The 114,570-nt window shown below is 63.3% G+C and carries 102 protein-coding genes and 1 pseudogene (1 of these 103 running past the window's edge); 39 read left to right on the plus strand and 64 right to left on the minus strand.

From position 1 onward, the window contains the following. Positions 1-141 precede the first annotated feature (141 nt). From ELS24_RS15745 to ELS24_RS15755, 3 genes are all read left to right on the plus strand, one after another. Positions 142-1,185: a Fe(3+) ABC transporter substrate-binding protein gene (locus tag ELS24_RS15745; protein ID WP_050446871.1), complete on the plus strand. Its 1,044-nt coding sequence runs from the start codon at positions 142-144 to the stop codon at positions 1,183-1,185. Between the two features lie 112 nt (positions 1,186-1,297). Beyond that, on the plus strand, positions 1,298-2,980 hold the full coding sequence (locus tag ELS24_RS15750) for an ABC transporter permease (RefSeq protein WP_050446872.1): 1,683 nt from the start codon (positions 1,298-1,300) through the stop codon (positions 2,978-2,980). Positions 2,981-2,985: 5 nt separating this feature from the next. Beyond that, positions 2,986-3,762 (plus strand): ABC transporter ATP-binding protein, encoded by a 777-nt coding sequence (locus ELS24_RS15755; protein ID WP_127184665.1) that lies wholly within the window; start codon positions 2,986-2,988, stop codon positions 3,760-3,762. A 25-nt stretch (positions 3,763-3,787) separates the two neighbouring features. Here ELS24_RS15755 and ELS24_RS15760 read toward each other — a convergent pair whose 3' ends face one another. Both ELS24_RS15760 and ELS24_RS15765 read right to left on the minus strand, forming a co-directional pair. Next, a complete protein-coding gene (locus tag ELS24_RS15760; RefSeq protein ID WP_127184666.1) occupies positions 3,788-4,693 on the minus strand; it encodes a pirin family protein in 906 nt (301 codons plus the stop codon). A 126-nt stretch (positions 4,694-4,819) separates the two neighbouring features. Then, a complete protein-coding gene (locus ELS24_RS15765; protein WP_127184667.1) occupies positions 4,820-5,518 on the minus strand; it encodes a pirin family protein in 699 nt (232 codons plus the stop codon). Positions 5,519-5,695: 177 nt separating this feature from the next. Between ELS24_RS15765 and ELS24_RS15770 the strand changes: the two genes are divergently transcribed. Further along, positions 5,696-6,610 carry a LysR family transcriptional regulator gene (locus ELS24_RS15770; protein ID WP_050446875.1) on the plus strand — a complete coding sequence of 305 codons (915 nt, stop codon included), beginning with the start codon at positions 5,696-5,698 and terminating at the stop codon, positions 6,608-6,610. Between the two features lie 229 nt (positions 6,611-6,839). Here ELS24_RS15770 and ntrC read toward each other — a convergent pair whose 3' ends face one another. The 5 genes from ntrC to rdgB form a co-directional block, all read right to left on the minus strand. After that, entirely contained in the window at positions 6,840-8,336 is a 1,497-nt protein-coding gene (gene ntrC / locus ELS24_RS15775; protein ID WP_050446876.1) for a nitrogen regulation protein NR(I), read from the minus strand. Further along, positions 8,336-9,400, minus strand: a complete 1,065-nt coding sequence (glnL, locus tag ELS24_RS15780; RefSeq protein ID WP_046804936.1) for a nitrogen regulation protein NR(II) — start codon at positions 9,398-9,400, stop codon at positions 8,336-8,338. The genes ntrC and glnL overlap by 1 nt, the downstream gene beginning before the upstream one ends. 191 nt (positions 9,401-9,591) lie before the next feature. Further along, a complete protein-coding gene (gene glnA / locus ELS24_RS15785) occupies positions 9,592-11,004 on the minus strand; it encodes a type I glutamate--ammonia ligase (RefSeq protein WP_050446877.1) in 1,413 nt (470 codons plus the stop codon). 183 nt (positions 11,005-11,187) lie between these two features. Further along, on the minus strand, positions 11,188-12,408 hold the full coding sequence (hemW, locus tag ELS24_RS15790) for a radical SAM family heme chaperone HemW (protein ID WP_050446878.1): 1,221 nt from the start codon (positions 12,406-12,408) through the stop codon (positions 11,188-11,190). A gap of 5 nt (positions 12,409-12,413) precedes the next feature. Then, on the minus strand, positions 12,414-13,037 hold the full coding sequence (gene rdgB, locus ELS24_RS15795; protein ID WP_050446879.1) for an RdgB/HAM1 family non-canonical purine NTP pyrophosphatase: 624 nt from the start codon (positions 13,035-13,037) through the stop codon (positions 12,414-12,416). 188 nt (positions 13,038-13,225) lie between these two features. On the opposite strand from rdgB, the gene ELS24_RS15800 reads away from it, so the two are divergent. Beyond that, positions 13,226-15,079, plus strand: a complete 1,854-nt coding sequence (locus ELS24_RS15800; protein WP_230695056.1) for an EAL domain-containing protein — start codon at positions 13,226-13,228, stop codon at positions 15,077-15,079. Between the two features lie 210 nt (positions 15,080-15,289). Here ELS24_RS15800 and ELS24_RS15805 read toward each other — a convergent pair. Further along, positions 15,290-16,720 (minus strand): annotated as a pseudogene (locus tag ELS24_RS15805) (methyl-accepting chemotaxis protein); the annotation flags it as partial. Positions 16,721-16,907: 187 nt separating this feature from the next. Between ELS24_RS15805 and ELS24_RS15810 the strand changes: the two are divergent. Together ELS24_RS15810 and ELS24_RS15815 are read left to right on the plus strand one after the other, a co-directional pair. After that, a complete protein-coding gene (locus ELS24_RS15810) occupies positions 16,908-18,068 on the plus strand; it encodes an acyl-CoA dehydrogenase family protein (RefSeq protein WP_050446881.1) in 1,161 nt (386 codons plus the stop codon). A gap of 17 nt (positions 18,069-18,085) precedes the next feature. Continuing rightward, positions 18,086-19,459 (plus strand): MmgE/PrpD family protein, encoded by a 1,374-nt coding sequence (locus ELS24_RS15815; RefSeq protein WP_127184668.1) that lies wholly within the window; start codon positions 18,086-18,088, stop codon positions 19,457-19,459. Between the two features lie 198 nt (positions 19,460-19,657). Here the strand turns inward: ELS24_RS15815 and rph are convergent, their stop codons facing one another. After that, complete coding sequence (rph, locus tag ELS24_RS15820; protein WP_050446883.1) at positions 19,658-20,392, minus strand: ribonuclease PH; 735 nt, start codon at positions 20,390-20,392, stop codon at positions 19,658-19,660. A 181-nt stretch (positions 20,393-20,573) separates the two neighbouring features. Here rph and ELS24_RS15825 point away from each other — a divergent pair, with 181 nt between their 5' ends. Together ELS24_RS15825 and ELS24_RS15830 are read left to right on the plus strand one after the other, a co-directional pair. Then, on the plus strand, positions 20,574-21,506 hold the full coding sequence (locus tag ELS24_RS15825) for a YicC/YloC family endoribonuclease (protein WP_127184669.1): 933 nt from the start codon (positions 20,574-20,576) through the stop codon (positions 21,504-21,506). Between the two features lie 134 nt (positions 21,507-21,640). Further along, a complete protein-coding gene (locus ELS24_RS15830) occupies positions 21,641-22,537 on the plus strand; it encodes a LysR family transcriptional regulator (RefSeq protein ID WP_050446885.1) in 897 nt (298 codons plus the stop codon). Between the two features lie 52 nt (positions 22,538-22,589). On the opposite strand, the gene ELS24_RS15835 is transcribed toward ELS24_RS15830, so the two are convergent. Both ELS24_RS15835 and ELS24_RS15840 read right to left on the minus strand, forming a co-directional pair. Next, positions 22,590-24,077 carry an amino acid permease gene (locus tag ELS24_RS15835; protein WP_157055409.1) on the minus strand — a complete coding sequence of 496 codons (1,488 nt, stop codon included), beginning with the start codon at positions 24,075-24,077 and terminating at the stop codon, positions 22,590-22,592. A gap of 203 nt (positions 24,078-24,280) precedes the next feature. Next, a complete protein-coding gene (locus ELS24_RS15840; protein ID WP_417220580.1) occupies positions 24,281-25,780 on the minus strand; it encodes an AMP nucleosidase in 1,500 nt (499 codons plus the stop codon). A 214-nt stretch (positions 25,781-25,994) separates the two neighbouring features. Between ELS24_RS15840 and ELS24_RS15845 the strand changes: the two genes are divergently transcribed. The 3 genes from ELS24_RS15845 (at position 25,995) to ELS24_RS15855 (ending at position 29,352) form a co-directional block, all read left to right on the plus strand. Next, positions 25,995-26,348 carry a hypothetical protein gene (locus tag ELS24_RS15845; protein WP_050446887.1) on the plus strand — a complete coding sequence of 118 codons (354 nt, stop codon included), beginning with the start codon at positions 25,995-25,997 and terminating at the stop codon, positions 26,346-26,348. Positions 26,349-26,413: 65 nt separating this feature from the next. Beyond that, entirely contained in the window at positions 26,414-28,513 is a 2,100-nt protein-coding gene (locus ELS24_RS15850; protein WP_127184670.1) for a TonB-dependent receptor, read from the plus strand. A gap of 242 nt (positions 28,514-28,755) precedes the next feature. Next, complete coding sequence (locus ELS24_RS15855; RefSeq protein ID WP_050446889.1) at positions 28,756-29,352, plus strand: C40 family peptidase; 597 nt, start codon at positions 28,756-28,758, stop codon at positions 29,350-29,352. A gap of 118 nt (positions 29,353-29,470) precedes the next feature. On the opposite strand, the gene ELS24_RS15860 is transcribed toward ELS24_RS15855, so the two are convergent. After that, a complete protein-coding gene (locus tag ELS24_RS15860) occupies positions 29,471-30,241 on the minus strand; it encodes an SDR family oxidoreductase (RefSeq protein WP_050446890.1) in 771 nt (256 codons plus the stop codon). A 246-nt stretch (positions 30,242-30,487) separates the two neighbouring features. On the opposite strand from ELS24_RS15860, the gene ELS24_RS15865 reads away from it, so the two are divergent. The 5 genes from ELS24_RS15865 to ELS24_RS15885 all read left to right on the plus strand — a co-directional run bounded on the left by ELS24_RS15865 (position 30,488) and on the right by ELS24_RS15885 (position 35,481). Next, positions 30,488-31,192, plus strand: coding sequence for a c-type cytochrome (locus ELS24_RS15865; protein WP_127184671.1), 705 nt, complete (start codon positions 30,488-30,490; stop codon positions 31,190-31,192). After that, positions 31,189-32,142, plus strand: a complete 954-nt coding sequence (locus ELS24_RS15870; protein ID WP_240669317.1) for a c-type cytochrome — start codon at positions 31,189-31,191, stop codon at positions 32,140-32,142. Before ELS24_RS15865 ends, ELS24_RS15870 begins: the two co-directional genes overlap by 4 nt. 140 nt (positions 32,143-32,282) lie before the next feature. Continuing rightward, the gene (gmk, locus tag ELS24_RS15875; protein ID WP_083447372.1) at positions 32,283-32,915 is read left to right on the plus strand and encodes a guanylate kinase; all 633 of its coding nucleotides are present in this window, start codon (positions 32,283-32,285) and stop codon (positions 32,913-32,915) included. Between the two features lie 45 nt (positions 32,916-32,960). Continuing rightward, positions 32,961-33,164 carry a DNA-directed RNA polymerase subunit omega gene (rpoZ, locus tag ELS24_RS15880; RefSeq protein ID WP_006219679.1) on the plus strand — a complete coding sequence of 68 codons (204 nt, stop codon included), beginning with the start codon at positions 32,961-32,963 and terminating at the stop codon, positions 33,162-33,164. A gap of 22 nt (positions 33,165-33,186) precedes the next feature. Beyond that, positions 33,187-35,481, plus strand: coding sequence for a RelA/SpoT family protein (locus ELS24_RS15885; protein WP_100855892.1), 2,295 nt, complete (start codon positions 33,187-33,189; stop codon positions 35,479-35,481). A gap of 83 nt (positions 35,482-35,564) precedes the next feature. Here ELS24_RS15885 and glnQ read toward each other — a convergent pair whose 3' ends face one another. The 3 genes from glnQ to glnH form a co-directional block, all read right to left on the minus strand. Further along, entirely contained in the window at positions 35,565-36,293 is a 729-nt protein-coding gene (gene glnQ, locus ELS24_RS15890; protein WP_050446897.1) for a glutamine ABC transporter ATP-binding protein GlnQ, read from the minus strand. Further along, on the minus strand, positions 36,290-36,946 hold the full coding sequence (gene glnP, locus ELS24_RS15895) for a glutamine ABC transporter permease GlnP (protein WP_050446898.1): 657 nt from the start codon (positions 36,944-36,946) through the stop codon (positions 36,290-36,292). Before glnP ends, glnQ begins: the two co-directional genes overlap by 4 nt. Positions 36,947-37,045: 99 nt before the next feature. After that, positions 37,046-37,798: a glutamine ABC transporter substrate-binding protein GlnH gene (glnH, locus tag ELS24_RS15900; protein ID WP_050446899.1), complete on the minus strand. Its 753-nt coding sequence runs from the start codon at positions 37,796-37,798 to the stop codon at positions 37,046-37,048. 166 nt (positions 37,799-37,964) lie between these two features. Between glnH and ELS24_RS15905 the strand changes: the two genes are divergently transcribed. After that, the gene (locus ELS24_RS15905) at positions 37,965-38,999 is read left to right on the plus strand and encodes a C45 family autoproteolytic acyltransferase/hydolase (protein ID WP_050446900.1); all 1,035 of its coding nucleotides are present in this window, start codon (positions 37,965-37,967) and stop codon (positions 38,997-38,999) included. A 223-nt stretch (positions 39,000-39,222) separates the two neighbouring features. On the opposite strand, the gene ELS24_RS15910 is transcribed toward ELS24_RS15905, so the two are convergent. From ELS24_RS15910 to nudC, 3 genes are all read right to left on the minus strand, one after another. Continuing rightward, positions 39,223-42,849, minus strand: a complete 3,627-nt coding sequence (locus tag ELS24_RS15910) for a hydantoinase B/oxoprolinase family protein (RefSeq protein ID WP_050446901.1) — start codon at positions 42,847-42,849, stop codon at positions 39,223-39,225. An 80-nt stretch (positions 42,850-42,929) separates the two neighbouring features. Beyond that, the gene (locus ELS24_RS15915; protein ID WP_050446902.1) at positions 42,930-43,439 is read right to left on the minus strand and encodes a winged helix DNA-binding protein; all 510 of its coding nucleotides are present in this window, start codon (positions 43,437-43,439) and stop codon (positions 42,930-42,932) included. Positions 43,440-43,594: 155 nt separating this feature from the next. After that, positions 43,595-44,365, minus strand: a complete 771-nt coding sequence (gene nudC / locus ELS24_RS15920) for an NAD(+) diphosphatase (protein ID WP_127184672.1) — start codon at positions 44,363-44,365, stop codon at positions 43,595-43,597. Between the two features lie 280 nt (positions 44,366-44,645). Between nudC and ELS24_RS15925 the strand changes: the two genes are divergently transcribed. From ELS24_RS15925 to ELS24_RS15940, 4 genes are all read left to right on the plus strand, one after another. After that, positions 44,646-45,620 carry a TRAP transporter substrate-binding protein gene (locus ELS24_RS15925; protein WP_050446905.1) on the plus strand — a complete coding sequence of 325 codons (975 nt, stop codon included), beginning with the start codon at positions 44,646-44,648 and terminating at the stop codon, positions 45,618-45,620. Between the two features lie 7 nt (positions 45,621-45,627). Continuing rightward, positions 45,628-46,128, plus strand: coding sequence for a TRAP transporter small permease (locus ELS24_RS15930; protein ID WP_050446906.1), 501 nt, complete (start codon positions 45,628-45,630; stop codon positions 46,126-46,128). Next, positions 46,121-47,422 carry a TRAP transporter large permease gene (locus tag ELS24_RS15935; RefSeq protein ID WP_050446907.1) on the plus strand — a complete coding sequence of 434 codons (1,302 nt, stop codon included), beginning with the start codon at positions 46,121-46,123 and terminating at the stop codon, positions 47,420-47,422. The genes ELS24_RS15930 and ELS24_RS15935 overlap by 8 nt, the downstream gene beginning before the upstream one ends. A gap of 344 nt (positions 47,423-47,766) precedes the next feature. Continuing rightward, complete coding sequence (locus ELS24_RS15940) at positions 47,767-48,840, plus strand: porin (protein ID WP_050446908.1); 1,074 nt, start codon at positions 47,767-47,769, stop codon at positions 48,838-48,840. Positions 48,841-48,895: 55 nt separating this feature from the next. Here the strand turns inward: ELS24_RS15940 and ELS24_RS15945 are convergent, their stop codons facing one another. The 7 genes from ELS24_RS15945 to ELS24_RS15975 form a co-directional block, all read right to left on the minus strand. After that, entirely contained in the window at positions 48,896-49,702 is an 807-nt protein-coding gene (locus ELS24_RS15945; RefSeq protein WP_127184673.1) for a putative hydro-lyase, read from the minus strand. Between the two features lie 39 nt (positions 49,703-49,741). Continuing rightward, positions 49,742-51,091 (minus strand): amidase, encoded by a 1,350-nt coding sequence (locus ELS24_RS15950; protein ID WP_050446910.1) that lies wholly within the window; start codon positions 51,089-51,091, stop codon positions 49,742-49,744. A gap of 100 nt (positions 51,092-51,191) precedes the next feature. Then, positions 51,192-51,875 carry a DUF2848 domain-containing protein gene (locus ELS24_RS15955; protein ID WP_127184674.1) on the minus strand — a complete coding sequence of 228 codons (684 nt, stop codon included), beginning with the start codon at positions 51,873-51,875 and terminating at the stop codon, positions 51,192-51,194. 72 nt (positions 51,876-51,947) lie between these two features. After that, the gene (locus ELS24_RS15960) at positions 51,948-53,231 is read right to left on the minus strand and encodes a TRAP transporter large permease (protein ID WP_050446912.1); all 1,284 of its coding nucleotides are present in this window, start codon (positions 53,229-53,231) and stop codon (positions 51,948-51,950) included. Beyond that, positions 53,228-53,848, minus strand: a complete 621-nt coding sequence (locus tag ELS24_RS15965; protein WP_127184675.1) for a TRAP transporter small permease subunit — start codon at positions 53,846-53,848, stop codon at positions 53,228-53,230. Before ELS24_RS15965 ends, ELS24_RS15960 begins: the two co-directional genes overlap by 4 nt. 82 nt (positions 53,849-53,930) lie before the next feature. Then, on the minus strand, positions 53,931-54,977 hold the full coding sequence (locus ELS24_RS15970) for a TRAP transporter substrate-binding protein (protein ID WP_050446915.1): 1,047 nt from the start codon (positions 54,975-54,977) through the stop codon (positions 53,931-53,933). A 412-nt stretch (positions 54,978-55,389) separates the two neighbouring features. Further along, positions 55,390-56,295 carry a LysR family transcriptional regulator gene (locus tag ELS24_RS15975; RefSeq protein WP_127184676.1) on the minus strand — a complete coding sequence of 302 codons (906 nt, stop codon included), beginning with the start codon at positions 56,293-56,295 and terminating at the stop codon, positions 55,390-55,392. A 67-nt stretch (positions 56,296-56,362) separates the two neighbouring features. On the opposite strand from ELS24_RS15975, the gene ELS24_RS15980 reads away from it, so the two are divergent. Then, the gene (locus ELS24_RS15980) at positions 56,363-57,322 is read left to right on the plus strand and encodes a DMT family transporter (RefSeq protein WP_127184677.1); all 960 of its coding nucleotides are present in this window, start codon (positions 56,363-56,365) and stop codon (positions 57,320-57,322) included. A gap of 212 nt (positions 57,323-57,534) precedes the next feature. After that, positions 57,535-58,725, plus strand: coding sequence for an enoyl-ACP reductase FabV (gene fabV, locus ELS24_RS15985; protein WP_127184678.1), 1,191 nt, complete (start codon positions 57,535-57,537; stop codon positions 58,723-58,725). Between the two features lie 80 nt (positions 58,726-58,805). On the opposite strand, the gene ELS24_RS15990 is transcribed toward fabV, so the two are convergent. Further along, the gene (locus ELS24_RS15990; RefSeq protein WP_127184679.1) at positions 58,806-59,111 is read right to left on the minus strand and encodes a hypothetical protein; all 306 of its coding nucleotides are present in this window, start codon (positions 59,109-59,111) and stop codon (positions 58,806-58,808) included. Between the two features lie 429 nt (positions 59,112-59,540). Then, on the minus strand, positions 59,541-60,218 hold the full coding sequence (locus ELS24_RS15995; RefSeq protein WP_050446919.1) for an ABC transporter ATP-binding protein: 678 nt from the start codon (positions 60,216-60,218) through the stop codon (positions 59,541-59,543). Here ELS24_RS15995 and ELS24_RS16000 point away from each other — a divergent pair. Continuing rightward, positions 60,217-60,867 (plus strand): arylesterase, encoded by a 651-nt coding sequence (locus ELS24_RS16000; RefSeq protein WP_050446920.1) that lies wholly within the window; start codon positions 60,217-60,219, stop codon positions 60,865-60,867. The genes ELS24_RS15995 and ELS24_RS16000 overlap by 2 nt on opposite strands. A gap of 6 nt (positions 60,868-60,873) precedes the next feature. Here ELS24_RS16000 and ELS24_RS16005 read toward each other — a convergent pair whose 3' ends face one another. Beyond that, positions 60,874-62,838 (minus strand): SurA N-terminal domain-containing protein, encoded by a 1,965-nt coding sequence (locus ELS24_RS16005; RefSeq protein ID WP_050446921.1) that lies wholly within the window; start codon positions 62,836-62,838, stop codon positions 60,874-60,876. 260 nt (positions 62,839-63,098) lie between these two features. Here ELS24_RS16005 and ugpQ point away from each other — a divergent pair, with 260 nt between their 5' ends. Then, on the plus strand, positions 63,099-63,848 hold the full coding sequence (gene ugpQ, locus ELS24_RS16010) for a glycerophosphodiester phosphodiesterase (RefSeq protein ID WP_127184681.1): 750 nt from the start codon (positions 63,099-63,101) through the stop codon (positions 63,846-63,848). 13 nt (positions 63,849-63,861) lie between these two features. After that, positions 63,862-64,752, plus strand: a complete 891-nt coding sequence (locus tag ELS24_RS16015; protein WP_050446924.1) for a 23S rRNA (adenine(2030)-N(6))-methyltransferase RlmJ — start codon at positions 63,862-63,864, stop codon at positions 64,750-64,752. Positions 64,753-64,828: 76 nt separating this feature from the next. Here the strand turns inward: ELS24_RS16015 and ELS24_RS16020 are convergent, their stop codons facing one another. The 3 genes from ELS24_RS16020 to ELS24_RS16030 form a co-directional block, all read right to left on the minus strand. After that, positions 64,829-66,265, minus strand: coding sequence for a dihydrolipoyl dehydrogenase (locus tag ELS24_RS16020; protein ID WP_127184682.1), 1,437 nt, complete (start codon positions 66,263-66,265; stop codon positions 64,829-64,831). A gap of 234 nt (positions 66,266-66,499) precedes the next feature. Then, positions 66,500-67,228: a glutathione peroxidase gene (locus ELS24_RS16025; protein WP_050446926.1), complete on the minus strand. Its 729-nt coding sequence runs from the start codon at positions 67,226-67,228 to the stop codon at positions 66,500-66,502. Positions 67,229-67,403: 175 nt separating this feature from the next. Further along, positions 67,404-67,604: a heavy-metal-associated domain-containing protein gene (locus ELS24_RS16030; protein ID WP_050446927.1), complete on the minus strand. Its 201-nt coding sequence runs from the start codon at positions 67,602-67,604 to the stop codon at positions 67,404-67,406. Positions 67,605-67,769: 165 nt separating this feature from the next. On the opposite strand from ELS24_RS16030, the gene ELS24_RS16035 reads away from it, so the two are divergent. After that, a complete protein-coding gene (locus ELS24_RS16035) occupies positions 67,770-70,049 on the plus strand; it encodes a heavy metal translocating P-type ATPase (protein ID WP_127184683.1) in 2,280 nt (759 codons plus the stop codon). A gap of 16 nt (positions 70,050-70,065) precedes the next feature. Beyond that, positions 70,066-70,458 carry a Cu(I)-responsive transcriptional regulator gene (gene cueR, locus ELS24_RS16040; protein ID WP_050446929.1) on the plus strand — a complete coding sequence of 131 codons (393 nt, stop codon included), beginning with the start codon at positions 70,066-70,068 and terminating at the stop codon, positions 70,456-70,458. 103 nt (positions 70,459-70,561) lie between these two features. Here cueR and rlmD read toward each other — a convergent pair whose 3' ends face one another. The 10 genes from rlmD to surE all read right to left on the minus strand — a co-directional run bounded on the left by rlmD (position 70,562) and on the right by surE (position 80,170). Next, positions 70,562-72,073 carry a 23S rRNA (uracil(1939)-C(5))-methyltransferase RlmD gene (gene rlmD, locus ELS24_RS16045; protein ID WP_127184684.1) on the minus strand — a complete coding sequence of 504 codons (1,512 nt, stop codon included), beginning with the start codon at positions 72,071-72,073 and terminating at the stop codon, positions 70,562-70,564. A gap of 117 nt (positions 72,074-72,190) precedes the next feature. Continuing rightward, positions 72,191-73,372: an MFS transporter gene (locus tag ELS24_RS16050; RefSeq protein WP_127184685.1), complete on the minus strand. Its 1,182-nt coding sequence runs from the start codon at positions 73,370-73,372 to the stop codon at positions 72,191-72,193. Between the two features lie 96 nt (positions 73,373-73,468). Beyond that, positions 73,469-74,365, minus strand: a complete 897-nt coding sequence (locus ELS24_RS16055) for a LysR substrate-binding domain-containing protein (protein WP_127184686.1) — start codon at positions 74,363-74,365, stop codon at positions 73,469-73,471. Between the two features lie 10 nt (positions 74,366-74,375). Continuing rightward, complete coding sequence (locus ELS24_RS16060; RefSeq protein WP_230695040.1) at positions 74,376-74,723, minus strand: Imm51 family immunity protein; 348 nt, start codon at positions 74,721-74,723, stop codon at positions 74,376-74,378. Between the two features lie 267 nt (positions 74,724-74,990). After that, a complete protein-coding gene (locus ELS24_RS16065) occupies positions 74,991-75,743 on the minus strand; it encodes a TorF family putative porin (RefSeq protein WP_050446935.1) in 753 nt (250 codons plus the stop codon). Positions 75,744-76,137: 394 nt separating this feature from the next. Beyond that, positions 76,138-76,770, minus strand: coding sequence for a hypothetical protein (locus ELS24_RS16070; RefSeq protein ID WP_127184687.1), 633 nt, complete (start codon positions 76,768-76,770; stop codon positions 76,138-76,140). A gap of 187 nt (positions 76,771-76,957) precedes the next feature. Continuing rightward, positions 76,958-77,737 (minus strand): 3'-5' exonuclease, encoded by a 780-nt coding sequence (locus ELS24_RS16075; protein ID WP_127184688.1) that lies wholly within the window; start codon positions 77,735-77,737, stop codon positions 76,958-76,960. After that, positions 77,734-78,585, minus strand: coding sequence for a peptidoglycan DD-metalloendopeptidase family protein (locus ELS24_RS16080; RefSeq protein ID WP_050446938.1), 852 nt, complete (start codon positions 78,583-78,585; stop codon positions 77,734-77,736). Before ELS24_RS16080 ends, ELS24_RS16075 begins: the two co-directional genes overlap by 4 nt. A gap of 17 nt (positions 78,586-78,602) precedes the next feature. Continuing rightward, positions 78,603-79,427 (minus strand): protein-L-isoaspartate(D-aspartate) O-methyltransferase, encoded by an 825-nt coding sequence (locus ELS24_RS16085; RefSeq protein WP_050446939.1) that lies wholly within the window; start codon positions 79,425-79,427, stop codon positions 78,603-78,605. Beyond that, complete coding sequence (surE, locus tag ELS24_RS16090; protein ID WP_050446940.1) at positions 79,412-80,170, minus strand: 5'/3'-nucleotidase SurE; 759 nt, start codon at positions 80,168-80,170, stop codon at positions 79,412-79,414. The genes ELS24_RS16085 and surE overlap by 16 nt, the downstream gene beginning before the upstream one ends. Before the next feature lie 192 nt (positions 80,171-80,362). Here surE and plsY point away from each other — a divergent pair, with 192 nt between their 5' ends. Further along, positions 80,363-81,004, plus strand: coding sequence for a glycerol-3-phosphate 1-O-acyltransferase PlsY (gene plsY, locus ELS24_RS16095; RefSeq protein ID WP_050446941.1), 642 nt, complete (start codon positions 80,363-80,365; stop codon positions 81,002-81,004). Positions 81,005-81,044: 40 nt separating this feature from the next. Here plsY and tsaD read toward each other — a convergent pair whose 3' ends face one another. Then, positions 81,045-82,076, minus strand: coding sequence for a tRNA (adenosine(37)-N6)-threonylcarbamoyltransferase complex transferase subunit TsaD (gene tsaD, locus ELS24_RS16100; protein ID WP_050446942.1), 1,032 nt, complete (start codon positions 82,074-82,076; stop codon positions 81,045-81,047). Positions 82,077-82,187: 111 nt separating this feature from the next. On the opposite strand from tsaD, the gene ELS24_RS16105 reads away from it, so the two are divergent. After that, complete coding sequence (locus ELS24_RS16105) at positions 82,188-83,480, plus strand: NCS2 family permease (RefSeq protein ID WP_127184689.1); 1,293 nt, start codon at positions 82,188-82,190, stop codon at positions 83,478-83,480. Positions 83,481-83,534: 54 nt separating this feature from the next. On the opposite strand, the gene ELS24_RS16110 is transcribed toward ELS24_RS16105, so the two are convergent. After that, a complete protein-coding gene (locus tag ELS24_RS16110) occupies positions 83,535-84,812 on the minus strand; it encodes a hypothetical protein (protein ID WP_127184690.1) in 1,278 nt (425 codons plus the stop codon). Between the two features lie 242 nt (positions 84,813-85,054). Here ELS24_RS16110 and movA point away from each other — a divergent pair, with 242 nt between their 5' ends. Continuing rightward, positions 85,055-85,123 carry a methanobactin-like peptide MovA gene (gene movA / locus ELS24_RS31720; RefSeq protein WP_425521046.1) on the plus strand — a complete coding sequence of 23 codons (69 nt, stop codon included), beginning with the start codon at positions 85,055-85,057 and terminating at the stop codon, positions 85,121-85,123. Between the two features lie 244 nt (positions 85,124-85,367). Here the strand turns inward: movA and ELS24_RS16115 are convergent. After that, a protein-coding gene (locus tag ELS24_RS16115) for an IS3 family transposase (protein ID WP_370641308.1) occupies positions 85,368-86,485 on the minus strand; the annotation gives its coding sequence in 2 pieces (ribosomal slippage) (positions 85,368-86,236 and positions 86,236-86,485; 1,119 coding nt in all). On the opposite strand from ELS24_RS16115, the gene ELS24_RS16120 reads away from it, so the two are divergent. The 5 genes from ELS24_RS16120 (at position 86,421) to trxA (ending at position 91,840) form a co-directional block, all read left to right on the plus strand. Further along, positions 86,421-87,476 (plus strand): multinuclear nonheme iron-dependent oxidase, encoded by a 1,056-nt coding sequence (locus tag ELS24_RS16120; RefSeq protein WP_164741260.1) that lies wholly within the window; start codon positions 86,421-86,423, stop codon positions 87,474-87,476. The genes ELS24_RS16115 and ELS24_RS16120 overlap by 65 nt on opposite strands. 89 nt (positions 87,477-87,565) lie before the next feature. Then, on the plus strand, positions 87,566-88,261 hold the full coding sequence (locus tag ELS24_RS16125; protein WP_240669558.1) for a multinuclear nonheme iron-dependent oxidase: 696 nt from the start codon (positions 87,566-87,568) through the stop codon (positions 88,259-88,261). 677 nt (positions 88,262-88,938) lie between these two features. Continuing rightward, a protein-coding gene (locus ELS24_RS16130) for an IS3 family transposase (protein ID WP_370641308.1) occupies positions 88,939-90,056 on the plus strand; the annotation gives its coding sequence in 2 pieces (ribosomal slippage) (positions 88,939-89,188 and positions 89,188-90,056; 1,119 coding nt in all). Between the two features lie 213 nt (positions 90,057-90,269). Then, positions 90,270-91,292, plus strand: a complete 1,023-nt coding sequence (locus ELS24_RS16135) for an LLM class flavin-dependent oxidoreductase (protein ID WP_050446944.1) — start codon at positions 90,270-90,272, stop codon at positions 91,290-91,292. Between the two features lie 173 nt (positions 91,293-91,465). Beyond that, entirely contained in the window at positions 91,466-91,840 is a 375-nt protein-coding gene (trxA, locus tag ELS24_RS16140; RefSeq protein WP_050446945.1) for a thioredoxin, read from the plus strand. A 144-nt stretch (positions 91,841-91,984) separates the two neighbouring features. Here the strand turns inward: trxA and ELS24_RS16145 are convergent, their stop codons facing one another. From ELS24_RS16145 to ELS24_RS16220, 16 genes are all read right to left on the minus strand, one after another. Then, entirely contained in the window at positions 91,985-92,572 is a 588-nt protein-coding gene (locus ELS24_RS16145) for an IMPACT family protein (RefSeq protein WP_127184694.1), read from the minus strand. Positions 92,573-92,608: 36 nt separating this feature from the next. Continuing rightward, positions 92,609-93,436 carry a transporter substrate-binding domain-containing protein gene (locus tag ELS24_RS16150; protein WP_127186365.1) on the minus strand — a complete coding sequence of 276 codons (828 nt, stop codon included), beginning with the start codon at positions 93,434-93,436 and terminating at the stop codon, positions 92,609-92,611. A 10-nt stretch (positions 93,437-93,446) separates the two neighbouring features. After that, positions 93,447-94,220: an ABC transporter permease gene (locus tag ELS24_RS16155; protein WP_050446946.1), complete on the minus strand. Its 774-nt coding sequence runs from the start codon at positions 94,218-94,220 to the stop codon at positions 93,447-93,449. After that, positions 94,217-95,215: an ABC transporter substrate-binding protein gene (locus ELS24_RS16160; RefSeq protein ID WP_050446947.1), complete on the minus strand. Its 999-nt coding sequence runs from the start codon at positions 95,213-95,215 to the stop codon at positions 94,217-94,219. The genes ELS24_RS16155 and ELS24_RS16160 overlap by 4 nt, the downstream gene beginning before the upstream one ends. A 73-nt stretch (positions 95,216-95,288) precedes the next feature. Next, positions 95,289-96,059, minus strand: a complete 771-nt coding sequence (locus ELS24_RS16165; RefSeq protein WP_050446948.1) for an ABC transporter ATP-binding protein — start codon at positions 96,057-96,059, stop codon at positions 95,289-95,291. 238 nt (positions 96,060-96,297) lie between these two features. Beyond that, positions 96,298-97,902, minus strand: a complete 1,605-nt coding sequence (locus tag ELS24_RS16170; protein WP_050446949.1) for an ABC-F family ATPase — start codon at positions 97,900-97,902, stop codon at positions 96,298-96,300. Positions 97,903-98,018: 116 nt separating this feature from the next. After that, complete coding sequence (locus ELS24_RS16175) at positions 98,019-99,143, minus strand: LD-carboxypeptidase (RefSeq protein ID WP_127184696.1); 1,125 nt, start codon at positions 99,141-99,143, stop codon at positions 98,019-98,021. After that, on the minus strand, positions 99,140-99,640 hold the full coding sequence (gene tadA, locus ELS24_RS16180) for a tRNA adenosine(34) deaminase TadA (protein WP_127186366.1): 501 nt from the start codon (positions 99,638-99,640) through the stop codon (positions 99,140-99,142). Before tadA ends, ELS24_RS16175 begins: the two co-directional genes overlap by 4 nt. A 10-nt stretch (positions 99,641-99,650) precedes the next feature. Next, a complete protein-coding gene (locus ELS24_RS16185; protein WP_127184697.1) occupies positions 99,651-100,499 on the minus strand; it encodes an HAD family hydrolase in 849 nt (282 codons plus the stop codon). 174 nt (positions 100,500-100,673) lie between these two features. Next, on the minus strand, positions 100,674-101,171 hold the full coding sequence (locus tag ELS24_RS16190) for a hypothetical protein (protein ID WP_240669318.1): 498 nt from the start codon (positions 101,169-101,171) through the stop codon (positions 100,674-100,676). A 258-nt stretch (positions 101,172-101,429) separates the two neighbouring features. Beyond that, positions 101,430-101,771: a monovalent cation/H(+) antiporter subunit G gene (gene mnhG / locus ELS24_RS16195; protein WP_050446952.1), complete on the minus strand. Its 342-nt coding sequence runs from the start codon at positions 101,769-101,771 to the stop codon at positions 101,430-101,432. Next, complete coding sequence (locus tag ELS24_RS16200; RefSeq protein ID WP_050446953.1) at positions 101,768-102,049, minus strand: K+/H+ antiporter subunit F; 282 nt, start codon at positions 102,047-102,049, stop codon at positions 101,768-101,770. Before ELS24_RS16200 ends, mnhG begins: the two co-directional genes overlap by 4 nt. 2 nt (positions 102,050-102,051) lie before the next feature. Next, on the minus strand, positions 102,052-102,534 hold the full coding sequence (locus ELS24_RS16205; RefSeq protein WP_050447018.1) for a Na+/H+ antiporter subunit E: 483 nt from the start codon (positions 102,532-102,534) through the stop codon (positions 102,052-102,054). Further along, complete coding sequence (locus tag ELS24_RS16210) at positions 102,534-104,162, minus strand: monovalent cation/H+ antiporter subunit D (RefSeq protein ID WP_050446954.1); 1,629 nt, start codon at positions 104,160-104,162, stop codon at positions 102,534-102,536. Before ELS24_RS16210 ends, ELS24_RS16205 begins: the two co-directional genes overlap by 1 nt. Then, positions 104,159-104,503, minus strand: a complete 345-nt coding sequence (locus ELS24_RS16215) for a Na+/H+ antiporter subunit C (protein ID WP_050446955.1) — start codon at positions 104,501-104,503, stop codon at positions 104,159-104,161. The genes ELS24_RS16210 and ELS24_RS16215 overlap by 4 nt, the downstream gene beginning before the upstream one ends. Further along, on the minus strand, positions 104,503-107,418 hold the full coding sequence (locus tag ELS24_RS16220) for a monovalent cation/H+ antiporter subunit A (RefSeq protein WP_127184698.1): 2,916 nt from the start codon (positions 107,416-107,418) through the stop codon (positions 104,503-104,505). Before ELS24_RS16220 ends, ELS24_RS16215 begins: the two co-directional genes overlap by 1 nt. A 556-nt stretch (positions 107,419-107,974) precedes the next feature. Between ELS24_RS16220 and ELS24_RS16225 the strand changes: the two genes are divergently transcribed. Further along, a complete protein-coding gene (locus ELS24_RS16225) occupies positions 107,975-108,961 on the plus strand; it encodes a Bug family tripartite tricarboxylate transporter substrate binding protein (RefSeq protein ID WP_127184699.1) in 987 nt (328 codons plus the stop codon). A 407-nt stretch (positions 108,962-109,368) separates the two neighbouring features. Further along, on the plus strand, positions 109,369-110,382 hold the full coding sequence (locus ELS24_RS16230; RefSeq protein WP_240669319.1) for a FapA family protein: 1,014 nt from the start codon (positions 109,369-109,371) through the stop codon (positions 110,380-110,382). Here ELS24_RS16230 and ELS24_RS16235 read toward each other — a convergent pair. The 4 genes from ELS24_RS16235 to ELS24_RS16250 all read right to left on the minus strand — a co-directional run. Then, a complete protein-coding gene (locus ELS24_RS16235; RefSeq protein WP_127184700.1) occupies positions 110,363-111,244 on the minus strand; it encodes a DMT family transporter in 882 nt (293 codons plus the stop codon). The two genes, ELS24_RS16230 and ELS24_RS16235, sit on opposite strands and share 20 nt — an antisense overlap. A gap of 175 nt (positions 111,245-111,419) precedes the next feature. Next, positions 111,420-111,650: a hypothetical protein gene (locus ELS24_RS16240; protein WP_127184701.1), complete on the minus strand. Its 231-nt coding sequence runs from the start codon at positions 111,648-111,650 to the stop codon at positions 111,420-111,422. A 52-nt stretch (positions 111,651-111,702) separates the two neighbouring features. Then, a complete protein-coding gene (locus ELS24_RS16245) occupies positions 111,703-114,330 on the minus strand; it encodes an AAA family ATPase (RefSeq protein WP_127184702.1) in 2,628 nt (875 codons plus the stop codon). Then, on the minus strand, positions 114,327-114,570 hold the 3' portion of the coding sequence (locus tag ELS24_RS16250; RefSeq protein ID WP_127184703.1) for a metallophosphoesterase family protein. 881 nt of this gene lie beyond the right edge of the window; 244 of the gene's 1,125 nt are visible here — the last part of the coding sequence; the start codon falls outside the window, past its right edge — the gene reads right to left on this strand; the stop codon is at positions 114,327-114,329. Before ELS24_RS16250 ends, ELS24_RS16245 begins: the two co-directional genes overlap by 4 nt.

The raw sequence follows: 114,570 nt of genomic DNA on the forward strand, positions 1-114,570 counted from the left end.
CGAAAAGTTGAACGCGTCTTTGCTTCCTGTTATCGTCGCGTTCTCAGTTGATAATCATTTTCGTTAGCAGACTGTTTTAAGCAGCGGAATGCCCGGTTTTTGCCCGGCGCTTCCCTTGCAGCCCTAGCCGGAGTTCCCGACATGACCAAGCGTCCCCAATTGAATTCGCTGCTGCGCGCCCTCGCGCTGGCAGGCGCCGCCGCCTTCACCGTTTCGGCCAATGCCGCCGAAGAAGTCAGCCTGTACACCACTCGGGAACCCAAGCTGATCCAGCCGTTGCTGGACGCCTTCACGAAAGAAAGCGGTATCAAGGTCAACACTGTTTTCGTCAAGGACGGCCTGCTGGAGCGCGTCAAGGCCGAAGGCGCCAAGTCGCCCGCCGACGTGCTGATGACCGTGGACATCGGTAACCTGCTGGACCTGGTTGACGGCGGCGTGACGCAATCGATCAAGTCGCAGACCCTGGAATCGGTGATTCCCGCCAACCTGCGCGGCGCTGACGGCAAGTGGTACGCCCTGTCGCTGCGCGACCGCGTGCTGTATGTGGAAAAGGACCTGAAGCTGGAATCCTTCCGCTACGAAGACCTGGCCGACCCGAAGTGGAAAGGCAAGGTCTGCATCCGTTCCGGCCAGCACCCCTACAACACCGCCATGATCGCGTCCATGATCGCGCATGACGGCGCGGAAGCCACCGAAAAATGGCTGCGCGGCGTGAAGGCCAACCTGGCGCGCAAGGCCGCGGGCGGTGACCGCGACGTGGCGCGCGACATCCTGGGCGGCATTTGCGACATCGGCCTGGCCAACGCCTACTACGTGGGCCACATGAAGAACGCCCAACCCGGCACCGACGCACGTAAATGGGGCGATGCCATCAAAGTCATCCGCCCGACGTTCGCCAACGAGAAAAGTGGTGGTACGCACGTGAACGTCAGCGGCGCAGCCGTCGCCGCGCACGCGCCGCACAAGGAAAACGCCATCAAGCTGCTGGACTTCCTGGTGTCGGAACCCGCCCAGGCGCTGTATGCCCAGGCCAACTATGAATACCCCGTGCGCAAGGGCGTGAAGCTGGACCCGGTTATTGCCAGCTTTGGTGAATTGAAGGTTGATCCGCTGCCCCTGACCGAAATCGCCAAGCATCGCAAACAAGCCAGCGAACTGGTTGACAAGGTCGGCTTCGACAACTGATCCCCGATAGCCGCATGGCGCTTATGGCGTGATGCGGCCGTCTGACAGTATTGGGCCTGTTCCCTTTTTTGAAGGGAACAGGCCTTGCCATTGATGCCATCAACTTTGAAGTATGCACACTGAATCTTTGCCCCGGCCTTTGCCCCGGCCAATGCGCCTGCGCTGGACAGAACGCGGCGCAGGCTGGCTGGCGGGCGCCGGGCTGATCGCCCTGGCCGTGCTGGCCCCCGTGCTGACGCTGGGCTGGTGGGCGTTGGGTGGTGACCTGGCGCATTGGCAGCACCTGGCCAGCTACGTGCTGCCGCAAGCGCTTGCCAACACCGCGATGCTGCTGGCAGGCGTGGGCGTGGTCGTCACACTGCTGGGCACGGGCGCGGCCTGGCTGGTGACCGCTTACGACTTTCCCACGCGCCGCATCCTGACCTGGGCGCTGCTGCTGCCGCTGGCCGTACCCACGTACATCATCGCCTTTGCCTACCTGGACCTGCTGCACCCCATCGGCCCCATCCAGACGGCCATCCGCACCCTGCTTGGCTACGACAGCCCGCGCCAGTTTCGCTTGCCGGACCTGCGCTCGATATACGGCGCCATCTTCGTGCTGGGCTTTGTGTTGTATCCCTACGTTTACCTGAGTACCCGCGTGATGTTCATGACGCAGGCGGCCAGCCTGCTGGAAGCCGCGCGCACCTTGGGCGCGGGCCGCGTGGCCGTGTTTTGCCGGGTAGCCCTGCCGTTGGCGCGCCCCGCCATCGTGGTGGGCGTCAGCCTGGCGCTGCTGGAAACCTTGAACGACATCGGCGCCTCTGAATTCCTGGGTGTTCAGACCTTGACAGTGTCGGTCTACACCACCTGGGTCACGCGGTCCGACCTGGCGGGTGCCGCGCAGATTGCGCTGACGATGCTGGCCATCGTGATTGGGCTGATCCTGCTCGAACGCCACGGCCGCAAGCGCCAGCGCTATGCCAACACGCAGCGCATGCGGCCGATGCAGGCGCGCCGCCTACGGGGCCCGGCCGCCGCCGTTGCCGCCGTGCTGGGCTGGATTCCCGTCATGCTGGGCTTTGTGGCGCCCGCCTTGTATCTGGTGGTGGAAACCTACAAGCGCCTGCATCTGGTGGGCGGCGTGTCCGAGCAACTGATCAACGGCCTGAGCAACACGCTGATCGTGGCGTTCAGCGCCACCATCGTCACGCTGCTTTGCGGCTTGATCGTGGCGTGGGCCGGCCGCACCTTGCGCGAGAGCGCAAGCTTCAACCCTGGCCGAGCCTGCGCGCGTATTGCAAGCCTGGGCTACGCGGTGCCCGGCACCGTGCTGGCGATCGGGCTGCTGACGCCTTTTGTGTGGATCGATACGGCGGTCGCCAAGGTCTTTGGCGGCACCGGCCTGTTCCTGATGGGGTCCATGGCGGCGCTGGTGTGCGCCTACGTGATTCGCTTTTTGGCTATTTCCACCGGCGCGCTGGAAGCCGGGCTTGCGCGCATTCCGCCTTCGCTTGAACAAGCATCGCGCCTGTTGGGCGAAAGCGCGGGCGGCACTTTGCGCCGCGTCCACCTGCCCTTGCTGCGGCCCGCGCTGGCGGCCAGTGCCTTGCTGGTGTTCGTTGACGCCATGAAGGAACTGCCCGCCACCCTGCTGCTGCGCCCCATGAATTTCGACACGCTGGCAACCTGGCTGTACGCTGAAGCCGCCCGCGGCACGTACGAGGAAGGCGCCGTCGCAGCGCTGGCGATCGTGCTGGCCGGCCTTCTGCCCGTCATCCTGCTGGCGCGCACCAATCTGAAAATGGGACATTGATCATCGTGCCCGATCCCTTAGAAATTGAACATCTTTCCCTGGCTTACGACACGCCCAAGGGCTTGAAGCCCGTTGTGCAGGACTTGTCGCTGGGCCTGCCCGTGGGCCATATCGGCTGCTTGCTGGGTGAATCCGGCTGCGGCAAGACAACGGTGCTGCGCGCCATTGCCGGCTTTGAGCCCGTGCGCGCTGGCCGCATCCTGCTGGACGGCACGGTGATCTCGTCGCCCACCGAGCAGGTCGCGCCCGAACACCGCCGCGTCGGCATGATGTTTCAGGATTACGCCCTGTTCCCGCACCTGACGGTGGCGCTGAACGTCGCTTTCGGCCTGCGCAAGCTGCCGCGCATCGAGCGCGCGCGCCGCGTTGAAGAAATGCTGACGCTGGTGGGCCTGGCCCATGCAGCCAACAGCTATCCTCACGAGATCTCAGGCGGACAACAGCAACGCGTGGCGCTGGCACGGGCGCTGGCGCCCTCACCCGACCTGCTGCTGCTGGACGAACCGTTTTCCAATCTGGACGTGGATACCCGCGAGCGCCTGGCGTTCGAGGTACGTGACATCCTCAAGACCACGGGCCATACCGCCATGCTCGTCACGCACAATCAGGCCGAAGCGTTTGCCATCGCGGACCGCATCGGGGTGATGAGCCAGGGCAGCATCGCGCAGTGGGACACCCCCTACAACCTGCACCATCGCCCCAGCAACGACTTCGTGCGCGACTTCATCCGCCGCGAAGCCTTGGAAGAACAGCGCGAGCAGGCTTTCGCCCGCGGGCGCTGAACATTCCGCGATGCGCCGCCGATAATTAGACGCGCGGTTCGGGCAGCGGGATGAATTCCGTTTCGTCGCCCGGCACTACCTGATCAAATCGCGTGCGCTGCCAGTCCTGCTTGGCTTGTTCGATGCGGTCCTTGCTGCTGGACACGAAGTTCCACCAGACGTAGCGCGGGCCGTCCAGGGGCTCGCCGCCGATGACGGCAAAACGGGCGGCGGTAATGGCGCGGATCTGCACGGGGCGGCCGGGTGCGAAGATAACCAGGCGTCCGCTTTCAAAGACTTGGCCGTCGACTTCCACCGTGCCTTGCGCCAGGTAGGCGGCACGTTCTTCGTATTCCGCCGGCAGCACCGTGGTGGCGCCGGCTTGCAATTGCAGGTCGCCATAGAAGAGCGGCGACAGCGTCTTCACGGACGACGTCTTGCCGAACAGCGAGCCTGCCACAACCTGGGCACGCACGCCCTCGCCTTCAATCACCGGCTGCGCGTCCAACCCGTAGTGTGTGAAGCCAGGGTCCGTTTCTTCGTACTTGGTGGGCAGGCCCACCCAAATTTGCAGGCCACAGAGGCGTTGCGGCGACAGGCGGGCTTCGGGGGACGAACGCTCCGAGTGCACGATGCCGCGCCCCGCCGTCATCCAGTTCACTTCGCCCGGAAGAATGGTCTGGGTATGGCCAGCACCGTCGCGATGCACCATCGACCCTTCGTACAGATAGGTCACCGTGGACAGGCCGATATGCGGATGGGGCCGTACGTCGATGCCGGCGCCCACGTCAAAATCTGCGGGACCCATGTGGTCCAGGAACACGAACGGCCCAACCGTGCGGCGCTGCGCCGACGGAATGGCGCGCCGGACGGAAAAACCGCCCAGGTCGCTGGTGCGCGGCACGACGATGGTTTCGATCTGGCTTTCGCCTGCTTCGGACAAAGTGGACATGGTGTAGAACTCCGCATGAATTGGCCAGAGGCCATCGTAGAAAGAAGGCCAGCGGCCATCTTAAGGCCCATTGGCCTCGTCAAATAACAAGCCGGGCGGAAACCCTTCCCGCCCGGCCCTCGTGGCTTACGCCAGGTCAAACACCAGCACTTCGGCCTTCTTGCCGGCAGACAGTTCGACACGGGTTTCATCCGTGATCGCCACGGCATCGCCGCCCGACAGCTCAACACCGTTGACGGTCAGCGTGCCGCGCGCCACATGAACCCAGGCCCGCCGACCCGTCGCCAGTTCCAGCGTGGCGGATTCTTCTCCATCAAACAGGCCGCCGTAAAGCCGCGCGTCTTGATGGATCTTCATCGAACCGCCTTCGCCATCAGGCGACACCAGCGCTTGCAGACGGCCACGCTTTTCTGCATCGCTGAACTCGCGCTCTTCGTATTCCGGCGCAATACCGGTCACATCGGGCTCGATCCAGATTTGCAGCATGTGCGTTTCGGTGTCGGGCAGCGGGTTGAACTCGGAGTGCATCACGCCACGACCCGCGCTCATCCGCTGCACATTGCCCGGCTTGATCGTCGAGCCGCTGCCCATGCTGTCCTTGTGGGCGATGGCGCCGTCCAGCACATAGGTAATGATCTCCATGTCGCGATGGCCGTGGGTGCCAAAACCGCGTCCGGCGGCGATACGATCGTCGTTGATGACGCGCAGCGAGCCAAAGCCCATGTGAGCCGGGTCGTAGTAGTTGGCGAAGGAAAAGGTGTGAAACGAATCCAGCCATCCGTGGTTGGCGTGACCCCGTTCGTTAGCGCGGCGAATCGTAAGCATTGCGGACTCCTGTTTCAATAATATGAATGATTATCGAGGTGCGGCACTAGCCTTGCTTCGTTGCCATTTCGCCGCACCCCTGGCATGAGTGATATTCTGCGCGCGCCACATAGGCGCTTTGGCGCTATATTTTGACGAGCTCATTCAAATTTTTTGAATATCCACTTCCGACCCGATATGCAGCCCATTACGCCTGAATTGCTCATCCTGGTAGACGCCATCGCCCGCCACGGCAGTTTTGCCAAAGCAGCCCGGGAATTGGGCAAAGTGCCCTCTGCGGTTACTTATTCGATACGCAAGCTGGAAGATGGGCTGGACGTGTTGCTGTTCGACCGCTCCGGGCATCGCGCGTTACTGACGCCAGCGGGCGAGGCGCTGCTGAAGGACGGACGGCATGTGCTGCAATCGTTGGATGACTTGGCTTGCCGCGTCAAGCGAATTGCCACGGGGTGGGAGGTGGAACTGCGCATTGCGGTCAGCGCGGTGTTGCCGTGGCGGCCGCTGTATGACCTGATCGCTGAATTCCAGACGCTGGAAAGCGCAACGACGCTGCGATTTTCGAGCGAAGTGCTAAGTGGCAACTGGGATGCGTTGACGTCCAACCGCGCGGACCTGGTCATCGGCGCGGGGGCCAATGCAGAGCCCACCGGGCCGTATCGATCGCAAGCCATCGGCACGACCCAGTTTGGTTTCTGCGTGGCGGCGCACCATCCTTTGGCGTCCTTGCCGCAGCCCCTGAGCCGCGCGGACATCACGAAATATTGCGCGGTGGTGGTGGCGGATACTTCGCGGAACCTGCCGCCGCAGTCGCGCGGCATCCTGGCGGATCAGGCCACGCTGGTCATGCCGTCAATGCAGGCAAAGATTGACGCGCAGGTGCGGGGGCTGGGGTGCGGTTATTTGCCATTGACGATGGCCGCGCCGTATCTGGCGCAGGGTTTGTTGGTGGTGTGTGAGACGGATGAAGGGATGTCTCTGACGGAGCACGTGGCTTACGCCTGGCGGGCCGAAGCACCGGGGGAGGCGCTGAAATGGTGGCTGCAGAAGCTGAAATCGCCCAGGCTGTGTGAGAGTTTGCTGGGGATGGGGTGATGGGTTTCGCGCGAATTACGGCGGTGTTCTTGCGACGATTGGTTCGCGCTGCACCCATCCTACGGACGGGGTGATGGGTTTCGCGCGAATTACGGCGGTGTTCTTGCGACGGTTGGTGCGCGCTGCACCCATCCTACGAGGTGCCGTGCGTCGGATGCGTAGGATGGGTGGAGCGCGCCATGCCGTTCAGAAGAACCTGGACGCCGATCGCGCGCAACCCATCAGACCATCACTCGTCCTCAATCCCCAATTCACGCAATTTTCGCGTGATGGTGTTTCGCCCGATCCCCAATCTTGATGCCGCTTCCACGCGGCGGCCGCGGCTGGCGTCCAGGGCGCTTTGCAGCAGGATCTTCTCAAACTGACGGGTCAGCGTGGCCATTACCGCGGGTTCGCCGCGTTCCAGCCGGTATTGCGCATCGCGCAGCAGGGAATCTTGCCAATTGCGCGGCGCGCCATCATCGGCGGCCTGCCCTGCCTGCACCACCGTGCCGATGCCTGAAATCGGTGCGGCCGGACGCAACGGCGCCGACGCGGGCTGTTGCTGCTGGTGCTCCAGCGCGCGGATTTCCGGCGGCAGGTCGGCCCGGTCCACGGTCTGGCCGGGCGCCATTACCGTCAGCCAGTGGCAGAAGTTCTCCAACTGCCGCACGTTGCCCGGAAAGTCGAACTTGGTCAGCACGGCCAGCGCATCCGGCGTCAAGCGTTTGACCGGCACCCCCAGCGTGCGAGCGCTGGCGGTCAGAAAGTGCTGGGCCAGCGCGGGAATGTCTTCCACGCGCTCGCGCAAAGGCGGCAGACGCAGCCGGATCACGTTCAGGCGATGGAACAAGTCTTCGCGGAACAAGCCCTGCTCAACACGCTGCTCCAGCGGCTGGTGAGTGGCCGCCACGATACGCACGTCCACGCGCACCGGCTGCGCGCCGCCCACGCGATAGAAGCTGCCTTCGGCCAGCACACGCAGCAAGCGGGTTTGAAGTTCAATCGGCATGTCGCCGATTTCGTCCAGGAACAGCGTGCCGCCGTGCGCTTCCTCGAAGCGGCCACGACGCAAATTATTGGCGCCCGTAAACGCGCCGCGTTCGTGCCCGAACAATTCGGCTTCAAGCAGGTCACGCGGGATGGCCGCCGCGTTCAAGGCCACAAAGGGCCCGCTGGCGCGCACACCGTGGCCATGCAGCGCACGCGCCACCAATTCCTTGCCCGTGCCCGATTCGCCCGTGATCAACACCGTGACCTTGGACTGCGCCAGCCGGCCAATGGCGCGAAACACTTCCTGCATGGCGGTGGAAGACGACTGCGTCATCATCCAGCGCTCGTTGTTCTGCGCGCCCTCGCCCTGCCCTTCCGGGCTTTCGGGCTGCGCGGATTCCTGCATGGCCCGCTGGATCAGCGCCACCGCTTCGTTCACGTCGAACGGCTTGGCCAGGTAATCAAACGCGCCACCCTGGAAGGCGGACACGGTGCTGTCCAGGTCGGCAAACGCGGTCATCACAATGACCGGCAAGCCGGGATGGCGTTCTTTCAACTGGCGCAACAGCTCCAAGCCATTGCCGCCTGGCATGCGGATATCGGACACCAAGGCGACGGGCGTTTCGCGCGACAGCGCTTCCAGCACGTCGGCCGATTGGGAAAAACTACGGGTGGGGACACCAGCGCGGGCCAGGGCCTTTTCGAGGACCCAGCGGATGGCCTGGTCGTCGTCGACGATCCATACGGGTTTCATCAGTGTGCGGGCTCCATCGGTAGGACCAGGCGAAACTCGGTACGCCCGGGTCGGGATTCAAATTCGATGATGCCGCCGTGCTGCTGCACGAAGTCCTGAGCCAGGCTCAAGCCCAGCCCGGTACCGCCGGCCCTGGCCGTGACCAGCGGGTGAAAAATGCGGTCGCGGATGTGGTCCGGCACGCCGGGACCGTTGTCGATGATGGACAGCACCAGCGCCAGCCGGTGTTGCCGATGGGCCAGCATGACCTGGCGAGCCACGCGAGTGCGCAGCGTCACCACGCCGGGTTCCGTCTGCGGGCCTTGCGGCCGCGCAACCAGTTCCTGCGCCGCGTTGCGCGCAACGTTAAGCACCGCCTGCATCAGACGGGCGGCATCGCCCTTCAAATCTGGCACCGAGGCGTCGTAGTCGCGCAGGATGGTGACATCGTTGCGGAACTCGGCCTGGATCAGCGCGCAGACACGCTCGCAGATTTCATGGATATTCACCGGCCGCGCATTCAGCGGCACACGTTGCGGGCCGCTCAAGCGGTCCACCAGCGCCTGCAGGCGGTCGGCTTCGGAAATAATGACTTGGGTGTATTCAGCCAGCGCTGCACTGGGCAGCTCGGCTTCGAGCAATTGCGCGGCGCCGCGCAAACCGCCCAAGGGGTTCTTCACTTCATGGGCCAGATTGCGCAACAGCTCGCGGTGCGCTTCTATTTCATCCACCAGCCGATGGTTGCGGTCGGCCAGCACGCGCTGTTCGATCTCGCGCGTTTCGATCAATACCGGCCAGCGTTGGCCCGTCAGCCCCACCGTGGTGACCGCGACTTCGACGGATTCGGCGGCGCGCCGCAACGAGGCCAATTGCCTGACGTCGGCGTACCGGCCGGCGGCGGCACGATCGATGGAGGACTGGATATTTTCTGGGGTGTCGAACAGCGTGGCGGCGGAGTGTCCGCAGAGTTGCTTGCGCGAACGGCCGAACAGATCTTCGGCGGCGGCGTTGGCGTATTCAATGTGGCCGCGCTCGTTGACCAGGAAAACGGACGTGGCAAGCAGGTCGAGAGCTTCTACATTCATTTTTCAACGTACCCGAATGACAGGGGAAAAGCGGAACGCGCCCGCGACGGCGGCGCCGGAACCCGGCGCCCTGCCCGCCAGGCGTGATGCCTGGCGGACAAACCGTCGAGCCGCGACCTGGTGGTGCGCGATGTGTGGGCCCTGGTTGCTGCCACCATCATCGCGCTCCCCCCGCCACAGCCTCTAAACGATCAGAGGCTGTAGTACATGTCGAATTCGACCGGGTGGGTCGTCATGCGCAGACGATTCACATCGGCCATCTTCAGGTCGATGTAGGCGTTGAGCATGTCGTTGCTGAACACGCCACCACGGGTCAGGAATTCGCGATCGGCGTCCAGGGCTTCCAGCGCTTGTTCCAGCGAGGAGCACACGGTCGGGATCTTTGCGTCTTCTTCCGGCGGCAGGTCGTACAGGTTCTTGTCGGCCGGATCGCCCGGGTGGATCTTGTTCTGCACGCCGTCCAGGCCGGCCATCATCAGGGCCGAGAAAGCCAGGTACGGGTTGGCCAGGGGGTCCGGGAAACGCGCTTCAACGCGGCGGCCCTTCGGGTTGCCGACGTACGGAATGCGGATCGAGGCCGAACGATTGCGGGCCGAGTAAGCCAGCTTGACCGGGGCTTCGTAGTGCGGAACCAGACGCTTGTACGAGTTGGTGCCCGGGTTGGTGATGGCGTTCAGGGCGCGGGCGTGCTTGATGATGCCGCCGATGTAGTACAGCGCGAATTCCGACAGGCCGGCGTAGCCGTTACCCGCGAACAGGTTCTGGCCATCCTTCCAGATGGATTGGTGCACGTGCATGCCGGAACCGTTGTCGCCGACGACGGGCTTGGGCATGAACGTGGCGGTCTTGCCGTAGGCGTGGGCCACGTTGTGCACCACGTACTTGACGATCTGCGTCCAGTCGGCGCGCTGAACCAGCGTGCTGAACTTGGTGCCGATTTCCAGCTGGCCGGCGCCGGCCACTTCATGGTGGTGCACTTCAACCGGCACGCCCATTTGTTCCATCAGCAGGCACATTTCCGAACGCATGTCCTGGAACGAATCAACCGGGGGCACGGGGAAGTAGCCGCCCTTGACCGCGGGACGATGGCCGGTGTTGCCGCCTTCGAATTCCAGGCCGGTCGACCACGAGGCTTCTTCGGACTTGATCTTGACGAACGTGCCCGACATGTCGGTGTTCCAGGTCACGCCGTCGAACACGAAGAATTCGGGTTCCGGACCGAAGTAGGCGGTGTCGCCCAGGCCGGAGGACTTCAGGTAGGCTTCGGCGCGCTTGGCCAGCGAACGCGGGTCGCGGTCATAGCCCTTCAGGTCGGACGGTTCAACGACGTCGCACGACAGGATCAGGGTGGGCTCTTCGCGGAACGGGTCCAGGTTGGCGGACGAGCAGTCGGGGATGAGCAGCATGTCGGACGCTTCAATGCCCTTCCAACCCGGGATCGACGAACCGTCGAAAGCCTGGCCGCTTTCCAGCTTGTCTTCGTCGATGGCGGAGGTGGGCACGGAAACGTGGTGCTCACGGCCAACCGTATCGGTAAAGCGGAAATCCACGAATTTGACTTCGTTATCGGCGATCTGTTTCAGGACGTCTTTCGGGCTTGCCATGTCATCTCCATTAGATAAAAGGGTCGAGGGCTTTGCCGCTCGACTGGCATAAAAGAGGGAAGCAATAAGCGTGCCAGGTTTCCCTAGGCAATCCCGGGGGAAAACCGCACGCTTCTGGAAACACGAAGCACCATAATGGTGCAAAAGATGGAGCATGATTGCTCCGTTTTGGTGCAAAAGCAACTACAGGAACATTTCCTGCAAGTCGTTCAGAAAGCGCCACCCCAAGGGCGTGGCCTTCAGCCGGGTTGGATCCGCATCCAGCAAGCCCCGTTTCGATGCTGCCTCCAATTGGTGCGCAATGGCGGCAAGCGACAAACCGGTGCGTTCGTTGAACGCCGTGGCCGGTACGCCGTCCTTCAGGCGCAGCGCGTTGAGCATGAATTCAAAGGGCAGCTCGTCCGGCCCCACCTGCCGGCTTTCGGCCAGATGGCTGCCGTCGCGCGCCATGGCTGCCTGCATCCAGGAATCCGGATTGCGCAGTCGGGCTTCACGCACGATACGGTCGTGAAATGACAGCTTGCCGTGCGCGCCGGGCCCGATGCCCAGGTAGTCGCCAAACTCCCAGTAATTCAGGTTGTGGCGGCAACGCGCGCCGGCCTTGGCATAGGCAGAGACCTCGTAGCGCGCCAAGCCGGCTGCCGCGAGTTCGGCTTCGACCGCGTCCTGCATGGCCGCGCTGGTGTCGTCATCGGGCAGTTCGGCGGGCGGGAACTTGGCGAAGACGGTGTTGGGTTCCATCGTCAGGTGATACAGCGACAGATGCTCGGTGCCGAACGAGATGGCCTGGCGCAGGTCCGCCACACAGGCGTCCAGGCTTTGGCCGGGCAAGGCAAACATCATGTCCAGATTCACGCGCGAGACGGCGCGTTGCGCCATATCGATGGCGGCGCGGGCCTGTGCGGCGTCATGGATGCGGCCCAGCTTTTGCAGTTGCGCGTCGTCAAAGCTCTGGATGCCCAGCGAAAAGCGCGTGACACCGCTTGCTGCATAGTCGCGAAAGCGGCTGGCCTCGGCGGTGCCGGGGTTGGCTTCCATGGTGATCTCGGCGTCAGGCCATAGATTCAAACAGGCGCGCAGCATGGCCAGCAGTTCGTCCAAGCCGGCTGACGACAACAGGCTGGGTGTGCCACCGCCAATGAACACGGACACCACCTGCCTGCCCCAGATGGAAGGCAGCGCCTGTTCAAGGTCGCTGCGCAACGCGTCCAGATACGCGCGTTCGGGGATCTCGCCCGGCGCGGCGTGGGAATTGAAGTCGCAATACGGGCATTTGCGCACGCACCACGGCACATGCACATAAATGGACAGCGGCGGCAGACTGGTCAGCGTGGCGCCGGGCGGCAGGCGCACGCGCGACGGCGACGCGCCCATGTCGTTGCGGATCGGAATGGTGATGGACATGCGGGTTAGGCGTGGCTGAGTTTGCTCAGTAGTTCGCGCAAGGCGCGGGCGCGATGGCTGACGCGGTTCTTTTCTTCAGGGTCAAGCGAGGCCGCCGTCAGCGCCATGTCGGGCAGGTAGAAGTGCGGGTCGTAGCCAAAGCCGTTCGCGCCTTCGGGCTGGTCGATGATCTCGCCGTGCCACAGGCCTTCGCCAATGATGGGACACGGGTCGTTTTCCGAACGCACCAGGGCCAGCACCGCCACATACCAGGCGTGGCGGTCGGTAACACCCGCCAGGTTGCGCACCAGCAACGTGTTATTGGCCTGGTCGGATTTTTCGCCGCCGTGCATCTGGGCGTAGCGGGCCGAATACACGCCGGGGGCAGCGTCCAGTGCGGCCACGCACAGGCCGGAGTCGTCGGCCAACGCCGGCAGACCGGTCAAGCGGCTGGCATGGCGCGCCTTGGCCAAGGCATTTTCAACAAAGGTTACGTGCGGCTCTTCGGCTTCGGGCACGCCCAGCTCGCCTTGAGGCACGAGTTCAACGCCCAGCGGCGCGAACAAGGCGGAGAACTCACGCAATTTGCCAGCATTGTTGGACGCCAGCACGATGCGGCGCAGGGATTCGGGAATCTTGGGGGAAGTCATGGGGCAAATTGTATAGGGCGTGCGCAGGCGGGCGGCCCCAGTCCGGATGCAAAGCAAGGGCAAATCTCGGTTGACACCCATGTAACAGCACTTGAAGATTGCGCGTCGCGTTCACCGGCAACAACGCAGACATATTGTGTCGTCAACATTAGCAATCTTGTCACTGATCGTATCTGAACGCCTCGGCGATGACCTCTCTTCACGCTTTGCCTCGGCCGACTGCGGCCCGCACGCCATTCACCCTGTCGGGCGATGCGCCCGCACCCGTCGGCTTGGCCGGCATTTTGCAAGACCGCTTGTTGCGGCCCCGCTATCAGCCGGTGGTTGACCTGTCGCACACCCGCATCTACGGGCACGAAAGCCTGATTCGCGGCCCCGCCGATACCGCCCTGCACTTTCCAGACGCTCTGTTCGCCGAAGCCCGGCGGCGCGGCCTGCATCCGCAACTGGAACTGGCCAGCTTTCGAGCCGGGGCGCAGGGGTTTCACGACCACGACGCCTCCGGCAAGCTGTTCCTGAACCTGTCCGGGTCGGCGCTGATCCACTACTGGACGCTGTGGGGCAGCGACATGCCGCGGCACCTGCTGGAAGATTGCACGTTGCCAGCCTCCAGCATCATCGTTGAACTGACCGAACAAGACCCGCTGTCCGACCACATCGGCGAACTGGGCAATGCCTTTGCCTGCCTGCGCGAGCACGGCATGCGCATCGCGCTGGATGACTATGGCGTGGGCAACTCGAACTTGCAGTTGTGGTCGGAAATTCAGCCCGACCTGGTCAAGATAGACCGCTATTTCTTCGACGGCATCGGCCACGACGACCGCAAACAAAGCATGGTGCGCGCCATTCTGAAAGTGGCCCAGCACCTGGGCACGGCGATCGTGGCCGAAGGCATCGAGACGGCCGAAGACCTGGCGGTGGTGCGAGAACTGGACATCCGCTACGCCCAGGGCTGGTTCTTGGGCCGGCCTGAAGAAACGCTGCTGACCGAACTGACCGCGCCCGTACGCGATTCATTGCGCGTGCGCAGCACCGCCCCCTTGTCGCAACGCGCGGCGGGGGGCACGGCGGCCAGCCTGCGCGTGGAGGCACCCGCCGCGCTGCTGGACAAGCACACCAACGATGACGTGCACCGGCTTTTTATCGAACACAAGACCATGCACGCCGTGGCGGTGGTCGACGCCGACAACCGGCCGGTAGGCATCATCAACCGGCGCGATTTCTCGGAACACTACGCGCAACGCTACACGCGCGAACTGTTTGGCCGAGATAGGTGCTCCACGTTCATGAACGCCGAGCCGGTACTGGTGGACCTGAACGTGTCCATCGACCAGCTCAGCCATGTGCTGATTTCGGAAGACCAACGCTACCTGATGGACGGCCTGATCATCACGCGGGACGGCCGTTACGACGGCTTGGCAACCGGCGAAACCCTGGTGCGTTCCGTGACCGAAATGCGGATCGAGGCGGCGCGCTACGCCAACCCCCTGACGTCCCTGCCCGGCAACATTCCCATCAGCCGCCACATTGCAACCCTGCTGGAAGACGCGGCCGACTTCACCGTTTGCTATGGCGACTTGAACAACTTCAAGCCCTTCAACGACGTCTACGGCTACTGGCGGGGCGACGACATGATCATGCTGACCGCCGAGGTGATCAAGCACCACTGCGACCCGCTGCGCGACTTTGTCGGCCATGTGGGCGGTGACGATTTCGTGGTGCTGTTCCGCAGCCCGGATTGGACCGAGCGCGTACAGCGCATCATTGCGGAATTCAACGAACAGGCAACAGCCCTGTACGACGACCTGGGCCGCAAGAATGGCGGCATCGAAGCGGAAGACCGCTACGGTGTGCCGCGCTTCTTCCCCTTCGTAACGCTGGGTGTCGGCGCGCTGACCGTCACCCCGTCACTATGCGAGCGCATCCGCCCGGAGGACATCGCGTCGGCCGCCGCGAACGTCAAGCACAAGGTCAAGCATGGGAACCTGTCGCTGGTGATCGAGCGCTACACCGGCGGCGTCTTGCCCCAACTGGCCGATTAACTGGCCGACCGAGGCCTGCACGGCGGACGCGTTCTGCGCCGCCTGGGCGATCTGGAACACGGCCACCGCGCGGCGCAGCCCTTGCGCCTGAATTTCCAGGGCCGCCGCTGCGGCCGCGGTCTGTTCGACCATGGCGGCGTTTTCCTGCGTGGTCCGTTCAATGTCCGCCACCGCATCGTTCACCGACGCGATGCCCGCGGCTTGCTCGGCCGTGGCGTTTGAAATTTCGGCCACGATCTGCGTCACTCGGTCCACCGAGACCACCATGTCGCGCATGGTGTCGCCCGCCAGGTTCACCTGCCGCACGCCGGCCTGCACGCGCGACGCGGAGTCTTCGATCAACCCCTTGATTTCCTTGGCCGCCTGCGCACTGCGTTGCGCCAGCGAGCGCACTTCGCCCGCCACCACCGCGAAACCCTTGCCCTGCTCGCCCGCCCGGGCCGCCTCGACGGCGGCGTTCAAGGCCAGGATGTTGGTCTGAAAGGCGATGCTGTCCACCACGCCCACAATTTCGCCGATGCGACGCGCGCTGTCGGCAATGCCCTGCATGCTTTGCACCACCTCATCCACCGCGCGGCCACCGCGCTGAGCCAGCTGCGTGGCGCTTTCGGCCTGGCGGCTCGCCAGGTCGGCATTGCCCGCCGTGAGCTGGACGGTGTGGGCCAACTGCGTCATGTTGGCGGCGGCTTCCTGCAAGGACCCGGCCTGGCGTGCGGTGCGGTCGGACATATCCGCGCCCCCTGCCGCGATCTCGCCGGACCCGGTATGAATTTCCTCGACGCCCCGGCGCACCGATGCCACCGCCGCCGACAGGCCCGTCTGCATGCGGCGCATGGCGGAATACAGGACGCCGATTTCATTGTCGCCGCGCATGGCGATCGCGCCGGTCAGATCCCCGTCCGCAATCCGATCAAAGTGCGCGCCCGCCTCGTTCAGCGGACGCAAAATGCTGCGCCGAAATGCGAGCCGGATCAACACGGCCAGCACCAGCACCACCGCCAGCACCGCGCCGGCCACCATGATGACGTGCTGCAACGTTTGGCTGGCGCTGGCCACCGCCGCCTGGCCTTGTTCGCGCGCATAGGTCTGGTAGGCATCCGCCTGCTTCACATAGGCCGCGCCGCTGTCGGGCAGCACCTTGTCCACCAAGCGGTTCACTTCAATGCCGTTCCACGCCTGCGTCGCTTGCAGCATGGGCGTCATGGTCTGGTCCGCGAAGGCGGTGTAGGCCGCCAGCAGTTGTTCATACAGCGGGCCGCCTTGCGCGCTCGTGTCCGGGTTGGCGCGCAGTTGCGCCAGGCTTTCGCCCGCCTGCTTGAGCAGCGCCTCGGCATGCGCCAGCGACTGGTTGCGCGCCTCTTCCAACCCACCTTCCATGCTGGTTTTGGCATCAGCCAGCGCGGCCCGCGCCTGGAACAAGCGGCTGGTCATGTCGGCCAGATCGCTGGCGCGTTCGATACTGCCCCGGCCCAGGGCTTCGATGTCGGCGCGGTTGTCGCGCAATACCGCGATGCCCGCCGCCGCCGCAATCGCGAACAGCAGCACAAACAACGCCAGAATGGCCGATACCGCCGTGGTGACCCTAAGATTTTTCCGCATATCCATCCGTCTGAAACCGGGCGCCGTCAGGCGCAGTGCCATGGATTATGGACAGGCAGTTTGGCAATTTCTTGACACAACTACTCTGAACACTGACCAACGCCCGTCATGAAAGTGCGCTTTTGCGAACAGGAACCCCGTATTAAGGAATTGTGAATTGGCACGGCCGCGCCCATGCGGCACATTCGATGCTGTACCGATCCATCCTCTTGTCTCTCACCACACCCCTATGCCCCACGCCTCACACGACTATCAGGACATCCGCGAAGCCGTGCGCGATCTTTGCGCGCAATTTCCCGGCGAGTATTTCCGCAAGGTTGATGAAGAACGCGGCTACCCCGAAGACTTTGTCCGCGCACTGACCGAGGCCGGCTGGCTGGCCGCGCTGATTCCCCAGGAATACGGCGGCTCGGGGCTGGGCTTGACCGAAGCGTCGGTCATCATGGAAGAAATCAACCGCAGCGGCGGCAATTCCGGCGCCTGCCACGGCCAGATGTACAACATGGGCACCTTGCTGCGCCACGGCTCGGAAGCGCAGAAGCGCGAGTACCTGCCGCGCATCGCCGCGGGCGAACTGCGGTTGCAGTCAATGGGCGTTACCGAACCCACCACCGGCACCGACACCACCAAGATCAAGACCACCGCCGTGCGCCGTGGCGACCGCTACGTCATCAATGGCCAGAAGGTCTGGATTTCGCGCGTGCAGCATTCGGACTTGATGATCCTGCTGGCGCGCACCACGCCACTGGACCAGGTCACGCGCAAATCCGAAGGCATGTCGATCTTCCTGGTGGACCTGCACCACGCCGTCAAGCACGGCATGACGATCCGCCCCATTCCCAACATGGTCAACCACGAGACCAATGAACTGTTTTTCGACAACCTGGAAATTCCCGTCGAAAACCTGATCGGTGAAGAAGGCAAAGGCTTCAAGTACATCCTGGATGGTCTGAACGCCGAACGCACGCTGATTGCCGCCGAGTGCATCGGCGACGGCTACTGGTTCGTGGACAAGGTCACCGCCTACGCCAAGGAACGCATGGTGTTCGGCCGCCCCATCGGCCAGAACCAGGGCGTGCAATTTCCCATCGCCCGCGCCCATATCAACGTGGAAGCCGCCAGCCTGATGCGTTACGAAGCCTGCCGCTTGTTCGACGCGCACCAACCCTGCGGCGCGCAGGCCAACATGGCCAAGCTGCTGGCCGCGGATGCATCGTGGGAAGCCGCCAACGCCTGCTTGCAGTTTCACGGCGGCTTCGGCTTCGCCACCGAATACGACGTGGAACGCAAGTTCCGCGAAACGCGGCTTTATCAGGTTGCGCCGATTTCGACGAACCTGATTCTGTCTTACGTTGCCGAACACATCCTGGGCTTGCCCCGTTCCTTCTGACCCCGACGCCAATGCTCATGACTGCAAGCAAAGATACCTCCGATCTAAGCGCCGAACTGGCCGCCTTCGCCGCCAACCTGCGCTACGAAGACATTCCCGCGCCGGTGTTGCGCCGCGCCGAAGACCTGCTGCTGGATTGCCTGGCGTCGATACTCGCTGGCGCGTCGGCGCGCGCCGTGCTGGCCATTGACCGCTATGCCGCTACGATGGGGCCGGCCGATGGCCCCAGCGAAGTGCTGATCAACCGCCGCCGTACCACGCCGTTGTTTGCCGCCATGGTGAACGCGGCGGCGGCCCATGTGGTGGAACAGGACGACGTCCACAACGGTTCGGTGTTCCATCCGGCCGCCGTGGTGTTTCCGCCTGCCCTGGCGGTTGCGCAGGCGCTGGGCAGTTCGGGCCGTGATCTGTTGGTGGCGTCGGTGGCGGGCTATGAAGTGGGCATCCGGGTGGGGGAATTCCTGGGTCGCTCGCACTACAAGATTTTCCACACGACGGGCACGGCCGGCACCCTGGCCGCCGCTGTCACCACCGGCCGCCTGCTCAAGCTCACGCCCGACCAGATGCTGCACGCCCTGGGTTCGGCCGGCACGCAGGCGGCGGGCCTGTGGGAGTTTCTGCGCGATGCGGCCGACTCCAAGCAACTGCATACGGCCAAGGCAGCAGCCGACGGCATGACCGCCGCCTACTTGGCGCAAGAGGGCTTCACCGGCGCGCGCCACATCCTGGAAGGCCCGCAGGGCATGGCGGCGGGTATGTCGACCGATGCCGATCCCTCGAAGCTTTGCGACCGCCTGGGTGAACGCTGGGCCTTGGCGGAAACGTCATTCAAGTTCCATGCGTCGTGCCGTCACACGCACCCGGCGGCGGACGCCTTGCAACAGGCGCTGCGGGACAACAAGCTGACCGAGGCGGATGTGGAACGCGTGGTGGCGCATGTGCACCAGGGCGCGATCGATGTGCTGGGCCCGGTGGTCAACCCACAAACGGTGCACCAGTCCAAGTTTTCAATGGGCACGGTGCTGGCGCTGATCGCCCGCCAAGGACGCGCGGGCTTGGCGGAATTTGATGCGGGGCTGGATGATCCGGCGGTCGCGGTATTCCGTGGGAAAGTGGAGATGGCGCTGGACCCGGAGGTCGACAACGCCTATCCGCAACGTTGGATCGGTAAAGTCACCGTCACCACACGCGACGGCCGCACCCTGCACGGCCGCGTCGACGAACCCAAGGGCGACCCCGGCAACACCCTGAGCCGCCCGGAAATCGAAGACAAGACGCTCAGCCTGGGCCGCTACGCCAATGCGGCAACGGAACAGGAACTACGCGGCCTGATAGATAAAATCTGGGCCTTGGAAAAGGCAGAGAAAGTAGGCGCCCTGTTGCCCACGTAGGATGGGTGCAGCGCGAAGATCCCATTAAATAGAAAAATGAAATCGAACGCGCGAAACCCATCAAGCAGCGGTGAGGATTAGGCCGATTTCGCCAAAGAACCAACAAGGCCAAAAAATCACCACCGAACGATGGGTTACGCGCATTTCCCAACCGAATTCTTGCAACCCGCCTCTCGCGCTTCGCCCATCCTACAAAGGTCACACCAGCGCAGCGCGCTGCGCCTGGACCAACTGCGCAATGCCGCCTTCCGCCAAAACCAGCATGGTGTCCAGTTCAGCGCGAGTGAAGGTAGCGCCTTCGCCGGTGCCTTGCACTTCCACGAACGCGCCGCTGCCCGTCATGATGACATTGACGTCGGCGTCGCAGGCGGAATCTTCCTGGTAGTCCAGGTCCAGCACCGAACGCCCTTGCACCAAGCCCACCGACACGGCGGCGACTGCGTCGCGGATCGGGTTGACCGCCACGTCGCCGCGCTGCATCAGCAAGGCCACGGCGTCGGCTGCCGCCACCCAGGCGCCCGTGATGCTGGCGCAGCGGGTGCCGCCATCGGCCTGCAGCACATCGCAGTCCAGATGCAAGGTGCGTTCGCCCAGTGCGCGCATGTCGAACACGGCACGCAGGCTGCGGCCGATCAGGCGTTGAATCTCTTGCGTGCGGCCGCTTTGCTTGCCGCGCGCCGCTTCGCGGTCACCGCGCGTATGCGTTGCGCGCGGCAGCATGCCGTATTCCGCCGTGACCCAGCCTTCGCCCTTGCCCTTCAGAAACGGCGGCACCTTTTCCAGCACGCTTGCGGTGCACAGCACGTGCGTGTCGCCCGCCTTCACCAGCACCGACCCTTCGGCGTAGCGCGTGAATCCGCGCTCCAGGCTGAACGGCCGCAGTTCGTCGACGGCGCGGCCAGACGGACGGGCGATGGTGGGCGTAGTGGTCACAGGCAGACTCCAGACAGAAATAGGGTTCGCGGCATTGTACGGGCAGCCGCCGCAGGAAATCCCGGCTTGGAGTATCCTGCCGCGATATATCCGGTTCAATAAACAGACCCGCCCCCTTTACCAGGATGCCGCGGGCCCCGGCGCAACCGGCTCTTACCCCAAGCTTCACCAGGACACGCCCATGATTCGCAGCATGACCGCCTTCGGCAACGCCCGAGCAGACCTAGAACAAGGCACGCTTGCCATTGAACTGCGCAGCGTCAACAGCCGATTCCTTGATTTGTATTTCCGCTTGCCCGACGAGCTGCGGCACGTTGAAACGCCGCTGCGCGAGCTGCTGACGGCCAACCTGGCGCGCGGCAAGGTCGAGATCCGGGTGTCGTTCACCCGCAATGCCAGCACCGACCTGTCCAAGCTGGACCCGACCTGGCTGGAAAGCCTGGCCGAGCAGCTCCAGGCGGCTCGCCGCATTGTTCCCGATATCTCTCCCCCCCGTCTGGTGGAACTGTTCAACTGGCCCGGCCAACGCGGCAACGACGCGCTGGACCCGCAAATCTGGGGTGCCGCTTGTTTGCAAGCCGCGCAACAGGCCTTGATCCAGTTGCAGGAAGGCCGCGCGCGCGAAGGCGAACGCCTGGCCGGCATGATGCGCGAGTGCGCCGATGGGGTCGCCCGCGTGGTTGACATCGTTCAGGCGCATCTACCGCAATTGCTGGCCGACCACCGCGAGAAGCTGGCCGCCAAGCTGCGCGAAAGCGTCGAGTCGGCCTTTCCGGGCGGTTTCACCCATATCTCGGGCACGGAATTGTCCGAACGCCTGTCGCAGGAAGCCAATCTGTTCGCGCTGCGTATCGACGTTGCGGAAGAATTGTCGCGGCTGCGTTCGCACCTTGAGGAATTGCGTCACCTGTTGAGCGATGGCGGTGGCAAAGCCGCGTCGGGCAAGAAGCAGGCCGGCAGCGCGGGCAAGCGCCTGGATTTCCTGTTCCAGGAAATGAACCGCGAAGCCAATACCCTGGGGTCCAAGGCCGGCAGCATGGACGTGACGCGTGCCGCCATGGATCTGAAACTGCTGATCGAGCAAATGCGCGAACAGGCGCAGAACATCGAGTAAGGCACGCTCGCTGCTCACGTTTCAAGGCCGCGTCATGCGGCCTTTTTGCATTCCAGACTTTTCCTATTCGAGCGCCGGCGCGAGCGTGTTGTCATGGCGGGTTTACTTTCAGGACACACCGATTAGGAATCGCCATGTTCCGCAAGACCTTTCTGCCGCCCGTTGCCAACCTCCTGGCCTTCGAAGCAGTCGCCCGGCGCAACAGCGTGTCGCGCGCGGCGGATGAACTTCACCTGACGCAAAGCGCCGTATCGCGCCAGATTCACCAACTTGAAACGCAACTTGGCGTGACGCTGTTCCATCGCGTGCGCCAACGGGTGGTGTTAAGCGATGCCGGCCGCGCCTACGCCTCGGAAGTGCGCGTCCTGCTGCACCAATTGTCCGACGCCACGCGCCGCACCATGGCGTGCACGCGGCGCGACCAGCTTAATCTGGCAGTGCTGCCCACCTTGGGTACCCGCTGGCTCATTCCGCGCCTGGGGGACTTCATGGCGCGCAAACCTGAAGTCACCATCAACTTCACGTCACGCACCCTGCCCTTCGAATTTTCGCAAGAGCCGTTTGACGCAGCCATCCACTTTGGCGCGCCCTATTGGGCCGGCGCTGTGTGCGAATACCTGATGCCCGAAGAAGTCATCGCCGTGTGCAGCCCCGGCTATCAACGGCGCCATGGTATCCGGCATATCTCGGACCTGGCCCAGGTGGTGCTGCTGCACCAGACCTCACGCCCAGCCCAGTGGGCCACGTGGTTCGACCAGCACGGCGCCAGTTCAGCACGCGCCATGCAAGGCCCCCACTTCGAGCAGGCATCCATGTTGGCGCAAGCCGCCGCCTCAAGCCTGGGCGCGGCGCTGCTTCCCCGCTTTCTGGTTGAGCGCGAGATCGACACGGGCGAACTCATCCAACTGTTTCCGCAAGTGTTAAGCAGCACCGACGCCTATTACTTCGTCTATCCCCAAGCGCAGGCCGACACGCCGCTGGTGCGCGAGTTCGGGGCATGGATGCTTGAGCAGTGCCGGCCCACGGCCTGAGCGCGGCCTGGCGCTGGATCCCGCTTGCCGGGCAATCCAGCGCCTGCTATTCCTAACGCGCCTCGCCCGCCGCCGGCTCTCCGCGCAAGGCTGAATCCAGATACTCGCTACGCGCGCGCGGCTCCGGGAAACGCATGTCCCGGTAGCTGATGAAGCGCGAGCCGCGCGCCAGGCGATAGCCCAGCCAGATCAGCAGGAACAGCGGAATGCCGATGTAGGTGGCCACCACGCCACCCCAATCGATACGGTCTTGTAGAAACGCCTGGTAGTTCTGCCCCAGCGTGATCACCAGGCACAGCACGAAGGCAAAGATCGGGCCAAAGGGAAAGAACGGCGACACATAAGGCAGGTCGGCCAGGCTGTGGCCCTGCTTCACATAGCCGCGCCGAAAACGATAGTGGCTGATGGCGATGCCCAGCCACGCAATGAAACCGGTCATACCGGAAGTATTCAACAGCCAGATGTACACCGCGTTCGGGCTGAAGATGAAGGTGAAGAAGCACAAAGCCGCGACCACGGTCGTGGCCAGCAGCGCCCACATCGGCACGCCATGGCGCGAAATGCGGCCAAAAATGCGCGGCGCCTTGCCCTCGCGCGCCAGGCTGTACAGCATGCGAGTTGCCGCGTACATGCCCGAATTGCCCGCGGACAATACCGACGTCAGCACCACCGCATTCATGACGGAGGCCGCCGCCAGCAAACCAGCCCGTTCGAAGATCAGCGCGAAGGGGCTGACGCTGATGTCTTTGACGTCGTTGCGCAGCAGGTGTGGGTCGGTATACGGGATCAACAGGCCGATCACCAGAATCGCCATGACGTAAAACAGCAGAATCCGCCAGAACACCTGGCGAACCGCGCGCGGCAGGTTGCGGGCCGGGTCCTTGGATTCGCCCGCGGCAATACCGATCAGTTCCGTTCCCTGGAACGAAAACCCCACCACCATCGCCACGCCGATCAAAGCGGCGAACCCGCCGGCGAATGGCGCATCGCCTACCGTCCAGTTGGCCACCCCACCGGTTTCGCCGCCGCGGATAATGCCCAGCAGCATCATCACGCCCATGGCCACAAAGCCCAGCACGGCCACGACCTTGATCAGCGCAAACCAGAATTCCGCCTCGCCGAAGCCGCGCGCCGACATCGCGTTCAGCCCGAAGGTAATCGCCAGGAACAAGGCGCTCCAGTAAAAGCCCGGCACATCGGGGAACCAATAAGCCATGACGAGCTGCGCGGCCACCAGGTCCACCGCCACCGTTACCGCCCAGTTGTACCAATAGTTCCAACCCAGCGCGAAGCCGAAGCCGTCTTCGACGTAGCGCGCGCCATAGGTGGAAAACGAGCCCGACACGGGCATGGCGGCGGCCAATTCGCCCAGGCTCGTCATCAGGAAGTAAACCATCACGCCGATCAGCACATAGCCCAGCAGCGCGCCGCCCGGGCCCGCGCTGGCGATGGTTGCGCCCGAGGCCACGAAGAGACCGGTGCCAATGGAGCCGCCTACCGCGATCATTGTCAGGTGGCGTGCGGACAGGGTGCGCCGCAACTCCGAAGGCGCGCCCGCCTTTGCTGCGCGCGTGCCGCCGGAGCGGCGTTCATCGTGTTCCGAGGGGGCCAAAATGCATTCCTTCACGTCTTGAAAGCGTCCGCGCGAGTACCGCGCGAAAGCCGGGGATTACCGAGCAACGCGCGAGAATAGCGCAAACCCGCCTGCCGCAAAAACGGCGCGGGTTTGGGGACGGATCAAGCCTACTGGAAAGCTGTTTCCATGAAGGTGCGCAGCTTGCGCGAATGCAGGCGTTCAGGGGGCATGTCGCGCAAGCGCTCCAGCGCGCGGATGCCAATTTCCAGGTGCTGGTTGACCTGCCGGCGATAGAAAACGCTGGCCATTCCAGGCAGTTTCAATTCACCGTGCAGGGGCTTGTCGGATACACATAGCAACGTGCCATACGGCACACGGAAGCGGAAACCATTGGCGGCGATGGTGGCGGATTCCATGTCCAGCGCAATGGCCCTGGACTGCGCAAAGCGCTCGACCAGTTCAACGTGGTCGCGCAGTTCCCAGTTGCGGTTGTCGATGGTGGCCACGGTGCCGGTGCGCATGATGCGTTTCAGGTCCCACCCCGACAGGCCGGCCACCTCTTCCACCGCCTGTTCCAAGGCCACCTGCACTTCGGCCAGCGCGGGCACGGGCACCCAGGTGGGCAGGTCATCGTCCAGCACGTGGTCTTCGCGCACATAGCCGTGCGCCAGTACGTAGTCGCCCAGGCGCTGGGAATCGCGCAGGCCGGCGCAATGGCCCAGCATCAGCCAGGCATGCGGGCGCAGCACGGCGATGTGATCGGTGATGGTCTTGGCGTTGGATGGCCCCACGCCAATGTTGACCAGCGTGATGCCGGAGTGGTCGCCGCGCACCAGATGATAGGCAGGCATCTGCGGCAGGCGCACGCCCTGGCCTTCGTCGCCCGGGCCGCTTTCGCCGCGCCGCGTGATGCGGTTGCCGGGTTCGACCAGCATCTCGTAGTCTTCGTTGCCGCTGGCCATCAGCGCGCGGGCCCGGGCGCAAAACTCGTCGACATAGAACTGGTAATTGGTGAACAGCACAAAATTTTGAAAGTGCGCGGGCGCCGTCGACGTGTAGTGCTGCAAGCGATGCAGAGAATAGTCGACGCGCTGGGCCGTAAACGGCGCCAGCGGCTTGGGTTCACCCTCTTTGCCACGCCAGGAACCATTCACGATGGCGTCGTCGGTAACGGCCAAGTCGGGCACGTCGAACAAGTCGCGAAGCGGGCGCTTCAACGCTTCCAGGTGCTCGCCTTCAACATAAGCGCCTTCGGGGAAGGCGAAATGCAGCGGGATGGGGGAATCGGATTCACCCACTTCCACAGCCACGCGATGGTTCTGCAGCAGTTGGCCCACCTGTTCGATCAGGTAGTCGCGGAACAATTCGGGCTGCGTGATGGTGGTTTGGTACACGCCGGGTTCGGCCACATGGCCGTATGACAGGCGGGTATCGATCGGGTCGTAGGTTTCAACCACGATACGGATGGCCGGGTAGTACGCGCGGGCACGCTCGGGGCCATTGCCGGGGCTTTTGAGCACTTCGCGGAAGGCGGCGCGCAGGAATGCAGTGTTGCGCGCATAGATTTCGGACAAGCGGTCGACGGCGGCCCGCGCATCCTGGAAAGGTTCGAAGGGCAAGGCGTCGGGCCGGTTCATGGAAGACAAAGGGTGTACTGCGTTCATCATTGAGCTCTACTCCGCTTCTTATCTGTCTTATCGGTTTGCACGGCCATCGGGTTGAACGTCCGGGGCGTGTCATGCCGTAAAGCGCCGATGTCGACGATTATGCCCGAGCCCTTCGCGCCTGAAGTGACACATTCAGCCCTCTCGGGACAAGGCATGCATCGCGCACCTATAGGAAACGATATATCATTCCGTACTTTATTCTTGCCGTTGACGGATGCGCTCGCAGCTTCCCCCACCCCGCAACACCCCGCCGCTATTCACGCGTTGGGCGGTGCTCGCCTGGGTGTGCGCCTGCCTGCTGCTGGCGCCCGTCGGCAACCTTCGCCATGCACTGACCCACCTGGGTGAGCCGCCCACTTCCAGCCAGGACGACTCTCACCCGCAAGACAAGCCAGGCCAGTGCAGCCTGTGCGACCTGTGGGACCTGCTGGATGCGCCGCTGCCGTCGTCGTTTCATTGGCATGCGGCGCCTGCCACCACATCACCGCCCGCGTCCGCAGCGCCGACCAGCGCCATCGCCATCAGCGGCACCTGGTTCCAATCCCGCGCCCCGCCCCTGCAGGGCTGAAATCCGCAAGCCTCCCTTTTCTGATTTCATCCGCCGGCCATTGCGCCGGCTCCTGGATTGTCACCATGAGTCTCCCGACATACCCCGCCGGGGCGCGTGCCGCGCTGCGCGCCGTTGCCATGCGCCCGTTGACGCTGGCCTGCCTGGCTGCGTTGCCCTACGCCTTTCCCGCTGCCGTGCAGGCGCAAACCCCATCCGACGCCGCAACGCTGGCGCCAGTCGTCATTACCGCCAATCCGCTGGGCAGCGACGCGCTGACCACGCCCGCCAGCGTGCTTGAAGGCCAGGGTCTGGCGTTGCGCCGCGCCTCGAATCTGGGCGAAACGTTGAACGGGCTACCCGGCGTATCCACCACCAGTTACGGCCCCATGGTGGGTCGGCCGATCATTCGCGGATTGGACGGTGACCGGATCCGCCTGTTGAACAATGGCGTCGGCATGCTGGATGCGTCGTCACTATCGTTCGACCACGCCGTGCCTCAGGACCCACTGTCGATGAACCGGGTGGAGGTGTTGCGCGGCCCCGCCGCCCTGCTCTACGGCGGCAACGCGATCGGCGGCGTGGTCAACACCGTGGACAACCGCATTCCCACCGAGCCCATCGACGGCGTTCATGGCGAAGTGGGCGGCAGCTACGGCGGCGCCAACAATGACCGCAACGGCGCCGTGCAACTGGAAGGCGGCGACGGCACCTTTGCCATCCACGCCGATGTATTCGGACGCAAGACCGACACGCTGCGTATTCCGGGCTATGCGCGCACGGCGCAGCAACGCGCGGCAGACGGGCCGGATACTGAACAAGCGCGCGGCCGCCTGCCCAATAGCGACGGCGAGGCCAGCGGCGGCGCTTTAGGCATGTCATGGACGAGCGACCATGGCTACGCAGGCCTGTCCTACAGCGGTTACGACGCCAACTATGGGTCGGTCGCCGAAGAGGACGTGCGGATCAAGATGCACCAAGAGCGCTTCGGCGCGGCGGGCGAACTGCGCAACCTGGATGGGCCGTTCAAGAGCATCAAGCTCAACTTTGCCTACACCGACTATCAGCACAAGGAAGTGGAAGACGGCGAAACCGGCACGGTGTTCAAGAACCGGGGCTATGAGGCGCGAATCGAGGCGCGCCACGCCGACATCGGCCCGCTGCACGGCGTGTTGGGTCTGCAGTTCGGACAAACGCGCTTCTCGGCGCTGGGCGATGAAGCCTTGGTGCCCACCACCGACACCGATTCCGCCGCGCTCTTTGCGCTGGAGGAATGGGACCTGACCGACCGGTTCACGCTGTCGGCCGGCGCTCGTATCGATCACACGCAGTTGAAGCCGACGGCGGGCGGCAACGACCGTTTTGACGGCTCCTCGCGCCGCGACTTCAACGCCGGCAGCTTCTCGGTGGGCGGCATCTACAAGCTGGACAGCCGCTGGTCGGTCGCCGCCAACGGCGCCTACACCGAGCGCGCGCCCACCTTCTACGAGCTCTACGCCAACGGCCCCCACGCGGCCACCGGCCAATACCTGGTCGGCGACCAGAACCTGGGCAAGGAACGCGCCTGGTCGGGCGACCTGGCGCTGCGCTACAAGAACGATGCCGACCACGGCAGCATCGGCGTGTTCTACAGCAGCTTTGCCAACTATCTGGCGGAAACCAACACCGGTCGCTATCGCAACGACGACGGTGGCGTGGTCGCGGCGGGCGGCGACGACGCGTTGCCCGAGGCGCGCTACCAAGGCGTATCCGCCCGCCTGTACGGCCTGGAGGCTGAAAACGTGACGCGGGTGTTGCAGCGCGACGGTCATACGCTGGACCTGGGCTTGTCTGGCGACTACACCCTCTCGCGCAACCGCGATACCGGGCGTTCGCTGCCACGCATTCCGCCGCTGCGCCTGCGCGTGGCGCTGGACTACGGCTACGGGCCCTACTGCGCCGGGGTGAGCGTGTCCAAAGCCTTTGCCCAGCACGACCACCCGGCCAACGACACGTCTACCGCCGGGTATTACAGCCTGGACGCCAATGCCGGGTATCGCTTCAAGACCACCGGCGTGCAATGGGAGGCTTACCTACGCGGCCTGAACCTGACCAATCAGGACATCCGCTACGCCACATCGGTACTGCGCGATGTGGCGCCCGAAGGGGGGCGCGCCGTCATGGTGGGCTTGCGCGGCAGCTTCTGAGGCGTGGCTTACTGAACCGCGGTGTTTGAAGTCCAAAATGCTGCAACCGTTACGTCGTTCTCCCGGGAGGGCGTAACGGATTTGCCCCGATATTGCTGCATTGCACTACAAATGTAATGAAACTTTATTCCACTATAATTCAACAGCTTCCGGGCCTTTTGCGTCCCGAAGCCGCCCCTTTCCGCCGGCTTGCCCCCTCCAGGCAAAGCCATGCCGCCTACTCCGATTTCTGAAGTGACGTAATGACGCCGCCTACGCGAAAAGTCCGAATTGCCGATTTCCGCATTCCCGTTTTCCTGTCTGCCCCCCTTCTTGCCCTGACCCTCTCGTGGATACCAGGCGCCGCCCAGGCCTCCCTGCCCACCGAGCAAGCCCGCCCGACGCTCAACGGCCTGCGCCTGGCGCAAGAGCCCACCGTGCCCACCTTGCGTGAACGTGTCGTGCAAGCGGGCCTGGACGCCATCGGCACCCCGTACAGCTGGGGTGGCGACGATGCCGAAGGCTTCGACTGCAGCGGGTTGGTGCTGTATGTCTACCGAGAAATCGCCGGGCTTGAACTTCCCCGCACCGCCCGCGCCCAGCGCAGCGAAGGGAAGTCCGTGTCCAACAAGAAGGCACTGCGTCCTGGCGACCTGGTCTTTTTTGCCACTCGGGGGCGTGGTGTAACGTCGCACGTAGGCATCTACATCGGCCAGAACAAATTCGTCCACGCGCCCCGACGCGGCACCAAGGTGCGCGTCGACGAAATGACGAATCCCTACTGGACCAAGCGTTACGTTGGCGCGCGGCGCTATCTGGACACCACGCAGGGCCAGATGCTGGCACAAGCCTCGCGTTAAGGCCTGGCGTTAAGGCATTTTGGGGCCGGCGAACCGGCGCGAAAAAAAAGGCGCCTGCCGGGCGCCTAGCATCAGGGCACCGAAGCCTGCCGGGCTACAGCCGGCAGGCTTCGTGGATTCAGCCCCGCCCCACAAAGGGCATGTTGGTGGCCATGATGGTCATGAACTGCACATTTGCGTCCAGCGGCAGGCGCGCCATGGCGGCCACGGCTTGCGCCACATGCGCCACATCCATGCGCGGCTCGACCTTGGTGCTGCCGTCGGCCTGCAGAATGCCCGCCGCCATGCGCTCGGTCATGTCGGTGGCGGCGTTGCCGATGTCGATCTGCCCGCAGGCAATGCCATAGGGGCGGCAATCCAGCGAAATGGATTTGGTCAGGCCCGTCACCGCGTGTTTGGTTGCCGTGTAGGCAATGGAGAACGGACGCGGCGCATGTGCCGAGATAGACCCGTTGTTGATGATGCGGCCGCCTTGCGGGGACTGCGCCTTCATCACACGGATGGCGGCTTGCGCGCACAGGAACATGCCGGTCAGGTTGGTATCGACAACTTCGCGCCATACCGAGACGGGCAGTTCTTCGATGGGCATGGCCGGTGCGCCACGGCCCGCATTATTGAACAGCACATCCAGGCGGCCATACTCCCGCTGCGCAGTGTCGAATAGATCACGCACAGCGTGCTCGTCCGAGACATCGGTGGGCACCACCAGGGCACGCACACCATCTTCACCGGCTGCGGTACGGGTGGCTTCAAGCGGGTCGCGTCGACGCCCCGCCAGCACCACCCGGTAGCCTTGAGCCAAAAATTCCAGTGCTACCGCGCGTCCAATTCCTGTCCCTGCGCCGGTTACCAGGGCTACGCGCGGCGGTTCGATCTCGTTCGCATGCATCGAATTCTCCTTGTTATCAATCGGCGAGATGCTACCGCAATCATTCTTGCGAAGCTGCAAGCAAAGTTTCCAATGCGGACACAATGCGCTGCGGTGACGTGCAAGCAGAAGAAGCGAGAAAGTGCCGCCTTAAGGAAAATGCCGTCTTAGTCGCGAAGCGCGCACTGATATGTCACAAGTCTTTATATAATTTGTAGAAATTAGCTTATTACCCAAATCCAATAACAAGCTTTGGAGCAGGCACCCATGACCCCACGGTCCTTTAGCGCCACGCTGCTGGCAGGTCTGGTATGCGCAACGGCTGCGCAGGCACAGGCCGAACCTGACGGCAAGCAAATCAGCATGCAAGGCGCGAACGGCGCCCCGGCCTGTATTACCTGTCACGGCGCCCGCGGCGAAGGCAACCCCGCCGCGGGCTTTCCGCAACTGGCAGGTATCGGCGCCAAGTACCTGACTGAACAACTGGAAGCCATGGCCAACGGCTCGCGCGTCAGCCCCATCATGGCCGCGACCGCCAAGGCCCTGAGCCCCGCCCAACAAGACGCCGTGGCCCGCTACTACGCCGGGCTGCCCTCCCCGCTGAACACTGACCACCTCGCCGCGACGGCCATGCACCCCGTCAAGCCAACCGACACCGGCGCGTGGCTGGCCACACGCGGCGCCTGGGACAAGAACGTGCCCGCCTGTAATCAGTGCCATGGCCCGGGCGGCATCGGGGTAGGCGAAAACTTCCCCAGCCTGGCGGGCCAGCCAGCCGCCTATATCGCCGGCCAGTTGCGCGCGTGGCAGCAAGGGCAGCGGCCGCCCGGCCCACTGGGTTTGATGCCCGCCGTGGTCACCCGTTTGACGGACGCCGAAATCGACGCCGTCTCGGCCTATTACGCCGGCCTGCCCGCCGCCGCGGAGCTGCTCGTCAAGCAATCGCCCGCCAACCAGGGGAACAAGCAATGAAGCCCGATTCCATGTTCCGCGCCACGTCCACGGGCGGGTTTGCCGCCGCGCTGTTGTCCCTGCTGGCCTTGTTCTGTACGGCGTCTGCCACATACGCGGCAGACGCCAAACCCGCCTTCACGCCTCCTTCCGCCGCCTCGTTGCCTGACACCGAATTTGGCAAGGTCGTGCGCCAGGGCGAACAGATCTTCCTGCACACGCCGCAACTGGCGGGGAAGTTCGTGGGCAACAACCTGAATTGCGCCAGTTGCCATTTGGATGCCGGACGCAGGCCGGATTCCGCGCCAATGTGGGCGGCCTATGTGCTCTATCCGGCCTATCGCGCCAAGAACGCACACGTCAATACGCTGGCCGAGCGCCTGCAGGGCTGCTTTCGTTTCAGCATGAACGGCAAGGCGCCGGCGGCCGACGACCCCACGCTGACCGCCTTGCAAACCTATATGTTCTGGCTAGCCAGCAAAGCGCCAACGGGCGTGGTGCTGGAAGGCCAGGGCTATCGCAAACTGCCCCCACCCGCCCAGAAAGCCGACTACGTGCGCGGCAGCAAGGTCTATGCGCAGTACTGCGCCGTATGCCACGGCGCCGAAGGCCAGGGCCAGAAGAATGGCAAGCACTGGGTGTTTCCCGCCTTGTGGGGCGCGGACTCGTTCAATTGGGGCGCCGGCATGCACCAGATCGGCAACGCGGCCGGCTTCATCAAGTCCAACATGCCGCTGGGCCAGGCCGGCATGTTGAGCGACCAGGAGGCCTGGGACGTGGCCTACTTCATGAATGCGCATGAACGCCCGCAAGACCCGCGCTATACGGAATCCGTCGCGGCGACGCGCTCCAAATATCACGACTCGGAGGATTCCTTGTACGGGGTCGAGGTCAATGGCCATTTGCTGGGCAGCGACGCCCCACCGGCGGGCGGCACGTTGATTCAGGCGAATACCCAACCGGCGGGTTAAGGGCCGATACCAACCCCACAGGTCGAGCCACACCATTCGCAGACCCTGAAAAAACACGCGGCGCGGCATCGGGTTTTCCCCTGCCGCGCCGCGTGATTTGCTAGACTCCCGGTCTTAGCATCACTCGCCGGTCCTATTTCATGCACGCCAATCCCGGAAACGTCTTCATGGTCGTCGCCCCTAGCGGCGCGGGCAAATCCAGCCTGGTGAAGGCCTTGCTCCAGCAAGACCCTTCCATCGAACTTTCCATTTCTTGCACCACGCGCGCGCCCCGGCCTGGTGAAGAAGACGGCCGCGAATACCGCTTTGTGTCATCTGACGATTTCAGGCAGATGCGCGACGCGCAGAACCTGCTGGAGTGGGCGGAAGTACACGGCAATTTCTACGGCACGCCGCGCGACCGTATCGACACCGCTACGCGCGAAGGGCGCGACGTCCTGCTGGAAATCGATTGGCAAGGCGCTCGCCAGGTAAAACAGCGGTTTCCGGGCGCAATCGGCATTTTCGTGCTGCCGCCGTCGATCGATGAACTGGAAAACCGCTTGAAGGCGCGCGGCCAGGACGCGCCGCAAGTCATCGCGCGGCGGCTGATGGCCGCGGGCGGTGAAATCGCCCACGCGCCAGAATGCGAATATGTTATTATTAATCAAGAATTTAGCGTAGCCTTGTCGGAACTGATACAAATAGTCAGCGCCGCGCGGCTGCGTTTTTCGTCTCAGGCCGCCCGGCACGCTCAGTTGTTCTCGCAACTTGGCATTCCCGCCGAGCACTGAGCCGACTGCATTCTCTCCAATAATCCATCAGCACCAGGTGTCCTAATGGCTCGCATTACCGTCGAAGACTGTCTGAATCAAATCCCCAACCGTTTCAAGCTCACGCTGGCCGCGACGTATCGCGCCCGCGAGTTGGCGCAAGGCCATGCCCCGCGCCTGGACAGCAAAGACAAGCCCACGGTCACTGCGCTGCGCGAAATCGCAGGCGGCCTAACCGGCGTGGAAATGCTGCGTAAAGTTCCCACCTGATACTCTCCGGGGGGCGGCAAGTATGGCTTTTCCCGGGCTGAAGTACGCTTCATCTGGTCTGCTTGCCGCGCTACGTGCCGGCTCCCGTCTTGGGCGCCGCACGGGTAAGAAAAGCAAGAACCTCGCTACGCCACCGTCTGTCGCTGCACAAGAAGCGGCGGACGCGACCGCTTCGCCGGTTGCTTCGCTGGCGCCGCTGACCGAAATCATCGGCAGCTATCTCGATCCCAAAGATGTAGAACGTGTGCGCGAAGCCTATCGCTTCGCGGATCAGGCGCACCTGGGCCAATTCCGCGCCAGCGGTTCACCCTACATCTCGCACCCCATCGCCGTCACTGAAATCTGCGCAGGCTGGAAGCTCGACGTCAACGCGTTGTCGGCCGCTCTGCTGCATGACGTGATGGAAGACCAGGGCATCGCCAAGCACGAGCTTGCCGAACGCTTTGGTCCTGAAGTCGCCGAGCTGGTTGACGGCCTGTCCAAGCTCGACCGTCTGGACTTCGCCACGAAGGCAGAACAGCAGGCTGAGAGTTTCCGCAAGATGCTGCTGGCGATGGCGCGCGACGTGCGCGTCATTCTCATCAAGCTGGCCGACCGCCTGCACAACATGCGCACACTGGACGCGGTCAACCCCGAGAAACGCCGACGTATCGCGCGCGAAACGCTGGACATCTACGCGCCCATTGCACATCGTCTTGGCCTGAACCTGCTGTTCCGAGAACTGCAGGATCTGTGCTTCGCGGCCATGTACCCCAACCGCTACCAGGTGCTGTACAAGGCCGTGCTGGCCGCGCGCGGCAACCGCCGCGAAGTCATCACCAAGATTGCAGATTCGGTGCGGGCGTCGCTGCCCGCCGCCGGCATCGAAGCCGAAGTCACGGGCCGCGAGAAAACGCTTTATGGCATCTACCGCAAGATGGTGGACCAGAAAAAATCGTTTTCCGACGTGCTCGACATTTACGGCTTTCGCGTCATCGTGCATACCCTGCCCGAGTGCTATCTGGCGCTGGGCACGCTGCACCAGCTTTATCGGCCCGTACCCGGCAAGTTCAAGGACTACATCGCCATTCCCAAGGTGAACGGCTATCAGTCCTTGCACACCACGCTGGTCGGCCCCTACGGCACGCCGGTGGAATTCCAGTTCCGCACGCGCGACATGCATCACGTGGCCGAAGAAGGCGTGGCCTCGCACTGGCTGTACAAGGGCGCCGACCTGACGCTGAACGACCTGCAAAAGCGCACCCATCAATGGTTGCAATCGCTGCTGGACATTCAAAGCCAGACGGGCGATTCCGGCGAATTCCTTGAACACGTCAAGGTGGACCTGTTCCCGGATGCCGTGTACGTGTTCACCCCACGCGGCAAGATCATTTCGCTGCCACGCGGCGCCACGCCCGTGGACTTCGCCTACGCCATCCATACCGACATCGGCAACCAGGCCGTGGCGGCTAAGGTGAATGGCGAGTTCGTGCCGTTGCGCACCGAACTCAACAGCGGTGACACAGTGGAAATCGTGACGTCGCCCGCCTCGCGCCCCAACGCACAGTGGCTCAATTACGTACGCACCGGCCGCGCACGCTCCGAAATCCGGCATTACCTGCGCACCGTCAAGTACGAAGAATCGGTGGCGTTCGGCGAACGCTTGCTCAGCCAGGCCTTGCAGGAATTGCACATGCCGATGCCGGCCACCGATGACCCCGCCTGGCAGAAATTGGCGCGCAGCACCGGCGCCAGCTCGCGCGAGGAAATCCTTGCCGATATCGGCTTGGGCAAGCGCCTGGCGGCAGTGGTTGCACGCCGGTTTGCGCCCGAACACCAATTGGTCGCCACCACGGCAGCGGCCGTGGACGAGCTGACTTCCGCGCGCAGCGCCCCCATCCTGATCCAGGGCAACGAAGGCCAGGCCGTGCAGTTGGCGCCGTGCTGCGGCCCGCTGCCTGGCGACCCGATTGTGGCGGGCATGCGCATGGGCCATGGGCTGGTGGTGCACACCGCCGACTGCCCGGTCGCCATGCGCCAACGCCTGCGCGAACCCGAGCGCTGGATCAACGTGGCCTGGGATGCCCACACGGCCAAGCACCTGGCCACGCGTCTGGACATCATCACCCGCAACGAGCGCGGCGTGCTGGGCCGGCTCGCGGCGGAAGTTACCGCCGCTGACGCCAACATCATGCACGTGACGATGCACGACGATGCGGTGTCCACGGTGTCGTTGCACCTGACCATTCAGGTCGACAGCCGCAAGCACCTGGCCCAGGTCATCCGCGCCATTCGACACGTGCCGCAGGTGCAGAAGATCGTTCGGGTGAAAGGCTGACGCCATTTCTTCATGACCCGACGCAAGCGTAAAAAAAAAACCAGCAGCATGCTGGTTTTTTTACGCCATGAATGAATGGCGCCTCAGGTAACGTGCTGCAGGAAATCCTTCAAACGCTGGCTGGGCGGGTTGCTCAGTAATTCAGCCGGTGGCCCATCGTGCGCGATTTTTCCCGCGTCGATGAAGAGAAGCCGGCTACCCACCTTGCGCGCGAATTCCATTTCGTGGGTCACGACCACCATCGTCATGCCCTCTTCCGCCAGGTCCCGCATCACCTTCAGCACTTCGTGACGCAGTTCAGGGTCGAGCGCCGAGGTGGGCTCATCGAACAGCATCAGCTTGGGCTTGATGGCCAGGGCGCGGGCAATGGCCACGCGCTGTTGCTGGCCGCCGGACAGCTCCGCCGGATAGTGATGCATGCGCTCAGCAAGGCCCACCTTGTCCAGCAATGCCTCGGCCAGCTCGCGTGCTTCACCGCGCGGTTGGCCGCGCGTATGCACGGGGCCGAACATGACGTTTTCCAGCGCGGTCATCTGCGGGAACAGATTGAATTGCTGGAACACCATGCCGGCTTCTCGGCGGATCTCGCGCACCTGCGCCGTATCGCCCTTGACGCTTAAGCCATCCACCAGCAGATCTCCGCCGTTGATGGTTTCCAGCACATTGATGCATCGCAGGAACGTGGACTTGCCGGACCCCGACGGACCCACCACCACCACGACCTCACCCGCGTCGATGTTCAGCGAAATATCGTCCAACACCATGGATTCGCCGAAGTTCTTGGTGACGTTATGGAATTCGACCATGCTCATAATATGCGCATCCTTCTTTCCACCAGGTGCAGGCTCAGCGCCATCAAGCCGGTCAGGATCAGGTAGACGATCGCGACCGCGGACCATATTTCAACAGCACGGAAATTACTGGCCATGATCTCCTGGCCCTGACGCGTCAGTTCGGCCACGCCGATCACGATGAACAGTGATGAATCCTTCAAGCTGATGATGCACTGGTTGCCCAGCGGCGGGATCATGCGGCGAAACGCCACCGGCCCGATGATGTGGAACAAGATCTTGTGAAACGGCAAGCCCATCGCCTGCCCCGCTTCCTTCAGCCCCTTGTGCACGGACAGCAGCGCTCCCCGCACGATTTCCGAGATGTAGGCGCCCGAGTTGATGATCAGGGTGACGATGGCCGCCCATTCGGCATCCACCCGGATATTGGCCAGCAGCGGCAAGGCGAAGTAGATGAACATCACCTGCACCACGATCGGCGTGCCGCGAATCACCGCCACATAGACTTGCGCGATCGCCGACAGGACGGGGTGGCCGTAAGCCCGGGTCACGCCAGACAACGCCCCCAGCAGGAACCCGCCGACCAAGCCCCAGAACGTGATCTTGATGGTCATCAGCGTACCCTCAAGCAGATTGGGTATCGCGTCTTGAATTACAGCCCAGTCAAATTCCACGGTAGTCCCCCCAGGGCGCCGTCGGGCGCCGCATCATCGCGGCGCCGCCCCGCTGACTTCACGGCGAAGCGGCGCGGAAAGCAAGGCTATGCCCAGCGCTTACGGCTTCTTGCCGAACCACTTTTCATAGATGGCGTCGTACTGGCCGTTGGCTTTCAGCGTGGCCAAGGCCTTGTTCACCTGCGGGACCAATTCACTACCCTTGGGGAAGGCGATGCCGTAGAAGTCACCGCTCTTGACCGAACCGATCACCTTCACGCGGCCCTTGCCTGCCGTGTTGGCGTAGTACTGCACGTTGGGCGTGTCGTGCACGGCGGCGTCCACGCGGCCCGTGGCCAGTTCCAGATACGCGTTGTCGATGTTGGGAAACAGCTTGAGCTTGGCGTCCGGCACCTGGGACTTCAGGAAATCAACGGTGGCGGTGCCGGTCTTGACGGCAACGGTCTTGCCGGAGAGGGACTTGGCGTCTTTGATATCGGTGTTCTTGTCGCTGACCAGAATGGCCAGGCCGCTTTCGTAGTAGGGGTCCGAGAAGTCGATGACCTTCTTGCGGTCGTCCCGGATCGTGATGCCCGCCAGCGCGGCATCGATGTTCTTGGTTTGCAGGCCCGGGATGATGCCGTTGAAATCCATGGGCTGAAGCTTGTACTTCAAGTTCAGTTCCTTGGCGATGGCTGCCCAGAGATCCACATCAAAGCCCACATAGGTATTACCCTGCTTGAACTCGAACGGCACGAAAGCGGTGTCGGTGGCCACCACCAATTCCCTGCCCTGGGCTTGGGCGCCGGATACAGCGCCGAACATGGCCACGGACAGGCCGACCAAGGCGGCGGCAACTTTACGTTTGATCATGAAACTCTCCTCGTGGGGACCGTCGGCTCCCCGGGTTGTTGTAGGGGCATGATTCCTTGGCGGCTCCGGGGTCACCGGCGCCGCTTATCGGCGATCTTAACGCATGCGTCCCCACCCGGCAGAGCTTAGAAAAATTACAATCCACACGACACCCCGGAGAATCCCCATGCCCTACAAATATGTACGCATTGCCGGAAACCGGCGCGAAGTCGGTCAAGCGCTGGGCAAGTTGGCACGCCCGCTGATGTCGGTGTACCTGAATCAAAGCAGCACTTGGGAAGCGCTGCGCCGCTGGCGTGGCCATCCCTATGTGGACGAACTGGGGCAACAGATCCAGGCGGTGTTGCCGACGCTATGGGAAGAACTTGAAGGGCTGGCCGACGGCCTGCGCATGCCTGTGAAAGACGTGCTGCTTTGGAATTGCCGGGGTGACTTGCTGCATAGCACCACTGACGGCTGCACGTCCGTCGCACTGAAAGGCGCGGACGGCACACGCTGGATCGGCCATAACGAAGACGGCGACCCCTACCTGTACGGGCGCTGCCAGTTGGTTGATGTGGCCTTGGACGACGCGCCCGGCTTTGTCAGCTTCTATTACCCGGGGTCATTGCCAGGCCACACCTTCGGCGCCAACCGGGCCGGCCTGGTGCAAACCATCAATAACCTGCGCACCCGACTGCGCCAGCCGGGCGTGCCGCGCATGTTTCTGGCGCGCGCGGTTCTGGACTGCTCCACGCTGGATGAGGCCGTCGCCCTGCTTCGCGACCTGCCGCATGCTGGCGGCTTTCACCATCTGCTGGGCAGTGCCACGGACCCCCGTCTGATCAGCGCCGAGGTGGCGCCGGGTTCGACATCCATCATGGACATCGGCACGCGCTACGGCCATGCCAACCACATGGTTCACGCCAAGGCGCGCGACCAACCGCAAGTGATTACGGAATCATCGCGCAACCGACAAAACCGGATTGAGGGCATCGTGGATGGCTGGTCGCCGGAAACGGGCAGCGCGGACATGCTGGCCGCGCTGCACGACACGTTGGGCGCCCTGCCGATATTGCGCACCGACGCCGCCGACCCAGATGGTGAAAATACGCTGGCGACCGCGATGTTTGAAATCCGCGATGACGAGGTCACGTTGCGAGTCTATGACCGCAGAAAGATGGCGGACATTGCGTTGGATGTAATGTCGGACCCGGAATAGCAGGATCGTAGGATGGGTGTAGCGCGCACCGTCCTGGAACAGGAAATGGACGCGGAACGCGCGTAGCCCATCAAGTGGTGGTTGAGCCATGGCTGAATTTGCCACACGTCCACCGTTGCATGATGGGTTGCGCGCGTTGTACGTCGGGGTTCTTGCCCCCGGAGTTCGCGCGCTTCACCCATCCTACGACCTGCCTATTTTGTGCACCAAGGCGATACCATCATCACGCCTTGCCGTAGCCACCACCCCCGGGGGTTTCAACCACGAACACGTCGCCCGGCTGCAATTGGGCGCTGTCTTGCGGGCCGAGTTCCTCGATGGTGCCATCGACGCGCTCGATCGAGTTGCGGCCCATCGCGCCAGGCTGTCCGCCCGCCAGGCCGAACGGCGCGAAGCGGCGGTTGTTGGACAGGATGGCTGCCGTCATGTCTTCCAGGAAGCGGATGCGGCGCACGCCGCCCTCGCCGCCCGGGTAACGGCCCGCGCCGCCTGACCCCTTGCGGATTTCGTAGGACTCCAGCCGCACGGGGAAGCGGAACTCAAGCACCTCGGGGTCCGTCAAGCGTGAATTCGTCATGTGCGCCTGCACCACCGACGTGCCGGCGAAGCCCTCGTCGTGTGGTCCGGCCGCGTCGATGCGTACCGGGCCCGCGCCCGTGCCGCCCGAGATGGTCTCGTAATACTGATGGCGCGCGTTGCCGAAGGTGAAGTTGTTCATCGTGCCCTGGCTGGCGGCCAGCACACCCAACGCGCCATACAGCGCGTTGACGATGCACATGGACGTTTCCACGTTGCCCGCCACCACCGACGCCGGCGGGTTGGGCCGCAACATCGAACCTTCCGGCAGGATGATCGACAACGGCGCCAGGCAGCCGTCGTTCAGCGGGATGTCGTCGTTGACCATGGTGCGGAACACATACAGCACCGCAGCCACGGCAATCGCGCCAGGCGCGTTGAAGTTGTTGTCCAGTTGCGGTGACGTACCAGTGAAATCGACCACCGCGCTACGCGCCTGCGTATCCACCTTGACCGCCACGCGTATCACCGCGCCGTTGTCCAACGGGTATTCGTAGCTGCCATCCTTCAGCACCGAGATCACGCGGCGCACCGCTTCTTCGGCGTTGTCCTGCACGTGGCCCATATAGGCGCGCACAACGTCCAGGCCGAAGTGGTCGCACATGCGCAGCAGTTCCTGCACGCCTTTCTCGTTGGCGGCGATCTGCGCGTGCATGTCGGCGATGTTCTGATCCGGATTGCGCGCGGGCCAGCGGCCCGAGCCCAGGATCTCGCGCGCGGCTTCCTCGCGGAATTCGCCGTTCTTCACCAACTGGAAATTGGTAAAGAGCACGCCCTCGTCTTCCACCGTTTTGGAATCGGGCGGCATGGATCCCGGCGTCGTGCCGCCGATATCCGCGTGGTGCCCACGCGAGCCGACGTAGAACAGGATTTCGCGACCGGCATGATCGAACACCGGCGTAATGACCGTGACGTCCGGCAAGTGCGTGCCACCGTGGTACGGATCGTTCACCACATAGGCGTCGCCCGGCATCATGCGGCCGGCGTTGGCGTTCATCACCGTGCGGACCGATTCGCCCATGGACCCCAGGTGCACCGGCATATGCGGCGCGTTGGCGATCAAGCGCGCTTGCGAATCAAAGATGGCGCACGAGAAATCCAGGCGTTCCTTGATGTTGACGGAGTACGCCGTGTTCTGCAGGCGGTAGCCCATCTGTTCGGCAATCGACATGAAGAGGTTGTTGAACACCTCCAGCATGACCGGGTCCGCCTGCGTGCCAATGCGACGCCGGTCCGCACGCGCCTCGACGCGCCGGATCACAAAATGGTCCTGCGACGTCAGTTCGGCTTGCCAGCCGGGTTCCACCACGGTCGTCTGATTGGGCTCGGAGATGATGGCGGGACCCGCCACCACGTCGCCACCCGCCATGTCTTCACGCACATACAACGGCGTGTCGCGCCATTCGCCCGCGCTGTACATGCTGACCACGCGACGGGCCGACAAGGCGCCGTCCCGGGTACGCGACACCGACGCTTCGCCGACGCGCTCACCGCCACCGGTGGCTTCCACCGAAATGGTCTCGACGACGAGTTCGCGATTGGGCATCAGGAAGGAATAACGCTGCCGATAGGCGGCTTCAAAATCGCCACGCGCCTGTTCCAAGGTGGAAAAGGCAACTTCCAGCGCCGTATCGGTGCCCCGGTATTTCAAATGCAGGCGACGCTGCACGCTGATGTCGCCTTCCGGCACATGCTGACGGCGCAGCTCGCCCACCGCTTGCTCGGCCAGCACATCCAGCTCGTCTTTCAGCTCGCCCATCAGGCTGGCGTCCAGCACCTTTTCAACCGTCTTCTGGCGCATGTCGGTCTGGTCGGCCAGGCCCATGCCATAGGCCGAGAGCACGCCGCCCAGCGGATGCGCAAACACCGTTGTCATGCCCAGCGCATCGGCCACCAGGCAGGCATGCTGCCCGCCCGCGCCGCCGAACACGGTCAGGGCATATTCCGTGACGTCGTGGCCGCGCTGTACCGAGATGCGCTTGATGGCCTCCGCCATGTTGCCGACCGCAATTTCCAGGAAGCCCTCGGCCAGTTGCTCGGGCGTCATCTCGCGGCCGGTGGCGGCGCGCACTTCGTCCGCCATGGCCGTGAAGCGCGCAACCACGGCGTCGCGGTCCAGGGCTTCGTTGGCCTCGGGGCCAAACACATTGGGGAAAAAGTCCGGCTGGATCTTGCCCAGCAGCACGTTGCAGTCCGTCACGGCCAGCGGGCCGCCCCGGCGGTAGCAAGCGGGCCCGGGGTTGGCGCCCGCGGAATCCGGGCCGACGCGCAGGCGCGCGCCGTCGAAATGCAGGATGGACCCGCCGCCCGCCGCCACGGTGTGAATGCTCATCATGGGCGCGCGCATGCGCACGCCCGCCACCTGGGTTTCGAATTCGCGTTCGAACTCGCCCGCGTAGTGCGACACGTCGGTGGACGTGCCGCCCATGTCAAAGCCGATGACCTTGGGGAACCCGGCAATTTCGCTGGTGCGCACCATGCCGACGATGCCGCCGGCCGGGCCGGACAGAATGGCGTCCTTGCCACGGAAACGGTGCGCGTCGGTCAGGCCGCCGCTGGATTGCATGAACATCAGGCGGATGCCCGGCAGCTCGCCCGCCACCTGATCCACGTAGCGCTTCAGGATCGGCGACAGATAGGCGTCAACCACCGTGGTGTCGCCGCGCGATACGAATTTGATCAGCGGGCTGACTTCGTGCGAGGCCGACACTTGCGTGAAGCCGACTTCGCGGGCGATGCGGGCCGCGCGCTGTTCATGGCCGGTAGCGTGCCAGGCGTGCATGAACACGATGGCCACTGCGCGGATGCCGCTGTCGTAGGCGGCCTGCATGCCGGCGCGCAAGCCGGCTTCGTCCAGGTCGCGGATGACTTCGCCATCGGCGGCCACGCGCTCGTCGGCTTCGACGACGGATTCATAAAGCATTTCGGGCAGCACGACGTTGCGGTCGAACAGCCGCGGCCGGTTCTGATACGCAATGCGCAGCGCATCGCGGAACCCGCGCGTCGTGACCAGCAGCGTGCGCTCGCCCTTGCGTTCCAGCAAGGCGTTGGTCGCAACGGTGGTGCCCATCTTCACGCACTCGACCTGCTCGACCGGCACGGGCTGACCAGGCGCCACGCCCAGCAGCTTACGAATGCCGGCCACGGCCGCGTCGCGATACTGCTCGGGGTTTTCCGACAGCATTTTTGCGGTGGTGGTCGTGCCATCGGGGCGGCGCGCCACGATGTCGGTGAAGGTGCCCCCACGATCGATCCAGAATTGCCACTTCTTCATGCCTAATCCTTGAAAACAAACGGCCACGGCGCGTGCCGCCGCGGTCGGGTTGCGGTGTGCCGGGCCATGCCCGAACAGATTCAGAGTGAGGTTGCCGCCCGTGCGGCCTGGTCGTACAGGCCCGATAGCGAGCGCAAGGCGTGCGCCAGTTGGCGGCTGAAATCCAGCCCGCCTCCGCCTGGCCCGTCCAGGCCGGCGGTCAGGCATTGCTCGCGGATCTCGCCGTAGCGTTTGAGAATGGCCGCGCCGTCTGGCGTGACGCTGTAGAACACTTCCTTGCTGCTGCGTTCGCCCTTGACAACGCCCAGGCGCTCCAGCTTCTTCAGCGCGTAGCTGACGATGTGGGTGTCTTCGACGTTGAGCGTGAAGCAGATGTCGGCCAGCTTCTTGGCGCGTTGCCGGTGGTAGACATGGTGGAACACCATCACGTCGGTAGGCGTCAGGTCGGGCAGCCCGGCCGCCGCCATGCAGCGCACCGTCCAGCGGTCAAAGGCATGGCTGGCGATCATCAGGCCGAATTCAACTTCGGACAGATCGGGCGCGCTGCCGCCGGCAAGGTGGGCCGACGAGGCTATCAACGTGGAGCTCATGAAACGCTCGAACCAAGTTTATCTGGTCGAAATACTAATAATTTATGGGCATTTCATCCATAAAAAATAAGAACCAAACGGCCAAAAACGGCCGTTTCAAGGGAATACCCCTAGCGTTGTGGAATGGAAATGCCGCCGGAGGCGGCTTGATGTGCTTAGGGCGCGGCCCAGCCCATGGGCAGATTGGCGCGGATGAGCCAGCCCGCAATCGAAATGCGCGGCGCGATGTCGGGCATGGGGTCGCCCGGGCCGAACCAGCGCGCATCGGCGATCTCGTCTTCCTGCACGCGGATGTCGCCCGAGACATAGTCGGCGGTAAACGCCACCATCAGGGAATGCGGGAACGGCCAGGGTTGGCTGCCGAAGTACTGCAGGTTGCCGACCTTCAGGCCGACTTCCTCGTAGACCTCGCGGTGCACGGTCTCTTCGATGCTCTCGCCCGGTTCCACGAACCCCGCCAGCGCGGTGTAGCGGGACGTAGCGGTGGTAGTGTGCCGCGCCAGCAGGATGCTGTCGCCCTTGCGGATCAGCACCATCATGGCCGGCGATATGCGCGGGTAGGCTGAAAAGCCACAGGACGGGCAGCGCAGGCAGAATTCATGCGCCACGCGCTCGGCGGGGGTCCCGCAGGCGCCGCAGAACCGGTGCGTGCGCGCCCATTCGGCGATCTGGTAGGCGCGGCCCGCCAGCGCCATGCGCTCGTCGTCCAGCACGCCGAACAGCGACCGCAGCTTCTTGAAGGCATAGCCTTCGGGCGCCTCCAGCGTGGGGTCCACGTGCATCGTCCGATACGGCGAATCGGGCGTGGTCCAGATCGGCTGCAAGGCCGGCAGGGCCAGGCCGATGCGTTCGCACAATGCCAGATCCGGCAACAAGCTGGACGCTTCTTCAACCAGCAACTCATCTCGGCGGAAAACGAAATTCACAAGGGGCCTCTGCAGCTTGCATACACAGCCGCAATCTTAGAAGAAAAACGGGGGCATGAATGCGAGGTGTCCACGGCGTGCACAACGATTTAACCTTCAACGAACTGGCACGCCCAAGCCTAGGATTAACCCGTAAACCGGCGTTTTTTTCGCGCGATGGTGCCGCGCAGCACCATAGAATGGCACGGCTTTTAGGCCGCGCACCATCCGCGCAGCAGTCTCTTTCAAGAATGCCTATCGGGCACAACCCGTCTTCACCATTCGCACAGAAGGACCATCCATGTACAAGAAAATCTCAATGCTGGCCGGCAGCATCATCCTGGCATTCAGCGCCGGCGCACAGGCCGAAACCAAGTGGGATTTGCCCAGCGCCTACCCGGCCAGCAACTTCCACGTTGAAAACCTGACCAGCTTCATCAAGGAAGTGGATACGCTGTCGCAAGGCAAGCTGAAGATTCAGCTGCACAACAATGCGTCGCTGTACAAGGCGCCGGAAATCAAGCGCGCCGTGCAAGGCAACCAGGCGCAGATCGGCGAAATCCTGCTGACCAACTTCGCCAACGAAGACCCGATCTACGAACTGGACGGCCTGCCCTTCCTGGCCACCGGCTACGACGCTTCGTTCAAGCTGTACCAGGCGCAAAAGCCCTTCCTGGAAAAGAAGCTTGAGTCGCAAGGCATGATGCTGCTGTACGCCGTGGCATGGCCGCCCCAAGGCATCTTCGCCAACAAGGAAATCAAGCAGATCAGCGACATGAAGGGCCTGAAGTGGCGCGCGTACAGCCCGGTCACGGCCAAGATCGCTGAACTGGTGGGCGCGCAACCCGTCACGGTGCAGCAGGCTGAACTGGCGCAAGCGCTGGCCACCGGCGTGATCGATTCCTACATGTCGTCGGCCTCCACCGGCTACGACACCAAGACCTACGAGTACATCAAGAAGTTCTACGACACGCAGGCTTGGTTGCCCAAGAACGCCATCATCGTGAACAAGAAGGCGTTTGACGCACTGGACCCGGCCTCGCAGGAAGCCTTGAAGAAGGCCGGCGCGGATGCCGAAGCACGCGGCTGGAAGCTGTCGCAAGAAAAGAACAAGTGGTATCAGGAACAGCTGGCCAAGAACGGCATGGAAACCATCCAGCCCACCGTCGAGCTGAAGGAAGGCCTGTCGGTGATTGGCAAGCGCATGCTGGATGACTGGCTGAAGAAGGCTGGTGCGGACGGCAAAACCATGATCGACACCTACAAGAAGCAGTGATAGTTCCATGCGCCGCTTTTTAGATGGTCTTTACGGCGCGGCCGGCCTGTTGGCCGGCTTGTGCACGATAGGCGTCCTGGCGTCGGTGCTGGCGGCGATCATCGCCCGCCAGCTCGGCTTGAACATTCCGGGCACCGATGCGTATGCAGGCTACTTCATGGCCGCGGCGGGTTTTCTGGCCTTGGCCAGCACGTTCAAGCACGGCGAACACATCCGTGTGACGCTGTTGCTGAATTCCTTGGCGCCTGCCGGCAGCCGCCGGCTGGATATTTTTGCGCTGGCCGTCGGCTCGCTGCTGGCGTCGGCCTTTGCGTTCTTCAGCATCAAGCTGACGTACGACTCCTGGCTGTACAACGACATCTCCACCTCCAACGACGCCACGCCGCTCTGGATTCCGCAGATCAGCATGGCGGTGGGCACGGTGTTGTTCCTGGTCGCCCTTGTCGACGAGTTGATCCGTCGCTCACGCGGCGTGGCCGCCGCTACTTCGCAGCAATCCCATGAATGAACTTCTTGTCATTACCCTATTGGTCGTTTCGATCTTCGCGCTGTTGGGCTGCGGGGTCTGGGTCGGCCTGACGCTGGCCGGCACGGCCTGGATCGGCATGGAGATCTTCTCCAGCCGCCCCGCGGGCGACGCCATGGCCGTCACCATCTGGGGCGCCTCGTCCAGTTGGACGCTGACCGCCCTGCCCTTGTTTCTGTGGATGGGCGAGATCCTGTTTCGCACGCGGCTGTCCGAAGACCTGTTCAGGGGCTTGGCGCCGTGGCTGAACCGCTTGCCGGGCCGGCTGTTGCACACGAACGTGATCGGTTGCGCGATTTTTGCCGCCGTGTCGGGCTCGTCTGCCGCTACCTGCGCCACCGTCGGCAAGATGACCATTCCCGAGCTGAAGCGCCGTGGCTACCCCGAGGACAAGATCCTGGGCACGCTGTCGGGCGCGGGCACGCTGGGCCTGTTGATTCCGCCTTCGATCATCATGATCGTGTATGGCGTGGCGGCCGACGTGTCGATCGCCAAGCTGTTCATCGCGGGGATTCTGCCGGGCCTTCTGCTGGCCGTACTGTTCATGGGCTATATCGGCTGGTGGGCAATACGCAATCCCAAGCAGGTGCCGGCGGCGGATCCCGGCATGCCGTTCATGCAGAAACTGTCGCAGTCGCGGCACCTGATTCCCGTCATGGTGCTGATCGGCGCGGTGCTGGGTTCCATCTACAGCGGCATCGCCACGGCCACGGAAGCGGCGGCGGTGGGCGTGGTGGGCGCGTTGATCCTGTCGGCGCTGCAGGGTTCGTTGAACCGGTCGACCTTCATGCAATCGCTCTTGGGCGCTACCCGCCTGTATTGCATGATTGCGCTGATTCTGGCGGGCGCGCAGTTCCTGACGCTGGCGATGGGCTATATCGGCCTGCCGCGCGCGCTGGCCGAATGGATCGGCGGGCTGGGCTTGTCGCAGTTTGGCCTGATCATGGCGCTGATGGTGTTCTTCATCGTGCTGGGATGCTTTCTGGACGGCATTTCGATCGTGGTGCTGACCATGGGCGTGCTGCTGCCGACCGTGCAAGCAGCCGGCATTGACCTGATCTGGTTCGGCATCTTCATCGTCTTCGTGGTGGAAATGGCACAGATCACGCCGCCGGTGGGCTTCAACCTGTTCGTGCTTTCCGGCATGAGCGGTCGCGAATTGCCCTATATTGCGCGCGCTTCAATGCCCATGTTCCTGCTGATGGCCATGGCGGTGCTCTTGCTGTACTTCGTACCCGGTATCGCAACCTGGTTGCCGCTGCACATGAAACTGTGACGCCTTAAGGCAGCACGCAAAACCGGTCGCCCAGGCGGCCGGTTTTTTTTCGCCTACGCCTTGTTCCAACCGCCCGCGCGTTTACGGTTCTGTAAACCAGGGAAAACGCCAAAACCGATTGGGTACTACAGAAGCCTCAACTTTCTTAGAATCCCCTGGCGCCAAACGGCTGCACCAAATTGGCGCAGCCGTTTCGCACACCCCATTGGGCCTATGCTCCGGACCCGCGCTGAATCCAAAGCGTCGGTGCAAAAGCTCAGCATCGGACGATCCGTCCGGCGCAATATCCCCGGCCACAAGCCGGATGCAATCAAAATAAATCAGCTACACAGGAGGAGTTCTCAGTGAAACGCATCTCTCTTGCACTTGCCGCCTGCGGTATGGGCTTGGCCGCCGGCGCCGCTTCGGCGGAAACCAGCGTCACCCTGTACGGCATCGCCGACGTCAGCATCCGCTACCTGAGCACCAGCGCCGGCAGCGTTGGCCAGGACGGCAGCCGTGTGTCGATGGAAAACGGCGCCATCTCAAACAGCCGTTGGGGCCTGCGCGGCTCTGAAGACCTGGGCAATGGCAACCGCGCCTTCTTCCGCCTGGAAAACGGCTTCAACATGCAGAACGGCAATTCGTCCGCCACGGGCAAGGCGTTTGGCCGACTGGCCTACGTGGGCCTGGACGGCGGCGGCATCGGCCAACTGACCTTGGGCTTGCAGAACACGCCCATGTTCGATCTGCTGGCCGATCACTTCGACCCGCTGACCGTGGGCAACTACGATCAGAACGCCTGGTTGCCCGCCGCCATGTCGCGCGTGCGCACCAACAACATGACCAAGTATTCCAACACCATTGGCGACCTGTCATTGGCGTTGTCGTGGGCTAACGGCGAAAGCTGGGAAGACCACAAGGCCGGCCAACAATACGGCGCCAGCCTGCGCTACATGGTCGGCAAGCTGGGCCTGGGCGCGGCGTATCAGCAAACCTACGACGGCCTGGATTCGGATCTGCGCCAACGCGTCTGGAACCTGAACGCGTCCTATCAGTTCGACAGCGCCAAGGTGTTCGTCGGCTACTTCAATGGCCGCGACGAAACCGGCTGGGTCAATGCCGTCATGGGCGGCGCCACCAGCACCGCCGGCCTGAACCGTAAGGACAACGGCTACTTCGCCGGCGTCACCTGGCAAGCCACGCCGCGCTGGGCCATCACCGGCGCGGGCTACTACGACCAAAGCAAAAACGTGGTTGAAGACGGCGACAAGGGCAAGCGCTATGCGCTGGTGGCCGTGGCGGAATACGCGCTGTCCAAGCGCTCGCAGGTCTACGGCACCGTGGACTGGAACAAGGTCAGCGACGCCGCCAGCAATGAAATTGCCGGCAAGAACCACCAGGTGGGTGCGGCCGTGGGCTTCCGCCACATTTTCTAAAACCTGGCGTCCCCAAGACAAAGACCCATCGCATGGTTGTGATGGGTCTTTTTTCTTACAGCATCGCCATGCGGCTGTTGACCAGGTCGGTCACCAGCATATGCCCCGGGGCGTGCGTGATGCAGAACTCCGGGCGCACGGACGACACCACGGACTGCGGCGTCACGCCGCAAGCCCAGAACACCGGCATTTCGCCGGCGCGGATCTCAACCGCGTCGCCGTAATCCGGCCGGTTGATATCCGCGATGCCGATCAGCGCGGGGTCGCCAATGTGCACCGGCGCGCCATGCACCGACGGAAAGCGCGACGTGACCTGGATGGCGCGGATGGCGTCAGCCGCCTTCAAGGGCCGCATGGACACCACCAGCGGGCCGCTGAACGAGCCGGCCGGATGCGTGGGGATGTTGGTGCGGTACATGGGCACGTTGCAGCCCTGCTCGATGTGGCGCACCGGCAAGCCGTTGTCCAGCATGGCTTCTTCAAACGAAAACGAGCAGCCGATCAGAAACGACACCAGATCATCGCGCCAGATATCGCGCACATCGGTGGGTTCGGCCACCAGCTCGCCGTTCTTCCAGACGCGGTAGCGCGGGATGTCGGTGCGGATGTCGATGTCCTGGCCCAATTCCGGCAAGGCCGGGTTGCCGGGTTCGGACATGGCCAGCAAGGGGCAAGGCTTGGGGTTGCGCTGGCAGAAATGCAGAAACTCGGCGGCCAGCGCGCGCGGCAGGATGGCCAGGTTGGCCTGAACGTGCCCCGGCGCCAGGTTGGCCGTGGGGCCGATCAGGCGCCCACTACGGGCGTCCAGCCGCGCCTGGCGGGCCAGTTCGACACTATTGCGTACTACGTCGACGGGCGACATGACAATTCCTCTTGATGCAGGTTGTGGTGCGCCAGGCGATCAACGTGCGCCAAGCAGCGCTTCCACCGCCAGGCCCACGGCCAGGATGCGGCGGTCGGCGCCGTTGCTGCCGGCGATCATGAAGCCCACCGGCGCGGTGCCCGGCGCATGGCAAGGCAGGGACAATGCGCAGCCGTCCAGGAAGTTGATCAACGTGGGGTTGCGCAGAATCAGGCCGTTGGCCGCGTAATAGGCTTCGTCGGAGGCCACCAGATCCGCCACCGCCGGCGCCACGATGGGCGTGGTGGGCATGATGAGCGCGTCGTAGCCGGCAATGCGGTGGTCCACCGCAGCCACCCAGGCTTCGCGCGCGTCCAGCAGGTCCAGGTAGTCGGCGGCGCTCATGTCCTGGCCACGCATGATGCGCGAGACCACGCGCGGGTCGTAGCGCTTGCCGGCGCGCGCGATCAGGTCGCGGTGCCAGGCCCAGGCTTCGGCCGCCGTGAAGCCGCCTTTGCTGTTGATGTTGCCCAGTTCGGCGAATTCGGGAATGGCGATTTCCTCGACCAGCGCGCCCGCTTCCTTCAGCTTGGCCACGGCAGCGGCAAAGCTGTCGGCAACGTGCTTTTCCATGGCATCCAGCGCCAGCGTGGTCGGCACGGCCAGGCGCAGGCCGCGCAGGGCCATGGCTTCGGGCACCGGGCCGCCGTCGCCGGACAGGATGGCGTCCAGCTCGGCGCAGCAGCGCACGCTGCCGGCGATGGGGCCGATGGAATCCAGGTTGGCCGACAGCGGCAGCACGCCCGTCATGGACACGCGCCAAGCGCTGGGCTTGAAGCCCGTCAGGCCGCACAGCGCGGCCGGAATGCGCACCGAACCGCCCGTGTCGGAACCGATGCCAGCCACCGCCATGCCGTCGGCCACCGACACCGCCGCGCCCGACGAAGAACCGCCCGGAATGCGGCCGGTGCCCCGGTCGTAGGGGTTCAGCGGCGTGCCGTAGTGCGGATTGATGCCCAGGCCCGAATAGGCGAATTCGGTCATGTTGGTACGGCCGATGATGACGGCGCCAGCGGCAATCAGGCGCTGCACGACTTCGGCGTTGGCGTCAGCCGCCGGCTCGCCTTCGCGCGCCACGGAACCGGCCATGGTGGTTTCGCCTTCGATGTCGAACAAGTCCTTGATGCTGATCGGCAGGCCTTCCACGGCCGATCGCACGATGCCGGCGGCACGCAGCGTGTCGGAAGCGCGCGCCTGGGCCAGCGCCGATTCGGCATACAGCTTGGTAAACACGCGCGCGCCCTCGCCCGCCGCATCCTGAGCGCGCGCCAGCGCCAGTTCGGTCAGTGCGACCGACGTGGTACGGCCTTCACTCAGGGCCAAGGTCAGTTCATTCAAGGTCGAAACCATCTTTGTCCTCGTGCCGACTTGCGGCGTAAAAGTGCGGACAGGCGCAACCTTGAGAAAAGGCGCGCCTGGCGTTCAATGCGATCAGGATCCGGAACCGGAATCAGGCCACCACGGGCAGCGATTCAACATGATAGCGGTGGCTGATCGTGCGCTGGCGGCGCGGGTCGAACAGTTCCATGGTGAAGTCTGCCGCGGCGCGGATGCCGCCAATGGCGGCCACCGTGCCGCAGGTCATGCCCGCGCCTTGCGGCAGCACGGCGGCGCCGCCGGTGTAGCCGGCGATCAGGTCTTGCGGCGTGCGCAGCGTGGACAACGGGCCTTCCTGGTACAGCACCTTTTCGCCGTTTTCGACGATGTACGAACGGATGACCAGTTCGTCCCAGTAGTCGGCCACATCGGCCAGGCGCCAGGCAACGTTGGCCACCGGCTTCACGCAGACCTGCTTGGACATGGCGACGCTGACGGTTTCGAGCTTGCGGTCGGTATGGTCGGACGCGATGCTGACGTACATTTCGCCGTCCACGGCGAACACGAAGGTTTCCACTTCGCCCGAGGAATCTTCGCCTACGGCCTGCACTTGCGTGGCCTGGGTCAGTTGGTTGTCGGCAATGCGGTAGTACAGCGGCACGCTGGTCGGGCGCGGCACGCCGATGGCGGCCAGCTCTTCGATGTGGTGCTCAATGGCGGCCATGTCGCGTCCGGCCCAGCCGGCCACGATCAGGGTGTTGAAGTCCACTTCCACCTGGCGGGGATTGGCGTCGTCGATGTTGAATACGGCTTTCATATCAGTCCTGCGGAAATAACGGGTGGAAAACGGCGCGGCCACCCATGGGCCGCACCCGGTTCAAACAAGCAATCAACCAAAGGCGCGCGGCAGCCACAGCGCCAGGTCGGGCCAGAACGCCAGCAGCGCCAGCATCAGGAACATGGCGGCCACGAACGGCAGGCTGCCGACGATGACGGCTCCCATGGAACCGCTCTTGCGCAGGCTTTGCACCACGAACAGGTTCAGGCCCACGGGCGGCGTGATCAGCGCGGCTTCGACCAGGATGATGATGACGATGCCCAGCCAGATCGGGTCGTAACCCAGCGCAATCATGATCGGCGCCACGATGGGAATCGTCGTGATCATCATGGACAGCGTTTCCATGAAGCAGCCCAGCACCAGGTAAAAGATCACCACGATCAACAGCATCCAGCCGGGCGAAAGCCCCAGGCCGGTGATCGACTTGGTCAGCGCATCGGTCAGGCCGGTGGCCGACATGACGAAGTTCAGGAAGCTGGCCGCGATGACGATCAGCATGATCATCGCCGTGGACCGCATCGTGCCTTCCATCACTTCGCGCAGCATCTTCCAGCTCAGGCGGCGGAACCAGGCGGCCAGGATGAACGCGCCCAGCACGCCCAGCGCGGCGGCTTCGGTTGGCGTGGCCAGGCCCGCGTAGATGGAACCCACCACCAGGAAGAAGATGCCCATGGGCGGCGCCAGGTGCATCAGGCTGGCCAGGCGTTGGCCCCAGGTCGCGTGGATCTTCTTGCCGCCCCAGGACGGCTTGGCCACGCACGCCACCACAATCATCAGCATGAACAACGCGGCCATCGCGAAGCCGGGAATAATGCCGGCCAGGTACAGCTTGGGTACCGACGAATTCGTCAGCACGCCATAGATGACCAGGTTGATGGACGGCGGAATCAAGATGCCCAGCGTTCCGCCCGCGGCCAAACTGCCCAGGAACAGCGGTTCGTTGTAGCCGTACTTGCGGATCTGCGGAATGGCGACGGTGCCCACCGTGGCCGCGGTGGCCACGCTGGAACCGGACGTGGCCGAAAACAAGGTGGATGCGCCGATGTTGGCGTGCATCAAGCCGCCCGGCAACCACGACAGCCACAGGCTCATGGCGCCATACATGCGTTCGGCGAAACCCGCGCGCAGCAGCACTTCGCCCAGCATGATGAACAGCGGAATCGCCACCAGCAGGAACTCGTTGTTCGAGCTCCAGGAAATTTCACCGATGGCGCGCGACAACGGCAGCATCGAGAACAGCGGGTCCAGGATCAGGCCCAGCACGCCAAGCGCCGCACCCACCGGGATGGACAGGCCGATCAGCACCAGCAACAACGTCAATGCGGTGGAAATCATGCCGCGTCTCCTTTCACCATGCGCTCGCCCGCGGCGGCTTCTTCTTCGGCTTCTTCCTGCGCCGAACGCACGCCACAGATCTGCTTGACCAGTTCAATATCACCCGTGACCAGCGCGGCGGACGCGCGCGTCAGCATCAGCGCGACGGTGATGCACATCCAGGCCAGGCCCAGCAACCACAGGCCCTGCGGGATCCACAAGGGTGTGGCCAGCGGCGTGTTGGCCGTGGACTTCTGCGCCCACGAGGTCTGCACCACGTCGTAGGCGTAATACGTCAGGAACACCATGAAGACGGCCATCGCCACCATGGAAATCCAATCCAGCACAGCCGACAGGCGCACCGGTAAATATTGATAGAGCACATCAACGCGCACGTTGGCGCGCTGCAAGGTGGCGAACGCCAAGGCCCAGGACGTGCTGATGGCGAAGGCGTAGCTGGAAAGCTCGTCGGCGCCGCCGGTCGTGAAACCCAGGAATTTGCGGGCCAGCACGTCGAAGGAGATCAGCAGCACGCTGGCCACCGTCAACGCGCCGCCGGCCCAGACGGCCAGGCGCGACAGGCTCTCGGCGCGCCGCAACAGGCCGCCCAGCAGGCGGAAGTGTTCGGTTTGGGTCATGGATAGCACCTCTGCGGGCTTGCGCCCGGTATGACTAGCGGGAAAACGCGCCGCCGCGCGATGCGGCGGCGCTGTCCAGCGCTTACTTGCTGGCGGTCAGGCCCAGCGTCTTGCCGATGGTGGCGTTGAAGTCCTTCACGCACTGTGCCGAGCAACGGGCGGCCCACTTGGGCAGCACGGCTTCTTCAGCAACCTTCTTCAGCAGCGCGCGGTCAGCATCGGACGGCTGAACCAGAACCATCTTGCCCTTGACCGGGAACGGGCAGGCAGCGGCGCCCGTGTTGCAGTCATAGCCTTCCTGCGTCTGGCGCGCGGCGGCGTCCCAGATGTTGTCGACCAGCGTCTTCACGTTGGCTTGCAGGAACGTGCGCACGGCGGGGTCCAGCTTGTCCCAGGCCTTCTGGTTGACGGCGTGGATCTGCTGGTTCCAGTTGATCGGCAGCGCGACCAAGTGCGTGGAAACTTCGTACCACTTGGCCGAGTAGCCCGACAGCGAACCGGTGATGGCGCAATCCACCACCTTGTTCTGCAGGGCCGGAACCACTTCACCGAAAGCCATCGTCACGCTGGAACCGCCCAGCGCTTCAACGAATTCGGCCGTGGTGCGGCTGCTGGTGCGAACCTTCTTGCCCTTGATGTCGGCCAGGCCCTTGATCTCGGCGTTGCAGAACAGCACTTGCGCGGGATAGGTGGAAATGCCAAGCAGCTTGACGTTGTTGCCTTCGCCGTAAAGCTTGGCGTAGACGGGTTCGAACGCATCGGTCACGGCGCGGGCGGTCTTGACGTCGGGCGCCAGGCCGGCCAGGTCGATGGCTTCGTTGATGGGGTTGTCGCTGGCGAAGTACGACAGCGTGGCGGTGCCGAATTCAATCACGCCTTGCGACATCAAACGCAGCAACTCGGGGCCCTTCAAGCCCATTTCGTTGAAACCCTTGATTTCCGCCGTGACCTGGCCCTTGGACAGTTCAGGGATGGTCTTGGTCCAGAACGGCTTTTCGTAGTCGTTATAGGCGGTCAGGTTGGACAGGCCTCCCACGACCTTCAACTGGGTTTTGGGCAGGTCCTGCGCGTGGACGGCGCCGGTCAGCAAACTAGCGGCGACGGCGGCGAAAACAAGAGACTTCTTCATGGACAAAACTCCTGGCTGGCGGGATGGTCTGCGCACGCGGGATCCCGTTACCCCGGTCGCGTGCGGTTTGGGTTCAGGTGATCAGGCGCGATGAACGCGCGCTGCGCGTGGCCGAGGACGTGGCGCCAGGGTGGGCAATTGGATCAAATGACTGTTCATGCTTTTCCCCCGCACTGTGTATCCAGGCGTTGCATTCTTGATGTCTTGCCATTGCATCCGCCAGGGCAGGAAGCGTCCAATCGTATGTTGCGATGTGGGGGTATAAATATTTCTTGGGTCTCGCCTGGCGGCGCGGGCGCGATTCGCGCAAATGACAGCCTGGCGCGGGCTTGCAGGCAGTTGCCGGCGGGCCGGCGCATGGTTGACGATACCCCCGGGGGCCCCGTGCCGGCCCGTGACCAGGGGAAAACACCTAGATGGGAATTCCGTCCCCGGCCTGCGCCGCGACCTTCTGCGCCATCTGCGCAATGACCCTGACGGCGTGACTGTCCGGCCCCTGTACCCAGCTTGCGGTGAAGTTCAGTTCAGGCAAGGGGTCGGCCTGCACGCGCAAAATGCGCAATTCGCCGCGCGCCAGTTCCTTGCCCAGGAACACTGGCGCGATCACGCTGGTGCCGATGCCGTCCTGCGTCATCCGCACCACCATCGACATGGATGCGCTGCCATACATGCGCGGCGAGGCCACGCCGGCGCGTGTCAGCATGTCGCGCACCACGCGGTACGGCGAGCTATTGGACGGATACGTAATGATGGGCAGCTTGCCGATACGCTCAAGCGTCAGCGGCTCGGGCCCCAGGTCCAGCGTGGGGCTGGCCACCCAGGCCAGCGGATAGCTGCACAGCGCCAGATTTTCAACACGCGCTTCAAGCACGGGCCCCATCAGGAAGGCAAGATCGATCTGGCGCGACATCAGGTGCGGGCGCAGCACGTGGGTGGTGTCCACCTCGATTTCCAGCACCAGCGCCGGGTAGGTCGAATGGATCAGTTCGATCAGCGTAGGCAGCCAGGTCTGCACGATGGTCTCGGCCACGCCAATGCGCACGGTGCCGGTCATCACATTCTGTTCGCGCGCGGCCTCGAACATGTCGCGTCGCACTTGCAGCATGCGTTCGGCATGCGACAGCAATTCGTGACCCTTGGCGGTGAGCTTGACGCCGCGCGCGTCGCGCTCGAAAAGCCGAACGCCCAGGTCCGCCTCTAGCGAGGCGATGCGCTGCGACACGGCGGGCTGTGTGGTGTTGAGCTTGTCGGACGCGGCACGAAAGCTGCCCAGCGTGGCGACCCAAAAAAAAGTTTCGACGTTACGTAGTTCGATCATTGGCCTGTTCCCCCGGCGCGATGAGCGTATCATGGCAGCCGCCCATTTCCCCATCAGGAGCCCGTCCATGCCCCCGGCCGATTCAGGTCGCCCACAAGCCCCCGCGCCCGCCTCGCGCGGCCCGCTCGTCGGGATCTTGCTGCTGGTGCTATCGATGTGGACGCTTTCCTGTCTGGACGCCAGTGGCAAATGGGTCATGAATGCGGGCGTGCCGCTGCTGGTGCTGTCGTGGTTCCGCTACGTGGTGCACCTGATCCTGGTGTTGGCGCTGGTATTGCCGGCGCGCGGGCTGCGGGTGCTGCGCAGCAACAAGCCGCGCGAACAACTGATACGCGGCGGCTCCATGTTCCTGGCCACGCTGATGTTCTTCACGACGCTCAGCTACATTCCGCAGGCCGAAGCCACGGCCATCAACTTCCTGGCGCCCTTGCTGGTGCTGTCGGTGGCGCCCTGGATCCTGAAAGAGCCCGCCCGCATGTCGCGCTTTGTGGCGGCGGGCATTGCGTTTATCGGCGTCATCATCGTCATCCGTCCTGGCGGCGGCTTGCATCCGGTCGGCACCATTTTCGGTTTACTGACGGCCTGTTGCTTTGCCGCGCAGTTCATCGCCACGCGGCGGGTGGCGGGCGATGACCCGTTCACGTCGCTGATCTGGAGCGGCGCGGTGGGCACCGTCTGCCTGACAGTGACCCTGCCCTTCGTACTGCCGGCGGCACTGCCGGTCTTGCAGGGCCTGTCGGGCTTCGATTGGTTCTTGCTGATCTCGACCGGCCTGACTGGCGGAGTGGGACATCTGTTCCAGATCGCCGCCTACCGGCGCGCCCCGGCGTCCACGCTGGCGCCGTTCATCTACTTGCAGATCATCAGCGCCACGTCCGTAGGCTGGTTGGTGTACGGCCATTTCCCTGACCCGCTGACCTGGCTGGGCATCGCCATCATCTGCGCCAGCGGCATCGGCATCGGCCTGATCGAATGGCGCCGCAGCATGGTCAGCAGCGCGGCGTCCGCGAGAGCCGCTGTTCGCTAGGCTTAGGGCTAGATCCACCGCCGAGCCGACGTCGAAACCCACGACTACACCGACGCCCGCCCCCGCGGCCTAGCCCATGGCCAAGCCCATGGCGAACCGCATGGTGTGGCCGTGGACGGCACGCGCCAGACCGCTCCCGTACAATGCTGGTCGCTTTTTGCGCTTTCGCGCTTAGGCTCCCAGCATCCGGCATTTCCCCGAGCGAGGTCTTCATGGTCATCAAGCCCCGTGTGCGCGGCTTTATCTGCGTCACCACCCATCCCGTTGGCTGCGAAGCCAACGTCAACAAGCAGATCGACTACGTTCGGGCGCAAGGCCCCATCGCTGGGGGCCCGAAGCGCGTGCTGGTGCTGGGCGCGTCAACGGGCTATGGCCTGGCCGCCCGCATCAGCGCGGCCTTTGGCTGTGGCGCCGAGACCCTGGGTGTGTTTTTCGAACGCCCCGCCGACGCCGCCAAGGCCGGCACGCCGGGCTGGTACAACACCGCCGCCTTCCACAAGGCGGCACAAGCCCAGGGCCTGACCGCCACCAGCATCAACGGCGACGCCTTCTCGGACGAGATCAAACAAAAAACCATTGCCGCCATCAAGGCGGGCATGGGCCAGGTGGACCAGGTCATCTACAGCCTGGCCGCCCCGCGCCGCACCCATCCCAGGACGGGCCAGGTGTTCAATTCCACGCTCAAACCAATCGGCAACGCCGTCAACCTGCGCGGCCTGGACACCGACCGCGAAGTAGTCAAGGAATCGGTGCTGGAGCCAGCCACGCAAGCCGAGATCGACGCCACCGTGGCCGTCATGGGCGGCGAAGACTGGCAGATGTGGATCGACGCGCTGCTGGATGCCGGTGTGCTGGCCGAAGGCGCCACGACGACGGCTTTCACCTACCTGGGCGAAAAGATCACGCACGACATTTATTGGAACGGGTCGATCGGCGCGGCCAAGAAGGACCTGGACGAGAAGGTGCTGGACATCCGCGCCAAGCTGACCGCGCGCGGCGGCGACGCCCGCGTGTCGGTGCTGAAAGCCGTGGTCACCCAGGCCAGCTCGGCCATTCCGATGATGCCGCTGTACCTGTCGCTGCTGTTCAAGATCATGAAGGCGGAAGGTACGCACGAAGGCTGCATCGAACAGGTCTACGGCCTGTACCAGGACAGCCTGTGCAGCGACACGCCCATCCTGGACGAGCAAGGCCGCCTGCGCGCCGACTACAAGGAACTGGACCCGAAGGTGCAGGCGCAGGTGCAGGCGCTATGGACCCAGGTCACCAGCGACAATATCTACCAACTGACCGACTTCGCCGGCTACAAACAGGAATTCCTGCGCCTGTTCGGATTCGAGATCGATGGGGTGGATTACGACGCCGATGTGGATCCGGTCGTGGAAATTCGCGGCCTCGTTTGATCGCGGGCTGATCGCGGGTTGATCGCGGTTGGATCGCCTCTTGCGGCTTGCGCGCCGGGCTTGCCCGGCCGCGCAGGGCGTCACAGATAATCCAGCGTCACCAAACGATGCGGCACGGCCACGCCACCAGGTCCGCCGGGCAAGGGCCGCAGCGCCTTCGTACTGACCTTGACGACACTTTCACTCGTCACCGGCTGCCTGCCCGGGGCAGGCATGCAACTGACCCGATGCGCGCCCTGCCCGGCCACGGGCACGCGGCTGGCCTGACATCGGGTAGGTTCCACAATCGAGCCGGAAAACCGGATGATGCCGCCTGCGGCACTGACCGTCATCGGGGTCAGCAAGGCGGCTAGAGACAAGACAAGCGCTGAACGACAAATAGTCATGGCGGCTCCAGAGCGAGGCAACGTCTGGCGCGCACGCTTGCCCGCCAAACTGCATTCCCTCGACATCGCCGTGGCATCAGGCCGGCGTCAAAGCGCTGCTAGGCAGGCGCCGTGGCGAATTCCATGTCTCGGTTGCTAATCAGACTACTCTGAAGCATTTATCGTATCAATCTGCATTAAGTCTAAAAACGCCGCTTACTTCGGGTTTTTCGTCAAGATCAATTCCAAAAGCCCCGGCAACGTTTCTCGCATGCCGGCCAATAAGGCCACGCGGTCGCGCAGGCTTTGCTTGTAGTCGGTGAGCAGACCATCAAGATCTTCCCCGTCAGCCAGGAAGCGGCCGCCACCGACTATGAAGCGGTGGTCGCGGCCTGGAACCAGGCGGTGGCCAAGGCGAAGTAATACCGGGGCCGGCCGGGTCGGGGCGTATCAGTCGCCCTGCACCATCCGGCCGGCTGCCAGCACAAGCTGGCGGCCGCAGCGGGCGGCCAACTGCGGGTCGTGGGTCACCAGCACCAGCGTGGTGCCGTGCTCGCGGTGCAGGTCGAACATCAGGTCGATGACGGTGACGCCCGTGGCGGCGTCCAGGCTGCCGGTGGGCTCATCGGCGAACAGCAGGTCGGGCTGCACCACGAAGGCGCGCGCGAGCGACACGCGCTGCTGCTCGCCGCCCGACAAGGTGCGGGGGTAATGATGCAGACGCGCACCCAGTCCCACGCGCTCCAGCATGGCCTGCGCGGCTTCGCGCGCGGATTGCCCGGCCAGTTCCAGCGGCAGCATCACGTTTTCCAGCGCCGTCAGGTTGGGCAGCAACTGGAACGACTGGAACACGAAACCCACATGATTGGCGCGCAAGCGCGCGCGGCCATCCTCGTCCAGGGCAAACAGGTCCTGCCCGGCCAGATGCACGCTGCCCACGCTGGGAACATCCAGCCCGGCCAATAGTCCCAACAGCGTGGACTTGCCCGAACCGGAACTTCCGGTGATGGCGACGGCGCTGCCCGCCTGCACCGTAAAATCAATTCCTTCCAGGATAGACAGCGTCCCGCCGGCATCGGCTACCCGCTTGCCCAGCCCTTTCACCTCGATCGAATTCTTGCTATCCATGCGCCTATTTTCCCTTCTGCATCTAACGTCCGCCTTGGCGATTGCCGTCATGGCGCTTCCCGCCCACGCTCAGACCGCCAAGGCGGCCGAGGGTTCCGCATCGCGCACCGTGCTGGTGGTGGGCGACAGCCTGTCCGCCGAATACGGTATCAAGCGCGGCACGGGTTGGGTGCCCTTGCTGTCCGCTCGGGTTTCCGAACAATACCCCAAGTACCAGGTCGTCAATGCCAGCATCAGCGGCGACACCACCAGCGGCGGCATGGCGCGCCTGCCGGCGCTGCTGCGCCAGCACGCGCCCTCAGTCGTGGTGCTGGAACTGGGTTCCAACGACGCCCTGCGCGGCTTGTCGCTATCAATGACCGAACAGAATCTACGCGCGATGACGCAAGCCGCCAAGCAGGCCGAAGCAAAAGTCGTGATTGTCGGGATGCAGATTCCGCCCAACTACGGCCGCGATTACACCCAGCGCTTCGCCCAACTGTTTTCCACGGTCGCCAAAGACGAAAACGCCCGGCTCGTGCCCTTCCTGATGGAAGGTATTGCAACGAACCGGGCGATGTTCCAGGCTGACGGCATCCATCCTAACGAGGATGCCCAACCCCAACTGCTGGACAACGTATGGCCGACGCTGCGGCCCTTGTTGAACTAGGGCGGATCAGCCCTCTGCCTGCGGCTGATCGCCGCGGATGACCTCGGCAGCGCTGGGCAGTATTTGCACCTTGTACTGTTCACGCAGCATTTTCAGCATGGCTTCAATTTCGGCCTGACCCAGGCCACCCGACAACTGCTGCGCCAGTCGTTCCTTGGCGCTAGCGTCTACCGTGCCGGCCTCAACCTTTTCCACGCGAACCAGCGTGTAGTCGTCACCCGATTGAACGCCGGCATAGCCCGGCAGCGGGGTCGACGGCAGGCGCATCGCGGCATCCACCACCGCTTGCGACAGGTCCTTGGGATCCTGGCGCGAGATCACCACGGCGGGCATGAAGCCTTCCGGCGCGGCGGACGGGTTGGCCTTGTCGGCAGCCAGCGCCGCTTCGCCGGCCTTCTTGGCGGCTTCAGCTGAACGCTCTTTGATCAAGCGGGCACGGATGGAATCGCTGACCTTGTCCAGTACCGGTACATGGGCCGGTTCCACATTGGCGACACGCAGTGCCAACATGACGGCGGGCGAGAGCTCAATGACGCCGGAGTTCTGCTTTTCACGCAGCACGTCGGGCGAAAACAGCACTTGGCGCACGCGCGGGTTGTCCAGCAATTCGGCATCGGGGCTATCGGCGGCGGCGCCCGGGCCGGCCTTGTCGGCAGGCAAAAGGCCTTCACGCGTTACGCCGGAGGCGGTGCGCAGCTTCAGGCCCACGGCATCGGCGGCGGGTTGCAGGCTGTCGCGCTGGTCATAGACCTGCTTGTTCAACTGGCTGGCCATTTCCGAGAAGTGCACGGCGGCAAGCTGCTTGCGCACTTCGCCAGTGATCTGGTCCTTGACCTCGGCCAGCGGCTTGATGGCTGCGGGCTGGATTTCGGTGACCTTGACAATGTGCAGGCCGGACGGGGTTTCGATCACACCGGATACCTGGTCCTTGGCTTGGCTGAAGATGGCCTTTTCCAGCGGGCCCGCCAACATGCCCGGCGCCAGCCAGCCAAGATCACCGCCCTTGCCGGCGGAGCCGGCGTCTTGCGAATTCTTGGAGGCCAGTTCGGCGAACTTGGCCGGGTCGGCGGCAGCCTGCTTGGCCAGGTCCTCGGCCTTGGCGCGCGCGGCCTTGCGGGCCTCTTCCGAGGCACCGGAGGGCAGCTCGATCATGATGTGGCTGGCACGGCGGCGCTCGGGCTGACCAAAGCGGTTCTTGTTTTGTTCGTAGTAAGACGCCAGGTCTTCGTCCTTGACCTGGATGCCCTGCGTAGCGGCAGCTTCGTCCAGCACCAGATATTGCACCTGGACCTGCTCGGGAATCTGCAATTGCTGCTTGTTGGCGTCGTACCAGGCCTGGATGTCGGCCGGCGTGACGGATACCTGCGAACGGTAGTCTTCGGCGGCAAAACGGCGCAGTTGCACGGTGCGCTGCTGCGTCAAGGCGGATTCCAGCGACGCCACGACGACGGCAGGCGCGGTGGCGGATTCGCCCACGGGCTCCAGCACGCGGCCTACGGCCAGGTCACGGCGCAGGCCGGCTTCAAACGACGTGGGCGACATGCCTTGCGCCACCAGCACCTGGCGATAGCGCTCGGGCGAGAAACGGCCGTTGTCCTGGAATTGCGGAATGGCGGCGATGGTGTTGCGCAGCGTTTCGTCCGACACCGTGAAGCGGTTGTCGACGGCAACGTTGGCCAGCAGCCGTTGATTGATGAGCTGGTTCAGCAGATCTTCGCGCAAGGCGGGCGTATCAACGACGGCGGGGTCGAACTGGGTGCCCTGACGCTGCTGTATCTGCGACAGTTGGTTGCGATGCGCCTGGTCGAACTCGGCGCGCGAAATCGGCTGGCCAGCAACTGTTGCCAATTCAGGCTCTTGGCGCATGAAGCTGTCATAGCCTTGAATTCCGACGAGGAAGAAGGACGGCACAATCAGAAGCAGCAGGATGAGCTGCATCCAGCGCCGATGGCTGCGAATTAATTCGAACATGGAATCCCTGTTGCCGCGCTCCGGGGGTGTCCACCCGAAGCCGCACGAAAACGCAAAAAAAAGGGCGAACTTGATTCGCCCCATTCCCATACCGGTCAATACCGGATCAGCGGGCGGATTTTAGCATTTCTCACTCGCCTGGGGCCTTTAGATTCTCTTCAGGTTTTCCGGGAGGCCGGACCCGCTTGTGCCTAAGCGGGCGCCTGCCAAGAAGGAGTATCCTTGCAACCCTGTCCCCAAGAACCCCAAGCAACACCAAAATGACCGCAGAATTGCCCTCCTGGCCCTATTCCCGCTACATCGCGCACCGTGGTGGCGGCCGTCTGGCGCCGGAAAACACCCTGGCCGCCATGCGCGTGGGCGCCCAGCACGGTTTCACGATGTTTGAATACGACGTGAAGCTCAGCCGCGACAACGTGCTGGTGCTGATGCACGACGATAACGTCGACCGCACCTCGAACGGCACCGGCCCCGCGGCCGCCAAGCCCTATGCGGAACTGGCGCAGTTGGACTTCGGCAGTTGGCATTCGGCTGCCTACGCAGGCGAACCGCTGCCCACGCTTGCCGCCGTGGCCCGGTACACGGTGGCCAACCACATTGCCAGCAACGTCGAGATCAAGCCCTGCCCCGGCCGCGAAGCCGAAACCGGCGCCGCCGTGGCACTGGCGTGCAAACAACTGTGGCAAGGCGCCAGCACGCTTCCGCTGCTGTCGTCGTTTGCCGAAGAAGCACTGCAAGCGGCGCTGGAAGCCGTCCCTGAATTGCCGCGCGCCCTGCTGGTGGAAAAGGTGCCCGCCGACTGGCGCGAACGCCTTGCCAAATACCAATGCGTGGCGCTAAACATCAACCAACAAGACGCAACCCGCGAACTGATCGACGCCGTGCATGCCGCCGGCTATCGGATCGCGGCCTGGACCGTCAATGACCCCGAACGTGCCCGCTTGCTGCTGGACTGGGGCATAGACGGCATTTTCACCGACGAGCTGGCCGCGATCCGGCCCGCCGCCTGAGGCAGAACGCCCCGTGTTCAGTTACCGCCACGCCTTCCACGCCGGCAATCACGCCGACGTGCTCAAGCACGCCATCCTGGTCCACACCCTGGACTACTTCAACAAAAAAGACGCGCCCTATTGGGTCGTGGACACCCACGCCGGCGCCGGCCTCTACAACCTTGAGAGCGACTGGGCCAACAAAACGTCGGAATTCGAGGACGGCATCGGCCGCCTTTGGGACGCCAAGGACCTGCCCCCGCTGCTGGCCGACTACGTGGCCCGCATCCGCGACTACAACACCAATGGCCGTCTGAAACGCTATCCCGGTTCGCCGTGGCTGGCGCTGGACGTGATGCGCCCGTCCGACCGCCTGCGCCTGTTCGAAATGCACCCGACCGAGATCGACACGCTGGTCGTCAACCTGGAACACCAGGGCCGCACCGCGCAGCGCCAGACCACCATCTACGGCGATGACGGCTTCGAGGGCGTAAAGGCCCTGCTGCCGCCGCCCACGCGCCGAGGCATGGTGCTGATCGACCCGTCGTACGAAGACAAGCACGACTATCGCCGCACCCTGATTACCGTCAAGGAATGCGTGAAGCGCTTCGCCACCGGCACCATCGCCATCTGGTATCCGCTGGTGCAACGCCGCGAGGCCAGCGAAATGGCGCGCCATTTTGAAAACCTGAAGGTCAAGAGCTGGCTGCACGCCACGCTGACCGTCAAGAAGGCCACCATCGACGGCTACGGTCTGCATGGCAGCGGCATGTTCCTGATCAACCCGCCGTGGACGCTGCACGAAGGCTTGAAGCAGGCCATGCCCTACCTTGCCCGCGAACTGGGCCAGGACGAACGCGCGGGCTTCACCCTGCAATACCGCGAAAACCCGTTCCCGGTGCCGAAGAAGCAGTCGGACGACTGATCAGGATTTCCAACAAAAAAGCCGCGATATCGCGGCTTTTTCATGGACGTAGCCAGGGCGGCTCAAGCCCGCGATATCACACCGTCTCTTGTTCCGACGTCTCGTTGCGCAGCGATTCGCGAGCGGCGGCGAGTTTCGCGGCCGCGTCGCGCAGCGCCGTGCGCAGCCCCTCTTCGATGACGGGGTGGTAGAACGGCATTTCCAGCATGCGCGCCACGGTCAGTTCCTGCTGTACGGCCCAGGCCAGCAAGTGGCCGATGTGCTCGGCGCTGGGTCCGACCATTTCGGCGCCCAGGAAGCGACCCGAGGCAATGTCGGCGTATACGTGCAGCATGCCCCTGTTCTTCAACATGACCCGCGAGCGGCCCTGGTCGTTGAAGTCCACTTCGCCCACTACAAAGGTGCCGGGAATCAGGCGGCCGTAGCCCTGGCCCGCCAGCGCAATCTGCGGGTCGGAGAACACCACGGCCAGCGGCGCGCGGCGCAAACCCTTGCGCAGTTCGGGAAAGCGCGCGGCGTTTTCGCCGGCAATGCGGCCTTCGTCCGCGGCTTCGTGCAGCAAGGGCGCGTCGGCGTTGGCGTCACCCGCGATGAAGATGGCCGAATCGCCTGCTTGCATCGTTTCGCGGTCGAACAGCGGCACACCGTGCACGTTCAGTTCCAGCGAGGTGTTTTCCAGACCCAGACCATCCACGTTGGCGCGGCGGCCCGTGGCAACCAGTGCGTAGTCGAAGCGTTCGATACGCTCGGCGTTATCCAGCGTGACGTAGCGCACTTCCACCTCGTCGCCCACCCGCGTGGTTTCCAGCACGCGAGCGTCCGGGTCCAGATAGAACTCACGCTGGAAGATCTTGCGGGCGCTATGCCGCACTTGGGGGTCACTGATGCCACCCAGGCTGCCGCTGACACCGAAGACTCGCACCTCGACACCCAAACGCGCCAGCGCCTGGCCCAGTTCCAACCCGATCACACCAGGCCCGAACACCGCGACGCGACGGGGCAAATCGTCCCAGGCGAAGACGTCGTCGTTCACCACCAGGCGATCGCCCAGCGCACGAAAAGGCGGCGGCACCGAAGGCCGCGAACCGGTCGCGATGACCACGCGCGAAGCATGCACTTCCGTGTGCTCATCCACACGCAACACCGTGTCGGAGACAAAGCGCGCATAGCCGCGCAGCTTGTCTTCAGCGGGAATGTTCTCGACACCTTCAAGGACGAAGCCCACGAAGCGGTCACGTTCGCGCTTGACGCGGTCCATCACCTCGACGCCATCCACCGTGATTTCGCCGCCGACGTGTACGCCAAAGGCTTCGGTATGCGCCGCGTTGTGGGCGGCTTCGGCCGCGGCGATCAGCAGCTTGGACGGCATGCAGCCAACACGGGCGCAGGTGGTGCCATAGGGGCCGCCTTCAATAAGCAGCGCACGCTTGCCCGCGGCTTTCGCGGCGCGATAAGCGGCCAGACCGGCCGTGCCGGCGCCGATGACAGCGATATCGGTATGCAGAGTTTTCATGACTGGGGTTCCCCCTGTTGCGGGTAGCAAGAAGAATTCAAAGGCGAGTTCCGCCTTGTTGCGCATCCTTGGGACGAGCTCCGTCCGGCGACGCCTGTGACGGGTCGCATAGGGCATGCATTAAGGGTGCGTAAAAAGGGAAGCTCGGGCCGAAAAAAAACCAGGCGGTCAAGCTACAACCGCCTGCCTTCATCGGCCGGGCGCGGGGGCTTACCCTGCCCGGCCAACAGCCGCTTAAGCGAAGTGCGCCTTCAGGTCTTCCAGGCCGCCGATCAGCGCGCCATTGATGAATACCTGAGGAGCGGTGCCCTTGCCGGACACGGCGCCGATCACACGGCCACGGACCTTGTTTTCCAGCGGAATTTCGATCGGGGCATAGCCCTTTTCGTCCAGCAGCGCCTTGGCTTCCACGCAGAACGGGCAGCCCGGCTTGGAGAACACGACGACTTGGTCGGGCTTCTTCGCCGCCGGCGCGATGTGCGCCAGCATCGTGTCGGCGTCCGACACTTCAAACGGATCGCCTTCCTTTTCGGGTTCGATGAACATCTTCTGCACGACGCCGTCCTTCACCAGCATCGCATAGCGCCAGCTACGCTTGCCGAAGCCCAGGTCGCTCTTGTCGACGAGCATGCCCATGCCTTCCGTGAAGGCGCCGTTACCGTCGGGCAGCAGCGTGATGTTGGCCGATTCCTGGTCCTTGGCCCATTCGTTCATGACGAAGGTATCGTTGACCGACACGCAGACGATGCTGTCGACGCCGGCGGCAAAGAATGCGGGGGCCAGTTCGTTGTAGCGCGGCAAGTGGGTGGACGAGCAGGTCGGCGTGAAAGCGCCGGGAAGCGAGAAGACGACAACCGTCTTGTTCTTGAACAGATCGTCGGTTGTGACCTTCTTCCACGTGTTGTCCTCGCGGACGGGGAACGTTACGTTCGGAACACGTTGGCCTTCGCGGTTTTGCAGCATTCAAATCTCTCCTGGGGTAGCGGGGTTTTGTTTAACCACCATGGAAAGAATCATAAACGTCAGCTATCGATAAAACAAATTTAATAAACTAAATTGATTGATAGATTTTAACAATGAAATAATGACTTTCGGAAAGCGGCATCTATCATAGCCGCCTTCCGATACTGCCGCTTTTTTACACCCGGGCCGGCTCGTAACCCGCTTCGCGGATCGCGGCTTCGACCTTGTCGGCCTGATCCGTGCCCGTTACCGTGACGCGGTGCGAGGCCACGTCGGCAGCGACCGTAGCGCCGGGAACCGCCTGGTTCACCGCGCTGGTAATGCTTTTGACGCAGTGGCCGCAGGTCATGTCTGGGACTTGGAATTCGATGCTCATGGTGGTTTTCCTCAAGATCAGCATTGGCGGATGAAGGATTCGACCCGCCATGACACGCAGCTTAAACATTCCCATCGTGTCAAGGTCAAGCGTAAAATTGTCCCCTTGACCTTCCCACGATGGGAAGGATGAAACTGCAGGCTCACCCTCAAAACGAGAATCGCCATGAGCGTTGCCAGCCCCTCAAGCACCCAGTTGGAACTTGCCATTGAAGGCATGACGTGCGCGTCGTGCGTGAAGCGCGTGGAAAAGGCCCTGACCCATGTTCCCGGCGTGGCGCAGGCCCAGGTCAACCTGGCCACCGAACGCGCGCTGGTGTCCTACGACCCGGATGCCGCCCAACCCCAAGCCCTGGTGGATGCCGTGGTCAAGATGGGCTACGAGGCCCGCCCCATCGTCGCGCAAGACGACCACGCAGAGCGCCAGTCACAAGCGCGCGACGTCGAAGCGCAGCGCCTGCAACGGGCGTTCACCGTGGCGCTGGTGCTGACCTTGCCCGTGTTTGTGCTGGAAATGGGATCGCACCTGATTCCGGCCCTGCACCATTGGGTGCTGGGCACCATCGGCCAGCAAAACAGTTGGCTGCTTCAATTCGTGCTGACCACCGCCGTCCTGATCTGGCCCGGCCGCCAATTCTTCACCAAGGGGCTGACCGCGCTATGGCGGCGCGCGCCCGAGATGAATTCGCTGGTGGCCCTGGGCGCGGGCGCCGCCTGGGGGTATTCGGTGGTGGCCACCTTTGCACCCACCTGGCTGCCCGAGGCCGCGCGCAACGTCTACTTTGAAGCCGCAGCCGTCATCGTCACCCTGATCTTGCTGGGGCGCACCCTGGAAGCGCGCGCCAAGGGCAAGACCGGCGCGGCCATCAAGCGCCTGATCGGCTTGCAGCCGCGCACGGCGCGCGTGATGCGCGATGGCCAGGCCGTGGATGTCGAGATCGAAAAGGTCAACACGGGCGATATCGTGCTGGTGCGCCCCGGCGAAAAGATCCCACTGGACGGCGACGTCATCGAAGGCAGTTCGTATGTCGACGAGTCCATGCTTACGGGCGAACCCGTGCCGGTTGAAAAACAGCCCGGCATGCAAGCCACCGGCGGCACCCTGAATACCTCGGGCAGCTTCACGCTGCGCGTCACCCATACCGGCGCCGACACGATGCTGGCTCGCATCATCCGCATGGTGGAATCAGCCCAAGGCGCGCGGCTGCCCATCCAGGCACTGGTGGACCAGGTCACCGCCTGGTTCGTGCCCGCCGTGATGGCGGCCGCCCTGCTGACTTTTATGGTCTGGTTCTTCTTCGGCCCCTCGCCCGCCCTGTCGCACGCGCTGGTCAACGCGGTGGCCGTGCTGATCATTGCCTGCCCTTGCGCCATGGGGCTGGCTACGCCCACGTCCATCATGGTGGGCACGGGCCGCGCGGCTGAAATGGGCGTGCTGTTCCGCCAGGGCGATGCCCTGCAAACCTTGCGCGACGTCAACGTCGTGGCTTTCGACAAGACCGGCACGCTGACACTCGGCAAGCCCACGCTGACCGAACTGGAACCCGCCGCTGGCCATGACGGCCCGCAGGTCTTGCAATGGGTCGCTTCGGTGCAAGCGCGTTCCGAGCATCCCATTGCGCTGGCCATCGTGGCCGCCGCCGAAGAACGCAAGATTGCGCTGTTGCCGGCCGAGGGCTTTGCCGCCATCACGGGCGCGGGTGTTGAAGCCCGCGTGGCGGGTCGCAGCGTGTTGGCGGGAGCCGCGCGGTTGATGGCTGAACGCGGCGTCGACGTCAGCGCATTCGGCGCGCGCGCCACCGACTGGGGCAACGAAGGCAAGACACCCATCTTTGTTGCCATCGACGGCCAGGCCGCCGCCATGATGGCGGTAACGGACCCGATCAAGCCGTCCGCCGTTTCCGCCATCGCCGCGCTGCATGCGCAAGGCCTGAAGACGGCCATGATCACCGGTGACAACCGCTACACGGCGGCAGCCGTCGCGCGCCAACTGGGTATCGACGAAGTGCGCGCGGAAGTGTTGCCCGACGGCAAGGTGCAAGCCATCAGCACCCTGCGTGAAGGCGGCCGCAAGGTGGCCTTTGTGGGCGATGGCATCAACGACGCGCCCGCGCTTGCCGCCGCCGACACCGGCATTGCGATCGGTACCGGCACGGACGTCGCCATTGAAGCGGCCTCGGTGGTGTTGATGGCCGACGACCTGCATGGCGTGCCCAACGCCATCGCGCTAAGCCGCGCGACGCTGGCGAACATCCGCCAGAACCTGTTCTGGGCGTTTGCCTACAACGCCGCGCTGATACCGCTGGCGGCCGGCGCCTTGTACCCGGCATTTGGCCTGTCCTTGTCGCCCATTTTCGCGGCGGGCGCGATGGCCTTGTCCAGCGTCTTCGTGCTGGGCAATGCGCTGCGTTTGAAAGCGTTCCGGCCCCATGCCGGCCGCGCCTGAGTCCAGGAGCCCCAACATGAATATCGGCGAAGCAGCAAAAAGCTCCGGCATTTCCGCCAAGATGATCCGCTATTACGAAAGCATCGGCCTGATCGGCCCCGCAACGCGCACGGACTCGGGCTATCGCGTCTACACCGACCAGGACCTGCACACGCTACGCTTCGTGCGGCGCGCGCGGGACCTGGGGTTTTCGGTGGAGCAGATGAACGAGTTGCTGGCCTTGTGGAAGGACCGCAGCCGCGCCAGCGCCGACGTCAAGCGCATTGCGCTGGAGCACGTAGAGGAACTGGAGCGTAAGGCAGAAGCCCTGCGCGACATGGCCGCGACGCTCAAACATCTGGCGCAGAACTGCCATGGCGATGACCGGCCCAACTGCCCGATTTTGGAAAACCTGGGCCGGTCGCACTGAGGCCTGGGTAATGGCCTGAGTAATGGCCTGAGTAATGGCCTGGGCAAGGGCCCGCGCAGCGGTCTGCGCAGGGGCCCATGCAAGGGCCCGCGCCAAGACAAAGTTACGGCGTTTCCGCGGCCTCGCCCGCCCCTGCTGCCTCTGCCGCCACGCGCGCATGGTAGGCGTCTGTCGCCGCCTGCTTGACTGCCGCCTTTTCAGCGGCGGCAGCGGCCTTGGCCTCTTCCGCCGCGATGGCGTCGGCTTCTGCCTGGATGGCGCGCTGGCGAGCCCGTTCCTTCACCTCCGCCACGCCGGCGGCATCCAGCGATTCAAACACGGCGATGGATTCCACGTGGCCCGTATGCGGGAACATGTTGATCACGCCCGCGCTCTTCAGCACATAGCCGCCTTCATGCACCAGGATGGCGGCGTCGCGCGCCAGCGTGGCCGGGTTACAGGACACATAGACGATGCGGCGCGGCCGCTCTTGCACCGTCAGTTCCGACAGCGCTTGCGACACCGCGTGCGCGCCTTCGCGCGGCGGGTCGATCAGCATGCGGTCGAAGTAACCCAGGCTGCGCAGCCAATGCGCATCAACCTCGAACAGGTTCAGTGTGGCGAAGCTGGTGCGTTCGCCCAGGCCGTGGCGCGACGCTGCGTCAAAGGCGCGGTCGGTCAAGGCCTTGCTGCCTTCCACGCCCACCGCTTCGCGGCCTTGCGTGGCCAGCGGCAAGGTGAAATTACCCAGGCCGCAGAACAGGTCGGCCACGCGGTCCGTAGGCTGCACATCCAGCAGCTTCAAGGCGCGCGACACCATGGCGCGGTTGATGGCGTGGTTGACCTGCGTGAAATCGGTGGGGCGATACGGCATGCGCAGCCCGAATTCCGGCATCGTGTAGGACAAGGAGTCGGCGTGCTCAGGCTCCAGCGGATGCACGGTTTCCGGGCCCTTCGCCTGCAACCACCACTGCACGTTGTGCTCGGCGGCAAAGGCGCGCAGGATGGCGATGTCGCCATCGGTCAGGGGCAGCAGATGGCGCAGCACCAGCGCGGTGACGCCATCACCCAGCGACACTTCAATCTGCGGCATGCGGTCGGGCGCCGACATGGACCCGATCATGGCGCGCAGCGGCATCAGCAGGTCGCTGACGTGGCGCGGCAGTACATGGCATTCACGCATGTCGGCCACATAGCTGCTCTTGCGCTCGTGAAAACCCACCAGCACCCCGCCCTTCTTCGGCACCACCCGCACCGACAGGCGGGCGCGATAGCGGTAGCCCCAGGTCGGGCCCTGCAACGGCGGCAGAATCAGCGCCGGACGCAGCTTGCCGACGTGCCAGAAGGTGTCTTCCAGCGAACGTTGCTTGATGGCCACCTGCGTGCTGGGTTCCAGGTGCTGCATGGCACAGCCACCACAGACGCCAAAATGCGGGCAGCGCGGCACGACCCGCTGCGACGAGGGGCGCAGCACCTCATCCACGCGCGCAATCTCGTAAGACGGCTTGCGGCGCACCGTGACGGTGGTGACCCGTTCGCCCGGCAAGGCGCCTTCCACGAACACCACTTTCCCGTCGCGGCGGGCGATCCCCCTGGCTTCCAGATCCAGGGACTCGATACTCAAAACGTCTGACATCTCACGCAGTCCAGAATTACACGCAACCCATGATTGTAAAAGGACTCCGTGCATTCCCGGAAATGGTCTTTGACGGGGCCGGACCGCCCCGCCTCCCCGCCCGCCGGCAAGCCCAGGTTATGCAGCCTGCCTGCGGCGCAAGCGCAACGATTGCAGGCACAGCGCCCCCATTGCGGCCAGAGCGGCGGCGGCGCCCACCAGCGGCAGCACCGGCAAACCCAGCCACGCGATCGTCAGGCTGCCCAAGCCGCCCCCCACCGCCGTGCCCAGGTTGAACGAAGCGATGTTCAGCCCAGCGGCCACCGCCGTGGCGGCCGGCACGCGGCGTTGCGCCAGCTTCAGCAAACGCAGCGTCAACACCGTCACGATGCAAAAGAACACCAGGCCCAGCACGCCCGCCAGCGCCAGCACGGCGTAGCCCGAGGCGCGGAACTGGTAGAGGCCCAGCAGCGTCGCAAAGAGCCCCGTCAACGCCAGCAACGCGGCGCGGTCGGGATCCATCTTGTCGACCAGGTAGCCGCCCAGCAGGTTGCCGCCGATGGAAAACAGCCCGAACAACAGCATCGCCGTACTGAGCCGCTGCACGCCCACGCCGGTCACCTGCAATAAATAGGGCGAAATAAAGGTGAAAAAGCAGAAGGTCGCCACGCTGACCAAGGCCCCCACCCCTGCCGTCATCAGCATTTGCGGGTGGGCGATGGCACGCAGCGCGGCCATGGCGCCGGGCCTGCCCTGCGCCGCCGTAGCGGCGCCCGCGTCGCGCGGCATGCACCACAGCAAGCCGGCCAAGCCCAGCACGGCCAACGCGCCAATCGCCAGGAACACCGCGCGCCATGACCAGACGCTGCCCAGAAACGTGCCCAGCGGTACACCCAGCGCCAACGCTAGCGTCAGGCCGATCCACACCACCGCCACGGCGCGTCCGGCACGCGCCTCGTCCACCAGCCGGGTGGCGGCGTCGGACGCCACCGCCATGAACACGCCATGCGCCAGCCCCACGGCAAACCGCAAGCCCAGCAGCATCGGCAGCGTGCCCGACAGGCTCATCAGGACGCTACCCACCGCCAGCACCCCCATGGCCCACGCCAGGGTGCGCCGGTCTCGCCAGTGCGCAACCAAGGCGGTCAGCAGGGGCGCGCCGATGGCCGCGCCGAAGGCATAGGCGGCGATTGCCGTGCCGACCGCCTCGATCTTGGCGTGCAGGCCATCGGCCATGGCCGAGACCAGGCCGGCCACCACGAATTCAGACAGGCCGAATGCAAAGGTGCAGACGGAGAAAAGATAGACAGCGATAGGCATGGCGTTCAAAGGTCAGCAAAGACAGCCGCCGAGCTTAGAAGCGCCACCGTGCGCCGTAAAATAGTTTATTTATCGCTAAATAAGACTTCTAGCGTCTTATTTGATCAGCCGAACGGCGTCGATCAAGCGATCCCGCACAGGCGACGCCCGCTCTGCATTCCACGCCATCAGCAATTCCACATGCCGCAGCGCCTCGGACGCATCGGCGGCTATGGGGCGGAACACGACGTCGTCGCCCCCGGCCCGGACCAGCGACGCGGGCAGCAAGGCCACGCCGAAGCCCGCCGCCACCAAGGCCGTCACCGTCTGCAACTGGCGGGCCTCCTGCGTCACTTTGGGCACAAAGCCCACCGTTTGGCAGAGCTGGGTGAGCTGATCGTGAAAGCCTTGCCCCAAACGGCGGGGCGACCCTACGAACGGTTCGTCTTTCAACGCAGCCAAGTCCACCACCGCTTCGCCTTCCAGGCGATGCCCGGCCGGCAAGGCAACCTGGATAGGCTCTTGCAACAGGCGGTCGAATTGCAGGCTGGGCGTGGTGGCGCCGGGTGTACGCATGAAACCGATATCGGCGCGCCCTGCCTCCAGCGCCTGCACTTGCTCGTGCGTGGTCGCCTCTTGCAAGGTGAAAGCGACCGCCGGATTCGCATCGCGAAAACCACGCAACGCACGCAGCAGCGGAGCATACGGCGCGATATTGATGAACGTCAGCGTCAAATGGCCGTCCATGCCTTGCGCCACGCGCCGCGTATGCGCCACGCTGTCTTCGAGTTCACCCAGGATGCGGCGCGCGGACTGCAGGAATGCCGCACCCGCCGCCGTCAGGGCCACGCTGCGATTGGTGCGCTCAAACAACTGCGCGCCAATTTCAGCTTCAAGCCGCCGGATGGCCTGGCTGAGCGGCGGCTGCGCCATGTGCAGGCGCTGCGCCGCGCGATTGAAATGCAGGGTTTCCGCCACGGCGACAAACTGCCGCAACAACCGGGTTTCGATCATTGCGGCGCGATCAGTCCAGTTCAGCCCGGGAAAACAGGTCTTGAATCAGCTTCCTGTCTTCGCAAGCGGCCTTGAACGCCAGCGCGAAGGTCTTGAGCGCTTCGCTATCGGACGAATAGGCGCAGAACGTATCGGCTTCCGGATCGAAATCGATCAACTCATCGAGTTCGGGCGTTTTCTCGTTCAGAAAAACCAGCGCCAACGACGTCCAGTCGTAGCCCGTGCCCAGAAACCCCTCTTCCCTTCTGCGGCGAAAAACCTCTTCCTTGTATTCCCCGACATTGAGGCTTACCGAGAAGTTGCCTTCGTACTCCATCCAGGAAAACGGCTTGATTGTTTCTTCGAAATCGATAGTCACTGCGCTCAAAGCTCCTTGAATCGCCGGCCGCCGACAGTAGCGGCCAGGCTGATGCGTGGAAAGTCCCCTCCGCATCTTGTGCGCGCCCATTAGAGGCAATTATTGCGATGAGTGCAACGCGGTTCGTCGTGAAGGCCGCCTTGCCCGGGGACTTTGGCGCCCATTGCAGGATAAAAAAAGGGGAATGGAAGGGGACTGTCCCATCAGACAGTCTCCTTCCATTCCCCAAAAGCCGGCGCCATTTACAGCGCCGCCACGGATTTCAAATCAGAACGCACGCGCCACGGAAAACACCGCGCCTATCCGGCCGGACGGATGGCCGTATTTGGTGGGCAACCAGTTGTCCTTGGTGGCGCCCACTGCGGCCAACCCCAGCACCCAGCCCTTCAGGTCTTTGGTGACGCCGACCTTGTAGTCGACGTAGTGGCCGATGGAGTCGCCGTCCATATTGGATTGGTTTTTTAGCTTTTGATAACCCAGGTGACCCAGCAAGCCCCAGCCGTCGCCCAGATCAAAGGTGGCCGTGCCGTCCAGGTACCAGGTGCCTTTGCTGTCGGGCGTACTGAAAAAGTCGCTGGGCGTGTAGGAATACTTCAACGAGTAGTTCCCGTAGGAGGCGCCCAAGTACAGGTCGGTGTTGTTGTAGTTGCCGCCCTTCGGGGAGCTGGAACCGGGGTAGTAGTAATGCAGCACGCCGGCATCCAAGGTAAAGCCGCCGCCTACGTCGCCTTTCCAGCCGCCGTAGAAATCCATTTCCAGGTTGCCATCGGTGAACACGAAATCAGAGACGTTGGAGTTCCAGTTGCCGAGATAGAAGCCAGAGCTATGGGCCAGATCAAACCCCACCTGCACGGCAGGCCGGAAGTCAGTTTGGGAATAGCCGCGGAAGCGGTAGTCGCTGACGATGGCGGCGTTGCCGCTAAGCGAAAATCCGGCTCCCAGGTCGGTGGGTTCGGCCTGGGCGGTCGAGGCGAAACAAGCGGCAAGCGCAAAAGGCAAGGCTAGCAACGTCTTCTTCATGGTGCGGAGTCCTGATCGGATTTAACGAGGAGGAGGAGGACGGCCTGTGGCGCCTCCCTCTGACCGGCTTTGCAGCGGTTGGTTACCGGTTCATTCTTCCTGAAGCAATGTCCGTGCCAGGTTTCAGCGGGATGACACGCGGGTCGCGCCTGAAGTAATGCCACAGTGACAAGCAGTAATTCCGACACAGAACGCACGCGCACACGCACCAGAAGCGGGCGCATCCCGTCACGCCAGCGTGACGCCGTGCATCAACATGGGGAATCTGCGCCAAACTGGTTCAACGCGCGGGCTCGTGCAGACCACTGGAACAAACAAAAACCCGGCACGCGGGGAACGCGTCCGGGTTTGGTGAAATGGCGTCCGCCCCTTGATGGCAGCGAACGGTGGCTGTTTAGTTGGCCGAAGGCGGCGGAGGCGGAGGCGCGTCGGCGCCAGCGGGCGGAGGCGGCGGCATACCGCCCTTGCCCTTGCCATGGCGTGCTTCCATCTTGGCGTGGCGCTCCTGCATCTTGGCTTCGCGGTCCTTGACGATCTTCGTCACCTGCCCACGTTGCGTATCGTTCAGGCTGTCCCACACCGCCAGCCATTGCTCGCGCACCTGCTTGGCTTCAGCACCGAACTGATCGCGCGATTGCTCCGATTGCGCCATCAGCGCGCGGGGGTCAAGCTTGCCGCTGTCCAGTTGCGACTTCAACAGATCATGGCGCTTGCCACCGGCTTCGCGCATGGCCTTGTGCAGATCGCGCTGGCCTTCCTGTGCGGTCTTGAACAGCGCCTGCTGTTTCTCGTCCAGCTTCAGTTGATCAACCTGCGCCTTGGATACGGGCCCCAGGCCGGGGATGAACAGGCCGTCGCGCATTCCCTTGTGGAACTCGCCACCGCGCGGGCCGTGGTGATGCATGGCGGCTGGGCCGCCGTCGGCGGGAGCCGGAGGCGCGGCCACGGCGGAGCCAGCCACCAAGCCGCCGGTCGCGGCGACAAATGCAAGAGCGGCCAAATTGGAGCGAAGTGCGAATCGGGACATGTGTGTCTCCTGAAAGTGAAGAAAGCGAGGCCATTGTGCGGTTGGCCCGGTTTCAACCGGGTTTCGCCGTCGCGGTCCATGTTTCAGTCGATTGCGCCTGCACCAGACGTGAAAACGGGGCCTTGCGGGGCCCCGTCATGTCCTGGTTTGCCTGGTTTGCATCTACACGCCAACGCAAGGCCCGGCTTCAGATGGCGTCCCAGGCCGCCATGTATTCCTTCCAGTGCGGCGCGTCGCTGGCCGACAGCGTGTCGCGCACCAGCGATACTTCGGCGTCGTAGCCGGTGCGGTCCAGCTCGCCACGCAGAAAGCGGAAGCGGCAGTACACCAGCCAGGTGTTGACGACGTCGGTTTCGCAATAGGCGCGCACTTCGTCGGCGCGGCCCGTGTTCCAGGCTTCCCATACCTTGCTGCCGTCCATGCCGAGCTTGCCGGGAAAGCCGCACAACTTGGCCAGGTCATCCAGCGGCGCGTTGGCACGCCCGTTGTACTTGGCCAGCACATCCATCAAGTCCACATGGCGCGTGTGGTAGCGCGCAATGTAGTTGTTGAACTTGAAGTCGCGATCTTCTTCGCCCATGTCCCAATAGCGCGGCGCGGGCACGCCCAGGATCAGGCTGCGGTAATGCAAAACCGGCAGGTCGAAACCCGACCCGTTCCAGCTCACCAGCTTGGGCGTGTAGCGTTCGATGGTCTTGAAGAAGCCCGCCAGCAAGGCGGCCTCGGGGTCATCGGGCTGCCCCAGCGTCTTGACGCGAAAGCCTTGGTCGTCGCGGAACACGCAGCCCACCACCGCGACCTTGTGCAAGTGCAGCGGCAGGAAATCATGCCCTACGGCTTCGCGCCGCGCGGCTAGGGCTCGTTCAACGACTTCCTGGTCCGAAACATCCGCCCCCCAGCCGTTGAGCTTGCGCAGCCCATCGGCGTCAGGGATGGTTTCCAGGTCGAATACCAGGGTGGGCGTCATTTTGCGGGCAGGTACTGCATGGGATCGACCGGCGTGCCCTGGCGGCGGATTTCAAAGTGCAGACGCGGCGACGTCGTGTCGCTCTGGCCAAGTTCGGCGATCTTGGCGCCGCGCTTGACGTTCTGCCCCGTCTTCACGAGCAAGGAGCGGTTGTGCGCGTAGGCCGTGATGAAACCGTTCTGGTGTTCAACGATGATCAGGTTGCCCAAACCGCGCACGCCGTTGCCGCTGTACTTGACCAGGCCATCCGCGGCGGCGGTGATCGGGTCACCCAGGGCGCCGGAAATGTCGATGCCCTTGCTGCTGGCGTTGAAGGTCTGCACGATGGGGCCGCTAGCCGGCCATGCCCAATTGATGACGCTGGCGTCTGCCGCGCGCGGCGCGGGCTTGACTTCGACCGGCGCTGGCGCGGGCGTGGCGTCGGGCGGCGGATTGGTGGCGGTGGAACTGTCAGGCTGGTCCAGCGGACGCGGCTGCGGCTTGGCGCTGGCGATGGGGGCCGGTTGCGCACCCGTGCTGGCGCCGCCCGACATCTTCAGCACCTGGCCTACCGAGATCTGGTTGGGATCGCTGAGGTTGTTCCAGCGCTTGACGCTTTCGATATCCACGTTGTTGGCGCGGGCGATCTTGTACAGCGTGTCGCCCGGCTTGACCACATAGCTGCCACCGGGTTGTACCGACGACGGCTGTCCGTTGGTCATGTCGACCACCGGAGCACGAGTTCCTTTTGATGCGCAGCCGGCCAGAATAGCCAGGCTGAGTGCCCCCGCGATAAAGAGCGGGCGGCGCAGGCGCGTCATGGACGCGCCCATAGTCATATCGGTCAGTTGCGACTGCCCGTTGAGCATACGTTTCTCCTGTTTGCTCAAGATTGTATTCCGGCGCGTAGCGGCACAAAGCGCACGGCCTCTAATTCAGTGCGTTTCCAACTGGCCGCGCCGGTGCGTTCAATCAACACCAAGCGCTGGTTGGTGCCCCCTTCGGGAGCGATCAGGCGTCCGCCAGGCGCAAGCTGCGTAAGCAGCGCTTGCGGAATGGCCAGGCCAGCGGCAGCCACAACGATAGCATCGAACGGCGCCACGCCGGGCAGGCCCAGCGTGCCATCGCCGTAGATCAGACGGATGCGGGTGGTCAGCCGCAAGGCGCGCAGATGCTCGCGCGCCAGTTCGTAAAGGCCGCGGATACGTTCGATGGAATGCACTTCACGCACAAACTGCGCCAGCACCGCCGCCTGATAGCCGCAGCCCGCGCCCACTTCCAGCACGCGCGTCGGCGTGCGGTCGTCGCACGCTGCCGCGATCATACGTGCCACCACCCAGGGTTGCGAGATGGTTTGCGAATGCCCGATGGGCAACGCCGCGTCTTCGTAGGCTCGGCTGGCCAGCGCTTCATCCACGAACAGATGACGTGGCACCGCGGCCATGGCGTTCAGCACGCGCTCGTCGCTGATGCCCTGCCCACGCAAGCGCTGCACCATGGCTTGACGCAAGCGGTCAGAGTTCAAACCCAGATTGTTGCCCGAGGCAGGCGTGGGCGCCTGCGTCTGACGCGGCAAAGTGGCCGCGGAAATACGGGTGTTGCTGTTGGTCGCGGTGACGCCGGGGCTGAGCCGGCCTGAGTCGTAGCGAACCGGGCTGGGCCGTCCGGGCACTGCCTGCGACACATCAGGTTGACTTACGCGTTTGCGCATAACGGCTCTGCCCAAGTTCGGATTTCGTCCAGTTGACTGTGCTGGGTCAGGTCCAGCCGCAAAGGCGTCACGGATACCGTGCCCTGCTCCACCGCATGAAAATCAGTGCCCGGCGTGGCATCGGCGGCCAAGCCGACGGGGCCGATCCAATACACCGTATCGCCGTAGGGGGTGGTGGTACGCACGACGGGCTGCGACGGATGGCGCTTGCCCAGCCGCGTGACCGCAAAGCCGTGCAGGTCTTCAAAGCGGCGGTTGGGGATGTTGACGTTCAGCAGCACGGGCGCGGCCAGAGGCTGCGCCAGATGACGTTCCACCACCAGCCGGGCGGCGCGCGCGGCGGAATCGATGTGTTCCCAGCCCTTCTCGGCCAACGAAAAGGCGATGGCGGGAATACCGAACAGATAGCCTTCGCTGGCTGCCGCCACGGTGCCCGAATAGAGCGTGTCGTCGCCCATGTTGGCGCCGTTGTTGATGCCGGACACGACGAGGTCGGGTCGCGCATCCATCAAACCCGTCAGCGCCACGTGCACGCAATCGGACGGGGTGCCGTTGACGGCAATGAAGCCGTTCGAGGCCGTGCGAACCGTCAAGGGCCGGTTCAGCGTCAGGGAATTAGAGGCGCCGCTGTGGTTGGTCTCGGGCGCGACGACGGTAAGATCGCCCAAACCCTGCAGCGCCTCGACCAGCGCTTCCAGCCCAGGGGCAGAGTAACCATCATCGTTCGAAACCAGAATTCGCATTGTGCATCCGAAAGAAAATAAAACGCGGTTGGACGTGTCGGATTGTACCGTCCGCCGCGTCACCCTGTATGACCGTGTGCATCCGTGGGGCATGCGGGCCACGCTCGATAACCCGTACCCAGTGGTTGCGCGCGGCGCGGTAGAATCCGCAGCCATTACGACAACAACCGACAACAACGGACTCCCTTATCCATGGCGATTACCGAACCCTCGCTGGCGTTCACCGCTGCGCTTGTCCTGCTGGCCTACCTGATCGGCTCCGTGCCCTTCGCCGTGGTGGTCAGCAAGCTGATGGGGCTGCAGGACCCCCGCAGTTACGGGTCCAAGAACCCCGGCGCCACCAATGTGCTGCGCACCGGCAACAAGACCGCCGCCGCGCTGACCTTGCTGGGTGACGCCGCCAAGGGCTGGTTCGCGATCTGGCTGGCCGAAAGGCTGGCCCCCGGCATCGCCCCCGTCGGCTTGGCGCTGGTGGCGCTGGCCGCTTTCGTCGGCCATCTGTACCCGGTTTTCCTGCGCTTCAAGGGCGGCAAGGGCGTGGCGACCGCACTGGGCGTGCTGGTGGCGATCCAGCCCTGGCTGGCCGTGGCCACCGCCGCCACCTGGCTGATCATCGCCGTGTTTTTCCGCTATTCGTCCCTGGCGTCGCTGGTGGCGGCGTTCTTTGCGCCCGTCTATTACGTCTTTGGCTCGGGGCTGGCCTGGCACGCTAAGCCGGCGCTGGGCGTGGCCTTGGCGGTGATTGGCGTGCTGCTGTTCTACCGTCACCGCGCCAACATCGCGCGCCTGGTGCAAGGCACGGAAAGCAAAATCGGCGGCGGCAAGAAGAAGTAGTTCTGTCTTGCCGGCCGGTGGAACGAGGAACGTGAACCGGTCAGGCAATATCCGCCAGGTCCCAACGTGGTTTCACCGTGAAGCTGTGCGCATCCGCGTCCAGGGTCACAAGCCCCGCCTTGACGCGCTCGGCCGCCGCGAAGGCGATCATTGCGCCGTTGTCGGTGCATAGCTCAAGCGGCGGGAAATAAGCCTGCGCGCGCAAGGGCTTGAGCGCCGCGGCCAGCTTGGCGCGCAGCAACTGGTTGGCGCCCACGCCGCCCGCCACGACCAGGCGGCGCAGCCCGGTCTGCTTGAGCGCCTTGATGGCCTTGGCCGCCAGCACATCAACAATCGCGCCTTGGGTGGCCGCCGCCAGGTCGGCACGGGTCTGATCGTCCAGCCCCCCTTCCTTTTCAGCCGCCTTGACGCGCGTCAGCACCGCCGTCTTCAGGCCGCTGAAGCTGAAATCCAGGTCGCCGCTATGCAGCATGGGGCGCGGCAAATCAAAACGGGTCGCGTCGCCCTGCCCCGCCAGTTTGGCCAGCGCCGGACCGCCGGGGTAGCCCAGGCCCATCAGCTTGGCCGACTTGTCAAAGGCTTCGCCCGCGGCGTCATCCAGCGTTTCGCCCAACAGTTCGTAGCGGCCCACGCCATCCACGCGCATCAGTTGCGTATGGCCGCCTGACACCAGCAGCGCCACGAAGGGGAAGTCGGGGCGCGGGTCCGCCAGCATCGGCGACAACAGATGGCCTTCCAGGTGATGGATGCCGATGGCGGGCAGATGGCGCGACCACGCAAACGACTGCGCGACGCTGGCGCCCACCAGCAAGGCCCCCGCCAGACCCGGCCCCGCCGTGTAGGCGACGGCGCCAATGTCCGACATTTGCAGGCCGGCGTCTTGCAGCACCTGGCGGGTCAAGGGCACGACGCGGCGAATATGGTCGCGCGACGCGAGTTCCGGCACCACGCCACCATATTCCTGGTGCATGGCGATTTGGGTATGCAGCGCGTGCGCCAGCAGACCGCGTTCCGTACAGACGGCTGCGACACCGGTTTCGTCGCAGGAGCTTTCAAAGCCGAGGATAATCATGGCGGCAGAGTTTACAACTGATGCGAAAATACGCCTGTTTTGAAATCGCGCGGCGCCCATCGGCCGCCGCCTACAACAACCTACAAGCCTGCAAACACACTGGGGACTGGAATGCTGGAGAAGTTATTCAAGCTGCGTGAACACGGCACCACGGCGCGCACCGAAATCGTGGCTGGCCTGACGACGTTCCTGACGATGTCATACATCATCTTCGTCAACCCGGACATCCTGTCGTCCACCGGCATGGACCGCGACGCCGTCTTCGTGGCCACCTGCCTGGCGGCCGCGCTGGGCTCGCTGGTGATGGCGCTGGTGGCCAACTGGCCAATCGGCATGGCGCCCGGCATGGGCCTGAATGCGTTCTTCGCCTTCACCGTCGTCAAGACCATGGGCTACACCTGGGAGCAGGCGCTGGGCGCCGTGTTCATCTCGGGCGTGATCTTCCTGATATTGACGATATCGGGCATCCGCGTGTGGCTCGTCAAAGGCATTCCGCATTCCCTGCGCAGCGCCATCGCGGCGGGCATCGGGCTGTTCCTGGCCATTATCGCGCTGTCCAGCGCGGGCATTGTGGTTGCCCATCCGGCCACCAAGGTTTCCCTGGGCAACCTGACGGCGCATGGCCCGCTGTTTGCCATCCTGGGCTTCTTCATCATCGCGTCGCTGGACGCCTTGCGCGTGCGCGGCGCCATCCTGATCGGCATCATCGTCGTCACCGTGTTGTCGATGGCGCTGGGCTACAACGAATTCAAGGGCATCTTCTCGGCCCCGCCCAGCCTGGCCCCCACCTTCCTGAAGCTGGATATCCTGGGCGCGCTGCACAGTGGTTTTGTGCATGTGATTCTGGTGTTCGTGCTGGTTGAAGTGTTCGACGCCACCGGCACGCTGGTCGGCGTGGCCAAGCGCGCCGGCCTGGTCCCGGAAGGCCGCCCCAACCGCCTGGGCCGCGCGCTGTTCGCCGACAGCACGGCCATCGTCGCCGGTTCCGCGCTGGGCACCAGCAGCACCACCGCGTTCGTGGAAAGCGCCTCGGGCGTACAGGCCGGCGGCCGCACCGGCATGACCGCCCTGGTGGTGGCCCTGCTGTTCCTGGCCGCGCTGTTCATCTCGCCCTTGGCCGGCGCCGTGCCTGCCTACGCCACGGCTCCTGCCCTGCTCTATGTGGCCGGCCTGATGATGCGCGAACTGATCGACATCGACTGGAACGAAGTCACCGAAGCCACGCCGGCTGCGCTGACGGCGCTGGTCATGCCCTTCACGTACTCCATCGCCAACGGCATCGCCTTTGGTTTCATCAGCTACGTGGTGCTGAAAACCGCCACCGGCAAGATCCGCGACGTGCATCCGGCCACCTGGTTGGTCGCTGTTCTGTTCGTGATCCGCTACGCCTTTTTCCCCGAATAGCCTGGGTAGAAGTCAGCTTTCATTCAGCCGCCCGGCGTTGCCGTGGCGGCTTTTTCAATTGCCGCCAGGCGCAGCGATCAGTTCCTTTCGCGTTCGGTCCACCACGGCGTAGAGCAATACAGCGGCCGCGAGCACTGCCGCAACCCCATTGCCGATCAGAAGTCCTTTGAATACGGGCTGAATCGCCGATGGATCAAACCAGCCTAAGGATATAGGGACCCCCACAATAATCAGCGCAAGCCGGAGCAATGGCGGACCCGCCCTCCAATCCAGCAATCGAAGCAATGTAATGAGCAACATCGCCAATCCGTCGAACGCCACCACCCAGATCGCAATAAAGAAGACGCTTAGCAACTCTGGCGAGACCTGTCCCAGATAAAGCCAGGAAAGCAGAGGAGACGCGACATACAGGATTGCTCCGCTCAGGACGACATAAGAAAGTCCAAAAATTGCGAGGCCCTTCAAATCAGTGAGGATCCGATGCGGCAGCGCAGAAGCGACGTTGGCAACGGCGCGAGTCATCCCGATGTAGATGACAGAGGCAATGTTCAAGAAATTTATCCCAATAGCGAGCAGCGCCACCAACCCCTCGTTGCCTCGTGCACTGGCGTACGCAAACAAAAACGACATGCCACCAGTAAAAATCAACCCCACCAGCGCCTCGGATCGACCGTAGCTGAACAGGTCCTTCCATTCGATCCGGTCGAAAACCGGCGCAATGGAAATTCGATAAGTGGCCACACAGCCGTAGAGCACACACGCCAACAGCAGTAGTCTGACCACCGTTGTGGCAACGGCCACCGCCACGGCAGGGGAAAACAGTCCAACGTTGATAAAAAGCAGGTCCAGCAACGCGTTCGCAACGGCTGCTCCGACGGTCAACCTGAGCACCCAGCCTGCCCCACCCGACGCTTCGATCATCGCGCAGAGCGCAATGTAGATAGTGGTGGGGGCGATACCAATCGCCAGTGCGTAATAACTATCGCGCGCGTTCTCCGACATTTCCACAAAAAATGCCATGGCGACTGACATCAGGAAAAGCAAAACGCCCGCGAGCAGCCCATAGCCAACGATCGACCTCGTGATGGTTTTCGAGTGCGGCTTTCGCAAATTAAAAGCAATGTTCACGCCCACCGTCAGGCCAAGCGCAAGCACGATATAGATCTGCGAAAACTGGACTGCCAGCGCAAAGTCGGCCGTCTCGCTTAGAGAAAACCTGTTCAGGATCATCAGATCCAGCGACACCATGGACAGAGCGACCAATCGGGATCCCGAGATGGTCAGGGATTGGCGGATAACCTCCCAATAGTTCACTTCTGCTCCTTGCGCCATTGATAAGTGCTTGGCATTACGCCAAGCTTCGCACGCACCTCAAATAGCCCTTCTGTCTCACTAAGCCAGAAAACCAGCATGAAGGTCAAGCAAATAATAAGAACCTCAAAAAATCGTATTTTTACGAAAGGGTTTACACGAATTGAGGCCAAATAATTACCAAGTTAAGTTTCAACCGCCAGGACAGATTCATGAGTCAGATTTTTCCTAGGCATTCAACCTCTTTTCAACAAGGAAGCCCAATGAAATCGAAAAAAATCGTGGTTAAAGTAAACGACAAGGACGCGACCTGCGGCAGTTATAACAAGTAATTAGTCCGTAACGACGGGCGGCCGACGAGCCCACCTCGTTGGCCGCCTTACGCTTAGACGGAGAAACAAATGAGAATCGCATGTAGCTACAACCCAAATTTCATTACCTCCAAAAATCTTCTAGAACATGACGTAGAACTAATGGAGGTGGGTTTAACCGCATACCGCCGGGTGTTCTCTCGCGAAAGAAAGTTTATATCCAACTATCGGAACGATTTATCTGTTCACATCGTAAGCACCCCTGTCAAGTAGACATCGGTTGATAGACGATCGGAGCAAGGGTTAGCCGGGGCATGAATTGCACCGGCGGGAGGCCACCCAGCGATTCATGCGGGCGGTACTGGTTGTAATCGACCAGCCATTGATCGGTAATCGCCTGGACCTGCTCAAGGTTGGCGAACAGGTGCGCGTCGAGCACCTCGGTTCGATAAGTTCGATTGAAGCGCTCAATGAAAGCGTTCTGATTTGGCTTGCCCGGCTGGATATAGCGGATCGCGATGCCCTTTGCGCTAGCCCATTGGGTGAACGCCTCTGAGATCATCTCCGGACCGTTATCCAGGCGTATTGCGTCAGGCGGCCCATAGCAGTCGATCAAACGGCTCAATACCCGAATGAGGCGTGCAGACGGGATGGACACGCCTACCTCGATGGCCAAGCACTCCCGGTTCGCCTCGTCGATCACGTTCAGAGTGCGAAACCGCCGGCCGCAGTAGAGAGCGTCATGCATGAAGTCGAGCGCCCAACAACGATTAGGCTCTGTGGCCAGATCCAGCGGCTGTCGCGGTCGGTCGGGAAGCCGCTTTTTGCGGCGCCGAGGCAAATTCAGACCCATGTCGCAGTACACCCGATGAACGCGCTTTTTGTTCCAGCCGCGACCGTCGAGGCGCAGCCGGGTGAAACACTTCCAGAATCCCCAACGCCCATGCCGGGTCACAATGGCATTGAGAGCATCAATGACTTGGGAATCCCGCTCAGATGCCGGCATTGGCTTCTTGTAGTACGCCGCCCGCGATAGGCCGGCAATCTGACAAGCGCGCGTGATTGAGAGCTTGGCTTGCACCAGCTGTCCCACCACTTCGCGCCTGGCCGACGGCGTCAGGATTTTCGATTCAAGACATCCTTGATCGCTGCATTCTCCAGCGCCAAGTCGGCAAACATGCGTTTGAGCTTGGCGTTTTCAGCTTCCAGTTCGCGCAGCCTCTGCAACTCGGAAACTTGAACGCCGGAGAACTTGCTCTTCCAAAGGTAATACGTGGCGTTGCTGATGCCGTGTTTGCGGCACAGCTCGGCGACCGGCATGCCGGCTTCGCCTTCCTTCAGAACAGCAACGATCTGGCTCTCGGTAAATCTGCTTTTCTTCAAGGGAATCTCCAACTCAGGGAGGCTCCGAAATTCTACCGGGCGGTGTCTACCTGAAGGGGGAGCTTACGACATCTCTCGCTCACCCATTACAGAAAAGCGAAGCCATCAAGAAGTCTTCATCAAAGAAAAGCTGTCTCCTCTTAAATATGACGAACGAGTTATTAGCATTGGCTTCCACCTTTGTGGAGAACGACACCACAACATTGGAAAGTTAGGTTTCTCTTCTCACTACACTGCAACAGCCGCCACAGAGCGAAGTGCGGTCGAATTTATAGATCTCGCCAGAAAAGAATCCGGGAAGAAAATTTGGATAGAAAATGCAAATTTCTACTCGAACAGTGCCGCAGAAATTTTCAGCACCTGGAAAAGCATAGAGAAAATAGCCGGAGAGAGCGATGCCAATCTAATCGTGGATGTCAGCCATTTAATAATTGACTCCCACAATGCAAAACTCCCCACCGATGCATCAATCGGGTTAATACCTTGGAATAGGGTCGTGGAAGTACATTTATCCGGCATTACTACCGGAAAAGATGGAAGCATGCATGACGGCCATGGAACGCCAGTACACGCTAAAGCTTGGCACCTGCTCAACGGTCTGATACGTGCTGACCTCATCCCACGCGACGCCTATATAAATATTGAGCACAGCGACGAAGAGTGGAAGGACTTTCCCTCAGAATACAAGGACGATTTCGCTACCTTGAGAGCCATCCTGGCTGAACGCAGCACCCCCACCGCGAGAGTGGGCGATGCAAATCTCAAGTATGCAGAGAATTTCCTTAAGAAGATTCTGAAAGGCGCCGTTGCGAATTTTTCTGAAATTATCGAACTAGATGGAAGGTCCGAATCTCAATTGCTTCATGACTGGGTGGATCATGTAAAAAAAATGGATAAGCGCATATCTCTTTCTAAAGAAGAAATAGACAGTGAGACTGAAAAATCATCAGTTTATTTTTTGGACTCTTTTTCGGATTTTTTGAACAAATAATGAAAATCGGAATAAACTGGACTAGCACGCGAGATTTGGCTAGCGTAAGGGAAATAATTAACAAAGGCGCAATTGATTTTGTCGAAATAATGATTGACAATTTTCTATCATGCAATGCAGCTTCCATCAAATCCGTATTGGGCGGAACGGCATGCGCATTTCACATTATGAACTCCAGATTCCTCCACCAAGATTCCGAGGTTCTCATGGAAATTGCCTGCAAAATTAATGAACTCAGTTCCGCCCTCAACCCCATCTATACCTCAGATCATCTAGGAAAGTTCCTTCACCGCGGCCACTACTTTCCTCAAATGCTAGAAGTCAATTACGCCACCGACTTAGCCTTTTGCTCAGAGAAACTCTCACACTGGCAGGCAATACTGGGGTCGACTCTTTTCATCGAAAATTACCCGTCCATCATTGCCCAGCCGTACAAACAGGCGGATTTTTTTGAACAGTTGAAAAGAAGCACATCATGCAATCTCCTATTTGACATTTCAAACGCAACGATCGCGGAAATTAATATAGGCGAGGATGCATTGGCATGGCGAATACTCAGCACTGACACAAAGCACTTCCATATTGCTGGTTTCGCCAAGACTTCGTTTCTTCCCCATTTCTTCGTAGACACTCACGACTGCAACATCGACCCGCGCAGCATTCGGCTTGCGGAGAAGATTCTGAATAACCGAGAGGAAATCACCGTATGCGTCGAAAGAGATTCCAACTTTGAAGTCGAAAATTGGATGAACGAAATATCTCGTGTGCGAAACTTGATACCATGATCTCGAGAACTTACGACGCCATCGTCGACCCTGGCGGTCAATCTTCGAGTCTTTCCGGAACAGCACGCTCGTACGTAGCATTGGTGAAAGATTCGATGCGTGATCACATACTGAGAGCAGCACCATTCACCTCTCTTATTTGCAATTTGAACGACACCTCTACGCTCGACAATTTCATTTCTTGGTGCTTCCGCAGGAAGGCAGAGTTGGATTGGAGGACTGGAATTTCATTATTAAGATACATATCCGAAACCAAGAGTCCACCTCAAGATCTAATAAATCAGCTGATGTCCTACGCCGTTTCGCAATGGACATTCACAGACCGCACCTCCAACCTATGCATCGCAGCCTGGTCCCACCTATCCCCATGCAGAGTATTCGTAGCGATGAAGGCTGTAGTTGCGTTCGAAGAAAGAGATGTTTTTTACTGCGACCTCGAAGACCACTTAGATTTTTCGACTGAAACGTGGCATTCGACTTTCCCGCAAATTACAGCACTGGAAGATTACTTTAATCACAAATCCTGCTAGCGGGCCTTGCGGCCTATCGTGACGGCCTCCTTTTAACCGTGGCTTTTCCTGGGCTAACCCACGCTGCCTAAACAGGGCTCGTAAGCTCCCCCTTCAGGTAGACACCGCCCGGTAGAATTTCGGAGCCTCCCTGAGTTGGAGATTCCCTTGAAGAAAAGCAGATTTACCGAGAGCCAGATCGTTGCTGTTCTGAAGGAAGGCGAAGCCGGCATGCCGGTCGCCGAGCTGTGCCGCAAACACGGCATCAGCAACGCCACGTATTACCTTTGGAAGAGCAAGTTCTCCGGCGTTCAAGTTTCCGAGTTGCAGAGGCTGCGCGAACTGGAAGCTGAAAACGCCAAGCTCAAACGCATGTTTGCCGACTTGGCGCTGGAGAATGCAGCGATCAAGGATGTCTTGAATCGAAAATCCTGACGCCGTCGGCCAGGCGCGAAGTGGTGGGACAGCTGGTGCAAGCCAAGCTCTCAATCACGCGCGCTTGTCAGATTGCCGGCCTATCGCGGGCGGCGTACTACAAGAAGCCAATGCCGGCATCTGAGCGGGATTCCCAAGTCATTGATGCTCTCAATGCCATTGTGACCCGGCATGGGCGTTGGGGATTCTGGAAGTGTTTCACCCGGCTGCGCCTCGACGGTCGCGGCTGGAACAAAAAGCGCGTTCATCGGGTGTACTGCGACATGGGTCTGAATTTGCCTCGGCGCCGCAAAAAGCGGCTTCCCGACCGACCGCGACAGCCGCTGGATCTGGCCACAGAGCCTAATCGTTGTTGGGCGCTCGACTTCATGCATGACGCTCTCTACTGCGGCCGGCGGTTTCGCACTCTGAACGTGATCGACGAGGCGAACCGGGAGTGCTTGGCCATCGAGGTAGGCGTGTCCATCCCGTCTGCACGCCTCATTCGGGTATTGAGCCGTTTGATCGACTGCTATGGGCCGCCTGACGCAATACGCCTGGATAACGGTCCGGAGATGATCTCAGAGGCGTTCACCCAATGGGCTAGCGCAAAGGGCATCGCGATCCGCTATATCCAGCCGGGCAAGCCAAATCAGAACGCTTTCATTGAGCGCTTCAATCGAACTTATCGAACCGAGGTGCTCGACGCGCACCTGTTCGCCAACCTTGAGCAGGTCCAGGCGATTACCGATCAATGGCTGGTCGATTACAACCAGTACCGCCCGCATGAATCGCTGGGTGGCCTCCCGCCGGTGCAATTCATGCCCCGGCTAACCCTTGCTCCGATCGTCTATCAACCGATGTCTACTTGACAGGGGTGCTTACGGGCTGAACAAAGACCTGGTATGGGTTCGCCTGGCGCTGCCCCCGTTGAGTTACAACCCGCCCGCCCATAAGGTTGCTGCCTGCCCCGGTTGAATTCGTCGATACACTCCCCATGTATCCCGTATGGAGTTCACCTTGCGCCTTATTCGCCTTATCCCCGCGTTGCCGTCCTGTCTTGCCCTGAACGAGGGGATGTCCGCATGAGCGCCCTTGCCCGCATCCCGTTTTCGGTCCTTGATCTGGCCCCTATTGTTCAGGGCCGTGACGCTGCCGACGCTTTCCGCAATACCGTGGCGGTGGCCCAGCATGTGGAGCGGTTGGGCTACAACCGCTTCTGGTTGGCCGAGCACCACAACATCAATGGCATAGCGTCCAGCGCCACCGCCGTGTTGATCGGCCATGTGGCCAGCCAGACACGCACGCTGCGCGTCGGATCGGGCGGCATCATGTTGCCGAACCATGCGCCGCTGATCATCGCCGAGCAATTTGGCACGCTGGAAACCCTGTACCCCGGCCGTATCGACCTGGGGCTAGGCCGTGCGCCCGGCAGCGATGGCGCCACGCAGCACGCGCTGCGCCGGGGCCCGCGCAGCGGGCTGGAGTTTCCGGCGCTGGTTGAAGAACTGCGTGGTTTCCTGGCGGCTTCCCGGCCGGGCCAGCCCGTGCGAGCCATTCCCGGCGAGGGGTTGGACATCCCGATCTGGCTGCTGGGGTCCAGTGATTTCAGCGCGCGCCTGGCCGCCGAACTGGGTCTGCCGTTTTCTTTCGCGGGGCATTTCTCGCCGGAAGGCATGGCCGCGATGCGGCTGTACCGGCACTTGTTCAAGCCGTCGGAGACGCTGTCGCGCCCTTACGCGATGATCGGCGTACCGGTGGTGGCGGCCGAATCCGACGAAGCCGCCCAGCGCCAATCGACCACGCAGCAACTGAAATTCCTGTCGCTGGTGCGTGGCCACCGCCTGCAATTGCAGCCGCCGGTGGACAGCATGGACGGCTTATGGAACGAATGGGAGCGTGAGGCGGTCAATCAAAGACTGAGCGCTTCGATCGTGGGCGGACCGGACACCGTGAAGCGGCGGCTGGAAGCCCTGGTGGCCGAAACCGAGGCCGATGAAGTCATGATCGTGTCCGACTTTTTCGACATCGCCGATCGCCTGCGCTCTTTTGAGATTGTTGCGTCCTTGAAGAACGACGCGGGCGTCTCGACAAAAACCGCGGTCTGAGCACCGCTGACTGCGCTCTCCACAGCGCCAACCATTGCGACGCTGCCATCGCCCGCTCTACTATTGACCCAGAGCGCGTGGCACATAAAGCGTCGCCGAATCAGGCCGGGGCTGGCACACCCCGGATCCCCGATACCGCCTTTTTGCGCCGCGCTCCGCGGCAAGGATCCAAAATGAGTATTGTTGAACTCACCAAAGAAAGCTTCCAGGAAGCCATTACGCCTGACGGTACCCTGATCGTTGACTTCTGGGCTCCGTGGTGCGGCCCGTGCCGTGGCTTTGCTCCCGTTTTTGAGCAAGCCGCGACCGAGCACACCGACGTCACGTTTGCCAAGGTGAACACCGACGTCGAGCAGGAACTGGCCGGCGCGCTGGGAATTCGTTCAATTCCCACGCTGATGGTCTTCCGTGAGAAGGTCCTGCTGTTCTCGCAACCCGGCGCGCTGTCGGGCGGGCAGTTGAATGAGCTGCTGGCCAAGATCAAGGAAGTGGACATGGAAAAGGTCCACCAGGAAATCGCCGCGGCGCAAGACAGCCAGAACGCGTAAGTGCGTAAACACACAAGGGCCCGGTTCGCTATGATCCGGGCCCTTTTTCAATGCAGCTGTGGGGCCGTCTTCGCAATCGGCCTGGCCGCCACCGCCCCTATCGTCGGCCTGGCGCCATCGCCGTAGCCATCTCCATCACCGTCGCTATGACAGCACTTCCCAGGCCGAGCGCCCGCGCGTGATGTTGGCCACGGTGACTTCCAGGTCACTTATCACGGTGCGCGGCGCCACGAAACATAGCGCCACGCCGTCTTCGTTGAAGTCTTCCTGCTGCACCACCGCGCCGGCCTGCGCCAGCCGCGACTTCAGCAGCGCCAGTTCCGCAAAACCGCAGGCGCAGCGAACAGTGGCCAAGTCGACGATTTCGCTGTGCTGGCCCAACCGCAGGCAATTCGCCGCGCAGCCGCCATACGCCCGCACCAAGCCGCCAGCGCCCAGTTTGATGCCGCCGTACCAGCGCACCACCAGCACGGCCACACGGTCCATGTCCTGGCCCTCGATCGCTTGCAGGATCGGTCGGCCCGCCGTACCGCCGGGCTCACCATCGTCGTTGAATCGATATTCCTGCCCGATGCGATACGCCCAGCAGTTGTGGGTGGCCTCGGGGTCGCCGCGCTCGGCGAAGAATCGCATCGCCTCTTCCACGGTGGCAACCGGGGCGGCGTACGCGACGAAGCGGCTTTTCTTGATGTCTTCCTGATACGAGCAAGGAGCGGTCAACGTGTGCGTCATGCCCGGCATTGTAAGTGCTGGACCGCACGCGCCGCCCTAGCCGTGGCAGTCGGGCACTTCCTGGTCCAGGTAGACGTCGAAAGCGACGTCGCGCGCCCACTTCGCCGTCATCGCCTTCCAGGCGCCGGACTGGTTCCATGCCTTCATTTCGCCTGCCAGCCACGCTTGACTGGCCGAGTCCGCAGCGGACAACAGCCATACGCGTTCGCGCCGCGTGCCGTCCGGTTCCAGCGTGGAGGAGAACTTCTTCCATTCGGGAAAGCGCACCAGCGGCCCCCACACGGCGTCATCGACCAAGCCGACATCGCAAGCGCCTTCGCGCACCGCCACCAGCGCGTCGGACGGCACGCGGTAGGTGCGCACCACGGCGCCCCAGCTTTCGGCCAGCGCACGCGTTTCGCTTGCCGCCTCGGCCATGCAGACGCTTCGACCCCGAACATCGGCCGGCGTGCGCAGGGTGGTGTCGCTGCGTATGACGGCCTTGGGGCGGGTGCGGTAACCGGTGGGTTGCACCGCCACGCCGGATGGCGGGGCGCTGGCTTGATCCGCCAGCACCACGTCCACCTCGCCGGCCGCCAAGCGCGCCCCGGCCTCGTCCGCCGGCACCTGCTGCAAGCGCACCGGCAGGCCCAGGCTCAGGCCCAGCTTTTCCGCCATGTTGGCGTCCAGCCCATGGGGGGTGCGTATCTTTGCCCCCGCAACAGGCAGCGGCGCCAGATACGGCACGCCCACCACCAATTCGCCGCGTGCCTTCGCGGCGGCAAAGCCCGCGGGTTGCTGCGCCTGCGCGGTCCCCGCGCCGGCAAGCAGCAGGCCAGCCGTCAGAGCGAACAGATGAGTCAGATGGGTCAGGCGCCGGATCATGGGCATGGACCTACACGTACTGGTAACGCAACAAGCGATGCTTGAGGTTTTCAAGCACGAACTGGTCGATCAAAGCAGCCAGCACGGCGATGACAAGGATGTTGGTCATCACGCCCGTCATGTCCGCGATCTCGCCCGAGTACGCCAGCGAGCGCCCCAGGCCCTTGCCGAAACCGATCAGCATTTCGGCCGAGATCAGCGCGCGCCAGGCGTTGCCAAAGGCAAGCTGCGCGCCCGTGATCAGTTCAGGCATGACGGCGGGCAGGTACACGCGCTTGACCAGGCCCCACCGCGTGGCGCCCATGACGCGCGCCGCCGACACATGCACACGTTGCACGGATTCGGTGGCGTTCATGACGCTGAGCGCGGCCGGGAAGAACGCCGACAGCGCCACCACCACGATGATGGGCGTGTTGCCAAAGCCCATCACGATCAGGAACAGCGGCACCCAGGCAATGGACGGAATCGATTGCAGGATGACAATGGCGCTGCGCAGCACTTCCCGAAAGAAGAACAGCACCGCGGCCACCAGCCCAAAGCCGATGCCCGCCAGCAGCGCCAGGCTATAACCTGCGCCCAGCCGGCCCAAGGTACCCATCAGGCTTTGATGGAAGGATTGCTTGCCCAGGTCTTCGAACAGGCGTTCGACAACGGCCGGCACGCCCGGCATCAGGAAATCAGGCAGGACGAACGCGGCCGATTGCCACAGCAGAAGAATGAAAAGGACACCCAAAACGCCCGCAAGATGCTTGCGGGCGCCGGTCACACGGGTAGACGAGCTCAAAGTTTGCGCGCCTCTTGCCAGGACAGATCAACGATGCTGGACACGTCGTACGGCTTGCCGTCGCGGGTCTTCAGCGAACCTTGGGCTTGCAGGATGTCCGCAATTTCCTGCATGCGGGCCGTGTCCTTCTCCGTCAGCTTGGGCGTGAACACCTGCGTGCTGATGGCTTCGGCGATCACCGTTTCACGCGGCAATTCGCCGCGCTTGAGCGTCTTCAAGGTGGGTTCGGCGATGAAGTAGGACGCGATCAGCTTGGACGCCTGCGCGGGTTCTTTCTGCAGCAGCGTGATGGCCTGGTTTTGCGCGTCCAGCGCCTTCCAGACATCGTCCTTGCGCTTGGCCAGCGTTTCACCCGAGGTAATCACGACCATGCACGGGAACGGCCAGGCCTGACCCACTTCGTAGATCTGCTTGACCGGCGCCACCAACTGCGCAATGCGGTCATAGGGTTCGAACAGGAAGGCCGCGTCCACGCGCTTGCCCACCAGCGACTGCACGGCAACGGCCGGGCTCACGCCCATGATGTTGACGTCGTCGGCGTTCAGCTTGCCTTGCTTGAGCACCACGCCCTTCAAGACTACGTCCGCGGTGCTGCCTTCGGCTTGCGAGGCCAGCGTCTTGCCCTTCAAACCGGCGATGTCCTGGATGCCGGAATCGTCACGCACGACCAGCGAGTGATAGCCCTGCTGTGCGCCGCCCACCACTTTCAGGTCTGCACCCTTCGAGGCCCACGCCACGGCGTTGGTAAAGCCCAGCACGCCGATATCCAGCTGACCACCGACAATCGCCTTGATCAGGTCAGTGCCCGACTTGAATTCGATCAGTTCGGAATCCAGGCCGGCCTTTTGATAGAAGCCGCCCTCTTGGGCCACGATCGCTTGCGCGTCGTCCATCACCCGCAGATAGCCCACGCGGAACTTTTCGGCGGCCATTGCAGGGGCCGCGGCCAGCAGCGCGGCCGCCAGCGGCAGGGAAAGCCATTGCTTGAATTTCATCAGAGGAACTCCAGGGGATACAAGGTTGGCAATGCGCGAACGCCGCCACAAATGAGGAATACGGGGAATGGGATCAGGCGGCCAAGGCCATGTCGGCGTCGGCGTGCGAGCCGTCCACCGCAATGCCCAGCAGTCGCAGGATCTCGCGTTTTTCAGCGGCCAGATCCGTCAGGTCGTGCGTCTTGACGCGATTGGCCAGGTTGAATTCGCGCAACACGCGCGCCGGGCGGGGGCTGAAGACCACGATGCGGTCGGCCAGAAACAGGGCCTCGTCAACGTCGTGGGTCACGAGCAAGACCGTGGGCTTTTCCTGAGCAATCAGTTGACGCAGCACGTCTTGCAGGCTCAGCCGGGTCAGCGCATCAAGCGCGCCGAAGGGTTCGTCCATCAGCATCGTCTTGGGCTGCGCGATGAACGCACGCGCAAGCGCCGCGCGTTGCCGCATGCCACCGGACACCTGATGCGGATAGTAGTGTTCAAAACCGGCCAGGCTGACACGCGCCAGCCACTGGCGGGCCGCCTCGCGGGCAGGCTTTTTGCCGACGTTCTGGAATTCCAGCGCCAGCGCCACGTTGTCTTCCAGCGTCAGCCAGGGATACAGCGCATGTTCCTGGAACACCAGCGTGCGGCTGGGATGCGGACCGGCCACGGGCTTACCGTCGGCCAGAACGCTGCCCTGCGTGGGTTTTTCCAGGCCCGCCGCCAGATGCAGCAGCGTGGACTTGCCGCAGCCGGACGGGCCGACCAGGGCGACGAGCTCACCGCTCTTGAATTCGCTGGTGAAGCCATCCACCACGGGCAGGTCGCCGAAGTGCTTGTGGACGTGATCGAAGTTCAGGTTCATAGGACGAATCTTGGCCGGGCATGAAAACGAGGCTCCAATCTAACAATCCGTTATATGAACTCAAACAATCGATATTGAATGTCTTTAAAGCTAGTAGTTATATAAGACCCTGATGCGAGGCCCAGGCTTGTAAGACACAAGCCGCCAGCCCTGCCCGGCCGGATGTTGGCCAGGCCAAAAACAACACGGCGCGCCACCAAGGGCGCGCCGTGCTTGACCTGTAGCCACTGAAGGGGCGTCAGGCTTCGATGCCGCGCGATTCCAGATAGTCTTCGTAGCCGCCGCGGTAGTCGATGATCTCGCCCGACGGCAGGATTTCGATCACGCGGGTGGCCAGGCCGGACACGAATTCGCGGTCATGCGACACGAACACCAGCGTGCCTTCGTACTTTTCCAAGGCGAACTGAAGCGATTCGATCGATTCCATGTCCAGGTGGTTGGTGGGCTCGTCAAGCAGCATGACGTTGTGCCGGCCCAGCATCAGGCGGCCGAAGGTCATGCGGTTCTTTTCGCCGCCGGACAGCACCTTGGGCGCCTTGGGCAGGTCATCCGCCGAGAACAGCAGGCGGCCCAGCACCGAGCGGATCGACTGGTCATCGTCGCCCGGTTGGCGGTGGTCGCCCATCCAGTCCAGCAGGTTGATGTCGGTTTGCAGGAATTGGTCGGAGACGTCCTGCGACATATAGCCCAGGTCGGCGTTTTCAGACCATTTCACCGAGCCCGAATCCGGCTGCAGCTCAGTGGCCAGCAAACGCAACAAGGTCGTCTTGCCCACGCCGTTGGCGCCGATGATGGCGATCTTTTCGCCGGCATCGACCATGGCCGAGAAATTGGTGATGACGGGCGCGTCGTAAGCCTTGGTCAGGTTTTCGACCGTGACCGCCAGGCGGTGCATGACCTTGTTCTGTTCAAAGCGGATGTACGGGTTCTGGCGCGACGACGGCTTGACCACGACCTGGTCGGCCTTGATGCGGTCGATCTGCTTCAGGCGCGAGGTGGCCTGGCGCGACTTCGACTTGTTGGCGGCAAAGCGGCGCACGAAGTCTTGCAGTTCGGCAACCCGTTCCTTGGCCTTGGCGTTGTTGGACACCAGGCGTTCGCGGGCCTGGGTGGAGGCCAGCATGTAGTCGTCGTAGTTGCCCGCGTAGATGCGGATTTCACCGTAGTCCACGTCGGCCATGTGCGTGCACACCTGGTTCAGGAAGTGGCGATCGTGGCTGATGATGATCATCGTGCTCTGGTAGCTGTTGAGCACGTTTTCCAACCAGCGGATGGTGTTGATGTCCAGGTTGTTGGTGGGCTCGTCCAGCAGCAGGACGTCGGGGTTCGAGAACAGCGCTTGTGCCAGCAGCACGCGCAGCTTCCAGCCCGGGGCCACTTCGCGCATGGGCAGATTGTGCTGGTCCACGGCGATTTCCAAACCCAGCAGCAGTTCGCCAGCGCGCGCTTCGGCGGTGTAGCCGTCGTACTCGGCGAACTTGGCTTCCAGGTCAGCCGCGCGCATGTAGTCGTCTTCGGTGGCTTCCGGGTTGGCGTAGATGGCGTCGCGTTCGGACATGGCGGCCCACATCTCGGTGTGGCCCATCATGACGACGTCCAGCACGCGCAGGTCTTCGAACGCGAACTGGTCCTGGCGCAGCTTGCCCAGGCGCACGCCCGGCTCAAGCGAAACATTACCACCGGAGGCTTCGAGGTCGCCGCCGATGATCTTCATGAACGTAGACTTACCGGACCCATTGGCCCCGATCAGCCCGTACCGGTTGCCTTCCCCGAACTTGACGCTGACGTTCTCGAAAAGGGGCTTGGGACCGAACTGGATGGTGAGATTGGCTGTGGATATCACGGTATTTTGAGTCTGAAGGCGCCCGAAGACGCATGCGAGGAAACCCAATAGTGTAGCAAATGGGTTTTTCCCGCCTGCGCTCCGCGCGCCTCAGGCTTCGGGCCGTGCGTACCCGATCAGTGGTGGTGCTCGTCCAGCACCAGGTGGGCCAGGCCCTTCTCGGTGGCGATGCCCACTTTTTGCCCGATGGGCAGCGTGGCCTTGGTTGCAACATGACCATAGGGCAAGCCGGTGATGACCGGCACCTTGACCGTCTTGCGCAGCCACGCCACGACTTCATGCAGGTCGTAGCCCTTGTCGTGCGGGGCCAGCTTGTAGTCGGTGAAACGGCCCAGGACAATGGCCTTCTGCTTGGCCAGAATGCCGGCCTGCCACAGTTGGATCAGCATGCGTTCCACGCGGTACGGATGTTCGGCGACGTCTTCCAGGAACAGGATGCCGCCACGCACCTTGGGCATGTACGGCGTGCCGATCAGGGACGCCACCATGGCCAGGTTGCCGCCCCACAGGATGCCGCGGGCGTCGACCGGGTCGGCGTCTTGGGTCTCGAAGCTCAGGATTTCAAGCTCACCGCGCATGACCTCGCCGAACAGCGCTTCGGTCAGGTCGTCGACCTTTTTGCCGCCGAAATCCGCCACGGCGGTCGCGCCGGTGTAGCTGACCGCGCCCGTCTTCGCCAGCAGCGCCAGGTTGAATGCCGTGAAGTCGCTCATGCCCACGAAGCGCTTGCCGCTGTCGGCCATGGCCTTCCAGTCGATTTGGTCCAGCAGGCGGCCCATGCCATAGCCGCCGCGCGTCACCATGACGATGGGCAGCTTTTGCTTGATGGCGCGCGCCAGGCTGGCCGCGCGCTGGGCGTCGGTGCCGGCAAAACGTTGATGCTCGGCAAAAGCGGTGCGGTCCAGGGCGGTCTTGAAGCCCTGCTGCTGCAAGCGCTCGCGCGCCAATTCAACCGTGGCGGGGTCGCGCACGGCCGACGACGGCGAGATCAGATAGATGCCGCGGGCGTCCGGCATGACCTGCCCTTCGGCGTGATCATGGCTGTGATCGTGGCCGCAGTCTTCGCCGCAGGCAAGCCCGTGATCATGATCGTGGGCGGCGCTTGCCGTGGCGGCTGCCGTAGTGGCCGCCGGGTTGGCCGCCTTTTTATTAGCCGCCTTATTAGCCGCCGGTGGGGCCGCCTTGCTGGCTGGCCGAGCCGCCTTGTTGGAGGCGGATTTGGCGGGTTTGCGGGTGCTCATGCGATGGATTCCTTGGTGCGGCGTTCACGGAAGAACCGGCGCAGCAGATCGCCGCAAGGTTCCGCCAGCACGCCGCCGGTGACTGAAGTGTGATGATTGAGTTTGGGCACGGAACCCACGTCCAGCACGCTGCCACAGGCACCGGTCTTGGGGTCGTAGGCGCCGAACACGACGCGGGCCAGCCGCGCGTGCAGCATGGCGCCGATGCACATCACGCAGGGTTCCAGCGTGACGTATACGGTGATGCCGGGCAGGCGATAGTTTTCCAGTTGCCGCGCCGCACTGCGCAAGGCGACAATTTCGGCGTGGGCGGTGGGGTCGTGGTCGATGATGGTGCGGTTGTAGCCGCGCCCCAGGATCTCGCCCTGCGCGGAAACGACCAGGGCGCCCACCGGCACCTCGCCGATGGCGTAGGCGGCCTGGGCTTCTTCAAGCGCCAGCCCGATGTAACGTTCGTCTTCCGCGGTCCAGGGCGCAACTGCCGTAACCGCCGCCACGGGGCCGGCCTCAACCACGGTACACCCGTGATTTCAGCGCGATACGGCCGGCCAGGCTGGTCACGGCCTCTTCCAGCCATTGGTACAGCTCGGCCTGTTCGTCGTAACGGGCCTGGTTCAGGTTCGACACGCGCCCTTCTTCGATGAAGCCCCAGGCGCGGCTGCGTTTGTCGCGGTGTTTGGGGTCCCAGACGCCAAAAGCAAAACCGCCGGCGCGCCGGATCAAGGAAAAACACGGGATATCGGTGTAACCGTCGCCCACGAAAACCATCTGGTCGAAGGGCACGCGCAAGCGGTCTTCCGGCACCTTGCGGTTGACTTCGAAGGGCTTGTTGCGGAAGTCGCGACCGATGATGCCCTTTTGAATGTGGAACAGATACCGTGTCTTGTCGGTAAAGCTGACGATGCGCCGTGGAAAAGCGATGCCGCCATCGTCGCCATAGACGAATTCAGAAGCCCATATTTCGGTGAATTCGTGGGCAATGGGGGTGGATCGAACCACGTCGCCGATGCCGCTTGAGATCAAGTAGAACTCTAGCTGGACTTGCGGCTGCTCAGCCCGCACCGCGGCGCGCAGCCGCTGAAACAGGGTCGGCACGCCGTCATGCAGGTCCAGGCGCGCGCCCCAGTCTTTCAGGCGCTGCTGCGTGATGGGCCCATGCGTGCCCGCCTGCGACAGTTGGATCATCTTGTACAGATAGGCGGGGACGGGGTCCCAGTCCTGCTGGGACAACAGCGGGTCGACTTCGTCCTTCCAGAACGAGGCCGTGTCCACACCGATGCTCTCCAGGAAACCGGACGTGCTGTCCGAGGCCAGCGTGTCGTCGAAATCGAAAATCAGGGCGATGACGTCGGACATGGGAAGGTGCGTGAATGGGGGTGTGACAAGCGCGCAAGCGCGCAACAGCCGCCATTTTGCCTGAATGTGACGGCCGCTGCGCCGTCGGCCGTCGCAAATACGGCGCCGAAACCCCTTGCGGGGCCGCGGCGCCGTCGTCATGGCCCTTCAGGGCACGCTTGCTATTGGCGGGGGTTACTGGCGCATCGGGGCGCCCGTGGTGGCGGGCGGGGGGGCCATGCCCGGGGCCGGAGCCGCCGGCGGCGGCATGGTGGTGCTGGGCGGCACCGTGCCCGCAGGCACCTGGATCACCGTTTCACGCAAGACGCCACCGCCCTGCACGCTGCCGCGCACATTGGTGGGCGACGTCATCTGCGTGATGCAATCCTGGCGCGACGTGGCTGGCAGGCGATTGCAACGGTCAAGCATGTTCTGCTGATAATCGGCGGTGGAGCCTTCCTTCAAGTTCTGACGGTTGGCTTCCTGGCGGGCAGCGCCCGCTTCGCGCATGCAGGTGGCGCGGTCCTGGTTGGACTTGCCGCTTTTGCAGTTCGCCACGTCCTGCTCGTATTGGGACTGGATGGCGGCGCGGCCAATCGCATCTGCCGCGTGGACCGCCCCCGCCGCCAGCATCAAGCCAGCGGCGCAAAGGGATGCCGCAAGGCGTTGGGTATGCATGGGTCGTACGTTCATGGCCAGCTCCTTTGAAGAATTGAACTGTAGACGGCATGGACCGAACTGGGGCCACGCCGACTGCTTGTAACCACTATCCCACGGCGGCGCGCCAGGCACATGACGAGCGACGTGATTTCGTAAGGTTCCGTATCAAGCGCCAGATTTGCGACGAAGTCCGCACAGGCGGAAAAACAGGGGCAGTTGCCCCTGTTCGCGAGAAATGCCGCGCTGCGCCATGGTTGGTTACGTTCACATGCCGTGTCGCTTGTTACGACCTTAGCGCGCGTCCTGGTCGGCGTCGGCCTTGGTCAGGCGCTTGCGATACGTGGCTGCGCGCATCAGCAGCATGGCGGTAACGGGCGACGAAACGACCAGCAGCAAAATGATGATCACTTCATGGAACACCGGCCGCGCCGACCACGCAGAAAACACCAGGATGGACGACAGCAGCACGCAGGCGCAACCCAGCGTATTACCCAGCGTAGGCGCGTGGATGCGGGCATAAAAGCTGCGAAAGCGCAGCAGGCCGGCGGAACCAGTCAATGCCAGCAAGCCGCCCAGCACCATCAGAATGCAGGCCGGAATACCAGCCCACAGGGGAATGTGGGCGTCCATCATGGTTCGATCACCTCGCCGCGCAAGAGGAAGCGCGCCATGGCGGTGGACCCGACAAAGCCGAACAGCGCGATCAGCAAGGCGATGTCGAAATACAGCGACGACCCCGACCGAATGCCGAACACCAGCATCATCAGCATGCCGTTGATGTACAGCGTGTCGAGCGCCAGCACGCGATCTTGCGCGGTGGGGCCGCGCAACAGCCGGACGGAGGCAAACACCATGCCCAGCGCAAAACACACCATGGCAAAGGACGCTGCCCAATACAGTGCGGTATTCATTGTCATTCGAACATCTCCATCAAGGGGCGCTCGTAGCGCTGCTGCACCAGATCGACCCAGTGTTGTTCATTCTGGAGATCAAGCACGTGCAGCTTCAGGCTGTGGTCCGGCGTCAGATCCACCCAGACGGTGCCGGGCGTGTACGTGACGATGCAGGCCAACATGGCCAGGCCGTGGGGGTCGCGCATGGTCAACGGTATTTGGATGAAGCCGGGCGAAAAATCATTGCGCCGGGGGTTCAGGATCAGCTTGGCCACCGCGATGTTGGACCTGAAGATGTCCAGCGAGACATGCAGGAAAAGCGGCACCGCTTTCCACAGATGACGTGGCCGCGCGTGCAGCGGGCGCAAGCGGGATGCCGCCCACGTAAACCACAGCGCCAACACCGCGCCCAGCGCAATCTGGCCGGCCGACAGGCTTTCGTTCAGCACCAGCCACAAGACAAACAGGAACACCGGCAGCAACAGGAAGTAAAGACGACGCATCATCCCCCCTTGGCGCCACGTACCGGCTGCGCAGACATGACGGCATCAATATAGGACTTAGGCTGATCCAGCGAACGCGCCGCGTCGTCCAGATAGGCCGATACCGGCCCTGCCCCCGCCGCCAGGCCCACACACAACAGCAGCAACACCGCAACCGGACCCGCCTCGATCACGCGCAGGCGTGGCGTGCTGCGGTCGTCGCTGGCCCAGAATACGCGGATGCCGGTACGGCTCAACCCGATCAGGCCAGCCAGGCCGGAGACCAGCACGGCGGCAACCAGAATCCAGGCATCCATGGGTGGCGCGGATTCGGTGGCCGCCGAGACAGCGGCCGACAGCAGCGAAAACTTGGCCACGAAACCCGACAGCGGCGGCAAGCCGGTGACCAGTAACGCGCAGGAAATGAAAGCCAGCCCCAGGAAAGCCATGGCGGCGGGAATGGCCACGCCAACCACGTCGTCAGACCGGTTCACCGACGCCGGATCATCCAGGTCAAAAGCGTCCAGCGTCACGGCCAGCACGTTGGCGCCGAAGCTGCGGGTGCGTTCGATCAATTCGGCCAGCAGGAAGAACGCGCCGGTCGTCAGCACCGAGCTGATCAGATAGAACAACGCGGGGCCGGTAAGCGTCACGCCGGGCATGCCCAGCGCCGTCAACAAGGTGCCGGCCGACACGATCACGCAGTAGCCAACAATCTTCTCCAACTGCTGCGTGGCCAAGAGCCCGAAGGCGCCGAACAGCAGCGTGGCCAAGCCTGCCGCGAACATCCAGTCCAGGCTGAAGGCTGCCGGCGCGCCGGTGGGCAGCAGCAGCGAGCCAATGCGCAACAAGCCATAGATGCCCACCTTGGTCATGATGGAAAACATGGCCGCGATGGGCGCGCTGGCCGATCCATAGCCCTTGACCAGCCAGAAATTCAGGGGCCAGGCGCCCGCCTTCACCAGGAACGCCACCCCCAGAATGGCCGCGCCGGCTTCGAACAGCATGCGTTCAGCGCCGGTCAGGTGTCCCGCGCGCAGAGCCAGGTCGGCCATGTTCAGGGTGCCGGTCACGCCGTAGATCAGTGCAATGCTGATCAACAGCAGGAACGATGCGATCAGGTTGACCGCGATGTACTGCAGGCCCGCGCTGACGCGCGCCACGCCCGAGCCATGCAGCAGCAAGCCGTAGGACGCGGCCAGCAGCACTTCAAAAAATACGAACAGGTTGAACAGGTCACCGGTCAGGAACGCGCCGTTCAGGCCCATCAGCAGGAACTGGAACAGCGAATGGAAGTGCACGCCGGCGCGGTCCCAGCGGGCCAGCGCATAGGTCAGCGTGGCCAGGCCCAGCACGGCGGTCAAGGTCAGCATGACGGCGGCCAAGCGGTCCACGACCAGCACAATGCCAAACGGCGCGGGCCAGTCGCCGACCAGATACACGCCCACGCCCTGGGGCCAGACGCCGGGCACGCCGCCACCGGCCACCACCAGCAAGGCGATGGCGGCAGCCAGTTGGCCCAGCGTGGCGATGACGGAAATGGTGCCGCGTGCATAACGGCTGGTGTCGGCCAGCAGCAGCATCGCCGCGCCCGCGAACAGCGGCACGATGATGGGCAATACAGGAAGGTGTTGCAGCCAAAAATTCAAGATTGGGACTCCCGTCCATCAACGTGGTCGGTACCCGTCAGCCCGCGCGAGGCCAGCAGCACCACCAGGAACAACGCGGTAGTGGCGAAGCCGATCACAATGGCCGTCAGCACCAGCGCCTGCGGCAACGGGTCGGCGTACCAGGACGGATCGTGCGCCATGTCCGGATCGATCACCGGCGGACGGCCCGACGTCAGCCGGCCCATGCCGAAGATGAAGAGGTTGACCGCGTAGGAAACCAGCGACAGGCCCATGATGAATTGGAAGGTGCGGGGCCGCAGCAGCAGCCAGACGCCAGAGCCCGCCAGCACGCCAATCGCGACGGCATAAATCAATTCCATCAGGCTTCCCCTGTTTGTACGGTGGCCGCCTGTATCTCGGCGGCGGCCTTGCGTTGTGCGCGCAGCGATTGGTGAGCCAGCGCCACCAGCACCAGCACGGTGGCCCCCACGACCAGCATGTACACGCCCAGGTCGAACAGCAGCACGCTGGACAAGTGCACATGGCCGATCAGCGGCAGCGCCACGTCCCAGGCCAACGCCGCCAGCAGGGGCTTGTAGGCGAGCCATGCGGAGACGGCGGCAATGCCCGCCGCAAGCAGCCCGATGCCGATCCAGTTCTGCGGGTTCAAGCGGCTGCGCGACTCGACCCAATACACGCCGCCCACCATGTACTGCAGGATGACGGCGGTGGCAAAAATAAGGCCACCCACGAAACCACCGCCCGGCTGGTTGTGGCCGCGCAGCAGGAAGTACACCGAAATCAGCGCGGCGGTGGGCAGCATCAGGCGCACCAGCACCGTTGGCACCATCATCGAACCGCTGGGCAACAGCGCCTTGATGTCGGGCGCGGCCGGCACGCCGCCGTCCTGCTCTTGTTGCTGGCGCGGCAGGTCGATGCTTTCAGCGGCGGGACGGAAGCGGCGCAGCAGCGCGTAGACGGTCAGCGCCACAATGCCCAGCACGGTGATTTCACCAAAGGTATCGAAGCCGCGGAAGTCCACCAGGATGACGTTCACGACGTTGGTGCCGCCACCGTCAGGCAGCGCGCGGTCGACGAAATAGGATGAAATCGTGTCGCCTTGCGGGCGCATCAACACGGCATAGGCCAACGCCGCCATGCCGGTGCCGGCAGCCGTGGCCATCAACAGGTCGCGAAAGCGCCGGCCACGGGCCAGCAGCGTCTCTTTGAGTGTTTCTTCGTCGTCCTGTTCGATACGGCGCGGCAACCAGCGCAAGCCCAGCAGCAACAGCACCACGGTGACGACTTCCACGGACAACTGGGTCAACGCCAGGTCAGGCGCGGAAAACCACACGAATGTCAGGCAGGTGATCAGCCCGGCGCCGCCAGCCAGCGCCAAGGACGCCAAACGGTGATATTTGGCTTGATAGGCCGCGGCCACCGCGCAAACGCCGCCCACCAGCCACAGCAGGGCAAAGGCCGGGTCCAGCGGCGTCATGCGGCCCGTGCCCTCCAGCCAGCCGCCGGCACGCAAGGGCAGCCAGGCCACGAACAAGGTGCCCAGCACAATCAGCAGCATCTGCACCTGCAGCCGCGACGACGCCACCCAACGCAGCAACCATGCCGCCGCCACGCTGGAGCCGTCCAGCAGGGCTTCAAACGTGCGCCGGCCGTCCAGACGGTAGATGAAGGGAACGCGGCCCGGGTTGGCGCGCTGGTGGGCGCGCAGAACCAGGTAGAGCAGCACGCCCGCGGTGGTGGCCACCATGCTCATCACCAAGGGCAGGTTCACGCCATGCCAGACGGCCAGGCTGTATTCGGGCATGTTGTCGCCCAGGATGCTTTGCGCGGCGGTCGCCAGGAAGGGGCCGACCGTCAGGCCGGGCGCGACACCCACCAGCAGGCACATCAACACCAGCAAGGCGCTGGGGAACAACATCCAGCGCGGCGGCTCATGTGGCGCGCGCGGCAGGTCGGTGGCCGGCGGACCGAAGAACACCTGCAGGATGAAACGCAAGGAATACGCCACGCTGAACGCGCCGGCTATCGTCGCCAACAGCGGCAAGCCAATCTGCGTATAGCGGTCGCCGCTGACGAAGGTGGTCTCGGCGAAGAACATTTCCTTGGACAAAAATCCGTTCAACAGCGGCACGCCCGCCATTGACGCCGCCGCCACCATGGCCAGCGTGGCGGTGATCGGCATGGCTTTATATAGCCCGGACAAGCGGCTCAGGTCGCGGGTGCCGGTTTCGTGGTCGACCACCCCCGCCGCCATGAACAACGAGGCCTTGAATGTGGCGTGGTTGATCATGTGGAAGATGGCCGCCACCAGGGCCAGTTCGCTGTTCAGGCCCAGCAGCAGCGTGATCAGGCCCAGATGGCTGATGGTGGAATACGCCAGCACGCCTTTCATGTCCTGCTGGAAGATGGCGGCATAGGCGCCCAGCACCAGCGTGATCAGCCCTGCCCCACCGATCACCCAGAACCATTGGTCCGTGCCCGCCAGCACCGGCCAAAATCGCGCTAGCAGGAACACGCCGGCCTTCACCATGGTGGCCGAATGCAGGTAGGCGGACACCGGTGTGGGCGCGGCCATCGCGTTGGGTAGCCAGAAATGAAACGGAAACTGGGCGCTCTTGGTCAGCGCGCCCAGCGCCACCAGGATCAATACGGCGGGATACCAGGGGTCGGCACGCACCAAGTCGCCGGCCGCCAGCACGCGGTCCATGTCGTAACTGCCCACGATGTGGCCCAGAATGAGCACGCCGGCCAACAGGCAGAGTCCGCCCGCGCCAGTCACCGTCAGCGCCATGCGCGCGCCGCGGCGGGCATCCAGACGGTGATGCCAATAGGCAATCAGCATGAACGACGCCAAGCTGGTCATTTCCCAGAACATGACCAGTTGGATCAGGTTGCCCGACAGCACCACGCCCAGCATGGCGGCCATGAAGGCCAGGAAAAACGAAAAGAAACGTGGGACCGGGTCTTCGGGCGACATGTAGTAGCGGGCGTACAGCACCACTAGCGCGCCCATGCCGGACACAATCAGCGCGAACAGCCAGGCGTAGCCGTCCATTCGCAGGGTGAATTGCAGGCCCAGGGCGGGCGCCCAGGGCATATCGGCCCGGATCACGCCGCCGTTGGCGACTTCCGGGTACAGGCTGGCGATCAGAACCACACAGACCAGGGCGATGATGCCTGCCAACCACGCCTCGGCATTGCGAGCGTTGGAAGGCAGCAGCGCGGCGCACAGGCTGCCGGCAAACGGCAGAGCGAGGATCAGGATCAGCGACATGGCGTTCCGAGAATGTCCGGGCCCCCTCCCGCCAGCACATGGCAGCGAAAGACGAAACAGACCGGGGATTGAATGACGGACGGAACCCTGGCCCGGTGCGTCGCTGCACTACACGTTGCCCCGCGGGGACGTAACTACCGCCCCATTGAACGCCGCAGATTGAAACAAACGCAATAGCTGTCTTGCAAGACCGGCCAAGAATCTCATCCGAAAAATATCAGATTCTTGTAAGTTATGCAGCAATTTATGCACGTAACCGGCTAATGACGGCAAGATGACTGCGCAATGATTGCGCATTGAAAGGCGATCCCAACGTATTCATGTTGTTGTCAGACATGACTTTTTTGGTTATCTGACGTCAATTTCGTACAACACCCAGCCACCCGAAAAATATATGCCTGACTAGCGAGGAGAAATCCTGAGTTGACCGTAGGGGGATTCCTGTGTGGAATTGCGCCCACGAAGCCGTGACCAAGCTCGTACCCCGGCAAGGCACGCTTTACCGACGCCGGCCCAAGAAGCCGGCCGGCTCGGAACAACTATATGGAGAAGACTCTTGACCGTGCTGTCACATGCCAAGGCCATTCTGGCCGCCGCCATCGCAGGCGTCTGCTTTAGTTCCGCGGCGCAGGCCGCCGACCCCTACCCGAACAAACCCATCCGCCTGATTGTTCCTTTTGCCGCCGGCGGCACCACCGACATCGTGGCCCGCATCGTGTCCGATGGCCTGGGCCGCGAGCTCGGGCAAGCCGTGGTGGTGGAAAACCGGGGCGGCGGCGGCGGGTCCATCGGCGCCGACGCGGTGGTGCGTTCCACCCCCGACGGTTACACGTTGGGCGTGGCCACCGTCAGCACCATGGCCACCAACCCGGCGACCAACCCCAAGAACCCCTACAACCCGCTCAAGGACTTCGCGCCCATCACCAACCTGGTGAACGTGCCGAACGTGTTGACGGTGAACCCGTCGGTGCCGGCCAAGAACCTGGCGGAATTCATCGCCTTGCTGAAGGCAAACCCGGGCAAGTACGCCTATGCCTCGTCCGGCGCGGGCGGCATCGGCCACCTGGACGGCGAGCTTTTCAAGTCCCTGACCCAGACCGATATGGTGCACGTGCCGTATCGCGGCTCGGGCCCGGCTTTGAATGATGTGATCGCGGGTCAGGTGAACGCGCAGTTCGACAACCTGCCGTCGTCCATGCCGCATATTCAAGCTGGCAAGCTGCGCGCCCTGGCCGTGGCCGCCCCCAAGCGCCTGCCCAGCCTGCCGGATGTACCGACGTTCACGGAAGCGGGCTTGCCGGAAATGGACAACATGGCCTGGTACGGGCTGGTGGCGCCGGCCGGCACCCCGCAAGCCGTGATCGATCGCGTGCATGATGCGGCCGTCAAGGCGCTGAAAGACCCCAAGACGGTGCAGCGCCTGGCCGACGGCGGCTCGCTGGTGGACGGCAACACGCCCGCTCAGTACGCCGAACAGATCAAGCGCGAACTGGAGCTGCGCCAGCGCATTGCCAAGGAACGCAACATCGTGTCGACGAACTGATCGCGTCAACGCGCGCGGCTGTCCCCGAACCGGGGACAGCTTGCCGACTTGACTAGCGATGCCCGGGTGTTAGCATCTGCCCCCGTGCAATCCCATTTTTCTCCCCTCCTCCCCGCTGCTTGCGTTCTCTGCGCCCTGCGCTCGACCTTGTTGAGCTCGCAGGAAGTCGCCGCGCGTTGCGCTTACGCGCGCTCCAAGCCCGGCTGATCGCCCGGCTTTCCCACCTTCCCAATTCCTGATTCCGGCCTGCTGCCGGCGGGCTGAGCACATCCCGTGCTTGCCCGCCGCGCCTGGCCGGCGAACGCCCTGCCGCGTGGCTGGGTGCGTCCGTCAATACTCCTTTTGAATCTTTGTCGCTTGCCCGATGGCCGGCGGCCCGGCCACGCATTGATCTTCATTCCAGCGCCATGCAACTTACCAAGAAATTCGTCAAAGCCAAGAACCCCTGCGCGGGCGGCTACAAATGGTTCATTCGCGATCACAACGGTCAGGGGGACTACCAAGCCGTGCTTGATGCCCTGGTCGCCGACGGTCGCGTCGGCGACGCCAACTGGCTGCTGGATCAGTTTGGCCCGACCGACGCGGTGCTCAGGCTGGACTCGCTTGACGCCCACGCCATCGTCTTCGCGGGCACGCTGGAAATTCGCATGGGCATCAATGTGGACACGGTGGTGCGCGCCGGGCGCAGCATCATCACGGGCGGCGGCATCCGCGCCGGAGAAACCATCATGGCGGGCGAAAACATCACGGCCGCCGCCAACATCGCAAGCGGCGGCGAGATCCACGCGGGCGGCGACATCAGCGCGGACTGGGGCATCGAATCCGCCTCGCGCGTGGAGTGCCGCGGCAACGTGCGCGCCAAGTGGGACATCTGCGCGGGCCAGGACCTCGCCGTCACCGGCCACTTGCATGCAGGCCAGGACGTGCAGGCGCAAGGCGCCATCCAATGCGGCCAAGGCATCAAGGCGGGCGGCGATGTGCGCGCCGACCATGCCATCAGCGCGGCCTCCGGCATTCAGGCGGGTGGCGCGATTCAATGCGGCGACCACCTGGCTTCGGGCTGGGGCATGATCGCCGGGGGCGACATCCGCGCCGACGGCTCGATTCGCGCCGGGGAAGGCCTGAAAGCGGACGGCGTGATCCAGGCCGGCGACGGCCATGGTGTGTACGCCGGCCTGAGTGTCAGGTTGGACGCGTGGTCCGTTTGCGCCCGCGTCGTTGCGCGATCGCGGCCTGCCCAGTTGGTCAGCGGGCACTGGGCTGGCCCCAGCACCGTGGCCGACGGCGACGTTGATGCTGACGGCGACGTTGATGCTGACGGCAACGTAGACGCAGACAGCAACGACATTGCAGGCAGCACTGCCAAAGCGGGCAGCGCCCGCCAGGCTAGGACCCAGCCGGTCAGCCCTGCCTTGGCGTAACCGCGGGGGCTTGATGCCGCAGCACCAGCATCAAGCCCAGCAAAATCGCCCCCATGCCGGCCAGGCTTAGCGCGGACAGGCGGTTGCCCAGCACCAGATAATCCAGGGCTGCGGTGCCAGCCGGCACCAGATAGAACAGGCTGGTGACGTTGACCAGGTTGCCGGCCTGGATCATGCGGTAGAACAGCAGCGTGGCGCCGATGGAAATCACCAGCCCCATCCAGACCAAGGGCAGTATCAGGCCGATGTTCCATTGCGCTGCGATTGGCTGGAACGGCGCCAACAGCAGGCACAGCGCCAGGCTTACCGCGTACTGCAAGGGCATGACATCCAACGGCGCCTGCGTGACGCGCTTTTGCAGAATAGCGCCCGCCGTCATGCTGGCCAGCGCCGCAAACGCGAAGGCCATGCCGGCTACTGAGAAGCGCGCCATGCCGATGCTTTGATACATCACCATGACCAGACCCGCCAATGCCAGCAACAGCCCGGCAATACGGGCGGGGTCATAGCGCCGTTCCATTAAAGCCAAGGTCAGGATGGGCTGCGCTCCCAGCAAGGTGGCCAACACGCCCGGCGTAATGCCGTGGTCCAGGGCAAGCAGGTAGCAGATGGAATAGACGCCGATCAGCAACAGGCCGGCTGCCGCGACCATCACGCGCGTGCCCGGCGCGGGCAGCCAGCGTTTGCGGTGGATGCAAATCAGCAAGAGCACCGACAACGCCAGGAGGAAACGCAGCAGCAGAAAGCCAAAGGCCGACGCTTGCGACAGCCCCCATTTGGCGAAGATTGCGCCGGCGCTCCACAGCAGCACGAACAAGGTTGTAGACCCGTAAGCGGCCCACGAGATGCGATTCGAAAACATGAGATTTCACCTGTCAGGGTAAGCACAGGCTCCAGACCGATAGCCGATAGTCGACAGCCGACGGCCGCTCGCGGAATCAGCCGCGACAAGCGCATACGCAACTTGGCGCACGCCTGTCGCGCGTCAAGGGACTATCTATGAACGGGAGTTGGAGCCGGGAATGGTGGGTCGGCGATCAGCCGATCACGACCACGGCGGGCGGATTCGCGCCACGGACCCCGCCGACGGGCGGCGAGACGGGCGGCGACATCACCGCAGAGAAGACAGGAGAAACGACGGGAGATATGGCGGAACAAATGCCAGCGGAAAACGCAGGGTGAAGCGCGCTGCCCGTCATTTGCGCCCAAGCCAGGCGCACGCCACGCGCGGCCGGGGCGGCGGCAATGGCAAAGCTGGAGAGGGGCATGAAATCGAGCATCCGCAAAGACTACCGACCGCCCCTTTTCCCGTCAAGAACCTTAAGCGCCGATGCGCCGCTGTTCCACACCCATGTCGCGCCAGGCCTCGCCATGGCAGGTGAACATCAGGATCTGGTGGCGGGTTGCCGCGTCGAACAAGGCGCGCTTCATGAAGTCGCGACGGGCGTCATCGGTGTGTACCAGTGCGTCGTCCAGCAACAGCAAGGTGGGCCGCCCGGCCTCTTGCAGCAGATCCGCATACGCAAACCGGGCCAGGATTCCGAGTTGCTCGCGCGTGCCGAAACTGAGCGCGTCCAGCAAGTCTTCGCCCTCGGCGCGGCGCAGCGCCGTGGGCAGCAAGGCGTCGTCCAGCCGCAGTGCGGCGTCGGGAAACAGCAATGCCAGGTAGTGGTTCAAGCGGCGAGCCAGCGGCGCCTGCAGCCGTTGCGTGGCGGCGGCGCGTTTATCCGTCAGCAGTTTTTGCAGCAGATCCAGCGCGGCCGCACGACGCGACAATTCATCACGGCGGCGTGCCAGCCGTTCGCACGCTGCCGTGGCTTCTGACAGGCGTTCGCCCAAGCCCTGCGCCCCGGCCTGATCCAGCTTTCCCTGCAATTGAAGGATGTCGCCGTGACGCTTGTGTTGCGCCTCACGCTCGATAGCCGCCGATTTTTCATAGCGCTGGACATCTTGCTCGGCCAGTTCGGGCCGGTATTCCGCCAGCGCGGCTTGCGCCTCGCGCACCCGGCGGTCCAGGTCGTCGTGCGCGCTGCGCACTTCGGCCAGGCGCCCTGCCCGAGCCTGCCGCTGGGCGGCGCGTTCGGCGGACTGCATGTCAGCGGCGCGTGCGGCCGCCTGCCCTTCCAGCAGTTGCGCGCGTGCCAGGTCCGCGTCCAGCGCACGTTGGGCGGCAGCCAGCGCGGCCTCGGCCTGTGTGGCAACCGCAGTGGCTTCGCGCAAGGCCTGGGTGGCCGCCGGCAAATCATCTACGTCCGCCGACGCCACGGCCGGCAGCTTGGTCAGCCGTTCTTGCAACGGCACGCGGCGAGCCAGGGCCTCGTCGCGCTGCCCGCGCAGCACATCCACCCCCTTGGGCGCATGAATGGCCAGCGTCTTGCGCATGCCGTCAAGCTCGCGCTGCAATGCCGTATAGCGCGCATGGCGCTGCTCGGCGTCAGCCAGCGTGGCCACGCCCAAGCGCTCCAGTAAAGCCTCCCACGCCGACTGCAAACCGCCAAGTTCGCGCTGCAGCGCGGGCAAATCCTGACCGCCCGGCTCAATCCGGAACCGGCCCACGCCGGGCAGTTCCAGGTTGGCGGCAGACGTCAGCAATACCTGATCGGCGCCGCTCAGTGCCCGGCCGTCAAGCATTGCCTGATGCCCTGGTTCAAGTTGGTAAGACAGACGCGTGGCAACGGCTTGCTGTTGCAATTGCAGGTTGGCCAGTTCGCGTTCGGTCTTGCGCAGCGCGTCGATGTCGCCATCGGCGATTTCAATGCGCAGCGCTTCAGTCTTCAGCGTGGATCCCTGTTCGATCAGCGCGGTGGCGGCCTTGAGCGCGTCGTCCAGCCGTTCAACTTCGGCGTTCAACTGGACAAGTTGGCGTTCAAGGTCGCGGCGGTCAGTCACGGCCTGTACGGCGGCTACCCGCAAGCGGGCCGCGTCGACCGCGGCGGCGTGCGCCTGCTGTTGCTGCTGCGCGCGGGCCAGGGGTGCCTGCGCCGCATCCACCCGGGCACGCGCGCCCTGCGCTTCCTTGACCAGCGCCTGGTAATCGGCGTCGTCTTGCTGATCGCGCCCCACCTGGTCTTGCAGCAAGGCCAAGGTTTGCGCGGCCTGGACCTGTTCGCGCCGCAGACCGTCAAGCGCCTCGCGTTGTTTCGCCACCGCCGCCAGCCGCGCGCGCGCGTCGGCAGCCTTGGCCTCGAAGTCTTTCCAGGGTTCGTTGGCCTGGGCGCGTTCATGCTCGCGACGCAGTTCGGCCAGGCGGTCCACATCGGCATTCAACTGCGCCATGGCCCGCGCGCAGTCGTCGCGTTCGGTGGTGGCGCGCGCCAGGGCGTCTTCGGCGTCTTTATAGATGCCCTTGGGGCGTCCGTTGCGCGCATCCAGCAAGGCGGCGCGCTCGGCGGACACGCGCTCAAACAGGCGATCGCCATCACTTGAAGCCAGCTCGCCGGACAACTGCGTCAAGGCATCGCGCAAATGCGTGCTGGCGTAGGCCGCCGCCGCTTGCAGGTTGTGGCCGTCGCCTTGCTGAATCCACAACAGGCCGGGGATGCCGGCCAGGTCCGGCTTGCTTTGCCCGCGGCCCGGCAGTTCAAACCCCAGCAAGGCGGCCAACGCGTTTTCGGCTTCTTCGCCATCCAGGCGCTGCGCGCCGCCGTCGATCAGCAATTCACAACGGGCGCGCGACAGGAATTGCTTTTTCAGCACATACGCATGGCCGGCATGCGCGAACGACAGCTCCACGCTGGGCCGCGCGCCGGACTCGCCATGCGGCGCTAAGTCCGCGACCTTGCTGGTGCTGTAGCGTTCCAGAAAGGCCGCGCGTATGGCGGCGGCAACCGTGCTCTTTCCGGCCTCGTTCGCGCCCACGAACAGGTTCAAGCCTTCTTGAAGGCCGTCCAGCACCAAGGGTTGGCGAAATTTCCGGAACTCTTCAAGGGCGATTCTTGACAGCTTCATTTGGCGGCCCCCATGGCGCTTTCACGCTGGAACCGCAGCAACAGGCGCAAGGCTTCCGCGGCAACCGCCGCCTGCTCGCCTTCGTCCTGCAGGGTCTGCAATTGCGCGGCCACCTCGCCTACGTAGCCGCTGGCGCCCAGTTCGGCCAAATCGGCCTGGTCAGGCTCCAGCCGTAGGCCGGACAGGTCGGGCAGCAAGGCACGCACCTGCGCGGCGGCCTGATCCACCGCGCGTTGCAGC

Origin of the sequence: Achromobacter spanius, assembly GCF_003994415.1 — a bacterium.
In the GTDB taxonomy this organism is placed as follows: Bacteria; Pseudomonadota; Gammaproteobacteria; order Burkholderiales; family Burkholderiaceae_B; genus Achromobacter; species Achromobacter spanius_C.

What these genes read in the sequence shown, in the direction of transcription:
- ELS24_RS15745 (WP_050446871.1), top strand. Translation starts at nt 142, where the DNA reads ATGACCAAGCGTCCCCAATTGAATTCGCTGCTGCGCGCCCTCGCGCTG.
- ELS24_RS15750 (WP_050446872.1), top strand. Translation starts at nt 1,298, where the DNA reads ATGCACACTGAATCTTTGCCCCGGCCTTTGCCCCGGCCAATGCGCCTG.
- ELS24_RS15760 (WP_127184666.1), bottom strand. Translation starts at nt 4,693, where the DNA reads ATGTCCACTTTGTCCGAAGCAGGCGAAAGCCAGATCGAAACCATCGTC.
- ELS24_RS15765 (WP_127184667.1), bottom strand. Translation starts at nt 5,518, where the DNA reads ATGCTTACGATTCGCCGCGCTAACGAACGGGGTCACGCCAACCACGGA.
- ELS24_RS15770 (WP_050446875.1), top strand. Translation starts at nt 5,696, where the DNA reads ATGCAGCCCATTACGCCTGAATTGCTCATCCTGGTAGACGCCATCGCC.
- ntrC (WP_050446876.1), bottom strand. Translation starts at nt 8,336, where the DNA reads ATGAAACCCGTATGGATCGTCGACGACGACCAGGCCATCCGCTGGGTC.
- glnL (WP_046804936.1), bottom strand. Translation starts at nt 9,400, where the DNA reads ATGAATGTAGAAGCTCTCGACCTGCTTGCCACGTCCGTTTTCCTGGTC.
- glnA (WP_050446877.1), bottom strand. Translation starts at nt 11,004, where the DNA reads ATGGCAAGCCCGAAAGACGTCCTGAAACAGATCGCCGATAACGAAGTC.
- hemW (WP_050446878.1), bottom strand. Translation starts at nt 12,408, where the DNA reads ATGTCCATCACCATTCCGATCCGCAACGACATGGGCGCGTCGCCGTCG.
- rdgB (WP_050446879.1), bottom strand. Translation starts at nt 13,037, where the DNA reads ATGACTTCCCCCAAGATTCCCGAATCCCTGCGCCGCATCGTGCTGGCG.
- ELS24_RS15800 (WP_230695056.1), top strand. Translation starts at nt 13,226, where the DNA reads ATGACCTCTCTTCACGCTTTGCCTCGGCCGACTGCGGCCCGCACGCCA.
- ELS24_RS15810 (WP_050446881.1), top strand. Translation starts at nt 16,908, where the DNA reads ATGCCCCACGCCTCACACGACTATCAGGACATCCGCGAAGCCGTGCGC.
- ELS24_RS15815 (WP_127184668.1), top strand. Translation starts at nt 18,086, where the DNA reads ATGACTGCAAGCAAAGATACCTCCGATCTAAGCGCCGAACTGGCCGCC.
- ELS24_RS15825 (WP_127184669.1), top strand. Translation starts at nt 20,574, where the DNA reads ATGATTCGCAGCATGACCGCCTTCGGCAACGCCCGAGCAGACCTAGAA.
- ELS24_RS15830 (WP_050446885.1), top strand. Translation starts at nt 21,641, where the DNA reads ATGTTCCGCAAGACCTTTCTGCCGCCCGTTGCCAACCTCCTGGCCTTC.
- ELS24_RS15840 (WP_417220580.1), bottom strand. Translation starts at nt 25,780, where the DNA reads ATGATGAACGCAGTACACCCTTTGTCTTCCATGAACCGGCCCGACGCC.
- ELS24_RS15845 (WP_050446887.1), top strand. Translation starts at nt 25,995, where the DNA reads ATGCGCTCGCAGCTTCCCCCACCCCGCAACACCCCGCCGCTATTCACG.
- ELS24_RS15850 (WP_127184670.1), top strand. Translation starts at nt 26,414, where the DNA reads ATGAGTCTCCCGACATACCCCGCCGGGGCGCGTGCCGCGCTGCGCGCC.
- ELS24_RS15855 (WP_050446889.1), top strand. Translation starts at nt 28,756, where the DNA reads ATGACGCCGCCTACGCGAAAAGTCCGAATTGCCGATTTCCGCATTCCC.
- ELS24_RS15860 (WP_050446890.1), bottom strand. Translation starts at nt 30,241, where the DNA reads ATGCATGCGAACGAGATCGAACCGCCGCGCGTAGCCCTGGTAACCGGC.
- ELS24_RS15865 (WP_127184671.1), top strand. Translation starts at nt 30,488, where the DNA reads ATGACCCCACGGTCCTTTAGCGCCACGCTGCTGGCAGGTCTGGTATGC.
- ELS24_RS15870 (WP_240669317.1), top strand. Translation starts at nt 31,189, where the DNA reads ATGAAGCCCGATTCCATGTTCCGCGCCACGTCCACGGGCGGGTTTGCC.
- gmk (WP_083447372.1), top strand. Translation starts at nt 32,283, where the DNA reads ATGCACGCCAATCCCGGAAACGTCTTCATGGTCGTCGCCCCTAGCGGC.
- rpoZ (WP_006219679.1), top strand. Translation starts at nt 32,961, where the DNA reads ATGGCTCGCATTACCGTCGAAGACTGTCTGAATCAAATCCCCAACCGT.
- ELS24_RS15885 (WP_100855892.1), top strand. Translation starts at nt 33,187, where the DNA reads ATGGCTTTTCCCGGGCTGAAGTACGCTTCATCTGGTCTGCTTGCCGCG.
- glnQ (WP_050446897.1), bottom strand. Translation starts at nt 36,293, where the DNA reads ATGAGCATGGTCGAATTCCATAACGTCACCAAGAACTTCGGCGAATCC.
- glnH (WP_050446899.1), bottom strand. Translation starts at nt 37,798, where the DNA reads ATGATCAAACGTAAAGTTGCCGCCGCCTTGGTCGGCCTGTCCGTGGCC.
- ELS24_RS15905 (WP_050446900.1), top strand. Translation starts at nt 37,965, where the DNA reads ATGCCCTACAAATATGTACGCATTGCCGGAAACCGGCGCGAAGTCGGT.
- ELS24_RS15910 (WP_050446901.1), bottom strand. Translation starts at nt 42,849, where the DNA reads ATGAAGAAGTGGCAATTCTGGATCGATCGTGGGGGCACCTTCACCGAC.
- ELS24_RS15915 (WP_050446902.1), bottom strand. Translation starts at nt 43,439, where the DNA reads ATGAGCTCCACGTTGATAGCCTCGTCGGCCCACCTTGCCGGCGGCAGC.
- ELS24_RS15925 (WP_050446905.1), top strand. Translation starts at nt 44,646, where the DNA reads ATGTACAAGAAAATCTCAATGCTGGCCGGCAGCATCATCCTGGCATTC.
- ELS24_RS15930 (WP_050446906.1), top strand. Translation starts at nt 45,628, where the DNA reads ATGCGCCGCTTTTTAGATGGTCTTTACGGCGCGGCCGGCCTGTTGGCC.
- ELS24_RS15935 (WP_050446907.1), top strand. Translation starts at nt 46,121, where the DNA reads ATGAATGAACTTCTTGTCATTACCCTATTGGTCGTTTCGATCTTCGCG.
- ELS24_RS15945 (WP_127184673.1), bottom strand. Translation starts at nt 49,702, where the DNA reads ATGTCGCCCGTCGACGTAGTACGCAATAGTGTCGAACTGGCCCGCCAG.
- ELS24_RS15950 (WP_050446910.1), bottom strand. Translation starts at nt 51,091, where the DNA reads ATGGTTTCGACCTTGAATGAACTGACCTTGGCCCTGAGTGAAGGCCGT.
- ELS24_RS15955 (WP_127184674.1), bottom strand. Translation starts at nt 51,875, where the DNA reads ATGAAAGCCGTATTCAACATCGACGACGCCAATCCCCGCCAGGTGGAA.
- ELS24_RS15960 (WP_050446912.1), bottom strand. Translation starts at nt 53,231, where the DNA reads ATGATTTCCACCGCATTGACGTTGTTGCTGGTGCTGATCGGCCTGTCC.
- ELS24_RS15965 (WP_127184675.1), bottom strand. Translation starts at nt 53,848, where the DNA reads ATGACCCAAACCGAACACTTCCGCCTGCTGGGCGGCCTGTTGCGGCGC.
- ELS24_RS15970 (WP_050446915.1), bottom strand. Translation starts at nt 54,977, where the DNA reads ATGAAGAAGTCTCTTGTTTTCGCCGCCGTCGCCGCTAGTTTGCTGACC.
- ELS24_RS15975 (WP_127184676.1), bottom strand. Translation starts at nt 56,295, where the DNA reads ATGATCGAACTACGTAACGTCGAAACTTTTTTTTGGGTCGCCACGCTG.
- ELS24_RS15980 (WP_127184677.1), top strand. Translation starts at nt 56,363, where the DNA reads ATGCCCCCGGCCGATTCAGGTCGCCCACAAGCCCCCGCGCCCGCCTCG.
- fabV (WP_127184678.1), top strand. Translation starts at nt 57,535, where the DNA reads ATGGTCATCAAGCCCCGTGTGCGCGGCTTTATCTGCGTCACCACCCAT.
- ELS24_RS15990 (WP_127184679.1), bottom strand. Translation starts at nt 59,111, where the DNA reads ATGACTATTTGTCGTTCAGCGCTTGTCTTGTCTCTAGCCGCCTTGCTG.
- ELS24_RS16000 (WP_050446920.1), top strand. Translation starts at nt 60,217, where the DNA reads ATGCGCCTATTTTCCCTTCTGCATCTAACGTCCGCCTTGGCGATTGCC.
- ELS24_RS15995 (WP_050446919.1), bottom strand. Translation starts at nt 60,218, where the DNA reads ATGGATAGCAAGAATTCGATCGAGGTGAAAGGGCTGGGCAAGCGGGTA.
- ELS24_RS16005 (WP_050446921.1), bottom strand. Translation starts at nt 62,838, where the DNA reads ATGTTCGAATTAATTCGCAGCCATCGGCGCTGGATGCAGCTCATCCTG.
- ugpQ (WP_127184681.1), top strand. Translation starts at nt 63,099, where the DNA reads ATGACCGCAGAATTGCCCTCCTGGCCCTATTCCCGCTACATCGCGCAC.
- ELS24_RS16020 (WP_127184682.1), bottom strand. Translation starts at nt 66,265, where the DNA reads ATGAAAACTCTGCATACCGATATCGCTGTCATCGGCGCCGGCACGGCC.
- ELS24_RS16025 (WP_050446926.1), bottom strand. Translation starts at nt 67,228, where the DNA reads ATGCTGCAAAACCGCGAAGGCCAACGTGTTCCGAACGTAACGTTCCCC.
- ELS24_RS16030 (WP_050446927.1), bottom strand. Translation starts at nt 67,604, where the DNA reads ATGAGCATCGAATTCCAAGTCCCAGACATGACCTGCGGCCACTGCGTC.
- ELS24_RS16035 (WP_127184683.1), top strand. Translation starts at nt 67,770, where the DNA reads ATGAGCGTTGCCAGCCCCTCAAGCACCCAGTTGGAACTTGCCATTGAA.
- cueR (WP_050446929.1), top strand. Translation starts at nt 70,066, where the DNA reads ATGAATATCGGCGAAGCAGCAAAAAGCTCCGGCATTTCCGCCAAGATG.
- rlmD (WP_127184684.1), bottom strand. Translation starts at nt 72,073, where the DNA reads ATGTCAGACGTTTTGAGTATCGAGTCCCTGGATCTGGAAGCCAGGGGG.
- ELS24_RS16050 (WP_127184685.1), bottom strand. Translation starts at nt 73,372, where the DNA reads ATGCCTATCGCTGTCTATCTTTTCTCCGTCTGCACCTTTGCATTCGGC.
- ELS24_RS16055 (WP_127184686.1), bottom strand. Translation starts at nt 74,365, where the DNA reads ATGATCGAAACCCGGTTGTTGCGGCAGTTTGTCGCCGTGGCGGAAACC.
- ELS24_RS16065 (WP_050446935.1), bottom strand. Translation starts at nt 75,743, where the DNA reads ATGAAGAAGACGTTGCTAGCCTTGCCTTTTGCGCTTGCCGCTTGTTTC.
- ELS24_RS16070 (WP_127184687.1), bottom strand. Translation starts at nt 76,770, where the DNA reads ATGTCCCGATTCGCACTTCGCTCCAATTTGGCCGCTCTTGCATTTGTC.
- ELS24_RS16075 (WP_127184688.1), bottom strand. Translation starts at nt 77,737, where the DNA reads ATGACGCCCACCCTGGTATTCGACCTGGAAACCATCCCTGACGCCGAT.
- ELS24_RS16080 (WP_050446938.1), bottom strand. Translation starts at nt 78,585, where the DNA reads ATGCTCAACGGGCAGTCGCAACTGACCGATATGACTATGGGCGCGTCC.
- ELS24_RS16085 (WP_050446939.1), bottom strand. Translation starts at nt 79,427, where the DNA reads ATGCGCAAACGCGTAAGTCAACCTGATGTGTCGCAGGCAGTGCCCGGA.
- surE (WP_050446940.1), bottom strand. Translation starts at nt 80,170, where the DNA reads ATGCGAATTCTGGTTTCGAACGATGATGGTTACTCTGCCCCTGGGCTG.
- plsY (WP_050446941.1), top strand. Translation starts at nt 80,363, where the DNA reads ATGGCGATTACCGAACCCTCGCTGGCGTTCACCGCTGCGCTTGTCCTG.
- tsaD (WP_050446942.1), bottom strand. Translation starts at nt 82,076, where the DNA reads ATGATTATCCTCGGCTTTGAAAGCTCCTGCGACGAAACCGGTGTCGCA.
- ELS24_RS16105 (WP_127184689.1), top strand. Translation starts at nt 82,188, where the DNA reads ATGCTGGAGAAGTTATTCAAGCTGCGTGAACACGGCACCACGGCGCGC.
- ELS24_RS16110 (WP_127184690.1), bottom strand. Translation starts at nt 84,812, where the DNA reads ATGGCGCAAGGAGCAGAAGTGAACTATTGGGAGGTTATCCGCCAATCC.
- ELS24_RS16120 (WP_164741260.1), top strand. Translation starts at nt 86,421, where the DNA reads ATGCCGGCTTCGCCTTCCTTCAGAACAGCAACGATCTGGCTCTCGGTA.
- ELS24_RS16125 (WP_240669558.1), top strand. Translation starts at nt 87,566, where the DNA reads ATGATTGACAATTTTCTATCATGCAATGCAGCTTCCATCAAATCCGTA.
- ELS24_RS16135 (WP_050446944.1), top strand. Translation starts at nt 90,270, where the DNA reads ATGAGCGCCCTTGCCCGCATCCCGTTTTCGGTCCTTGATCTGGCCCCT.
- trxA (WP_050446945.1), top strand. Translation starts at nt 91,466, where the DNA reads ATGAGTATTGTTGAACTCACCAAAGAAAGCTTCCAGGAAGCCATTACG.
- ELS24_RS16145 (WP_127184694.1), bottom strand. Translation starts at nt 92,572, where the DNA reads ATGACGCACACGTTGACCGCTCCTTGCTCGTATCAGGAAGACATCAAG.
- ELS24_RS16150 (WP_127186365.1), bottom strand. Translation starts at nt 93,436, where the DNA reads ATGATCCGGCGCCTGACCCATCTGACTCATCTGTTCGCTCTGACGGCT.
- ELS24_RS16160 (WP_050446947.1), bottom strand. Translation starts at nt 95,215, where the DNA reads ATGAAATTCAAGCAATGGCTTTCCCTGCCGCTGGCGGCCGCGCTGCTG.
- ELS24_RS16165 (WP_050446948.1), bottom strand. Translation starts at nt 96,059, where the DNA reads ATGAACCTGAACTTCGATCACGTCCACAAGCACTTCGGCGACCTGCCC.
- ELS24_RS16175 (WP_127184696.1), bottom strand. Translation starts at nt 99,143, where the DNA reads ATGAGCACCCGCAAACCCGCCAAATCCGCCTCCAACAAGGCGGCTCGG.
- ELS24_RS16185 (WP_127184697.1), bottom strand. Translation starts at nt 100,499, where the DNA reads ATGTCCGACGTCATCGCCCTGATTTTCGATTTCGACGACACGCTGGCC.
- ELS24_RS16190 (WP_240669318.1), bottom strand. Translation starts at nt 101,171, where the DNA reads ATGAACGTACGACCCATGCATACCCAACGCCTTGCGGCATCCCTTTGC.
- mnhG (WP_050446952.1), bottom strand. Translation starts at nt 101,771, where the DNA reads ATGATGGACGCCCACATTCCCCTGTGGGCTGGTATTCCGGCCTGCATT.
- ELS24_RS16200 (WP_050446953.1), bottom strand. Translation starts at nt 102,049, where the DNA reads ATGAATACCGCACTGTATTGGGCAGCGTCCTTTGCCATGGTGTGTTTT.
- ELS24_RS16205 (WP_050447018.1), bottom strand. Translation starts at nt 102,534, where the DNA reads ATGCGTCGTCTTTACTTCCTGTTGCTGCCGGTGTTCCTGTTTGTCTTG.
- ELS24_RS16215 (WP_050446955.1), bottom strand. Translation starts at nt 104,503, where the DNA reads ATGGAATTGATTTATGCCGTCGCGATTGGCGTGCTGGCGGGCTCTGGC.
- ELS24_RS16220 (WP_127184698.1), bottom strand. Translation starts at nt 107,418, where the DNA reads ATGTCGCTGATCCTGATCCTCGCTCTGCCGTTTGCCGGCAGCCTGTGC.
- ELS24_RS16230 (WP_240669319.1), top strand. Translation starts at nt 109,369, where the DNA reads ATGCAACTTACCAAGAAATTCGTCAAAGCCAAGAACCCCTGCGCGGGC.
- ELS24_RS16235 (WP_127184700.1), bottom strand. Translation starts at nt 111,244, where the DNA reads ATGTTTTCGAATCGCATCTCGTGGGCCGCTTACGGGTCTACAACCTTG.
- ELS24_RS16240 (WP_127184701.1), bottom strand. Translation starts at nt 111,650, where the DNA reads ATGCCCCTCTCCAGCTTTGCCATTGCCGCCGCCCCGGCCGCGCGTGGC.
- ELS24_RS16245 (WP_127184702.1), bottom strand. Translation starts at nt 114,330, where the DNA reads ATGAAGCTGTCAAGAATCGCCCTTGAAGAGTTCCGGAAATTTCGCCAA.